Here is a 112,964-nt window from a genome sequence, read left to right as displayed (position 1 = left end):
TGCTGAACCGGATCGACCTGCTGGGCCGGCGGCCGGTTCCCCGATGACCGCATGATCACACGCCTCGGGCAGGGGGTGGCCGGGGCCGCGCTCCTCATCGGGGTCATCACGATCCTGGGCCGCGTCACCGGGTTCGGCAAGCAGCTCGTCTTCGCGCGCACGGTCGGCACGGCGTGCCTGTCCACCGCGTACTACACGGCCAACCAGATCCCGAACCTGATCTTCGAGATCGTGGTGGGCGGCGCGCTGGCGGGCATGGTCGTGCCCGTGCTGGCCGGCGCCGCCGGGCGCGGGGCCGCCGACGAGGTGAGCCGGATCGCCTCGGCGCTGCTCACCTGGGTGCTGGTCCTGCTGATCCCGCTGAGCCTGCTCACCGCCCTGCTGGCCGGTCCGGTCGTGAGTTTCTTCGTCGGCGACCTGGCGAGCTGCGACCCGGCGGCGGTGATCGCGACCGCGACCCGGATGCTGGTCGTCTTCGCCCCGCAGATCGCCCTGTACGGCGTCGCCGTCGTCCTCTACGGCGTCCTCCAGGCGCACCGCCGCTTCGCCGGGCCGGCGCTGGCCCCGCTGCTGTCCAGCCTGGTGGTCATCGTCGCCTATCTGCTGTTCGTCCCGCTCAGCGAGCACCAGACCCAGCCCGGCGCGGTGCCGGAAGCGGCCGAACTGGCCCTCTCGGCCGGCACCACCCTCGGCGTGGTCGCCCTCGTCGTCACCGTGCTCGGCCCTGCCGCCCGGCTGAGGCTCCGCTGGCGGCCCACCCTTCGCTTCCCCGCCGGAGTGGCCGCCCAGGTCAGGACGCTGGCGCTGGCCGGGCTGAGCGCGCTGCTGGCCCAGCAGGTCGCGATGGCCGTCGTGGTGAAACTCGCCAACCAGGCCGGATCCGGGCAGATCGCCGCGTACAACTACGCCTGGGCGATCTACCTCGTCCCTTACGCGGTCCTCGCCGTCCCCATCGCGACCAGCGCCTTCCCCGTCCTGTCCGCGCGGGCCGAGAGCGGCGACCGGGCCGGGTTCACCGCCCTGGCCGCCCGCACCACCCGGGTCGTCCTGCTCGTCTCCGGCCTGGCCGCCGGCACCCTCGCCGCCACCGCCACCCCCATCGCCTCCGTCTTCCTCCGGCAGGCCGAGACCGCCGTCACGGTCCCCGAGTTCGCCCGCGCCATCGCCCTGTTCGCCCCCGGCCTGCTCGGCTACGGCCTGACCGCCCACCTCAGCCGGGTCCTGTACGCCGACGGCCACGGCCGCCCCGCCGCCCGCGACCTGGTGACCGGCTGGCTGATCGTCATCGCCGCCCAGACCGCCTTCTCGCTGGCGTTCCCGCAGCCGTGGAAGCTCGGCGGCCTCGCCCTCGGGCAGGCGGCCGGCATGAGCGTGGCCGGTCTGCTCCTGCTGCTCTCGGTACGCCGGGCGTACGGCCCGGCGGCGCTCATCGGCGTCCCCCGGGCCGGACTGGCCGCCGTACTGGGCGGCGGCACCGCCTACCTGGCCGGATCCGCCGTCGTCGCCCTGTTCGGCCCGCGGCCGCTGTGGCCGAGCGTCCTGGAAACGGCGGTCGCCGGGCTCGTCGCGCTGGCCGCGGGAACTCTCGTCGCCGCCGCCATCGACCGGGGCGACCTCCGGACCCTCCTCAGCAGAAAGGGCACCCCGCGATGAGGATCGTCCTGGTCCTGGGCACCAGCTCCGGCGGCGTCGCCAGGCATGTGCGGACCCTCGCCGGGGGGCTCACCGGCGCGGGCCACGACGTCCTGGTGGCGGGCCCGCCCGCCACCCAGGCCGACTTCGGCTTCACCGGGACCGGGGCGGCCTTCGCCGCCCTGTCCTTCTCCGACCGCCCGCATCCGCTCAACGACCTCCGTACCGTCCGCGAGCTCCGCCGCCTGACCCGCGACGCCGACGTCGTCCACGCGCACGGCCTCCGCGCCGGCGCCCTCGCCGCCCTCGCCGGCCCGCCGGGGCTGGTCGTCACCCTGCACAACGCCCTGACCGCCGGGGGAGCCGTGGGAGCCGTCTACGGGGTCCTGGAGCGGGTGGTCGCCCGGCGGGCCGACCGGGTTCTGGCGGTCTCGCCCGATCTGGGCGAGCGGATGCGGGAACTCGGGGCCCGCCGGGTGGGCGCGGCCGTCGTGCCCGCGCCGGAGTTGGGCGGCGGCGGACGCTCGCCCGAAGAGGTCCGGCGGGAGCTGGGCGAGGGGGCCGTCGTGCTGACCGTGGCCCGGCTGGCCCAGCAGAAGGGCCTGGAGGTGCTGCTTTCTGCGGCGGCCGGGCCGTACCCGGAGAAGGTGCTGTTCGTGGTCGCCGGAGAAGGGCCGCTGCGGGCGGAACTGGAAGAGCGGATCGCGGCGGAGAGCCTGCCGGTCCGCCTGCTGGGCAATCGCGGGGACGTGGGGGATCTGCTGCGCGCCGCGGCCGTCTTCGTGGTGCCGAGTCGCTGGGAGGGGCAGCCGCTGTCGGTCCACGAGGCGCTCCGGGCGGGCGTCCCGATCGTGTCGACCCGCGTGGGCGGCATTCCGGACATGGTCGGAGACGCGGCTCTGCTGGTGCCCCCGGGGGACGGCGCGGCCATCCGGGACGCGGTCGGGCGGATCCTCGGCGAGCCGGGCCTGGCCGGGAAGCTCCGGGCGGCGGCGGCCGAGCGCGGGCGGAACCTGCCCACCGAGGCGGACGCGGTCCAGGCCGTGCTCCGGGTCTATGCCGGGATCCGGGAATGAAAGCCCTGAGTAAAGGGTTGGTCAGGGTGGTTCCACGAAGAACAGGGCCCCAACGTTAGGTCAGGTTCGGTGGGATCTCTATACTGAAGCCGTTGGGGGGGAGTATCCCTTCGTGACGGTCCCGTCATCACGGCTTTAGAGCCCGGGGCCGTTGGTCTGCCCGGACAAGTCTCAGTAGGTGTCCGGCGGGCGGGAGAGACCTCCGGCAGTGTGTACTGTCGCGCGCGCCGGAGGGGTTTATCGCTGTGAACATTCCTGCCTGGGGTTGGGCCGCCGTCATCGTCGGCCTGCTGGTCATCCTCGCCTTCGACCTGTGGATCGTGGACCGCGGCGAGGCGAAAGAGTTCTCGCTCCGCCAAGCGGGCTTCTGGGTCGGCTTCTACGTGGCCTTGGCCGTGCTCTTCGGCATCGGGTTGCTGATCTTCGCCGGACCCACCAAGTCCGGTGAGTTCTTCGCGGGCTATCTGACGGAATACAGCCTCAGCGTCGACAACCTGTTCATCTTCTTCATCATCATGTCGCGGTTCGCGGTGCCGAAGGAGTACCAGCACCGGGTGCTGCTCATCGGCATCCTGATCGCGCTGGTGATGCGCGGCATCTTCATCGCCATCGGCGCCGCCGCCCTGAACGAGTTCCACTGGCTGTTCTACGTCTTCGGCATCTTCCTGGTCTACACGGCGTACACCCTGATCCGCGACCACGGCAAGCACGAGGACGACTTCGCGGAGAACATCCTGCTGCGGGCGGCCCGCCGCTGGTTCCGCACCACCCCGGACTTCGTCGGGCACAAGACGATCGTCAAGATCGACGGCAAGCGCATGGTCACCCCGATGCTCATCGTGATGATCGCGATCGGCACCACCGACCTGCTCTTCGCGCTCGACTCCATCCCCGCGATCTTCGGCCTCACCCAGGACGCCTTCATCGTCTTCACCGCCAACGCCTTCGCCCTGATGGGCCTGCGTCAGCTCTACTTCCTGCTGGGCGGACTGCTGCAGCGACTGGTGTACCTCAGCTACGGTCTCGCGTTCATTCTCGCCTTCATCGGAGCCAAGCTCGTCCTGGAAGCCGCGCATGACACGGTCTCGTGGGCCCCGGAGATTCCCATTTCGGTCTCGCTGGGTGTCATCATCGTGACCATGGTCGTGACCACCGTGCTGAGCCTGATGAAGTCCCGCAAGGACGCCCTCGCCGCACCCGCCGAAGCGGAGCAGCACTAGCGCATCGACCGGCAAGGCGCTTTGCTTGTCTCGTTGTGGCCGTGTAAAGACGGTGGGATCGGTAACATAGGTAGTTAAGTCACATTACGGTCCCTAGTCGCAAAAGAGTACAAAGGCTCCCAGTGTCGAACGATTCTGTTAGTCCTCGCGCGCAGGTACGGCTGGCGCGCGGGGTGTCCCCGTGGCTGGCTCCGACCGCCGCGGCGGCGGCCGTCACAGCCGTCCTCTCCCGGAGATCCGCCAAGTGGGCGTTCGCGGCGGTGCCGCTGGCCGCGCTCACCGGCGGCATGCTCTGGTTCTTCCGCGACCCGGAGCGTACGCCCGGCTTCGGCCGGCTGCTCTCGCCCGCCGACGGCGTGGTGCAGAGCATCGACCCCTGGGAGGACGGCAGGACCCGGGTGGCGATCTTCATGAGCCCGGTCGACGTGCACGTCAACCGGGCCCCGGCCGCGGGCACGGTGACCTCGGTCGAGCACGTCTCCGGCGGGTTCACGCCGGCCTTCAACAAGGACAGCGACAAGAACGAGCGGGTGGTGTGGCACTTCGACACCCCGCTCGGCGACATCGAGATGGTGCAGATCGCGGGCGCGGTGGCGCGCCGGATCATCCCCTACGTCCCGGCCGGGACCAAGGTCGCCCAGGGGGAGCGGGTCGGGCTCATCCGGCTCGGCTCCCGGGTCGACCTCTACCTGCCGGAGGGGATCCGGCCCGCGGTCACCGTGGGCGACAAGACGGTGGCTGGGGTGACCCGCATTGACCGCGCCTGATCTCGGGGCGAGAGGCACGGGGGGCTGGTCCATCGAGGCCCCCATCGACGGCCCGATCGAGGCGATCGAGGAGCCCGAGGAACCCCGCGGCCCGGTGGGCAAGGCGTTCCGGCTCTCCGCCGCCGACTCGCTCTCGCTCGGCAACGCCCTGTCCGGCTTCCTGTCCGTGGTGGTGCTCGCCTACTCGGCGATCGACCAGCTCAAGTCGGACGGCAAGTTCGAGCCGGACCCCCGCTTCTTCGGCACCGCCGTGGTGCTGCTCCTGATCGGCGCCACCTGCGACCTGTTCGACGGCCTGGTGGCCCGCCGGTTCCGCGCGTCCGCGATGGGCGCTGAACTCGACAACCTGGCCGACGTGATCAGCTTCGGCTTCGCGCCCGCCTTCATGGTGGTCATCTGGGGTGGTTTCGCCGAACGGCTGCCCCTCTGGCTGGTGCTCGCGGCGGCGGCCTCGGTGCTGCTGGCCGGGGTCATCCGGCTGGCCAGATTCGCCTGCGTGAAGACCAAGAGCGGCGACTTCATGGGGTTGCCGATCCCGATGGGCGCGATGACCGTGGTGTCGATCGTGCTGCTGTTCCAGCCGACGGTGTGGACGATCGGCGGCATCTTCGCGGTGGCCTGGCTGATGGTCAGCCGGGTCGAGTACCCCAAGCCGAAGGGCAACCTGGCGGCCGTGGTGCTCGGCTGGATGATGATCAACGTCGCCTGCCTGACCATCTGGGCCGCCGGCCTGGCCGGGGGCGACGAGCTCATCCAGGTCGGCGCGATCATGCAGATCGCCATCGTGTCGGCCATCCCGCTGCGGGTGCTGATGTTCAAGCGCTCCCAGCGCAAGGAGCGCAGCTCCATCTGAGGGAATGGGGTCCGTATCGGGCCGGACCCCATTCCCCGCCCGCGGCTACCAGCCGCGGGCGCGCCACTCCGGCAGCGCCGGGCGCTCGGCGCCGAGCGTGGTGTCCTTGCCGTGGCCCGGGTAGACCCAGGTCTCGTCCGGATACCGGTCGAAGATCCGCTCCACCACGTCGGCGTACAGCTGGTCGAAACGCTCCGGGTCCTTCTGGGTGTTGCCCACGCCGCCGGGGAACAGCGAGTCGCCGGTGAAGACGTGCCCCGGGTAGTGGATCGCGATCGAGCCGGGCGTGTGCCCGCGCAGGTGCACCACCTCCAGGCTGAGCACGCCGAGCGCGATCCGGTCCCCGTGCTCCACTTCGCGGGAGCGGACCGGCAGCGCGGGCGCGTCCTGCGCGTGCGCGATGGGGGTCGCGCCGGTCGCCTTGGCCACCTCGGCCAGCGCCAGCCAGTGGTCCTGGTGCTGGTGGGTGGTGACGATCGAGCTGATCGGCACGTCGCCGATGAGTTCCAGCAGCCGGTCGGCCTCGGCGGCAGCGTCGATCAGCAGGCCGTCCCCGGTCTCGGTGCAGCGCAGCAGGTAGGCGTTGTTCCCGAAATCCCCGACCTCGATCTTGGCGATGGTCAGCCCGGCCAGCTCCCGCACGTCGGCGGGGCCGCCCTTGGCCACCTCTCCCGTATAGCTCATGACACTCCTCAGATATCGGTACGGCCTACGCTACCGATCAGATCACCGGCGGCCAGCTGTCCGGGATCTCCGAAGGCAGGCCCTCGGGGGCCGACTGGAACGGCCACCCCGGCGGGCTGGGCAGCGGCCCGTCCGCGTTCAGCCGGTCGCCGCTGGTCCGCCCGGCCAGCCAGGCGAGCAGGTCACGCCGGGTCCCCTCGACCCGGACGCCCTCGCCCAGCCCGGTCCACGTCTCGCCGGGGGCGTCGCCCTCGACCACGACGACCTCACTGAGCGGGCCTGAGCCGGGCTTCCACATGCGCATGGTGTCGTGGAAGTCCCACACCACATACTGCTCGGGCCAGTCGGCCCAGTCGTAGCCGAGGCCCAGGTCGCCGTGGTGGATCTCCACCTCGCGCAGCCGGCGCATCAGCAGATACCAGGCCGGGTGGTCGGGCGGGCGGTTCCCGGTGACCCGGACCGTCCAGTCGCCCGCGCTCAGCTCCCGGGTGGCGGCCAGGAACCGGGCGGCGGACTCGTCCAGGTCGGCGAACTGCTCCTTGGCCGGGCGGCCGGCGCCCGCCTCGATGTCGGCGTCCCGGACGGCCATGCTGGGGTACTGCGGGATGACCAGGCCGGTGCGGGCCGAGGTGAGCAGATTGATCAGGCTGTCGCCGCTGCGGGCGACATGGGTGATGACGTGACCCCGGGTCCAGCCCGGCAGCCGGGACGGCTCCTGGATGTCGGCGTCGGTGAGAGCGGCCACCGTGGTCAGCAGGCGGGCGGTCGCGGCGGACAGTTCGGACTGGTACCTGTCGAGGAGAGACATGGCCCCCATCTTCGCTGATCGGGGCGGCGGAGGCCGTACCGGGGGAATGTCCTGCGGGGGTTTGACGCTGCATTTACGCTGGACGTGGACAGGTCTTCGGCCCGTGTGGCCGGACCTCGCGAAAATGTCAGTGGGTCTGGGTAGCCTGCCCCGTGCACCTCCTCTTGACGAAATCGACTCTCGGGATCGCCGTGGCTGACCGCCTTATCGTGCGTGGCGCACGTGAACACAACTTGAAGGACGTCTCGCTGGATCTGCCGCGGGACGCTCTGATCGTCTTCACCGGGCTGTCCGGCTCCGGCAAGTCCAGCCTGGCCTTCGACACCATCTTCGCCGAGGGGCAGCGGCGTTACGTGGAGTCGCTGTCCGCCTACGCGCGCCAGTTCCTCGGCCAGATGGACAAGCCCGACGTGGACTTCATCGAGGGGCTCTCCCCGGCCGTCTCGATCGACCAGAAGTCCACCAGCCGCAACCCCCGCTCCACGGTCGGCACGATCACCGAGGTGTACGACTATCTGCGCCTGCTCTGGGCCAGGATCGGCAAGCCGCACTGCCCGCAGTGCGGGCGGACGATCGCCAGGCAGACCCCGCAGCAGATCGTCGACCGGGTCCTCGAACTGGAGGAGGGCACCCGCTTCCAGGTGCTCGCCCCGGTCATCCGCGGCCGCAAGGGGGAGTACGCGGAGCTGTTCCGCGAGCTCACCACCAAGGGCTTCGCGCGGGCCCGGGTGGACGGCACGATCGTCCGGCTGGAGGAGCCGCCCACCCTCAAGAAGTATGAGAAGCACGACATCGAGGTGATCGTCGACCGGCTCGCGGTCAAGGACACCGCCCGGCGGCGGCTCACCGACTCGGTGGAGACCGCCCTCCAGCTCTCCGGCGGCACCATCACCCTCGAGTTCGTCGACCTGGAGGCGGAGGACCCCAACCGGGAGCGCTTCTACTCCGAGCACCTCTACTGCCCCTACGACGACCTGTCGTTCGAGGAGCTGGAACCCCGCTCGTTCTCGTTCAACTCCCCGTTCGGCGCCTGCCCGGAGTGCACCGGCCTCGGCACCCGGATGGAGGTCGACCCCGAACTCGTCGTGCCGGACCCGGAGCGCACCCTCGGCGACGGCGCGATCTCGGTCTGGTCCGGCGGCCACACCAGCGACTACTTCGAGAAGCTGATGGAGGGCCTCGGCAAGGCCCTCGGCTTCGACCTGGAAACCCGCTGGGACCGCCTCTCCAAGCAGGCCCAGAAATCCTTGCTGTACGGCCACGACGAGCAGGTCCACATCCGCTACAGCAACCGTTACGGCCGGGAGCGCTCGTACTACACCAACTTCGAGGGCGCGATCACCTGGGTGCAGCGTCGGCACGCAGAGTCGGAGAGTGACGCCGCCAGGGAGAAGTACGAAGGCTACATGCGGGAGGTGCCCTGCCCGGCCTGCCACGGCAAGCGCCTCAAGCCGGTGTCGCTGGCCGTCACCGTGGGCGGCTCCTCGATCGCCGATGTGTCCTCTCTGTCGATCGGCGAGTGCGCGCGCTTCCTGAGCGGGTTCAAGCTCTCCGAGCGCGACATGCAGATCGCCGAACGGGTGGTCAAGGAGATCAACGCCCGGCTGGGCTTCCTGCTGGACGTCGGGCTCGACTATCTGACCCTGAACCGGGCGGCAGGCACCCTCGCCGGCGGCGAGGCGCAGCGCATCCGACTGGCCACCCAAATCGGCTCCGGCTTGGTAGGCGTGCTGTACGTCCTGGACGAACCGTCCATCGGCCTACACCAGCGGGACAATCAGCGACTGCTGGAGACCCTGGTCAGGCTCCGCGACATGGGCAACACGCTGATCGTGGTCGAGCACGACGAGGACACCATCGCCGCCGCCGACTGGGTGGTCGACATCGGCCCCGGGGCCGGCGAGCACGGCGGCCAGGTCGTCGTGTCCGGAACCGTGGACGAGCTGCTGGCCAGCGAAGAATCGCTGACGGGGGCCTATCTGTCGGGGCGGCGTTCGATCGAGGTCCCCGCCAAGCGCCGCAAGCGTGACCGCAAGCGGCAGCTGACCGTGAAGGGCGCCCGCGAGCACAACCTGACCGGCGTGGACGTGGAGTTCCCGCTCGGCGTGTTCACGGCCGTGACCGGCGTGTCGGGCTCCGGCAAGTCGACGCTGGTCAACGACATCCTCTACAACGCGCTGGCCAAGGAACTGCACAACGCCAGGACCGTGCCGGGGCGGCACGCCCGGGTGGTGGGCATGGACCTGCTGGACAAGGTCGTGCACGTCGACCAGTCCGCCATCGGGCGCACCCCCCGGTCCAACCCGGCCACCTACACCGGCGTGTTCGACCACGTCAGGAAGCTGTTCGCGCAGACCACCGAGGCGAAGATCCGCGGCTACCAGCCGGGCAGGTTCAGCTTCAACGTCAAGGGCGGCCGCTGCGAGGCGTGCTCCGGCGACGGCACCATCAAGATCGAGATGAACTTCCTCCCCGATGTGTACGTGCCGTGCGAGGTCTGCCACGGCGCCCGCTACAACCGGGAGACCCTGGAGGTCCACTACAAGGGCAAGACCATCGCCGAGGTGCTGGACATGCCGATCGAGGAGGCCAGGGGCTTCTTTGAGGCCATCCCGGCCATCCACCGCCACCTGGACACCCTGCACGCGGTCGGCCTCGGCTACGTGCGCCTGGGCCAGCCCGCCACCACGCTGTCCGGCGGCGAGGCGCAGCGGGTCAAGCTCGCCTCCGAACTCCAGCGCAGGTCCACCGGCCGGACCATCTACGTCCTGGACGAGCCGACCACCGGCCTGCACTTCGAGGACATCCGCCGCCTGCTGGGGGTGCTCAACCGGCTGGTCGACAACGGCAACACGGTCATCGTCATCGAGCACAACCTGGACGTCATCAAGACCGCCGACTGGGTGATCGACATGGGCCCTGAGGGCGGTTCGCGGGGCGGCCAGGTGGTCGCGACCGGCACCCCGGAGGACGTCGCGCTCATCGACGCCAGCCACACCGGGCTGTTCCTGCGCAAGATCCTCGGCCTCTGAACCGAGGCTGATCTGAGGCTGATCTGAGCCCCCGGCCGGGTCCGGGGGCTCACGTCTGAGTACTTTCGCCAATTCGGTAATTGTCCATACTCCGCCTGTTACAGGTGCGGCATGCTGAACCGTCATCGGGGTGACAGCCGTACTTACTGACAACAGAACCAGTGGAGGGCGACACATGGATGCTTCCGGCGAATCGCTGACTACTACCGAGCGTGCTTCTATATCCGACCGGCTGGAGCCGACCCGCAGGGCTGTGGTGCTGAGCGTGGGCGGGGCCGGGCTCGCGGTGGCCCTGACGGCGTGCACGGGTTATCAGTCGGGAGGGGGAACCACCGCGGCCGAACCGGCCGATCCGCCTGCTGACGACCCGCCGGCGGCGGATGCGACCGAGGACAGCGGTGCTGAGGAGCCGCCCCCGGCGGAGGAGGCGCCCCCCGCGGACGCGCTCGCCAAGACCGCCGACATCCCCGAGGGCGGCGGCAAGATCTTCGAGAGCGAGAAGATCGTGATCACCCAGCCCACGGCGGGCCAGTTCAAGTGCTTCACCGCCGTCTGCACCCACCAGGGCTGCACGGTGGCCAGCATCTCCAACGGCACCATCAACTGCCCCTGTCACGGCAGCCGTTTCAAGATCGAGGACGGCTCGGTGGCCGGTGGCCCCGCGAAGGGCCCGCTGGAGGAGAAGCAGATCACGGTGGCCGGCGGCAGCATCTCGCTGGCCTGACACCCACGGACGCGAGGCCGGTCCGCTGTGTGGCCGGACCGGTCTCGCGCGCGCCGATACTCCTGGGGTGGAGGGCGGCCCGCGGCTACGGGACGTCCCTTTCGGCGCGCACCGGCCTCGCGTTCCCCGCCATGGTGAACGCGGGGCCGGTTTTGCCGTTCTCCCGTGCCAGCCGGGATTGTCGGTGGGGGACAGTAGGCTTTGAGAGTGGCAGATCCGGCAACTTATCGACCAGCGCCCGGATCGATTCCCGAGTCGCCCGGAGTCTACCGATTCCGGGATCCGAGCGGCCGGGTGATCTACGTGGGCAAGGCGAAGAGCCTGCGGCAGCGGCTCAACTCCTACTTCGCGGATTTCGCGAGCCTGCACTTCAGGACCCAGTCGATGCTCACCACCGCCGCCCGGGTGGACTGGACGGTGGTGCGCACCGAGGTCGAGGCGCTCCAGCTCGAATACTCGTGGATCAAAGAGTTCGATCCGCACTTCAACGTGAAATACCGGGACGACAAGTCCTATCCGTACCTCGCGGTCACGATGGGAGAGGACTTCCCGCGCGTGCAGGTGCTGCGCGGGGCCAAACGGAAGGGCACCCGCTACTTCGGGCCCTACTCGCACGCGTGGGCGATCCGGGAGACCGTCGACCTGCTGCTCCGGGTCTTCCCGATCCGGTCCTGCTCGGCGGGCGTCTTCAAGCGGGCCGGGCAGATCGGGCGGCCGTGCCTGCTCGGCTACATCGAGAAGTGCTCGGCGCCCTGCGTCGGCCGGGTCACCCCCGACGAGCACCGCGCCCTCGCCGAGGACTTCTGCGACTTCATGGCGGGCAACACCACCAAGTTCGTCAAACGCCTGGAGAACGAGATGCGGGCCGCCTCCGCCGTCCAGGAGTATGAGCGGGCCGCCCGCCTCCGCGACGACGTGCAGGCCCTGCAGAAGGCGCTGGAGAAGCAGGCCGTCGTGCTCGGCGACGCCACCGACTGCGACGTCATCGCGCTCGCCGAGGACCCGCTGGAGGCCGCCGTCCAGGTGTTCTACGTGCGCGGCGGCCGGATCAGGGGCCAGCGCGGCTGGGTCGTCGACAAAGTCGAGGAGACCACCCCCGGCGACCTGGTCGAGCACTTCCTGATCCAGATGTATGCGGAGTCCGAGATCCCCAGGGAGATCCTGGTCCCCGCTCTCCCGCCGGACCACGACGCCGTGCTGGAACTGCTGGGCGAGCAGCGCGGCTCCCGCGCCGACGTCCGGGTGCCCCAGCGCGGCGACAAGAAGTCCCTCATGGAGACCGTCGAACGCAACGCCAAAGAGGCCCTCAACCAGCACAAACTCCGCCGCTCCAGCGACCTCACCACCCGCGGCAAGGCACTCCAGGAGATCACCGACGCGCTGGAGCTGGACCAGATCCCGCTCCGGATCGAGTGCTACGACATCTCCCACATCCAGGGCACCAACGTGGTCGCCTCCATGGTCGTGTTCGAGGACGGGCTGGCCCGCAAGAGCGAGTACCGCCGCTTCCAGATCAAGAGCGCGGAGGGCGACGTCGCCTCCATCCACGAGGTGGTCACCCGCCGGTTCCGGCGCTACCTGGAGGAACGCAGCGCCACCGGCGAGATCGGCGGCGAACCCATCGGGGAGCCCATCGACCCGGAGACCGGCAAACCGCGCAAGTTCGCCTACCCGCCGAACCTGCTGGTGGTGGACGGCGGGCCCGCGCAGGCCGCCGCCGCCCAGCGGGCGCTGGACGAGCTCGGCGTGGACGACGTCGCGGTCTGCGGGCTGGCCAAGCGGCTGGAGGAGGTCTGGCTGCCCGGCGACGACCAGCCGGTCATCCTGCCCCGCTCCAGTGAGGGCCTTTACCTGCTGCAACGCGTCCGCGACGAGGCACATCGGTTCGCCATCACCTACCATCGAGCCAAGCGGTCGAGAACTCTCAAGGAGAGCGCGCTGGACGAGGTTCCGGGACTCGGGCCAGCGCGGCGGCAGGCACTTCTGCGACACTTCGGATCCGTGAAACGGTTGAGTGATGCCACCGCCGAGGAGATCCGCGAGGTTCCCGGTATCGGCCCGTCGACGGCCGAGGCGATCGTGGCGGCGTTGCAGGGAGAGAAATGAGCGAGACCGGTGGTAGTGCCGGCGGGCACGCCGAGATCGGTGAGCCCGCGTTCGTGCTGGTCACAGGCATGTCCGGGGCGGGGCGCAGCACTGCGGCGAAGGCACTGGAGGATCTCGGCTGGTTCGTGATCGACAACCTGCCGCCCGGGCTGCTGTTCTCGCTGGCCGAGGAGGCCGGCCGGGTCAAGCTGGCCGCCGACAAGGTGGCCGCGGTGGTGGACGTGCGCTCGCTGGCCTTCACCAGCGACCTGAACGCGGCCATCGAGGAGCTGGACGGCCGCGGCGTCGGGGTCCGGGTGGTGTTCCTGGAGGCCAGCGACGACGCCCTGGTGCGCCGCTTCGAGAACGTCCGCCGCCCGCACCCGCTGCAGGCCGAGGGCCGCCTGGTGGACGGCATCGACCGGGAGCGCGGCATCCTGCGCGAGGTCCGGGCCAACGCCGACCTGGTGATCGACACCTCCAAGCTGAACGTGCACGAACTGCGCAGCAAGATCGTCTCCTTCTTCGGCGGCGAGGACCGGCCCGGCCTGAAGGTCAACATCGTCTCCTTCGGCTACAAGTACGGCCTGCCCGTCGACGCCGACCTGGTGGTCGACTGCCGCTTCCTGCCCAACCCGCACTGGGTGCCGGAACTGCGCCCGATGAGCGGCCTGGACACCCCCGTCCGGGAGTACGTGCTGGGCCAGCCCGGCGCGAAAGAATTCCTCGACGGCTACGAAGAACTGTTCGGCGTCGTGGCGGCTGGGTACACCCGCGAGGGCAAGGGCTACGCCACACTGGCCGTCGGCTGCACGGGGGGCAGGCACCGAAGCGTCGCCATGGCGGAGCAACTGGGCGGCAGGCTGCGCGAGCGCGGCATGGAGGTGCAGGTGAGCCATCGGGATGTGGGCCGCGATTGACATCCGCCCCCTCGCGAGCGAGAGGGATTTCACGCGTCTACCTCACCAGGAGGAGGTCGCGTTGAGGTTCGCGGTGCGCCGGCCCGGTAACCCGTGGCCCTTCCCGCGCGAACACGGCATGCCCTGCCGCGTGTGCGATGCTCTGCCGGATGTTGCCGGCCGCGTTCACATCCGCGTTGCCGACGTATCCACAGGACCGGCACCGGAAGACGGCTTGGCTCTCACGCGCCTCCCGATCCACGATCCCGCACGCCGAGCAACGCAGGCTCGGGTACGCGGGGTTGACCTTCACCACTCGGCCGGGAGCCTTGTGCTCCAGGCGTCGGACGAGGCCGCCCCACCCGCTGGCGAGGATGCCCCGGTTGAGTCCGGCTTTCCCACGGACGTTACGGCCGGGCGCTTCGATGGTGCCCCTGGCCGACCGGGTCATTTTGGAGATCCTCAGATCTTCGACGGCGATCACATCGAACCGGCGAGCCAGATCGGTCGAGGTCTTCTCGATCCAGTCTTTGCGCCGGTCGCTCTCGCGGGCCTTCAACCTTGCGATCGCGGCTTTGACCTTGCTCCGCCGGCCGGAGCCACGCCGTGCCCGCGCGAGTTCGCGCAGCAGCCGGCGCAGCCGGGCCCGCTCTCTCTCGCGGAGGGGGGGCACGTTCAGCATTTCGCCGGTGGACAGCGCCGCCGAGACGGCCACGCCCCGGTCGATGCCGACGGATTCACCGGTTCCCGGGGCCGGGACGGGTTGGGGGATCGCGGCGAACGCCACGTGCCAGCGGCCCGCGGCGTCGCGGGTGACCCGATAGGACTTCACGCCCTCCGGCACGGCCCGCGACCAGCGGAAGCGCACCCAGCCAACCTTGGGGACACGAACTTCCCCGACGTTGCGGGACAGGCGGCGGATCTGGTCCGCCTTGACCGCCACGATCCGGAAACCCTCGCTCCGGCCGCGCTTGCGGAAGCCGGGGTGACGGTGGGTCCCGCCGAAGAAGCCCGCCATCGCCTGCGCGAAGTCCTTCAATGCCTGCTGCTGGACGATGACCGACCCACCGCGCAGCCACATGAACTCGGCCCGCGCCTGGGTCAGCTGACGGCACTGCTCGGCGAACCCCGGCGCGCTCTTACGGCCCGGTCTCCAGTACCTGTGCTGTTCAACGGCCAGATTCCACACAAAACGCGCATGCCCGCAGTGCTCCAGCAGCGCCGTCTCCTGGGCGGGCGTTGGCTTGAGCCGGTAGCGGGACACGTCGATCAACCTAGTCACCTCCACCGACAAAATCGGGAGCTGACCGGGCCGGACCGTTCCGTGCTTCCTGCCCGCCCCGAGGGACAGGACCTCCACGCTGGAGGTATCTGGTGAGTGAACCGGCCCCGGCCGCCAAGGTTGTCGCGCTGGGGGGCGGACATGGGCTGTACGCGTCGTTGTCGGCGCTCAGGAGGGTCACGGCCGACCTGACGGCAGTCGTCACGGTGGCCGATGACGGGGGCTCCAGTGGGCGGCTCAGGCGTGAGCTGGGCGTGTTGCCGCCGGGGGATCTGCGGATGGCGCTGGCGGCGCTGTGCGGGGACGACGAGTGGGGGCAGACCTGGAGCCGGGTGGTTCAGCACCGGTTCGGGAGTGACGGTGAGTTGCACGGGCATGCCGTCGGCAATCTGCTCATCGTCGCGCTGTGGGAGTTGCTTGACGATCCGGTGCAGGCGCTCGAGTGGGTGGGCCGGCTGCTGGGCGCGCATGGGCGGGTGCTGCCGATGGCGGCCGTGCCTCTCGACATTCAGGCCGAGGTGGAGCTGGACGGTGTGGTGACCATCGTGCGTGGTCAGGTCGCCTGCGCGGTCACGCCCGGGCGGGTCCGGGCCATCTCGCTGATCCCGCCCGATCCGCCGGTGTCGCCGGAGGCGATCCGGGCCATCCATGAGGCCGACTGGGTGGTCTTCGGTCCCGGTTCCTGGTTCACCAGTGTGCTGCCGCACCTGAAGGTCCCCGAACTGGCCCGCGCGCTGTACGCGACGAGCGCCCGCCGCCTGGTCATCCTCAACCTGGCCCCCCAGCCGGGCGAGACCGACGGCTTCTCCCCCCAGAAGCACCTGGAGGTGCTCCGCCAGCACGCCCCCGCGCTGCTGGTCGACGCCGTACTCGCCGACACCTCGGTGACCGACGACCCGGCCGAGCTGGAGAAGGCCGCGGTGGGCCTCGGCGGCCGTCTGGTATTGGCTGATGTGGGCGCCTCTGACGGATCTCCGCGGCACGATGCACCCCGTCTTGCCCAGGTCCTGGACGAGATTTTCCGCGAGAAGCGGTGATCCCCCCCTCCCAGGGTGCGAGAGACTGACCACGGCGCTCCGGTGCCCGAACTGAGTAGCGTGGGGAAGCGACAACCCCGACCGTCCCAGCGAAGCACCGGTCGATTGCCGACACACACGTATTCTCGGGGAGGACACTGGCGATGGCGATGACGGGTGTAGTGAAGGATGAACTGAGTCGCCTTCCCGTGTTGAAGCCCTGCTGCCGCAAAGCCGAGGTGTCCACGCTGCTCAGGTTCGCCAGCGGCCTGCACCTGGTGGGCGGGCGGATCGTGATCGAGGCCGAGCTGGACACCAACGTCACCGCGCGGCGGCTGATCAAGGACATCGGCGAGGTCTTCGGCCACAAGGCCGAGGTGCTCGTGCTGGCCCCGGCGGGGCTGCGCAAGGGCTCGCGTTACGTGGTCCGCGTCTACAAGGACGGCGAGGCGCTGGCCCGGCAGACCGGGCTGATCGACAACCACGGCCGCCCGGTCCGGGGCCTGCCCCGCCAGGTGGTCTCCGGGGCCACCTGCGACGCGGAGGCGGCCTGGCGGGGGGCCTTCCTGGCGCACGGCTCGCTGACCGAGCCGGGCCGGTCGATGTCGCTGGAGGTGACCTGCCCCGGCCCGGAGGCGGCGCTGGCGCTGGTCGGCTCGGCCCGCCGGTTGAAGATCCACGCCAAGGCCCGCGAGGTGCGCGGCGTGGACCGGGTGGTGGTCAGGGACGGGGACGCGATCAGCGCGCTGCTGACCCGGCTCGGCGCCCACGACAGCGTGCTGGCCTGGGAGGAGCGCCGGATGCGGCGCGAGGTGCGGGCCACCGCGAACCGGCTGGCCAACTTCGATGACGCGAACCTGCGCCGTTCGGCCCGCGCCGCGGTGGCCGCGGGGGCCAGAGTGCAGCGCGCTCTGGAGATTCTGGGTGAGGAGGCGCCGGAGCATCTGGTGGTGGCCGGGCGGCTCCGGGTGGAGCACAAGCAGGCGTCGCTGGAGGAGCTCGGCCAGATCGCCGATCCGCCGCTGACCAAGGACGCGATCGCCGGGCGGATCCGCCGGCTGCTCGCGATGGCCGACAAACGCGCCCAGGATCTGGGCCTGCCGAACACCGAGGCGAACTTGACCGCGGACATGCTCTCGGGCTGACCGAACCTGGGGGCGTTGACCCCCGATCGCCGTACGGTTTACGGCAAAACGTAAGATTTGGCGTCAATTTTATGACGTCTCGACCTGTGGGACCCTCGCGTGGTCTAAACCAATTTGAGTCCGATAGGGTCTGCACCGAGGTTTCAGTCACGTAACGACGTACGAGGAGATCGGATCCCGTGAGCATCCGCGTAGGCGTGAACGGCTTCGGCCGTATCGGCCGCAACTTCTGGCGTGCTGCCGCCGCCAGCGGCAAGGACATCGAGATCGTCGCTGTCAACGACCTGACCGACAATGCCACGCTCGCCCACCTGCTGAAGTACGACAGCATCCTGGGCCGCCTGCCGTACGAGGTGAAGGCGTCGGCTGACGAGATCGCGGTGGACGGCAAGGCCATCAAGGCGTTCGCCGAGCGCGACCCCGCCAAGCTGCCCTGGGGCGACCTGGGCGTCGACGTGGTCATCGAGTCGACCGGCTTCTTCACCGACGCCAACAAGGCCAAGGTGCACGCCGAGAACGGCGCCAAGAAGGTCATCATCTCCGCTCCGGCGAAGAATGAGGACGTCACGATCGTGATGGGCGTCAACCACGAGACGTACGACCCCGCGTCCCACACGATCATCTCCAACGCGTCCTGCACCACCAACTGCCTGGCCCCGCTCGGGAAGGTGCTCAACGACACCTTCGGCATCGAGAAGGGTCTGATGACCACGATCCATGCCTACACCCAGGACCAGAACCTGCAGGACGGCCCGCACAGCGACCTGCGCCGCGCCCGCGCCGCCGCGCTGAACATCGTGCCGACCTCGACCGGCGCGGCCAAGGCCATCGGCCTGGTGCTGCCCGAGCTCAAGGGCAAGCTGGACGGTTTCGCGCTGCGGGTGCCGATCCCCACGGGCTCGGCCACCGACCTGACCGTGGAGCTCAAGCGCGAGGTCACCGCCGAGGAGATCAACGCGGCGTTCAAGGCCGCCGCCGAGGGCTTCCTCAAGGGCTACCTGACCTACACCGAGGACGAGATCGTCTCCTCCGACATCGTCACCGACCCCTCCTCCTGCATCTTCGACGCCGGCCTGACCAAGGCCAACGGCAACCAGGCGAAGGTCATCGGCTGGTACGACAACGAGTGGGGCTACTCCAACCGCCTGGTGGACCTCATCGAGTACGTGGGTGCCTCGCTCTGATGCGTGGCCTTGACGAACTCGCTGTGAAAGGTCGGCGCGTGCTCGTGCGCGCCGACCTGAACGTGCCGCTGGACGGTGAGACGATCACCGACGACGGCCGGATCCGGGCGTCGATCCCCACGATCAGGAACCTGGTCGACCGCGGCGCGATGGTGATCGTCTGCGCCCACCTGGGCCGCCCGAAGGGGACGCCGAACCCGAAGTACTCGCTGGCCCCGGTGGCGAAGCGGCTGGCCGAGCTGCTCGGCGAGCCGGTCGACTTCGCCGCCGACGTGGTGGGCGAGTCGGCCAAGGCGACCGTGGCGAACCTGCGCGACGGCCAGGTGGCGCTGCTGGAGAACCTGCGCTTCGAGCCGGGCGAGGAGTCCAAGGACGACGCGACCAGGGCCCTGTTCGCGGGCAACCTGGCCGCGCTCGCCGACCTCTACGTGGGTGACGGCTTCGGGGCCGTGCACCGCAGGCACGCCTCGGTCTACAACGTGCCCCGGCTGCTGCCGCACGCGGCGGGCGGCCTGGTGCTGGCCGAGGTCGAGGTGCTCAGGAAGCTCACCGAGGAGCCCGCCAGGCCCTACGTGGTGGTGCTCGGCGGCGCGAAGGTGTCCGACAAGCTCGGCGTCATCGCCAACCTGCTGACCAAGGTCGACCGGCTGCTCATCGGCGGCGGCATGGCCTACACCTTCCTCAAGGCGCAGGGCCACGAGGTCGGCAACTCGCTGCTCCAGGCGGACCAGCTCGACCAGGTGCGCGGCTTCCTGGCCGACGCCGGGGCGCGCGGGGTGGAGCTGGTGCTGCCGGTGGACGTGCTGGCCGCCGACGGCTTCGCGCCGGACGCCGCGTTCGAGGTGGTGGACGCCACCGCGATCCCGGCCGACAAGGAGGGCCTGGACATCGGCCCGCGCACCCGCGAGCTGTTCGCGGGCAAGCTGGCCGACGCCAAGACGGTGTTCTGGAACGGCCCGATGGGCGTGTTCGAGTTCGACGCCTTCTCTGGCGGCACCCGCGCGGTCGCCGAGGCCCTGATCGCCTCGGACGCGTTCACGGTGGTCGGCGGCGGCGACTCGGCCGCGGCCGTGCGCAAGCTGGGGCTGGCCGAGGACGGCTTCTCGCACATTTCCACGGGAGGCGGCGCTTCCCTCGAATACCTTGAGGGCAAGACCCTGCCGGGCCTGTCCGCGCTGGAGGACGATCAGTATGAGCCGTAAACCGCTCATCGCCGGCAACTGGAAGATGAACAAGAACCACCTTGAGGCGATCAAGCTGGTTCAGGAGCTGGCCTTCTCGTTCACCGACAAGGACTTCGACAAGGTCGAGGTCGCGGTGCTGCCCCCGTTCACCGATCTGCGCAGCGTGCAGACCCTGGTGGACGGCGACAAGCTCCGGATCGTGTACGGCGCGCAGGACCTGTCCGCGCACGACGCCGGCGCCTACACCGGGGAGATCTCCGGCGCGCAGCTGGCCAAGCTCGGCTGCACCTTCGTGACCATCGGCCACTCCGAGCGGCGGCAGTACCACGTCGAGGACGACGCGCTGGTCAACGCCAAGGTGAAGGCCGCGTTCCGGCACGAGCTCACGCCGATCCTGTGCGTGGGGGAGGGGCTGCCGGTCCGGCAGGCCGGGGACCAGGTGCCGCACACGATCGCGCAGGTGGACGGGGCGCTGGCGGGGGTCGGCGCCGCGCAGGTGAAGTCGATCGTGATCGCGTATGAGCCGGTGTGGGCGATCGGCACCGGGGAGGTCGCCACGCCGGAGGACGCGCAGGAGGTCTGCGGCGCCATTCGCACGCGACTCGCCGGGCTTTATGACCGCGAAGTGGCCGACGCTGTCCGTATCCTTTACGGAGGTTCGGTGAAGTCCGACAACACCGCGGGGATCATGGCGAAGCCCGATGTCGACGGCGCGCTCGTTGGCGGAGCTAGTCTGGACCCGGGAGAGTTCGTCAAGATTTGCCGTTTTGGCGAGATGTCGGGCTAGCTCACCCGTTTAGGGGGTGCGACTTGACATCAAGTCGTACCCTCATAGAACAAGATTGAATCGTCATGCCGCATAAGGCGCTACCGGGAACAGGTCTACGGTGACTATCGGAATCTCCATCGCGCTCATTCTGTCGAGCCTCCTCATGATCCTTCTCGTTTTGCTCCACAAGGGCAAAGGCGGAGGTCTGACGGACATGTTCGGCGGTGGCTTCTCGTCGTCGTTCGGTGGCTCGTCCGTCGTGGAACGCAACCTCGACCGCCTCACGATCATCACGGGCACCGTGTGGTTCGTATGCATCATCGCGCTCGGGCTGCTCCTCAAGCCGTAGCAGTCCCCCGCGTGACATAGATTCATTTCTCCCCCGTGTTTCTCGCGGGGCGATCGAGCGAGGAGTTCATCCGTGGGTAGTGGCAACGCGATCCGTGGCAGCCGAGTTGGCGCCGGTCCGATGGGCGAGGCCGAGCGCGGCGAGGCGGCCCCCCGCGTGCGGGTCTCGTTCTGGTGCGCGAACATGCACGAGACGCGCCCCAGCTTCGCCAGCGACGCGGCCGTCCCCGAGCACTGGGACTGTCCCCGGTGCGGGCTGCCGGCCGGTCAGGACGAGGCCAACCCGCCCGCTCCGCCGCGGAACGAGCCGTACAAGACGCATCTCGCGTATGTGAAGGAACGCCGTAGCGACAACGACGGCGCCCAGATCCTCGCGGAGGCGCTGGAGCGGCTGAGGTCTTCTTCTCGCCCGATCTACTAGCTGGTACGGCCCGAGGCCCCTGTCTCTCACCGAGACGGGGGCTTCGGTCGTCTCAGTGGACCTGTTCGCCGTCGACGAAGGTGGCGGCGACTTTTGTGGTCCAGATGTCGGCCGGGTCGAGGGCGAACGGGTCGCGGTCCAGGACGGCGAGGTCGGCGGGGCGGCCGGGTTCGAGCACGCCGGCGGGGGAGCCGTTCAGCCAGGCGGAGCCGGACGTGTACGCGGTCAGGACGGTCCGCAGGTCGATGCTCTGGCCGGGCAGGAACGGGGTCTGGGCGGTCGGGTAGCCGGAGTGGTGGGAGCCGGGCGGTTCGGTGCGGTTGACGGCCACGTGCATCGCCTGGAACGGGTCGGCCGAGGAGACCGGCCAGTCCGACCCGGCCGCCAGGCGGGTGCCGTGCGCGACCAGGTCGGCGAACGGATACTGCCAGCTGACCCGCGGCTCGCCCAGGTAGGGGATGCAGAGCTCGTCCATCTGGGCGTGGTGGGTCGCCCACAGGGGCTGCAGGTTGGCGGTGACCCCGAGGGCGGCGAAACGCGGGACGTCCGGCGGCGTGATGATCTGCAGGTGCGCGACGTGGTGGCGGTTGGCGGGGTCGGTCCCGGTGAGTGCATCCAGGGCTTCCCGGACCGCGCGTTCGCCGATGGCGTGGAAATGAACCTGGAAGCCGAGCGCGTCCAGCTCCTTGACGTAGCCGTTGAGCAGGGCCGGGTCGACGTAGGAGAGGCCGGTGCCGCCGCAGCGGCAGTAGGGCTCGATGACGGCGGCGGTGAAGTTCTCGGCGATGCCGTCCTGCATGATCTTGACGGCGGTGGCGCGGAAGCGGTCCAGGCCCTCGGCGCCGGCCCGCCGTTCGGCCAGCGAGGCGATCTGCTCGCCGCCCCGGGCGCGGTCCCACCAGAGGGCGCCGACGACGCGGGCCTTCAGGCTGCCGTCGGCGGCGGCCGAGAGGTAGGTCGGGAGCTGGTCGTCGGAGCCCGCGTACGAGCCGACGATGGCGTCCTGCCAGCCGGTGATGCCGAGCGAGAACAGGTGCCGCTGCGCGTCGAGCAGGGCGGCGGTCCGGTCGGCGGGGGTGGGGCGGGGGGTGAGCAGGCCGACCAGGTCCATCGCGCCCTCGTGCAGGACGCCGGAGGGGGTGCCGTCGGGGTCGCGTTCGATCCGGCCGTCGGCGGGGTCGGGGGTGTCCTTCGTGATTCCGGCGAGTTCGAGCGCCCGGGTGTTGACCCAGGCGGCGTGGTGGTCGCGCTGGATGAGGTAGGCGGGGCGGTCCAGGAAGTCCAGCTGCGTCCGGTGCGGCAGCCCGCCGGGGAAGGCGGACATGTCCCATCCACCGCCGTCAATCCACGATTTATCGGGATTATTGGCGGCGTAGTCGGCTATGTGGGCGGTGTACGCCGCCAGGCCGAACACCTCGGAGATCTCGCACAGGGCGCGTTCCAGGCCGGCCTGCACCGGATGGATGTGGGCGTCGGTGAAACCGGGGGTGAGCAGGCCGCCGTTCAGGTCGTAGGGCTCGGCGGCGGGCGCCAGCCGTACCAGCTCGGATTCCGGGCCTGCGGCGGCGATCAGGCCGTCGCGGACCAGGACCGCTTCGGCGAAACCCTCGGGGGTGAAGGCGCGGCCGCCGCGGAACAGCAAGTCAGTCATAGTCAGTGTCCTGTGATCATGTCGGCGATACGGGCGAGAACGGAGGTGCGTGGTGTGCCGGTGGCCTCCCGGGCGTCGGCCAGCCGGTAGAGACGGTACATCGCGTGCACGCCCAGCCAGCGGAGCGGTTCCGGCTCCCAGCGGCGCACCCTGCGGTCCACCCAGGGCAGTGTGGTGAGGTCGCTGTCGCGGCCGAGGGCCAGGTCGGCGAGGGTGCGCCCGGCCAGGTTGGCGGCGGCGACGCCGTGGCCGGTGTAGCCGCCGGCCCAGCCCAGGCCGGTCGCCCGGTCCAGGCTGACGGTGGCGCACCAGTCGCGGGGGACCCCGAGGACGCCGGACCAGGCGTGGGCCACCTTCGCCTGTTTCGCGGCGGGGAAGAAGGTGGTCAGCAGGTGCCAGAGGGCGTCGACGGTCCAGTCGTGGGTGTGGCCGCGGTCGTCCAGGCGGGAGGCGTACAGGTAGGGGCGTCCGCGTCCGCCGAAGGCGATCCGGTCGTCGGCGGTGCGCTGGGCGTACATGTAGTAGTGCGCGGTGTCGCCCAGCAGTTCGCGGCCGTCCCAGCCGATCTCGTCCCAGTCGTCCAGCGGCTCGGTGACGATCATCGAGCTGTTCATCGGGAGCCAGTCGCGGTGGTGGCCGGCGACGTCGGCGGTGAACCCCTCGGTGCAGCGCAGCACCAGGCCGGCCTCGACCGTCCCGCCGGGCGTGACCGCCCGGCCCCGGGCGATCTCGGTGACCGGCGTGCGCTCGTAGATCTCCACCCCCAGGTCGCGTACGGCTCGCGCCAGCCCTCTGGCCAGCTCGGCGGGCTGCACCCGCGCGCAGTGCGGGCTCCAGGAGGCGGCGACGGCTCCGGCGACCCTGATCCTGGCGGTCATCTCGCGGGTGCCGAGCAGGTCCACGTCGCCGGGCGTCCAGCCCCAGGCGCGCTGGTCGACGATCTCGGCGCGCAGCCGGGCCGCCTGGGCGGGGGTCCTGGCCACGTTGAGCAGGCCGCCCTTGACGATGCCGGCGTCGATGCCCTCCGTGGCGGCGACCCTGATCACCTCGTCGACGGCGCCGAACATCTCCCGCTGGAACCTGATCGCGGCCTGCTGCCCGTGGTCCTTCGCGTACCGCCGCGCCGACCCCGGCAGCAGCCCCGCCAGCCAGCCGCCGTTGCGGCCGGACGCGCCGAACCCGGCGAACTCCTTCTCCAGGACCACGATCCGCAGCGCCGGGTCGGCCTTCTTGAGGTAGTACGCGGTCCAGAGTCCGGTGTATCCGGCCCCGACGATGGCGACGTCCGCCCGGATGTTCCCGCCGAGGGGCGCGCCGGGGTCGGGTACGCCGGTGGCGCGATACCAGTAGGACACGTCCCCGTTGACGAAACCCGGAGCGAGCGGAGCGTTCATGCGCTCATCCTGCTATATCCGTCACAGTCTCGTCATCTGGCGACGGAACTCGCGGCCGATCATGCCTGAAACCGCGAGAAGCGAAGCTTTATAAGGATTTTTACCTAAAGAAACGACCGCCACACTCTTGTGTAGCAATCGTGTAACAGTTGTCCGGCAGTCTGTACGCAATGGAAGGAGCGGAATTCATGGGGTTCTTGCGCATTCGTACGACGGTGGATGAACGTCCGGGACGGCTGGCCTCGCTCGCGGCGGCGCTGGCCGAGAAGGGGGGCAACATCCTCGGGCTCTCCGTTCAGCCGGACACCGACGGCACGGTCGACGAATTCGTGGCCGAGATCCCCGCCTCTCCGGAGGACGTACGGGCCGCGCTGGAGGAAGCCGGTGGGCGGCGTGTCCTGGTCCTGCCCGCCAGCGCGCACGAGCTCACCGACGAACCCACCCGGGTCCTGCTGCTCGCCGCCCGCCTGCGCGCGACCCCGTGGCGGCTCCCGGAGATCCTCCGCGAACTCCTGCGCGCCGACGACGCCCGCTGGATCTTCGGCTCGGACATCTCCGGCATGCCCGACCCCACCCTGCTGACCGTCCCCGTCGCGTCCCGCCGCTCGATCCGGCTGCGCCGCTCCGGCCTGCCCTTCACCCTCACCGAGGCCGCCCGCGCCGCCGCCCTCATCCGGCTCGCCCAGCCGCCCGCCGACCAGACCGCCATCGACCGCGCGGTCCGCCTCCCCGACGGCGCCGAGGTCCAGGTCAAGCCGCTTGAGCCGCTGCACCGCGAAGCCGTACGCGACCTGCACGAACGCTGCTCTCCCGAGTCGCGCAGGTTCCGCTACTTCACCGCCATGCCGGCCCTGACCCCCCGCGTCTTCGATCGCCTCTGTGACCGCAAGCGCGGCCACTCCCTGGTCGCCGGTCGCGACGGCCAGTTCGTCGCCCTGGCCACCCTGATGTTCACGCCCGACCCCGGCATCGCCGAGTTCGCCTTCCTCATCGAGGACCGCTGGCAGGGGCGCGGCCTCGGCACCGCCCTGGCCCGTACGCTCCTCGCCGAGGCCCGTGACCTGGGCTTCGCCGAAGTCCGCGCGACGCTGCTGTCCGACAACACCCGGATGCGCCGCCTCCTGCTCACCCTCGGCGCGACCCTCAACTACACCGAGGACCCCGGCGTCCTCGACGCCCGCATTCCGGTGGGCGTTCTGACCCCGGCCCCGCTCCCTTAGCCGAGGGTCAGCGACTGGATCAGCGCGTCGTCCTTTATTGAGCCGGGGTCGAGCAGGTCGGTTCCCGCCGGGATCCTGGGCTGGAGGAAGCGGACGTAGTCGACGCTCAGCCGCAGGTCGGGCTTGCCTTTGAGTACCTTCTCGTTGGCGGCCATGGGGTCGGTCTGCAGCGGGCCGAAGCTGTCCCAGTCGGTGTAGGCGGCGATGCCCCATTGCAGGGTGTCGGGGAGGTCGGCGCGGTGCCAGCGGGCCCCCACCCACCAGATGCCGCCGTCCGGGCGGTACAGGGAGACGACCGCGTCCCCGACCCTGGCCAGGACGAGATCCACCCATTCGGTGGTGATCGGCCGGAGGCTCAGCGTGGATTTGCCGTTCTCGGTGGTCTTGATCTCCACTTCGCGGGGCCGGTTGCCGGTTCCGGTGGTGATGAACAGCCAGTTCGCGGTGTTCGGCCCCGATTCCTGGGCCAGCGGGACGCGCGCCATCGGGCCGCGCAGCGAGTAGGTGCGGGCCGGGGTGTCGGCCGTGCGCGCCCTGCGCGCGCACCCGGGTCCGCATGACGAAGAACTCGAACACGGTGCACGGCGAATACTGGACCTAAGATCGGGCGGCCAGGTAGAAGCTCACCGCAGCACGGCCCGGGAGGGCGGCAGAACGCGACCCCCGGTCATGCGGCCTGGCGGCCGGTTCCGGCGGGGTGCGAGTCAGGCCAGCGCCTGGACGGCGTACATGCCGGCCACCGCGATGGCCAGGCCACCCAGCAGCAGCCGCAACCCGGTCTCCGGCAGACGGGGTTGCAGATGCGCCCCCACATAGCCGCCGATCAGCCCGCCTAGTCCGCACACCAGCCCCAGCGCCCACTCCGGGGCGATGTCACCCGTAGTAGTCAACGACAGAACGCCGAAGGTGAGCGCCCCCGCGATCGAGGTCACGAACGTCGAGGCCAGCGCGGCGGGCGCGACACCGGCGACCGGAAGCCCCCGCCCCACCAGGATCGGCCCGAGCAGCGAGCCGCCGCCGATGCCGTACATGCCGCCCGCCATGCCCACCACCACCGCGAGCAGGCCGATCGCGCGGCGAGACGGCGGAGGCCCTGCAGGGCCGCGCGGCGGACGCAGAGTCCGCACACCCGAGGGAGTCGGCTCCACTGTCTGAATCATTAATCACGAACTATCTTATGAAGCCCGCTGAACGATTTCTTCCGTTGACTCGGCAGACCGATCTTCTGCATGCACTGGGTCAGCAATCTGAGGACGGCTCGTCTCGAGGACGTATCGGGGTGGACTTTGGGTCAATCGGCCTGTGTCACGTAGCCGCGGGATTTACTGACTGCATGGTTGAGTTCGCCAAGGGGTTCGCAATCTGGGACCTGGCCCCAGGCCATTACATCCTCAACGCGGCTGGGGGCGCTGTGCTGGACCTCGAAGGTCACCCCATCCCCTTGGACTATCGGCTCACGACTCTTGCCGATATAGGTGAGGCCATGAATAGGCGTCAGAAGTTCGTCGCCGCTACTGATCTAAAACTTGCCCAGGATGTCCTCAAGGCGATGACGAAGGCATGAGCGTGCGTCAGCTTGCTTCTGCCTCTGGGTCTTCTCGTACGGGGAGGCCGGGGTCTGGGGGAGCGCCCATCGCGTCCAGGCGGCGGTTGATGGCGTCGAGGCTGGCCTGGATGCGGAGGAGGAGAGGGTATTGGGTGTTCATTCGGCGGGTGACGGCGGCGGCGACTGGGTCGAAGGTTGAGGAGAGGGGTTCGTCGGAGTGCTCTGGGGGGTTCTGGCCGAGGATTTCCATGACCTGGTCGCGGACGCGTTGGAGGTCGGCGCCCTGTTGGCTGAGGACCTGGGCGGCGACGCCTTCGCCTTCGCGGATGAGGCCGAGCAGGATGTGTTCGGTTCCGATGTAGTTGTGGCCGAACTGGAGTGCCTCGCGCAGGGACAGTTCGAGGACCTTTTTGGCGCGGGGGGTGAAGGGGATGTGTCCCTGGGGAGGGGTGCTTCCTTTGCCGATGATGTCTTCGGTCAGCTGCCGGACGCCCATCAGTTCGATGTCGCACGCGCGTAGTGCCGTCGCCGCGACCCCGTCCTCCTCGCGGACGAGGCCGAGCAGGATGTGTTCGGTGCCGATGTAGTTGTGCAGGAGCAGCCGAGCCTCCTCCTGTGCCAGCACCACCACACGCCGGGACTGGTCGGTAAAGCGCTCGAACACGGGGGACCTCCGTCACTCGGGAGACGCGTCTCCACTATGCGCCAGATTCAGCGGCTCCGGGTGAACTGGGCCATTTTCCGTTCCGTGAAAGCGGCGCACCCGCGGATGGGGTTCCCATGACCGGGCGGGCGCTCCCGGGCGTACCTGTCTTGAGAGCCCTTGCCTGGTCAAAGGGTTGGGTTGAAAGTCGCGGTGATGTCATGGAAGTCGGGACCGTTTCCGGGCCCGCGTCCACGTTCGGAGAGGTGGGAGACCATGACGATGCGGACTGATTCCCAGCCGATGACCGGCCGGGTGGCGGTCATCACCGGCGCGTCCAGCGGGATCGGCGAGGCGACGGCTGAGCGTCTGGCGGAGCTGGGGGCCACCGTCGCCCTGCTCGCCCGCCGCGCGGACCGGCTGGACGGCCTGGTCGAGCGGATCACCAAGAGCGACGGGAGCGCGGTCGCGATGGCCGTGGACGTGACCGACGCCGAGGCGGTGCAGGAGGTGGCCGCCCGGGTGGCGGGTGAGCTGGGCGGCGCGGACCTGCTGTTCAACAACGCGGGCGTGATGCTTCCCGCGCCGGTGGAGGAACTCCGGTTCGACCAGTGGCAGGCGCAGATCGACCTGAACGTCTCCGGCCTGATGAACGTCATCGGCGCGTTCATCCCGCAGCTGGTCGCCGCCGGCCGGGAACGCGGTGTCGCGGACCTGATCAACACCTCGTCCATCGCCGCGGAGAACATCTTCCCGAACTTCGCCGTCTACTCGGCCACCAAGGCGTACGTGATGCACCTGTCCCGCCACATGCGGGTCGAGCTCGGCTCCAAGAACGTCCGGGTGTCCGCGATCGAGCCTGGCATCGTCGGCACCGAGCTGCAGAGTCACGTCACCGACGAGGGCGCCCAGCAGTGGCTGGAGGGCTCGAAGAAGACCATCGAGTGGCTCACCCCTGAGGACATCGCGGCGACGATCGCGTTCATCGCCACCCTGCCGCCCCGGGTGAACCTCCAGCAGGTCACGATCATGCCGACCGCCCAGGCCAGCTGAGGGCTACCGGCCGACTGCCGGGGCCCCGGGCCGGACGAAACGCTTGAGCGGCCCGTTCGGTCCCGTGCGCTCCGAGTCCAGCCGCATCCCGAGCGCCGCCGCGACCCGCTCGGACGCGACATTGCCCGCGTCCGTCTCCGCGATGACCTCGATCGGCCCGACATATTCGAGTACGGCTCGCGCCGCCCCCGTGGCCAGCCCATGCCCCCAATACAACGGATCTACACTGTAAAGGAGCTCGGCCTCGTCGTCGTCGCTGGCCCGCAACCCGCACACCCCGACCAGCCGATCGGCCACCACCATCGCCCACAGCCCGTATCCCCACCGCGCGAAGTCGTCCACGCTGTCGTCGACGATCTCCGTCACCAGCTCGGCGGACACCGGCTCGTCGTCGAAGAGGTAGCGCCGCACCTCCGGCCGGCTCCAGTGCGCCAGCAGCCAGGGCTCGTCGTCGTGCGTGATGGGCCGCAGAACCAGCTGGTTCTCCTTGAGCTCGCTCACCCCCCGAGCCAACCACACGTCAGCGATGCCGGCGCCGCCCCAGCGCGTACGCGAAATTGACCAGGACGATGCCCGTCCACGCTGTGATGATCCCGGGCAGGCCGGCGCCGACACCGGCGCCCGCGGTCAGCGGGATGGCGATGCCGAGCGAGCCGAGGGCCAGCCCGAGTGCGCGCCCGCCCTCCGCACGATCCTCCCGCGCCCGCTCCTTGGGGTTGGGCAATCGCCTGGACGCCTCGACCGCCACCTGGGCCGCGATCGTCGCCTCGATTCTGTTCAGAAAGGACTCCGTCAGGGCCGTCTCGTACTCGGGTCCGAGATCGCGGCGCGCCGCGATGTTCGCGCGCAGGTCGTCACGCGGGAAGGAAGGATCCGCCATACCTGACAATCTGCCAGAGATATATCGCGAGCGGGTATAGGTCGATACGTGGATCTCAATGCCGCCGCCGACCTCCTCTACGCGCTGCCTCCCGCCGAGTTCACCGCCGCCAGGACCGCCCTGGTCAAGGAGGTCAAGGCCACCGACGCCGCGCTGTCCCGCGAGATCGCCGGTCTCCGCCGTCCCACCGTCGTGGCCTGGGCGGTCAACCAGCTCGTCCGCCGCGATCCGCCGGAACTCACCGAACTCCTCACCCTCGGCGAAGACCTGCGCCAGGCCTGGCAGGACCAGGACGCCAGAGCCCTCGCCGCCCTCTCGGCCCGCAGGACCGGCCTCACCGCCGTGGTCACCCGTCTCGTCGCCGACCTCGCCGCGGCCTCTGGCCAGCGCCTCGCCACGCTGACCGAGGTCGAACAGACCCTCGACGCCGCCGTGGTCGACGCCGAAGCCGCCGCCCGGGTACGGCAGGCGACCCTCACCACCGCCCTCGCCTACAGCGGTTTCGCCCCGGCTCCTGTCCCGGCGACCCCGAGGACGCCACGGCAGCCCCCAGCCGATCGGGAAGCGCGGCGTTCACGGGAGCTGGCGGAGGCCGCCGCCCAGGCCGAGCAGGAGGCCGCGGAGTCGGAAGCCGCGCTCGCGGATTGGGCGCGGGAGCTGGCGGACGCCGTACGGGAACGAGAACGGCGGGCGGAGAAGCTGGCCGCGCTGGAAACGAAACTGGCCGAGATCGAGAGCAAACTGGCGGCCGCCCGGGAGAAGCACACGCAGGCCGCCAAACGGGCGGACCTGGCCCAGCGCGACGAGACCCGCGCCCGCCGCGCGGCCGAAGCGGCCCGCGCCCGCGCGACGGCGGCGCGTTCCCGCGCTCCTTTGCCGGAGTAGCGGACCTTTGCCTGTTCGCGTCGGTCAGTGCCGTGGATCCCGGTGGCTCAGGGCCTGCCGGGGCAGGAGGCGTCCGGCGGCGCGGGGTTGCCTCTCGTCGGGGACTCCGTCACTTCATACTTGTCCGGACTCGCCGGATAGTTTCAGGCGATGGTGACGTGGACTCCGGCGGTTTTCAGGTGGGCCGACCAGTCGTGGTCGACGGCGTTGGTCACCAGGTCGTCCACGTCGTCCCAGCCGAGCGCGCCGACGCGGGCCGGGCGGTCGAACTTGCCGGCGTCGGCGACGACGATGGTGCGGGCCGCCCGGCGGGCCATGACCTGGGCGATCTCGGCGTCGGCGAGGCTGTTCCAGCCGACGCCGGAGTCGAGGTCGAGGCCGTCGCAGCCGAGGACGGCGAAGTCGGCGGTGAACCGTCCGAGGGCGGCCGTGGCCATCGGGCCGCTGGTGGCGAAGGAGGAGCCGCGCAGGCTGCCGCCGATGACGTTCACGTCGAAGGTGGCGACGCCGGCGAGGCGGGCGGCGATGTTGAGCGCGGAGGTGGCGAACCAGAGCGGGCCGCCCCGGCCAGCCAGTTCCTCGGACAGGGCGAACGTGGTGCTGCCGTCGTTGAGGAACACGGCCGATCCGGGCGGGATGAGGGCGGCGGTGGCGACGGCGATGGCGCCCTTGTCGCGGGCGCTGCGGCGGCGGCGCAGCGTGAACGTCTCGTCGAGGGTGCTCGCCACCGGGATGAGGGAGGCTCCGCCGCGGGTGCGCCGGAGCAGGCCCTGGTCCGCCAGGGTCGCGAGGTCGCGTCTGACGGTGGCGGGGCTGGCGGCGGTGAGCTGCCGGATCTCTTCGAGTGACGCGGTTTCCTGGCGTGCCAGGAGGTTCAGGATGTGCGCGTGCCGCTCATCTTCGCTCAATTCGTTGTATCCCGTGATTGAAGCTGATTGAATCTGTCGGACCGATCGTACGTGGGAGGCGCGCGCGATGACCATCCGAGTGTTCGCCGGCGTCGACCAGGGAACGACCAGTACCTTCACCGGACTTTACGACGAAGCCGGTCGTTGCGTGGCCAGTGCCCGGCGGCGGTCTGTCACGTCACATCCGCACCCGGGCTGGGACGAACAGGACGGCCTGGCGTTACTGGCCGCGATCGAGGAAACCGTCGCCGAAGCCCTGGCGCAGGTACATGGCGCGGAGCTGGCCGGGATCGGGATCGCGAACCAGGGGGAGAGCGTCATCGCGTTCGACCGTACGACGGGGGAGCCGCTGTCGCCGGCGATCCTCTGGTCGGATCGGCGCGCTGCCTCGATCGTCGAGGAGATGGCGGGGAACGTCCAGCGGGGCCAGGTGGAGGAACGTACCGGGCTGCCGCTGGATCCGTACTTCTCGGCGGGGAAGATCGCGTGGATGCTGCGGAACCTGCCCGCGGTCCGGGAGGCCGCCGACGCCGGGCGGCTCGCGGTGGGGACGCTCGACGGCTTCTTCGTGCACCACTTCACGGCGGGCGCGGCGTTCGTGACGGATCCGTCGACCGGCAGCAGAACCCAGCTGATGGACCTCGACACCCTCGAATACGACGAAACCTGCCTGGCGGCCTACGGGATCGACGCCGCCATGCTCCCGCGCATCGGCGACACCGTCTTCGGCGAGCCGCTGCCGATTCGGCTGGGCGCGCCGCTGTACGCGAGCTCCTGCGACCAGCAGGCCGCCCTGGCCGCGCTCGGCGGCATCGACGCGGGCGACGTCAAGGTCACGTACGGCACCGGCTGCTTCATCCAGGCCAACGCCGGACCCAGCCCCAGAAGACCCGGAAACGGCCTGATGCCGACATTCGCCTGGTCCATGGGCCAGAACAGGGCATGGGCCATCGAAGGCGGCGTCTTCACGGCCGCGACGGCCGTCGACTGGCTGGTCTCGCTCGGGCTGGCCCCGGACGCCGCCTCGGTGAGCGCGCTGGCGGACGAAGGCGACCCCGAGCACGGCCCCACGTTCCTGCCCGGTTTCAGCGGCCTCGGCGCCCCCTGGTGGCGTCCGGGCGCGGCGGGCGTCCTGGCGGGACTACGCGCCTCGACCGGCCCGGCCGACCTCGCCAGGGCGGTACTCGAAGGCGTGGCCAACCGGGTCGCCGACGTCATCGACGCCGTCGACAAGGAACAGGGCCCACCCGAGGTGCTGCGGGTCGACGGCGGCCTGAGCGCCAGCGCCACGCTGCTGCGGCTCCAGGCGGATCTGTGCGGCCGGGCGCTCCTGCCCGCGGTCAACAAGGACAGCACCGCCGCCGGCGTCGCCGGGTTCGCCGCGATGGGCGCCGGCGAACTCGACCTGCCCGCCCTCGCCGCCCGCGCGAGCTTCCACCCGCCGATCGAACCTCGACAGGACAGCGGCTGGCGGGAGGCCCGCCGGGCGCGCTGGCGCCGCTTCGTCGACGCGACCCGCGGCTTGGACCCGGACGAACTCGGGGAGTTCCGGTGACGCGCTATGACGTCGCCATCGTCGGAGCCGGGGTGATCGGCTCGGCCGTCGCCGCCGCGCTGTCGCGATACCAGCTGAACGTGCTCTGGCTCGAAGCCGCCCACGACGTGGCGGAAGGCGCGTCGAAGGCGAACTCCGGCATCGCGGGAACCGGCTATGACATGCCCACAGGAACTCTCGAATCCGATCTGGTCCGGGCGGCGAGCAGCACCTGGGAAGCCACCTGCGAAGCCCTCGACGTCCCGTTCGCGCGGGTCGGATCGCTGTCGTTCGCGTTCGAACCCGGCGATCTCGCGAACGTGACGAAGCTCGCCGAGCAGGCAGCTGACGCCGGGGTCCGGGCCGAGATCCTCGAAGGCCCGCGCCTCCGCGAAGCCGCGGGCGGCATGGCCCCCGCCGCCCTGGCCGCCCTGCACGTGCCCGGCGAGGCCATCGTCGACCCGATCAGGCTGACCATCGGCCGCGCCCGCCTCGCCGTCACCAACGGCGTGGACCTGCGCTGTTCCACCCCGGCCACCGATTTCCGGCATGACAGCGACGGCCGTATCACCCACGTCGTGACTCCGCGCGAGACCTTCGCAGTCGGCGCGGTCGTCAACGCGGCCGGACTCAACGCGGACGTGATCGCGCGAGCGGCCAAAGCCGAAAATTTCGGTATGTGGCCCCGCAAGGGCATGTTCCTGCTGCTCGACCGGGCGATCGGCGAACAGGTCCCCAAGATCCTCACCATGATCCCCACCGAGTACACCCGCGGCGTCCTCGCCGTCCCCACGACGAACCGCACCGTCCTGATCGGCCCCACCGCGACCGACGAAACCGATAAATCCGATAAATCCACTGATGCGGAGACGCTCGACTGGGTCTGGGACCGGGCCCGCGACCTGATCCCGCACCTGTCCCGCGACCACGTCATCAAGACTTTCGCGGGTCTGCGCCCGGCCAGTGATCGTACCTATCGCATCGAGGTCTCCGCCGAGGTCCCGAACCTCGTCCACGCCGCCGGAATCCGCTCCACCGGCGTGCAGTCCTCACCCGCCGTCGCCGACCTGGTCTGCTCCCTGCTCGAATCCATCGGCGTACGGCTGACGCCGCGCCGCGACCCGCAGATCCGGCTGCCCCGGGTGCCCCGCCTGGCGGAACTCTCCACCGACGACGCGGCAGAACGCTCCGGCTCGATGGTGGTCTGCGCCTGCGAACACGTGACCGCCGCCGAGATCCGGGCCGCCTGCACCGGCCCGGTCCCGGCCCGCTCCCTCGACGGAGTACGCAAACGCACCCGCGCCATGGCCGGACGCTGCCAGGGCGCCTACTGCTCGGTCGGCGTGGGCTTCATCCTGTCCGTCGAGCAGGGCTTCGACTCATGGGACGTGCCCCAGGGCGAACCCGGCTCAAGCTGGGGGGTCGGCTGATGGACATCGCCGTCGCCGGATCCGGCCTGGCCGGGCTGTCCTGCGCGATCGGCCTCGGCCGCGACGCGAACGTGGTCGTGTACGAGCGCCTGCCGGTCATCGGGGGCGAGCACTGGGACGACCCCGCCCACCGGGATCTGCGCCTCCGGGCCGAGCGGCTCGGGGTCGGATTCGCGCCCGGAACCCAGGTGGTGCGCTGGGAGGGGGACCGGCTGCTGGCCGTCGGGCAGTCCGGGGGAGTGCCCGCGGCCGGCGTGCTGGTCGTCGCCACCGGCCATCGCCCCCGCACCCGGGCAGAATTGGGCGTGAACGGGGCGCGCACGGGGGGAGTGCTGCCGGCGACGGTCGCCTTGCACCTGTTGGAGCGGCGGGTGCGGCTGGGCCACGACGTCGTGATTCTCGGGGGCGGCCATTGGGCGCGGGACGTGGCGGCGGGCGTGATCAAAGCAGGCACCTGCACGGTCATCGGCTCGTCCCTGACCGAGTTCCCCCGCAGCGCCCAAATCCTGCCAGAAGCCCAGGTCATCCGCACCATCGGAACTCCGAGAATTCGCTTCGTCGAGCTGTCGGACGGGCATCGCACATGGACGCTCGCGTGCGATTCGCTCGTGCTCGCGGACGGGCACATTCCCTACCGCAACATCGACGGCGCTGTACTCGACCGCCCGGACGTGGTCTTCGCGCAGGGCGGGGACGAGCGCGACTGGGACGCGATCGAGGCCGGAGCCCAGGCGGCCACCCGCGCCCTCGACCGGCGGCCTTCCCATCGGCACGTCCCCACGACGCTCAGGATCGGACACCCCTCATGAAGGTCTCCTCACCGGTCGGCACATTTCCGTACAAGGTGGACAGGATCGAGGTGCGCCGATCGCGGGTCACCATCCACGGGCACATGGGCGCATGGCCGTCCGAGATCGAGGTCGGGGCCGAGGACGTACCGAGATCAGCGTGGCTGGCCGTCGGGGCGGCAACGCTGATCGCGGTGCTCGTCGTATGGCGATTCAGAGGCTCAGCTTGATCTCGTAGTCCCTGAGCCAGGCGTCGAGCCTGAGCATGCGCTCCAGCGGCGCCCGGTGACTCTCGTCCGCCGGCCGGTCGAGCATGGCGCGTGCTGCCTTGACGTCGATGAGCTGCTCGCTGGGCAGATGCTCGTCGCGGAGCAGGTCACGGGCCTTGGCACGGACGGCTTCGTCGTAGCCGGGGTCCTGAGTCGACGGATACGGGCTCTTGACCCGCTGCAGCACCGACTCAGGGAGAATGTCGGAGCAGGCCGCGCGGAGCAGGCTCTTCTCGCGGCCGTCGAAGGTCTTCATGGCCCAGGGAGCGTTGAAGACGTACTCGACCAGGCGGTGGTCGCAGAACGGGACACGGACCTCCAGGCCGACGGCCATGCTCATCCGGTCCTTGCGGTCGAGCAGGATCTGGACGAAGCGGGTCAGGTTGAGGTAACTGATCTCCCGCATCCGCCGTTCGAGGCCGGTTTCGCCCGGGAGGCGGGGCACTTCGGCGAGCGCCTGCCGGTAGCTGTCGGCCCGGTAGCCGGGCAGATCCAGGGAGCGGAGCAGGTCGCGGTCCAGCAGATCGAAGTTGGACGCGCCGTTGATGTCCGCCGTCAGCAGCCACGGGAAGGTGTCGCCGTTGACCGCGACGGGGTCGTGGAACCACTGGTAGCCCCCGAAGACCTCGTCGGCCGACTCGCCGGACAGGGCCACCGTGGAATGCCCCCGGATGGCCTTGAAGAGCAGGTAGAGCGAGGTGTCCATGTCGCCCAGCCCGGTCGGCAGGTCGCGGGCGCCCAGCACGGCGGCCCGGACGGCCGGGTCCATCAGGTCGGCGGAGTCGAGCACGATGTCGGTGTGCTCGGCGCCGACGTGGGCGACCAGATCATGCACGTACGGCGTGTCCGGCGTGGACCGGGTCGCGTCCGGCTTGAAATGCTCGGTGTAGCCGACGAAGTCGACGGAGAAGGACCGGACCTTGCCGAGCCCCTGCTCCCGCAGTTCCCTGGCGGCGATCGCGGTGACCGCGCTGGAGTCCAGGCCGCCGGAGAGCAGCGTGCACAGCGGCACGTCGCTGATCAGCTGCCTGGTGATGATGTCGTCCAGCAGCCCGCGCACGGTCGCCACGGTGGCCGGGACGTCGTCGGCGTGCTGGTAGGACGACAGCTGCCAGTAGCGCCGCTTGGTGAGGCCCGCGCGGGTCACTTTGACGATCTGGCCGGGCCGCACCTCGTACATGCCCTTGAAGATGGCGTGCTCCGGCGTCTTGACGAACGCCAGCAGCTCCCGCAGCCCGTCCTCGTCGACCACCCGCTCGGTCAGCGGGTTGGCGAGGATCGCCTTCGGCTCCGAGCCGAACAGGACGCCGTGGTGGGTCGGGTAGTAGTAGAGCGGCTTGATCCCCATCCGGTCCCTGACCAGCAGGAGTTCCTCGCGCCGGACGTCCCAGATGGCGAAGGCGTACATGCCGTTGAGGTGGTCGGCCAGGTCGTCGCCCCATTCGAGGTAGGCGCGCAGCACGACCTCGGTGTCGCTCTGGGTGCGGAACCGGTGGCCGTGGGCTTCCAGCTCCCGGCGGAGTTCCTGGAAGTTGTAGACCTCGCCGCTGTAGGTGAGCACCGCCAGCTCCTCGGCGATCATCGGCTGCCGGCCGCCGGCGAGGTCGATGATGGCCAGCCTGCGGTGGCCGATGGCGGCGTGCGGGGCCGTCCAGAGCCCTTCGTCGTCGGGCCCCCGGCAGGCCATCGTGTCCGTCATCGCCTGCGCGATCCTGGTGGCCCCGCTCAGGTCGCGATCGTAATCCACCCACCCGGTGATTCCACACATGCTCCCGATCCCCCAATCGCGTGACTCAATTACGAGAACACCCCGATCGGGAAGCGATATGCCCAGGTCAAACAGTCTTTAAGGAGAAGTGCCCGGGGGGATCCTGGTGGCGGCGGCGCGATCCAGCAGGAACAGGGTGCGCTCGCGGCCGCGGGCCCCGGCGGCGGGGGCCTGGAGATGGCCGGCGGTGAGGGCCAGGTGGACGGCGTCGGCCTTCTCCGCGCCGGCGGCGACCAGCCAGACCTCGCGGGCGGCCTGAATGGCCGGGAAGGTGAGGGAGATCCGGGTGGGCGGCGGCTTGGGGGAGTCGTGCACGGCCACCACCGGGCGCTCCTCCTCGTGGAGGGCGGGATGGCCGGGGAACAGGGACGCGACGTGCGTGTCGGGCCCCAGGCCCAGCAGCAGGATGTCGAAGGACGGCACAAGGTCTTCCGGAGAGGCGGCTTTGGCGAGTTCGGCCGCGTAGGCGTCGGCGGCCTCCTCCGCGGTCTGACCGGCGCCGGCGCGGCCCATCGGGTGGACCCGCGACGGGGTCAGGCCGACCTGGTCGAGCAGGGCCTCCCTGGCCTGGGTCTCGTTGCGGTCCGGGTCCCCGGCGGGCAGGAATCGTTCGTCGCCCCACCACAGGTCCAGGGCGCGCCAGTCGACCGCGTCCCTGGCGGGGGAGGCTGCCACGGCGGCGAGCGCGGCGATGCCGAGCGTGCCGCCGGTCAGGACCAGATGCGCCGAACCCCGGGCGGCCTGCACGTCCACCAGGCGGGTGATCAGCCGGGCCGCCACCGCCTGCGCCAGGATTTCGGCGTTGTCGTGGACCAGGATCACGATGACTTCCTTAGAACAGCGCCGGACCCCCGTGAAGGGGCCCGGCGGGACTTACTTGGTGCCGCCGGCCAGATGCCGCAGCGTGGCGGCGTAGATCTCGTCCGGGTCCAGGCGGCGCAGCTCCTCGGCGAGCAGCTCCGAGGTGGGGCGGCGGGCCAGCGCCACCCGGCGGTCCGGCTGGCCCGGGCGGGACAGCGTGGCCAGGCGTGCGTCCGACCGGGTCAGGGTCAGGTCGCCGCCGGAGGCCAGGGTGAGCCGCACCGCGGTCAGGCCGGGGCCGGACGACTCGCCCACCTCGATGGGCGCGTCGAGCCGGTCCGACAGCCAGGACGCGAGCAGGGTCGCGCTGGCGTGACCGGGCGACGCCTCGACGAGGCCCTTCTTGACCCTGCCGACGTTCTGGTCGAACGCCGCGGCCAGCAGCGAACGCCAGGTGGTCAGCCGGGTCCAGGCCAGGTCGGTGTCACCGGGCACGTAACCGCCGCAGCGGCCGACGATGGCCTTCACCGAGTCGCGGGACGCGTGCGCGTCCGTGATCCGGCGGCTGGCCAGTTTGCCGACCTTGTCGCCGGCGGGGACGTCGGGGGCGCCGCCGGGCCACCAGACCACCACCGGCGTGTCGGTCAGCAGCAGCGGGCTGATCACCGACTCGGCGTGCTTGGTCAGCTCCCCGTACAGGCGGAGCAGCACGACCTCGCCGGGCGAGGACTCGCCGACCCGCAGTTCCGCGTCGAGCCGGTTGGGCTCCTTCGGGTCGCGGCCGATCACCACCAGGATCCTGGACGGGTGCTCCCTGGCCGCCTCGGTGGCGGCCCGGACCGAGTCGTACTGCCCGGCCTCGTCGCAGACGACCACCAGCGTGAGCACCATGCCCACCGCGGGGGCGCCCATCTGGTGGCGCAGCTTGGTCAGCGTCGAAGAGATCTTCGACGCCTGCGTGTCGGTCAGATTGAAGCTGGTCACAGCCGCCTCCAGACGCGTCCGTCGCGGGCCAGCATGGCGTCCGCCGCAGGGGGGCCCCAGGTTCCGGCCGGGTAACCCTCGGGACGGCCGTGGGTCGCCCAGTAGTCCTCGATCGGGTCGAGGATCTGCCAGGACAGCTCCACCTCCCGCTGGTGCGGGAAGAGCGGCGGGTCGCCGATCAGCACGTCCAGCAGCAGCCGCTCGTACGCCTCCGGGGAGCTCTCCATGAACGACTCGCCGTAGGCGAAGTCCATCGAGACGTCCCGGACCTCCATCGCCGTCCCCGGCACCTTCGACCCGAACCTGACCGTGATCCCCTCATCCGGCTGAACCCGGATCACCAGCGCGTTCTGGCCCAGGATCTCGGTGTCGTCCTTGCTGAACGGCAGGTGCGGCGCCCGCTCGAACACCACGGCCACCTCGGTCACCCGGCGGCCGAGGCGCTTGCCGGCGCGCAGGTAGAACGGCACGCCCGCCCAGCGCCGGTTGGCCACCTCCAGCTTGATGGCCGCGTACGTGTCGGTCATCGAGTCGGCCGGGATGCCCTCTTCCTCCAGGTAGCCGATGACCTTCTCGCCGCCCTGCCAGCCCGCCGTGTACTGGCCCCGGATGGTCTCCAGGCCCAGATCGTCGGGCAGCCGGACCGATTTGAGGACCTTCTCCTTCTCGCGGCGCAGCGACTGGGCGTCGAAGGAGGTCGGATCCTCCATCGCGACCAGCGCCAGCAGCTGGAGCAGGTGGTTCTGGATGACGTCCCTGGCCGCGCCGATGCCGTCGTAGTAGCCGGCCCGGCTGCCGATCCCGATGTCCTCGGCCATCGTGATCTGCACGTGGTCGACGTAGCCGCGGTTCCAGATCGGCTCGTACAGCGTGTTGGCGAAGCGGAGCGCCAGGATGTTCTGGACGGTCTCCTTGCCCAGGTAGTGGTCGATCCGGAAGACCGAGCTCTCCGGGAAGACCGCGCTGGTGATCGCGTTCAGCTCCTGCGCGCTCTTCAGGTCGTGCCCGAACGGCTTCTCGATCACCACCCGGCGCCAGGAGCCGTCGGGCGCCTTGGCCAGGCCGGTGCGCTTCAGCTGCTCGACCACGGTCGGGAAGAACTTCGGCGGGACCGACAGGTAGAAGGCGTAGTTGCCGCCGGTGCCCCGGGTCTCGTCGATCTCCTTCAGCATCATCGAGAGCACGTCGAACGCGCCGTCGTCGTGGAACTCGCCGGGGCAGAAGTGGATGCCCTCGCAGATCTGCTTCCAGACCTCGTCCCGGAACGGGGTGCGCGCGTACTGCTTCACCGCCTCGTAGGTGACCTGCGCGAAGTCCTCGTGCGCCCAGTCCCGCCTGGCGAACCCGACCAGCGAGAAGCCGGGCGGCAGCAGCCCCCGGTTGCCCAGGTCGTAGATGGCGGGCAGCAGCTTGCGCTTGGCCAGGTCGCCCGTCACCCCGAACAGGACCAGCACGCACGGCCCGGCGACGCGCGGCAGCCGCTTGTCCCGCGGGTCCCGCAGCGGATTGCTCTCCAACACCTCGTCGGTGGTGGCAGTGGTCGCCACGGCGGCGGCGGCCATCTGCGCGTCTTCCGAAATGGCGGCTTGTTTGCCCCCATTAGTGCGTGCCATTGCTCAGAGCTCCTCGGCGACGGCGAGCAGATGGGCTACCCCAGCCTCCCGATCGGTCAGATGCAACCGTACGGCGGGCCGGTTACGGGACCGTAGCGCCCCGATGTCCCCCAGGGCCTGCGCGAATTGCAACTGTCCCAGCGTGTACGGCTTGCCCGGCACCGCCACGTCGTCCGTGACCGCCCCGGTGATCTGCAGGAACACCCCGACCTGCGGACCGCCCTTGTGGTACTGCCCGGTCGAGTGCAGGAACCTGGGCCCCCACCCGAAGGTCACCGCGTGGGTGGTCCGGTAGTCCAGCAGCGACCGCAGGGTCGCCACGTCGGCGGCGGCCCAGGCCTCGGCGGTCTGCTCGAAGTCCCCGGCCCCGAGCGGCGCCGCGTCGAAGGCCGCCTCCCGGTCCAGGTACGCCATGATCGCCAGGTAGCCTTCGGCGGGCACCGCCTGCAGCAGCGCGGTCAGCACGTCGGCCAGGTTCTTCGGGTGGCCGTGCAGCTCGCCGTACACCTCGACCGGGCCGTCGACCAGCAGCGGCGCGCCGATCTCCGGAGCCGAGCCGAGGATCTTGGCGGTGTTCTCCTTGGACTCGGCCACGTTCGGCTGGTTGAACGGGTCGATCCCGAGCACCTGCCCGGCGATCGCCGTCGCGTACTCCCAGACCAGGAACTGCGCGCCGAGCGGGCCCTCGACCCGGATGTCGCCTTCGGCGCCGATGTTGACCACATACTGGTCGTGCGCCTCGGCCGCCTCCGCGCCGACGACCGGCAGGATGCCCTTGCCCTCCTTGCCGGTGGATTCGGCGATCAGCTGCTCGATCCAGTCCGGCAGGCCGTTGATGTCGGACAGGCTGTCGCGCAGGATCAGCTTGTCCCGCCCGCCCAGCGCCATCCCGCCGAGCAGCGCGCCCAGCTCCAGGCCGGGGTTGCCCTCGTCCTGGCCCAGCAGCGGCTGGATCGCGGCGGCGTCGTCGAGCAGCCGCGTCACGTCGGCGCCGGCCAGGGCGCTCGGCACCAGGCCGAACGCGCTCAGCGCGCTGTACCGGCCGCCCACGTTCGGGTCGGCCAGGAAGACCTGGTAGCCGAGTTCGGTGGCGGTCTTCTCCAGCGGCGAGCCCGGGTCGGTGACGACCACGATCCGCCCGGCCGGGTCGATCCCGGCGTCCCGGAACGCCTGCTCGTAGATGCGGCGGTGGCTGTCGGTCTCGACGGTGCCGCCGCTCTTGCTGGACACGACCAGGATGGTGCGGTCGAGCCGGTCGGCCAGCGCCCGGCGGACCTGCCCGGGGTCGGTGGTGTCCAGCACGGTCAGCGGCACGTCCTCGGTGGCGCAGATGACCTCGGGGGCGAGCGAGGAGCCGCCCATCCCGGCCAGCACCACGTGTTCGAGCCCTTCGGCGCGGACCCGCTCGACCAGCTTGGCCAGCTCCGGCAGGAGCTCCCTGCTGGTCTGCGGCAGGGTCAGCCAGCCCAGCCGGATCTCCGCCTCTGGCTGCGCCGCCGGCCCCCACAGCGCGGGCGACCCGGCGGCCAGCGCGGCGGGGACCCCGTCGGCGACCAGCCGGGCGCGCACCTCCGCGACGGCCTCGGCGGCGTCGCCGGGAAACACCTCAACGGTCATGATCAGGCCTTCCCCAGCTCGGCCTGGACGGTGTTGATCAGTTCCTGCCAGGACACCGCGAACTTGTCGACGCCCTCGTCCTCCAGCACCCGGACCACGTCGTCGTAGTCGATGCCGGCCTCCTTGAGCGCGGCCATGGCGTTCCAGGCGTTCTCGTAGAAGGGCCGGATGGTGTCGCCGGAGATCTTGCCGTGGTCGGCGACGGCGTTGAGGGTCTTCTCCGGCATCGTGTTCACGGTTCCGGCGGTGACCAACTCGTCCACGTACAGCGTGTCCGGGTAGTCCGGGTTCTTGGTGCCGGTGGAGGCCCACAGCGGGCGCTGCGGCCGGGCCCCGGCCGCGCGCAGCGCCTGCCAGCGCGGCGAGTTCACGACCTCTTCGAAGGCCGCGTACGCCAGCCGGGCGTTGGCCACCGCGGCCTTGCCCTTCAGCTCCAGCGCCTCCGGCGTCCCGATCTTGTCCAGCCTGGCGTCGATCTCGCTGTCCACCCGGCTCACGAAGAACGAGGCCACCGACTCGATCCCGGCCAGCGGGATGCCCTTGGCCTGGGCCTGCTCCAGGCCGGTCAGCCAGGCCTCCATGACCCCGCGGTAGCGCTCCAGCGAGAAGATCAGCGTGACGTTGACGCTGATGCCCTCCGCGATGGCCGCGGTGATCGCGGGCAGCCCCTCCAGGGTCGCCGGGATCTTGATGAACAGGTTGGGCCGGTCCACCAGCCACCACAGCGCCCGCGCCTCGGCGATGGTGGCCGCGGTGTCCTTGGCCAGCCGGGGATCCACCTCGATGGAGACCCGCCCGTCCACGCCGCCGGTCGCGTCGTACACCGGCCGCAGCACGTCGGCCGCCCACCGGATGTCGAAGGTGGTGATCGCCCGGACCGCCTCGTCCACCGAGACCTTCCGGACGGCCAGGTCGTGCAGCTGGGTGCGGTACGCCTCCCCCTTGCTCAGCGCCCCCGCGAAGATCGTCGGGTTGGAGGTCACGCCGGTCACCCGCTGGTCGCGCATCAGCGCCGCGAGGTTGCCGCTCTTGAGCCGATCCCGGCTGATGTCGTCCAGCCAGATCGAGACGCCGAAGCCGGTCAGCTTGTTCAGATTCTCACTCATGTCAGTTTCCCGTCGTCTCGCCGGGGTCGCCGCCCAGCTTCGCGATGCTGCCCTTGGCCGCGGCCACCACACGCTCGGGCGTCAGGCCGAACTGCTGATACAGGGTCTTGTACGGCGCGGACGCGCCGAAGTGCTCCAGGCTCACCACGTTTCCATGGTCTCCCACGAACTCCCGCCAGCCCAGCGCGATGCCCGCCTCGACCGCCACCCGGGCCGGAACCGACGGCGGCAGCACGGTCATCCGGTAGGCCGCGTCCTGGGCGTGGAACCACTCCACGCACGGCATCGACACCACCCGGGTGGGAATGCCCTCCGCCTCCAGCAGCTTGCGCGCCTCCACGGCGATCTCGACCTCGCTGCCGGTGCCGATCAGCAGCACCTCGGGCTGGCCGTTGGACGCCTCCTCCAGGATGTAGCCACCCTTGGCGACCTTGGCGGCGTCCCCGGTGCCCGGGTAGACGGGCAGGTTCTGCCGGGTCAGCGCCAGCGCGGCCGGGCGGTCGTTGTGCTCCAGGATGACGTGCCAGGCGGCGGCCGTCTCGTTGGCGTCGGCCGGCCGGACCACGTCCAGGCCGGGGATGGCGCGCAGCGCCCACAGGTGCTCGACCGGCTGGTGGGTCGGGCCGTCCTCGCCCAGGCCGATCGAGTCGTGCGTCCACACGTAGGTGACCGGCAGCTTCATCAGCGCGGCCAGCCGGACCGCCGGGCGCATGTAGTCGCTGAACACCAGGAACGTGCCACCGTACGGGCGGGTGCCGCCGTGCAGCGCGATGCCGTTCAGGATCGAGCCCATGCCGTGCTCGCGGATGCCGAAGTGCAGCGTCCGGCCGTACGGGTTGCCGGGGAACTCCTTGGTCTGGAACTCCTCGGGGATGAAGGACGGCTGGCCCTTCATGGTGGTGTTGTTGGACTCGGCCAGGTCGGCGGAGCCGCCCCAGAGTTCCGGCAGCACCGGGCCGAGCGCGGACAGCACCTCGCCTGAGGCCTTGCGGGTGGCGATCGAGGAGCCCACCTCGAAGCCGGGCAGCGCCGCCGCCCAGCCGTCGGGGAGGGTGCGGGTGGCCATCCGGTCGAACAGGGCGGCCCGGTCGGGGTTGGCGTCCCGCCAGTCCAGGTAGCCCTTCTCCCACTGCGCGTGGGCGGCCCGGCCCCGGTCGACCACCGCGCGGGAGTGCGTCAGCACGTCGGCGGGGACGGCGAAGGACTGCTCGGGGTCCATGCCGAGGACCCGCTTGGTGGCGGCCACCTCGTCGGCGCCCAGCGCGGAACCGTGGATCTTGCCGGTGTTCTGCTTGTGCGGCGCGGGCCAGCCGATGATGGTGCGCAGCCGGATGAAGGACGGCCGGTCGGTCTCGGCGCGGGCCGCCTCCAGCGCCTCGTTGAGCGCCTGGACGTTCTCGACGTACTCCCCGGTCTCGGTCCAGTCGACGGTCTGGGTGTGCCAGCCGTAGGCCTCGTAGCGGGCGACGACGTCCTCGGAGAGGGCGATCTGGGTGTCGTCCTCGATCGAGATGTGGTTGGAGTCGAACAGCACGGTCAGGTTGCCCAGCTGCTGGTGCGCGGCCAGGGCGCTGACCTCGTGGCTGATGCCCTCCTCGATGTCACCCTCGGAGGCGATGCACCAGATGTGGTGGTCGAAGGGGGAGGCGCCGGGTTCCGCGCCGGGGTCGAACAGGCCGCGCTCGCGGCGGGCGGCCATCGCCATCCCGACCGCGTTGCCGACGCCCTGGCCGAGCGGGCCCGTGGTGGTCTCCACGCCGACCGTGTGGCCGTGCTCGGGGTGGCCGGGGGTGAGGCTGTCCCACTGGCGCAGGCCGCGGAGGTCGTCCAGCGTCAAGCCGTACCCGGACAAATAGAGTTGGATATAAAGCGTCAGGCTCGAATGCCCGCACGAAAGGACGAATCTATCCCGGCCAACCCAGGTCGGGTCGGATGGGTCGTGTCGCATGGTCTTCTGGAATAGAAGATAAGCGGCGGGGGCGAGGCTCATCGCGGTGCCGGGGTGGCCCGAGCCCGCCTTCTCCACCGCGTCCATCGCCAGGGCCCGCACCACGTCGACGGCCTGCCGATCGAGGTCGCTCCACTCAAGGCTTGCGCTGCTCAACTGCTCGATCCCCTCTGGTTTTTTCGCACCGGTTTTGGCAATTCCCGCCCACACCGGACCCTAACGGGTCGGCTGCCGTACCGTTCGGTAGACCGCCCTCGATCCGACCTGAGCAGCCCCGATTCAGGGACCGCCGGATCCCGGGGCTACAGTGAGTCCTCAAGTTGCCGGCGGCTGTCCGGAGATCCGCTCTAATCAGAGGTTACGCGTTGACCCCGCACGTGCTGGAAGCGCCTTGACGGTGCTGACGAACAACCCGACGATGGCCCCGGCTGGGGCCGCGAGAACGGCCCGCCGCACCGTCGGCGAGGTCGTCCGGGCCTATGTGGCGCTGACCAAGCCGCGGATCATCGAGCTGCTGCTGATCACCACGCTGCCCGTCATGTTCCTGGCCGCCCGGGGCCTTCCCGACCTGTGGCCGGCCACCTGGACGATGCTCTTCGGCACCCTGTCGGCGGGCAGCGCGAACGCGCTGAACTGCTACATCGACCGGGACATCGACGAGGTGATGCGGCGTACCCGCCGCCGCCCGCTGGCCCGCCACCAGGTCTCCCCGCGCGGCGCGCTGATCTTTGGCGTGATTTTGGGCGCGCTGTCCACCCTTGGCCTGGGGTTGACGGTCAACTGGCTCGCCGCCTGGCTGTCCTTGGGCGCCATCTTGTTCTACGTCCTGGTCTACTCGATGATCCTGAAGCGGCGCACCTCGCAGAACATCGTGTGGGGCGGCATCGCGGGCTGCATGCCGGTGCTGATCGGCTGGGCCGGGATCACCGGCGAGCTGGCCTGGGCGCCGGTCGTGCTGTTCGGCGTGGTGTTCTTCTGGACGCCGCCGCACACCTGGACGCTGGCCATGCGCTACCGCGAGGACTACGCCGCCGCGTCGGTGCCGATGCTCCCCGTGGTCGCCTCCGACCGGGTGGTGGTGCGCCAGGTCATCGCCTACACCTGGGCCACCGTGCTCTGCTCGCTGCTGCTCTGGCCGATCGCCTCGACCAGCCCGCTCTACCCGGCCGTCGCCGCCGCGCTCGGCGCCGCCTGCCTGTTCGAGGTGTACGCGCTGCGGCACCGCCTCAACGCCGGCAAGACCGGGGTCGACCTGCGGCCGATGCGCTTCTTCCACTGGTCGAACATCTACCTGGCGCTGCTGTTCCTGGCCGTCGCGGTGGACTCCCTGCTGGTGTGAGGAGAATCTGGCACACCGGAGCGGACAGGACGTTGCGGGTCGGTTACGCTCGCGGAATGGCGAGCCTTGATCCGCGCGCGGTGCTGAGGGAACGCCCGTCGATCGGCCTGATCATCGGTCTCGTCGTGGCGGGGATCTGTGCCCTGGTGTCCTTCTCGTTCGACATCCTCAACGGGGACCCGGTCCAGTTCTTCATCGCGCTGGCGCTGGCCATCGCGCCGGTGCCGCTGCTGCTCGCGGGCGTGCTGGCGCTGGACCGGATGGAACCCGAGCCGCGCAGCAACCTGATCTTCGCGTTCGCCTGGGGGGCGGGCATCGCGGTCCTGATCGCGGGCATCCTGAACTCGCTCAACCTGATCTACGTGGAGGACCGGCTCGGGGACGCGGTCACGGCGCGCAACTACGTCGCGACCTTCGCCGCGCCGCTGGTCGAGGAGACGATGAAGGGCCTGGTGCTGCTCGGGCTGCTGCGGTTCAGGCGGCAGGAGCTGGACGGGCCCACCGACGGGATCATCTACGCCAGCATGGTCGGCCTCGGCTTCGCGATGTCGGAGAACGTCAGCTACTACCTGGCCGCGCTCGCCGACAACGGGCCGGAGGGGCTGGCCGCCACGGTGGTGCTGCGCGGGGTGCTCTCGCCGTTCGCGCATCCGCTGTTCACCTCGATGATCGGCATCGCGGTGGCGTACGCGGCGCTGCACAAGGGCCCGCGGGGGGTCTGGGTGATCGTGCTGGGCTGGCTGGGCGCGATGGCGCTGCACGGGCTGTGGAACGGGCTGGCCTCCTTCGGCGGCTTCCAGGGGCTGGCGGTGGCCTACCTGCTGCTGATGGCGCTGCTGTTCGTCGAGCTGTGGGTGATCGTCCGGGACCGGAAGCGGATCGTCGGGCTGATCCACACCTACCTGCCGCCGTACGAGGCGAACGGGCTCATCAACGCCTCCGACATCTTCATGCTGTCCTCCCTGGAGAAGCGCAGGCAGGCCCGGCAGTGGGCCAAGGCCCACGGCGGCAAGGCCGGGGTGCAGGCCATGAGCGACTACCAGCTCGCCGCCACCGAGCTCGGCCTGCTGCACGAGCGCGCGGTCCGCGGCGGCGTCAACGAGGCCGCCTTCCGCGCCAAGCAGCGCTCCTTCGCCGACCTCATGGCGCACGCCCGCGCCGGCTTCCCGATCCCGGAACGCCACCAGGCTTCGGCGGCGCGCGGCGTGCCGCCGCCCGGCTACGCCCCAGGCGCCCCGCCGAACGTGCCGCCGGGCACGCAGTACCCGCCGCCGATCTGAAGCCGGTCGGCCAGCTCGGTCAGCTTCTCCGCCGACGGTGAACCGGGTGAGCCCGTGTAGATGATCAGGTGCAGGTCCGGGTCGGCCGCGGGGACCAGGGATTCGAAGTCGAGGGTCATGGTGCCGACGTCCGGGTGATGGAGGCGTTTGGTGCCGTACGTGCAGTAGACGACGCGGTAGTCGGCCCAGAACCGGGCGAACTCGGGGGAGCGCTCCATCAGGTCGTCGACGAGGTCCCGCAGCCTGGTGTCGCCGGGGTCGTGGCCGAGTGCGGTGCGCAGGAAGGCGACCTTCGTCGAGGCCACCTCCGCCCAGTCCGGATAGACGATCCTCGCCTTGGGGTTGAGGAAGATCCAGCGGGCCAGGTTGCGCTCGGCGCGGGGCATCGCGCCGAAGTCGTCCAGCAGCGCCCTGCCCATCCGGTTGATCGCGACGATGTCCATCGGGGTGGTCTGCAGGAGCGCGGGGACCGGGCCGAGGGAGTGCAGCAGCGCGTGCAGGACGGAGCGGCGGTGGACCGGCCGGGCCACCGCCGTCGCGGGCCTGACGAGATCCATCAGGTGGCTGCGTTCCGCCGCGTTCAGCCGCATCACGTCGGCGACCGCGCCCAGCACCTGGTCGGAGACGTTCCCGGCGCGGCCCTGCTCCAGCCGGGTGTAGTAGTCCACGCTCACCCCGGCGGCCATCGCGATCTCCTCGCGGCGCAGCCCGTCCACGCGGCGACCGCCGCGGCCCGGGGGCAGGCCCACCTCAGCCGGGGAAAGGCGGGCCCGGCGCGAGCGCAGAAATTCGCGAAGCTCGTTCGGCTGCCTCATTCACCCGATCATCGCATCCGTGCAGCTAGCAAACGGTATAGACCGGGGCAAATAACGACCTAAGTGCCGGAGATAGGCAATCTCAGGGTGAAGCGCTTGCCCCCAGTGGGGGAGAAGTCCACCGGGAGCACACCCTGGGCGCGGGCGATCACCTGGCTGAGGGCCAGGTCGAGGTCGGCGTTCCCGTTGGTGTCCAGGCGGCCGGTGTCCGGCACCGCCGTCACCCCGGTGATGGTGACCGACAGCTCGCCGGTGACCTGGTCTATCTGGATGTGCACGGCGCTCTCTTTCGGCTCGCACGGCACCGCCGACGGCATCGAGAGCACCCGCAGCTTCTCCAGGACCTCCTGGAGCCGGTCCACGGCGCACAGCGTCCTGCCGACCAGTTCGCCCAGGTCCGTCTGGTCGGGGTGCAGCTGGGCCACCTCCAGTTCCGCGCGGAGCGCGGCCACGGGCGTGCGCATGGCGTGCGCGGCGTCGGCGGCGAAACGGCGCTGCTGGTCCAGCATCGCCTCGGCCCGCACCTCGGCCCGCTCCAGCCGGTCCAGGGCGGCGTTGATGGTGCGCGCGAGGCGGGTGGCGGGTTCGTCGCCGGTCCCTTCGGCCAGCCGTCCGCCGGAGTCGTCACGGTTGATCGTCTCAAGCTCGGCGCAGAGGGAGTCGAGCGCGGTCCCGCTCTCGTTCGGCTCCGTCGTGCAGGTGCAGTCCACCCCAATGCCCCCTTTAATGGATGATTCGCGAAGGCAGGCATTTTTCGCCCGCTCCTCACGTAAACACCGCCGGAGGCTGTCTGAGGCCCGGTGGACTGGCCGTGTTCTGCCTAGGAACGCCAGTACCACCCTCGCGCGGGTCAGCCGAGGGTGTGGTCGAGGTTGAAGGCCGCGCTGATCAGCGCCAGGTGGGTGAGGGCCTGCGGGAAGTTGCCGAGCTGCTCGCCGGTGTGGCTGATCTGCTCGGCGTACAGGCCGACGTGGTTGGCGTAGGTGAGCATCTTCTCGAAGGCCAGCCGGGCCTCGTCGATGCGGCCGGCCCGGGCCAGCGCCTCGACGTACCAGAAGGAGCAGACCGAGAAGGTGCCCTCCCGGCCGGGCAGGCCGTCGGGGCTGGCCTCCGGGTCGTACCGGTAGACCAGCGAGTCGGAGACCAGCTTCTCGCGGAGCGAGTCGAGGGTGGACAGCCACTTCGGGTCGGTGGGGGAGACGAACTTGGCCAGCGGCATCATCAGCAGCGAGGCGTCCGGGACGTCGTCGTCGAAGTGCTGGACGAAGGCGGCCATCTTGTCGGACCAGCCGCGCCGCATGATCTGGCGGTAGATCCCGTCCCTGACCCGCTGCCAGTAGGTGAGATCGGCGGGCAGCCCGCGCTGGGTGGCCATCCGGATGGCGCGCTCGATGGCGACCCAGCACATCAGCCGGGAGTACACGAAGTTCTTGCGGCCGCCGCGGGTCTCCCAGATGCCCTCGTCCGGCTGGTCCCAGTTGTGGGCGACCCAGTTGATGATGCCGCACAGCTCGTCCCAGCGCTCGCTGGAGATCGGCTGGCCCCATTTGTTGTAGAGGTAGATGGAGTCGACGAGGGCGCCGTAGATGTCCAGCTGGAGCTGGCCGGCGGCGGCGTTGCCGACCCGTACGGGCGCCGAGCCGCGGTAGCCGTCCAGGTGCGGGAGTTCGCGTTCGGGGAGTTCGCGGCGGCCGTCGATGCCGTACATGATCTGCAGCGGGCCGGTGGGGCTGCCGGGGTCGAGGATGGCGTGGCGGGTGAGGAAGCCGATGAACGCCTCGGCCTCCTCGGTGAAGCCCAGCCGGAGCAGCGCGTAGACGCAGAACGCGGCGTCGCGGATCCACACGTAGCGGTAGTCCCAGTTGCGCGGGCCGCCGAGCTGTTCGGGCAGGCTGGTGGTGGGGGCGGCGACGATGCCGCCGCTGGGGGCGTAGGTGAGCAGTTTGAGGGTGAGGGCGGAGCGGTGCACGACCTCCCGCCAGCGGCCCCGGTAGTGGGAGGCCGACAGCCAGCGCCGCCAGTAGCTGACGGTGGCGATGAACTCCTCCTGGGCCTGCCGTACCGGGCAGGTGAGCGGGGGGACGTCGCCGCCGGTCTGGTCCAGCGCGAAGACCGCCTGTTCGCCCTGCCGGAGCACGAATCGCGCCGTCACGTCGCGGCCGTCGCACTCGATCGGGACGGTGGCGGTCAGGCTGAGGGCGAGGGACTCCGACTCGAAGATCACGTGGTCGCCGGACACGCGCGCGGTGTGCGGTTCCGCCGCGTAGCCGAAGCGGGGGGCGATCACGGCGCGGAACGGGAGGGTGCCCCGGACGCAGGTCACCTGCCGGATCAGCCGGTGGCGGGCCCCGTCGAGCGGGCCGTCGGTGACCGGCATGAAGTCCTGCACCTCGCCCACGCCGTCGGCCGCCGAGAACCGGGTGATCAGGACATTGGTGTCGGGGAAGTAGAACTGCTTGGTGGCCGCCGGGGTGTCGGCGGCCAGCTCGAACGAGCCGCCCCGCGCGGCGTCCAGCAGCGAGCCGAAGACGCTGGGGGCGTCGAAGGACGGACAGCAGTACCAGTCGATCGTGCCGTTGGTGCCCACCAGGGCGACCGTCCGCAGGTCACCGATGAGCCCGTGCTCACCGATCGGCAGGTACGGCGGGTCTCCGGTCATAGCGCCCATAGATCCTAAAACTACGCATCTCGGGCATGCGGCAGGCTCTGCCAGGGGTCAAATGGCGGCAGATCTTATGGTCTCTTCGCGACCGCGCCTTCGACGATGAGGCGGGTGCTGATGGAGTCCATGGCCGGACGCCACCGCTGGACGGGGACCAGCCCCGGCTCCTCCAGCTCGAAGCCCTCGAAGAAGGCGAGGATCTCCTCGTGGGAGCGGAAGGTGGTCTGGGCCGGACTGCCGGCCGTGGACGCCTGGAGCTGGGCCAGCACCTCCGGCTCGCTCTCGGAGCTGCTGTGCGAGAGCACCAGGTAGCTGCCCGGGGCCATCCTGCCGCGCAGCCCGGACAGGATCCGGTACGCGCCCTCCACGTCGGAGACGAAGTGCAGGACGGCGACCAGGAGCACGCCGACCGGCCGCTCGAAGTCGATGAGCTTCGTCACGTCGGGGTGCCCGACGATGTCCTCCGGCCGGCGGATGTCGGCCTCCAGGATGATCACCCCGTCGTCGGTGGCGAGCAGGGCGTCGTTGTGCGCCTTGACCAGGGGGTCGTTGTCCACGTACACGATCCTGGCGTCGGGATGGGTCTCCCTGGCGACCTCGTGCACGCTCGGCGAGGTGGGGATGCCGGTGCCCAGGTCGATGAACTGGGTGACGCCGCGCTCGGCGAGCAGCCGGACGGCCCGGGCGAGGAAGGCCCGGTTGGCCCGGACGACCGAACGGGTGTCCGGCGCGACCGTCAGCAGCCGCTCCCCGATCGCCCGGTCGACGGCGTAGTTGTCCTTCCCGCCGAGAAGGTAGTCATAGACCCGGGCCGAACTCGGCACCTGTGAGTTGATGCCGTCCGGAACCCGCTGGAGGTCGTCCACGACCTTCTCCCAATCCCACGCCAAAGTAGCGAAAAGCTATTGCGGCGATCATAGGGCTAAGGCGACGAGGGCGATGTCACGCGCTTCCCCGCGTTGACGGCCGCGGCGTTCAGGCCGGCGGAGTTCGGCAGGGGGCCGCGGTCGCGCAGCAGGAAGACCACGCGCAGGGTGGCGATCCAGACCAGGGTGGAGCCGAGGACGTGGAGGCCGACCAGGACGGCGGGGACGGCCAGGAAATACTGGACATAGCCGATGACGCCCTGGGCCAGTTCCACCAGGAACAGGATCAGGGCCGCGCGGCGGGCCAGGCCGGGGGCGTTGGTGACGTGCAGGGCGAAGGCCAGGGCGACGGTGAGGCCGACGGCGACCCAGACCAGGTCGGCGTGGACGCGGGCGACCGTCTCGATGTCGAAGGAGAAGCGGGAGGCCGCCTCGTCGCCCGAGTGCGGTCCTGTGCCGGTGACGACGACGCCGGCGACCAGGAGGGCCAGGACCGAGCCGGTCAGGACGAAGCCGAGGGTGCGGATGTCGCGGTGGACCAGGCGCTGCGGGGGGTTGTCGCCTTCGCCGGAGCGGGCGTACAGGGCGCAGGCGGCGGCGATCATGCCGATGGAGACCAGGAAGTGCACGCTGACCGTGACCGGGTTGAGCGCGCTGCGGACCACCAGGCCGCCCCACAGGGCCTGGGTGAGCACGCCGGCCGGCTGCAGGATCGCCAGTTTGAGCAGGGCGGGGCGGCGCGGGGTGAGGCGGAGCGCGGCCAGGAAGCAGGCGATCGCGACCGCGAGGACCAGGAAGGTCAGCATGCGGTTGCCGAACTCGATCGCGGTGTTGATCGGGGAGATCTCGGGGTGCGCGACCGGGACGAAGCTGTCCGGGGTGCAGCGCGGCCAGGTCGGGCAGCCGAGGCCGGAGCCGGTCAGCCGGACGGCCGCGCCGGTGACCGTGATGCCCGCGTTGACCACGACCGCCGCGAGCGCCCACGAACGCATGCTCCGCTGAGTGGGCGACCAGAAAGAGTGGTGGAGTGTACGCAGGTTCACGCCTGACATCGTAGGTGTCCAGGGGCGCGGTCCCGGTTTTGCCCCTGACGTGCGGCGGAACTCTTGCATTCTTATGGTGAAATATGACATTTTACCTGCATGCCGGACGTCGTGGTGATCGGGGCGGGGGTGGTGGGGGCGGCCTGCGCCTACTACGCCGCGCGAGCCGGGCTGAGCGTCACCGTGGTCGACCAGGGGGCCGTCGCGGGCGGGACCACGGGGGCCGGAGAGGGCAATGTCCTGGTCTCCGACAAGGAGCCCGGTCCTGAGCTCGATCTGGCGTCGCTGTCCGCCGGGCTCTGGTCCGACTTGGCCGCCGAGGTCGGCGGCTTCGAGTACGAGCCCAAGGGCGGCCTGGTCGTCGCGGAGACCCCCGAGGTGCTGACCGCGCTCACCGGTCTCGCCGCCAAGCAGGAGTCCAGCGGGGTGCGCGCCGAGGTGGTCACGCCGGAGGAATACGAGCCGAACATCGCGCGCGGCCTGGCCGGCGGCGTCTACTACCCGCAGGACGCCCAGGTCCAGCCCATGCTCGCCGCCGCCCGCCTGCTCCACGCCTCCGGCGCCCAGATCCGTACGGGAGTACGGGTGACCGGTTTCACCCGATCGGGAGACCGGATCACCGGAGTCCGCACCGACGAGGGCGACCTCCCCGCCGGAGCCGTCGTCAACGCGGCGGGAACCTGGGCGGGCGACATCGCGGCCCTGGCCGGCCTCCCCCTCCCCGTGCTCCCGCGCCGCGGCTTCATCCTCGTCACCGAGCCCCTCCCGGAACCCCTGATCCACCACAAGGTCTACACCGCCGCGTACGTCACCAACGTCGCCAGCGAAGACGAGGGCCTGGAAACCTCCGCGGTCGTCGAGGGCACCCCCTCGGGCCCCGTCCTCATCGGCGCCAGCCGCGAAAGAGTCGGCTACGACCGGACCGTCTCCTACCCGGTCCTCGCCCGCCTCGCCGAACAAGCGGTCGCCCTCTTCCCCGCCCTCGCCACCAGGAAGGTCATCCGCGCCTACTGCGGCTTCCGCCCCTACTGCCCCGACCACCTCCCGGTCATCGGCCCCGACCCCCGTGCCCCCGGCCTCTACCACGCCACCGGCCACGAAGGCGCGGGCATCGGCCTGGCCCCCGCGACCGGCCTCCTGATCTCCCGCGTTGTCACCGGCTATTCCGGCCAGCCGGGCAGACCAATCAAATCCGGAGCGAACGGCCGATCTGGACCGGCCGAGTCTGGGGGGCAGTTGGATCTCGACCTCTTCCCGTTCCGTCCCGAGAGGTTCACATGAGCGGTTTCGAGATCGTCTTTTCCGGGCGGCCGATCCCGGTGCGGCCCGGCCAGACGATCGGGGCCGCCCTGCACGCCGCCGGAATCCGTTCCTGGCGGACCACCAGGATCAACGGCCGCCCGCGCGGCCTGTTCTGCGGCATCGGCGTCTGCTTCGACTGCCTGCTCACGGTCAACGGCGAGCCCAACGTCCGCGCCTGCCTGACCGTGGCCCGCCCGGGGGATGAGGTGACCACCTCGTGAAATATGACCTCATCGTCATCGGCGCGGGTCCTGCCGGGATGGCAGCCGCAGGCACGGCCGCGCGCGGAGGGCTGCGCGTCGCCCTGGTCGACTCCGCCGCACAACTCGGCGGACAGTTCCACCGCCAGCCACCGCCGGAGCTCGGCGGGGGGAATGTGCGGGATGACCCCACTCACGAGCGGCTCGGGCGCGACCAGTCGATCGAGCAGGCCATTCAGGCGCCTGCCCCGCGCCGGGATTTCCTGCGGCTTCGTGACCGCCTGACAGGGGTCGATCTCCACCTCGGGTGCCGGGTCTGGGCGGTGGAGCCGTCCTTCGCCGTGCACCATGACGGGGGGACGCTGACGGGTGAGCGGCTGCTGATCGCCACGGGGGCGCACGATCGGGTGGTGCCGTTCCCCGGGTGGGATCTGCCCGGGGTGATGACCGCCGGTGGCGCTCAGGCGTTGCTCAAGGGGAATCTCGTGGTGGCGGGCCGCCGGATCGCGGTGGCGGGGACCGGGCCCTTTCTGCTGCCTGTCGCGGCCGGGCTGGCCGCCGCCGGGGCGCGGGTCGTGGGGGTGTTCGAGGCCGCTCGCCAGATGGGCGCTCTGGCGCGGTATCCGGCGAAACTCGCGGAAGGCGCGGGTTACGCGGCGACGCTCGCGCGCTATCGGGTGCCGTACCACCGGGGGCAGGCCGTCGTCGCGGCCCATGGGGCCGATGAGCTCGCGAAGGTCACCGTGGCCAAGATCGATGACGGCTGGCGGGCGATCAGGACGCGGGAGATCGAGTGCGACGCGCTCGCGGTGGGTTACGGCTTCGTCCCGCAGCTCGACCTGCCCGTGCAGCTCGGCTGCGCGACCACGCGCGACTCCGACGGCAGCGCGATCGTCGCGGTGGACGACCAGATGCGGACCTCGATCACCGGCGTGCACGCGGCGGGGGAGACCACGGGCGTCGGCGGCGCGGAGCTGGCCGAACTCGACGGGATCATCGCCGGCCACTCGATCACCGGCACGCCCCTCCCGGACGGAGTGCGGCGGCGCCGGGAGCGGGCGCGCGCGTTCGCCCGGCTGCTGCACGAGGTGTTCCCGGTCCGGGACGGCTGGCGGGACCGGCTGCGCGCCGACACGATCGTGTGCCGGTGCGAGGAAGTTCCGTACCAGGCGATCTGCGACGCCCAGGCGCTTGGGGCCGTCGATACGCGGTCGCTCAAGCTGCTGGCCCGGCCAGGGATGGGCTGGTGCCAGGGCCGGATGTGCGGGTACGCCGTCGCCCGGCTGGCCGGGGAGGATCCGCCGCCGCCGCGCCGCCCGATCGCGCAGCCCATCAGCCTGCAGAACCTGGCCGCCTACCCCTTGAGGAGTACGAACGATGACGCGTGAGAAGCCGTGGCGCGGAGTGATGGTGGCCACCGCGCTCCCCCTGAAGCCGGATCTGTCCGTCGATTTCGCCGCCTACGCCGAGCACTGCCGCTGGCTGGTGGCCTCCGGCTGTGACGGCGTCGTGCCGAACGGTTCACTGGGCGAGTACCAGACGCTCACCGCCGACGAACGCGCCCGAGTGGTCGAGACCGCCGTCGCGGCCATCGGCGCCGACCGGGTCATGCCGGGCATCGCCGCGTACGGCGCGCACGAGGCCCGCCGCTGGGCCGAGCAGGCGGGCGAGGCCGGCTGCGGCGCGGTCATGCTACTGCCGCCCAACAGCTACCGCGCCGACGAGCGCGCCGCGATCGAGCACTACCGCCTGGTCGCGGAGGCCGGCGTGCCGATCGTCGCCTACAACAACCCGATCGACACCAAGATCGACCTGACCCCCGCCCTGCTCGCCCAGCTGTACGCCGAGGGCCTGATCGTGGCCGTCAAGGAGTTCACCGGCGACGTCCGCAGAGCGTACGAGATCGCCGAACTCGCCCCCGGCCTGGACCTGCTGGTCGGCTCCGACGACGTGCTCCTCGAACTGGCCCTGGCCGGCGCGGTCGGCTGGGTGGCGGGCTACCCGAACGCCCTGCCGGAAGCCACCGTGCGCCTCTACCGGGCCGCCATGGCCGGCGATCTCGACGTCGCGCAGCCGCTGTATCGTGCCCTGCACCCCCTGCTCCGCTGGGACGCCAAGACCGAGTTCGTCCAGGCCATCAAACTCTCCATGGACCTGGCCGGCCGGACCGGCGGCACCTGCCGCCCGCCCAGGCAGCCCCTGCTCCCCGAGCAGGAGGTCGCGGTGCGGGCCGCCACCGAGAAAGTTCTCGCGGAAGGATTGCGCTGACATGCCGACGAAGCGGGTGCTCCCGGAGAGGGTGAGCTGAGATGCGGACCAAGCGGGTGTTCCACGCGGTGGACTCGCACACCGAGGGCATGCCGACCCGGGTCATCACCGGGGGAGTCGGGGTGATTCCGGGCGCGACCATGGCGGAGCGGCGGGAACATTTCATGGCCAACCTGGATCACATCCGTACCCTGCTCATGTACGAGCCGCGCGGGCACGCGGCGATGAGCGGGGCGATCCTGCAGCCGCCCACCCGGCAGGACGCGGACTGGGGGGTGCTGTACATCGAGGTGAGCGGCTGCCTGCCGATGTGCGGACACGGCACGATCGGCGTGGCCACGGTGCTGGTCGAGACGGGGATGGTCGAGGTGACCGAGCCGGTGACCGTGATCCGGCTGGACACCCCGGCGGGACTGGTCACGGCCTCGGTCGCCGTTGAGGACGGAGCCGCGAGGTCGGTCACCATCCAGAATGTGCCCTCGTTCAGCGTCGCCCTCGACCAATCCGTAAAAGTCACCGGATATGGCGAAATACCTTACGACCTCGCCTACGGCGGGAATTTTTACGCGATAGTTCCCATCGAAGCCGTCGGACTTCCGTTCGATCGCGCGTACAAACAGCAGATTCTTGACGCCGGACTGGCAATCATGGACGCGATTCCCGAACCCGTGCACCCGCTCGACCCGGGCATCAGGGGCTGCCACCACGTCCAGTTCCTGGCCCCCGGCTCGGACGCCCGCCTGTCCCGCCACGCCATGGCGATCCACCCCGGCTGGTTCGACCGCTCCCCGTGCGGCACCGGCACCAGCGCCAGGATGGCCCAGCTCCACGCCCGCGGCGACCTTCCCGTCGGTACGGAATTCGTCAACGAATCCTTCATCGGCACCCGCTTCACCGGCCGCCTGACCGGGGAGACCACCGTCGACGACCGCCCGGCCGTCATCCCCGAAATCACCGGCCGCGCCTGGATCACCGGCACCGCCCAATACTTCCTCGACCCCCTTGACCCGTTCCAAAAGGGATTCTTGCTCTAACGACCTGGTGCTAATTGTCCGGATGCGAAACGGTACGATCCCCCTTTGGCCATCCAGCCGGATTCCCGGCCCCGGAACGGATGTCATGCTGGCAGGGAGTACGCGAGTGGGGAGTGGGATGGCTCGGGGAGCTGAAGGGCTCGGCCTGCCGGCGGTGGGGGAGCGGCTGAGCCTGCGCGAGCAGGTCGCCCAGGCGTTGCGGGGGGCCCTCGTGGCGGGGGAGATGCGGCCGGGGGTGGTCTATTCCGCCCCGGTGCTGGCCGCCCAGTTCGGGGTGTCCGCCACCCCGGTCCGGGAGGCGATGCTCGACCTGGCCAAGGAGGGCCTGGTCGAGGCGGTGCGCAACAAGGGCTTCCGGGTGACCGAGATGTCCGAGCGGGACCTGGACGAGATCACCGAACTCCGGCAGCTGATCGAGGTGCCCACCGTGGCCCGGCTGGCCGACCCGGCCCGCGCGGCCGAGTTCGAGCGGCTCAGGCCGCTGGCCCGCGAGATCGTCACCGCGGCCGTCCGAGGCGACCTGCTCACTTACGTCAACGCCGACCTGAGCTTCCACCTGGAGCTGCTGGCCATGTCCGGCAACGTGCACCTGGTCGAGGTGGTCCGCGACCTGCGCGCCCGGGCCCGCCTCTACGGGTTGAAGGGCCTGGCCGACCGCGGCGTGCTGGCCAACTCGGCGCACGAGCACATCGACCTGCTGGACGCACTGATCCGCGGCGACCGGGCCACCGCGGAGCACATCATGCACGGCCACATCCAGCACGTCCGGGGGATCTGGGCCAACAAGCCGGAGTGATCAGGCCTTGGTCGCCCCGATGGACGCGATGACCACACAGCCGATCGCCGCCCACTCGCGCAGGTGCAGGATCTCGCCCAGGATCAGCAGCCCGACCAGCGCGGCCGCCGCCGGTTCCAGGCTCATCAGGATGCCGAACACCCGCTTCGGCATCCTGCGCAACGCCTCCAGCTCCAGCGTGTACGGAATGACCGACGACAGCAGCCCGACCCCCAGCCCCAGCAGCAGGATCTCCGGCGAGAGCAGATCCAGGCCCCCCGTGGTGATCCCCACCGGCGCGGTGACCAGCACCGACACCACCATCGCGAACGACAGCCCCGTCGTCCCGGGGAACCGCCCCCCGACCGCCGCCGACAGCAGGATGTAGGACGCCCAGAACGCCCCGGCCAGCAGCGCGAACCCGATCCCCACCCAGCTCGCCCCCGCCGCCTTCCCCCACGGCGCGAGCAGCGCGATCCCGGTCGCGGCCAGCGCCACCCAGAGGAAGTCCAGCTTCCGCCGCGACGCCACCACCGCGACCGACAGCGGCCCGAGGAACTCGATCGCCACCGCGATCCCCATCGGCAGCCGCGCCAGCGCCTCGTAGAACGACAGGTTCATCAGCCCGAGACTGACCCCGAACGCGGCCCCCACCAGCAGGTCGCGCCGGCTCAGCCCGCGCAGCCGGGGCAGCGCGAGCGCCACCAGCACCAGCGCGCTCGTGCTGATCCGCAGGAACACCACCGCGCTCGGCGGCAACACGGCGAACAGGTTCTTCGCCAGCCCCGCCCCGATCTGCACCGTCAGGATCCCCAGGATCACCAGCCCCGACGGCGGCACGGCGTCGGACGCGGCCCGCAGCCCCGCCCCCAACCGAAACCGGTACGGCCGTGCGGACCCGGAAACGGTCTCGGCGGTCACGAGGGCAACTCCTCCGTCAACAGGCTGGGGCAGCCCAAGCGTAGAGCCATCGCCTTAATCGGGGCGAATGGGTTAATACCCCCCGCCGATCACTCCCAGCGGAAGGTCCGGGCCGCCAGCGTCAGCGCCACCACGGCCCACGCGGCCAGCACCGCCACCGGACCCCACGGCAGCCCGGAGCCCTCGGCCAGCACCGCCCGCATGCCGTCGGTGAAGGCCCCGAGCGGCAGGAACTCCAGCACCGGCCGGATCGATCCGGGATAGGTCGACAGCGGCAGCACCACCCCGCCCAGCCCGAGCATGACCAGATAGACCAGATTCGCCCCCGCCAGCGTCGCCTCCGCGCGCAGCGTCCCCGCCATCAGCAGCCCGAGACCGCTGAAGGCCGCCGTGCCCAGCAGGATCAGGACCGCCGCCCAGACCGGATTGCCGCCCGGCGACCAGCCGAGCGCCAGCGCCACCAGGACCAGCACCACCACCTGCAGCGCCTCCACCGCCAGCACCGCCAGCGTCTTGGCCAGCAGCAGGCCGGTCCGCGACAGCGGCGTGGCGCCCAGCCGTTTGAGCACGCCGTAGCGGCGCTCGAATCCGGTCGCGATGGCCTGGCCGGTGAACGCGGTGGACATGATGGCCAGCGCCAGCACGCCGGGCGCGACGAAGTCCACCCGCTCCCCGGCCACGTTCAGCAGCGGAGCCTTGGAGAAGCCGACCAGCAGCAGCACCGGAATGATCATCGTCAGCAAAAGCTGCTCGCCGTTGCGCAGCATCGCCCGGATCTCGGCGCCCGCCTGCGCGCCCACCATCCGGGCCAGCGGCGCGGCCCCGGGCGCGGGGCTGAAGTCGAGCGTCGTCATCGCAGTTCCCGTCCGGTCAGTTCGAGGAACACGTCCTCCAGGGTGCGGCGCTCGATGCTGAGATCCTCTGTGGTCACGCCCTCGGTGGCGCACCAGGCGGTCACCGTGGCCAGCAGCGACGGATCGACCAGGCCCTCGATGATGTAGTGCCCCGCCGGGGACTCCTTCGCCGCGCTGCCCGGCGGCAGCGCCATCAGCAGCTCGTCCAGGTTGAGGCCGGGTCTGGCCCGGAACCGGAGCTGGCGCTCCGCGCCGGTCAGCGTGGCCGGACTGCCCCCGGCCACCACCCGCCCCCGATCGATGATCACCACCTGGTCGGCCAGCTTCTCCGCCTCGTCCATGTAGTGCGTGGTCAGCACCACCGAGACCCCCGCGCTGCGGAGCTCGCCGACCACCTCCCAGCAGGCGTGCCTGGCCTGCGGGTCGAGCCCGGCCGTCGGCTCGTCCAGGAACACCAGCTCCGGCCGCCCGATCACCGCCGCCGCCAGCGAGAGCCGCTGCTGCTGGCCGCCGGACAGGCGCCGGAACGGCGTGCGCGCGTGCTCGGTCAGCCCCAGCCGGTCCAGCAGCGCGGCGGGCGGCAGCGGATGGGCGTGGAACCTGGACACCAGGCGCAGCCATTCGCTCGCCCTGATGGCCTGCGGCACGCCGCCGGACTGCGGCATCACGCCGACCCGCGCCCGCAGCGCCGGATCGCCCGGCGCCAGGCCGAGGACCCGCACCGAGCCGGCGTCGAACCGCAGGAATCCCTCGCAGATCTCGATCGTGGACGTCTTCCCCGCCCCGTTCGGGCCCAGGATCGCCGTCACCTCGCCACGAGCGCACCTCAAGGTCAGCCCGTCGACGGCTGTGGTCCGCCCGTACCGCTTCACCAGGCCGGTGATCTCGACGGCAGGGGAAATCATGTCTACGAGTTTAGGGAGTCGCCCGCCCGCTCCCGCCTCCGGTGTACCCGGTAAACCCTTGCATGGAATCCCGTAAAATCAGCAGATTTCAGGACAAAAGCCGTGTAACGCTTAAGAGTCCGGTGTCACCGAGAAGGGGGATACGGCATGGCGGAGTTCACGAGCTATCGGCCGGGGACGGCCTGCTGGGTGGATCTGTCCAGCACTGACATCAAGGCCTCGACGGACTTCTACGGGCAGATGTTCGGCTGGATGCCCGAGTACGACGAGCGCCCGGAGAGCGGTGGCTACGGCATGTTCCGCCGCAACGGCAAGGCGGTGGCCGGGATCGGCCCCACGATGATGGAAGGACAGCGCACCACCTGGAACACCTACTTCGCCACCGAGGACGCCGCGAAGACCGCGCAGGCGGTCCGGGAGGCCGACGGCACGGTCGTGATGGAACCCATGGAGATCATGAACGAGGGCACCATGGCCGTCTTCCAGGACCCGACCGGCGCGTACGTCAGCGTCTGGCAGTCCGACCGCCACCCCGGCGCCCAGCTGGCCGGGGAGCCGGGCACGCTCAACTGGGTGGAGCTGCTGACCCGGGACGGGGAGTCGGCCATGCGCTTCTACCACCGCGTGTTCGGCTGGGGCGCCGACACCCACAAGATGGGCCAGAAGCCGTACACCACGTTCACGATGGCGGGCGAGACGATCGCCGGGATGATGCAGATGGACGACAGCTTCCCGTCGAACGTGCCGCCGCACTGGCTGGTCTACTTCGGCACCGCCAACCTGGACGCCACCATGGAGCAGGCGCGCGGCCTCGGCGCCCGGCAGCTCTACGGGCCGAAGACCGTCCCGAATATGGGGAGGTTCGCGGTATTCGCCGACCCGCACGGCGCGTCATTCGCCGCGTGGGAGCGGGCATAGCGGAAAACGGCGGGCCGGGACCTTGAACGTTTCCGGCCCGTCGCCACGTCCGGAGCGCGTTTCCGCAGGTTAGGTAAGGCTAACCTGCGTGACAAATTCCATTTCCCGTGTTTCGGCTTCCGTTTGTGGTGGGGGAAGGAATTACGGCACACTGATGTTGTGAAATACGTGACCGGGACGGTGAACACCAGGGAGAGCGCGGCCTCGCGGGCTTCCGCGGTGCCGCCGGCCGAGCGCGGGACCCGTGCCCGCGTCGCCCGGCTCATCCTGGAGCACGGCCCGGTGACCGCCGCCGCGCTCGGCGAACGGCTCGGGCTCACCCCCGCCGCCGTCCGCCGCCATCTCGACGCACTCCTGACCGAAGGCATGATCGAGCCGCGGACGGCACGGCAGCGCGGCCAGCGCGGCCGGGGCCGCCCGGCCAAGCTGTTCGGCATCACCGACGCCGGCCGCAGCGCCTTCGAGCACGCCTATGACGACCTGGCCGGGAGCGCGCTGCGCTTCCTGGCCGACCGCCTCGGCGACGAAGCCGTCGCGGACTTCGCCAGGTCACAGGTATCGGCCCTGGTCTCGCGCCTCACGCCCATTATGCGCGAGGTGCCGGAGGACCAGCGGCTGCGGGTCCTGGCCGAGGCACTGTCCGCCGACGGCTACGCCGCCTCGGCGAGCAAGACCGGCACCGGCGGGGAGCAGCTGTGCCAGCACCACTGCCCGGTCGCGCACGTGGCCGCGGCGTTTCCCCAGCTGTGCGAGGCCGAGACCGAGGCGTTCGGGCAACTGCTCGGCACGCCCGTGCAGCGGCTGGCCACCATCGCCCACGGCGACGGCATCTGCACCACGCACGTAAGCCCCAGACACCACAGAGAGAGCAAGGAGTCCGGAAGGTGACTGTCACCGACCGCCCGGAGCTGGAAGGCCTCGGGAACTATAAGTTCGGCTGGTCCGACTCGGACGCCGCGGGATCCACGGCGCGCCGTGGCCTTTCCGAGGACGTCGTCCGCAACATCTCCGGGCTCAAGAACGAGCCGGAGTGGATGCTCGACCTGCGGCTGAAGGGCCTGCGGCTGTTCGGCAGGAAGCCCATGCCCACCTGGGGCTCCGACCTGACCGGCATCGATTTCGACAACATCAAGTACTTCGTCCGCTCGACCGAGAAGCAGGCCGCGTCCTGGGACGAGCTGCCCGACGACATCAGGAACACCTACGACCGGCTCGGCATCCCGGAGGCGGAGAAGCAGCGCCTCATCGCGGGCGTCGCCGCGCAGTACGAGTCCGAGGTGGTCTACCACAAGATCCGCGAGGACCTTGAGGAGAAGGGTGTCATCTTCGTCGACACCGACACCGGCCTGCGCGAGCACGAGGAGCTCTTCAGGGAGTACTTCGGCTCGGTCATCCCGGTCGGCGACAACAAGTTCGCCGCGCTCAACACGGCGACCTGGTCCGGCGGCTCCTTCATCTACGTGCCGCCGAACGTCAACGTGGAGATCCCGCTGCAGGCCTACTTCCGGATCAACACCGAGAACATGGGCCAGTTCGAGCGCACCCTGATCATCGTCGACGAGAACTCGTACGTGCACTACGTCGAGGGCTGCACCGCGCCGATCTACTCCTCCGACTCGCTGCACTCCGCGGTCGTGGAGATCATCGTGAAGAAGGGCGCGCGCTGCCGGTACACGACCATCCAGAACTGGTCGAACAACGTCTACAACCTGGTCACCAAGCGCGCCGTGGCGTACGAGGGCGCGACCATGGAGTGGATCGACGGCAACATCGGCTCCAAGGTCACCATGAAGTACCCGGCCGTCTACCTGATGGGCGAGCACGCCAAGGGCGAGACCCTGTCGGTCGCGTTCGCGGGCGAGGGCCAGCACCAGGACGCCGGGGCGAAGATGGTGCACCTCGCGCCGAACACCTCCTCCACCATCATCTCCAAGTCGGTGGCGCGGGGCGGCGGGCGCACGTCGTACCGCGGCCTGGTGCAGATCGAGGAGGGCGCGCACGGGTCGGCGTCGACGGTGAAGTGCGACGCGCTGCTGGTCGACCAGATCAGCCGCTCCGACACCTATCCGTACGTGGACGTCCGCGAGGACGACGTCTCCATGGGCCACGAGGCCACCGTCTCCAAGGTCTCCGAGGACCAGCTCTTCTACCTGATGAGCCGCGGCCTGGGCGAGGACGAGGCGATGGCGATGATCGTCCGGGGCTTCGTCGAGCCGATCGCGCGGGAACTCCCGATGGAGTACGCGCTGGAGCTCAACCGGCTCATCGAACTCCAGATGGAAGGAGCGGTGGGCTGACGATGGGCCTGGAGACCAAGCCTCTCGTGACCCTCCACGAGAAGGCCTCATACGACCTCGCCGATTTCCCGGTCCCCACCGGCCGGGAAGAGGAGTGGCGGTTCACCCCGCTGTCCCGGCTGAAGGGCCTGCACGACGGGTCCGCCGTCGCCGACGGCACCGACAAGGTGGAACTCTTCCTCCCCGAGGGGATCGGTTCCGAACTGGTCGGCCGTGGGGACCCCCGGGTGGGCAAGGCCGGCAAGCCGTCCGACCGGGTGGCGGCGCAGGCGTACGCGTCGTTCGAGAAGGCGACCGTGATCACCGTGCCGCGCGAGGCCGTGGTCGGCGAGCCGATCAGGATCGACGTGCACGGCCAGGGCGGCACGCTCTTCACCCACCTGGTGGTGGACGTCAAGGCGATGGCCGAGGTCGTCGTCGTGATCACCCACACCGGGACCGGGGTCCGGGCCGGGAACGTCGAGTTCCTGGTCGGGGACGGCGCGAAGGTCACCTTCGTGGCCGTGCAGGACGGCGAGCGGGACGCGGTGCACCTGGCCCAGCACACCGCGCTGGTCGGCCGGGACGCCACCTTCAAGTCGATCGTGGTCACCCTCGGCGGCGACCTGGTCCGGCTCTCCCCGCGGGTCTCCTACGCGGGGCCCGGCGGTGACGCCGAGCTGATCGGCCTCTACTTCGCCGACACCGGGCAGCACCAGGAACACCGGCTCCTGGTGGACCACAGCGTGCCCGACTGCCGCAGCAACGTGATCTACAAGGGCGGCCTGCAGGGCAACGACTCCCACACCGTCTGGATCGGCGACGTCATCATCCGCGCCGAGGCCACCGGGACCGACACCTACGAGCTCAACCGCAACCTGCTGCTCACCGACGGGGCCCGGGCGGACTCGGTGCCGAACCTGGAGATCCTCACCGGTGAGATCACCGGCGCGGGGCACGCCTCCGCGTCCGGCCGGCTCGACGACGAGCACCTGTTCTACCTGCAGGCGCGCGGCATCCCCGAGAAGGAGGCGCGGCGGCTGGTCGTGCACGGCTTCTTCAACGAGCTGATCGAGCGCATCCAGGTGCCCGAGATCCAGGAGCGGGTGCTCGCGGCGGTGGAGGCGGAGCTCTCCCGATGACGTTCGAAAAAGTCTGCAAGCTGGGCGACATCCCGGCTGAAGGGGTCATCCCCGTCGAGGTCGACGGCACGCCCGTCGCGCTGGTGCGCTCCGGCGACGGGGTGTTCGCGCTCCGCGACGTCTGCTCGCACGCCGAGGTCAAGCTGAGCGAGGGCGACGTCTACCAGGGCACCCTCGAATGCTGGCTGCACGGCTCTTGCTTCGATGTGGCCACCGGCAAGCCGACCGGTCCGCCGGCCACCAAGCCCGTCCCCACCTACCGAGTCAAGATCGACGGCGACGACGTGTATGTCTCGCTCTCGAAGGAGTCATAACCGTGTCCACGCTTGAGATTCACGACCTGCACGTCTCCGTCGGCGACAAGGAGATCCTCAAGGGGGTCGACCTGGTCGTCCGCTCCGGTGAGACGCACGCCATCATGGGCCCCAACGGCTCCGGCAAGTCCACCCTCGCCTACGCCATCGCGGGCCACCCCAAGTACACGATCACCTCGGGCCGGGTCCTGCTGGACGGCGAGGACCTGCTGGACATGACCGTCGACGAGCGGGCGCGGGCCGGGCTGTTCCTGGCCATGCAGTACCCCGTCGAGGTGCCCGGCGTGTCGGTCTCCAACTTCCTGCGCAGCGCCGTCACGGCCGTCCGCGGCGAGGCCCCCAAGCTGCGCGAGTTCGCCAAGGACCTGAAGAAGGGCATGGACGCGCTGGCCATCGACAGCTCGTTCGCGACCCGCAACACCAACGAGGGCTTCTCCGGCGGTGAGAAGAAGCGGCACGAGATCCTCCAGCTGGAGCTGCTCAAGCCGAAGATCGCCGTGCTGGACGAGACCGACTCGGGCCTGGACGTGGACGCGCTGCGGGTGGTCTCCGAGGGCATCAACCGGTTCCGCGAGAGCGGCGACACCGGCGTGCTGCTGATCACGCACTACACCCGGATCCTGCGCTACGTGAAGCCCGACTTCGTGCACGTCTTCTCCGCCGGCCGGATCGTCGAAGAGGGCGGTGCCGAGCTGGCCGAGAAGCTGGAGGACGAGGGCTACGAGGCGTACACGAAGGCCGCGCACTGATGAGCGGTCTTGATGTGGAGCGGATCAGGAAGGACTTCCCGGTCCTGTCCCGCGAGCTGCCCGGCGGGCGGCCGCTGATCTACCTGGACTCCGGCAACTCCTCGCAGAAGCCGGTCCAGGTGATCGAGGCGATGCGGGAACACCTGACGATGCACTACAGCAACGTCGGGCGGGCCCACCACGCGCTGGGCGCCGAGTCCACCGAGGCGTACGAGGACGCCCGCGACAAGGTCGCCGCCTTCGTCGGCGCGCCCTCGCGGGACGAGGTGATCTTCACCAAGAACGCCTCCGAGGCCATCAACCTGGTCGCGTACGCCTTCGGCAACCCGCTGAACACCGACGAGCGGTTCCGGCTCGCCCCCGGTGACGAGATCGTCATCACCGAGATGGAGCACCACTCCAACATCGTGCCGTGGCAGTTCGCGGCCCAGCGCAGCGGCGCCACGCTGCGCTGGTTCGGCGTCACCGACGAGGGCCGGCTGGACCTGTCGAACCTGGACGAACTGGTCAACGAGCGGACGAAGATCGTCGCGTTCGCGCACCAGTCCAACGTGCTGGGCACGGTCAACTCGATCTCGCCCATCTTGGCCAGGGCCCGCCAGGTGGGCGCGCTGGTCCTGCTCGACTCCTCCCAGGCCGTGCCGCACAAGAAGGTGGACGTGGCCGAGCTCGGGGTGGACTTCATCGCCTTCACCGGGCACAAGATGGTCGGTCCCTCTGGGATCGGGGTGCTCTGGGGCAAGTCCGAGCTGCTGAACGCGATGCCGCCGTTCCTGGGCGGCGGCGAGATGATCGAGGCGGTCTGGATGGACCACTCGACCTACGCGCCGCTGCCGCACAAATTTGAGGCCGGGACGCCGCCGATCGTGGAGGCGGTCGGGCTGGGCGCGGCGGTGGACTACCTGTCCGAGATCGGGATGCCCGAGATCAAGGCGTGGGAACAGCATCTGACCGGGTACGCGTTGGAGGCATTGCAGGAAATCTCGGGATTGCAGGTGATTGGTCCGCGCACGCTGGTGGCGCGCGGGGGCACGGTGTCGTTCACGTTGAAGACATCGGGCGGAATGGATATTCATCCGCACGATGTGGGGCAAGTCCTCGATGATGTGTTCGGCATCGCCGTACGGGTAGGGCACCATTGCGCGCGGCCGCTGCATCTGCGGTTCGGGATCCCGGCCACGACGCGGGCCTCGTTGTACCTTTACAACACCACCGACGAGATCGACGCCCTGGTTCGCGGGCTCCGTCATGTGCAGAAAGTGTTTGAATGATCACGGAATCGATGTACCAGGAGCTGATCCTGGAGCATTACAAGCACCCGCAGGGGCGTGGCCTGCGGGAGCCGTACGACACCGAGGTTCACCACGTGAACCCGACCTGTGGTGACGAGATCACGCTGCGGGTCAAGGTGGAGTCGGGCAAGGTCGCCGACGTGTCATACGAAGGGCAGGGCTGCTCGATCAGCCAGGCCGCCGCGTCGGTGCTGCACGAGCTGACCGCGGGGGCCACCGTGACGGAGTCGCTCACGGTGGTCGACGAGTTCACCCGGCTCATGCAGGGCCGGGGCAAGGTCGAAGCCGACGAAGAGGTGCTCGGCGACGCGATCGCGTTCGCCGGGGTGGCGAAGTTCCCGGCGCGGGTGAAGTGCGCGCTGCTGGCCTGGATGGCATACAAGGACGCTGTGGTGAGGAGTTCCTGATGAGCAAGCCCACTGAGACGCCCACCGCGGCGACCTATGACGGTGATCTGGCGCTGGACGACGTGATGGAGGCGCTGAAGGACGTCGTCGACCCCGAGCTCGGGATCAACGTCGTGGACCTGGGCCTGATCTACGGCCTCAACCTGGACCCGGCCGCCGAGGGCGACCGGCCGATCGTCACCATCGACATGACGCTCACCAGCGCGGCCTGCCCGCTCACCGACGTCATCGAGGAGCAGGCCAACTCGGCCCTGGCCGACATGGCCTCCGGCGTGGTCATCAACTGGGTCTGGCTGCCGCCGTGGGGGCCCGACAAGATCACCGATGAGGGCCGGGACCAGCTGCGGATGCTGGGCTTCAACGTTTGATGTTCATGGTGGTCCGAAATCCAGGGTAAGATGGGTCGGACTCCGGCCTTCAAAGGCCGCTGGGTCGGTCACGATTTGTGACCACGCGCCGCGACTGTGAACCGCGGCACCTGCACACTGCTGAGCAGACTTCGCGCCACGCTGACGTGGCGGCGACGTGGCCGGGGACGGATCCCCGGCCTCAGGGGCGGTGCGCAGAACCGGCACCGTCCGGCACCTGAAAGGGGTGCCTATCCGGTTACGGCCTCAGGCCGTCCGGACACCCGGCTCGTCCTTACGCAGAAGTGACGCGCCCACGCCCGTGCTGCGGCACGTCATCTTCTATGGAAAGGCACGACTTCGTGACCACGCTTGACCCCGCTATGCCCGTTGTCCTCGACGCTGACCGCGCCGAAACCGCCGAACAGCCGGCGGTTTCGGAGTTCACCCTGCTCGGATTGCCGAAGCCGCTCGTCACCGGCCTCGCCCGCGCGGGCATCTTGGCGCCGTTCCCCATCCAGCGGGCGGCCATCCCCGACATTCTCGCCGGGAGCGATGTGCTCGGCCGTGGCCAGACCGGCTCCGGCAAGACCCTCGCCTTCGGCCTGCCGATGATGACCAGGATCGCGGGGGACAAGGCGCGCCCGCGCCGTCCCAAGGCGATCATCCTGGTGCCCACCCGTGAGCTGGCACTCCAGGTCGCGGATGCCCTTGAACCGCTCGGCCGCGGCCTCGGCCTGCGGATGAAGACCGTCGTCGGCGGCATGTCCATGGGCAAGCAGATCGAGGCGCTGCGCCGCGGCGTCGAGGTCGTCGTGGCCACGCCCGGCCGGTTGACCGACCTGATGGAGCAGGGCGAATGCTCCCTTGAGGATGTTCAGGTGAGCATCCTGGACGAGGCCGACCACATGTGTGACCTCGGCTTCTTCCCGGTGGTCAGCGCGATCCTGGATGAGACTCCCGCCGACGGGCAGCGCCTGCTGTTCTCGGCGACCCTCGACGGGGACGTGGACAAGCTCGTCCGCCGCTTCCTCACCAACCCGGTGACCCACTCGCTCTCCCCGGCCACCTCCTCGGTCGAGCTGATGGAACACCACCTGTTCCAGGTCACCTTCCACGACAAGCCGGACGTCACTGCTGAGATCGCCGCCCGCGAAGGCCGTACGATCATGTTCGTCCGCACCCAGCACGGGGTGGACCGGGTGGTCAAGCAGCTCGCCCGGGTCGGCGTCAAGGCCGGTGGCCTGCACGGCGGCAAGCGCCAGAACCAGCGCACCAGGATCCTCGGCGAGTTCCGCGAGGGCAACGTCCAGGTCCTGGTCTGCACCGACGTCGCGGCCCGCGGGATCCACGTCGACGACGTGACCCTGGTGCTGCACATCGACCCGCCGGCCGACCACAAGAGCTACCTGCACCGGGGCGGCCGTACGGCTCGCGCCGGCGAGCGTGGCTCGGTGGTCACGCTGGTCATGCCGAACGAGCGCCGGACCACCGACGCGATGGCGCGCCGGGCCGGCATCAACCCGTCGCGGCACAAGGTGACGCCGGGCGACCCGGTGCTGGCGGAGATCGCCGGCGCGCAGCAGCCTTCCGGCGAGTCCATCCCCGTGTGGGAGCCGGACGTGCGCAAGCCGCTGCGGGCCAAGCCCGACCGCGGCCCGCGTGGCGGCTTCGGCGACGGCGAGCGGCGTCCGCGCCGGTTCGGCGACCGGAACCGCACGGACCGCCCGGACCGTGACGACTTCCACCGCCGCCCGGCCGAGGACGGCGCGGCTCCGCGCCGCGACAACACCCAGGGGGCCCCTCGCGGCCAGTACCGTGACGACCGGGGGCCGCGCACGTTCGGCGGCGACCGGCCGCGCGAGAACGGCCGCTCCTACGACCGGCCCGCCGACCGCACCAACGACCGGCCCGCCGACCGTAACGGCGAGCGTCCGAGTGGGTCCTACGGGCGTTCCTACAACCGGGACGACCGCCGGGTCAGCAACGACCGGCCGGCCTACGACCGGCAGGAGCGTCCCGCCGTGGGCGACCGCCCGTACAACAACAACCGGCCGTTCAACGCCGACCGGCCCGCGGGCCGGGGGCGTCCGTTCGCCGGCGAGCGGGATGGCGCGCGCCGGTTCGAGGACCGGGGCGACCGTGGCGGATACCGGGGCAACGGTGACAACCGGGGCACCTCCTCCTACCAGGGCGGGGAGCGTCCCCGCACCGAGTCGCGGAACGGCGAAGTTCGTCCCGAGTCGCGTGAGGGCCGTCCGGCCGAGCAGCGCAGTGGCGGCTTCCGTCCCCGTACCGGCGGCGGGTTCCGCCAGGGCGGGCACACGGGCAGCCGTTACGGCCGCTGATCACTAGCACGTCGCCGAGACGCTCCCACGGGTTTCCGTGGGAGCGTCTCGCGTTTCACCCCTTGACGCCGCTGAGGACGATGCCGCGGGTGAAGTAGCGCTGGAAGATCAGGAAGAAGACGATCGTCGGGATCGAGGCGAGCAGGCCGCCCGCCATGATGGCGCCCTGGTGCTGGGCGCCGGAGAAGTAGGAGTTGAGGCGGGCCAGCGCGACGGGCACGTTGGCCATCTCGTCGCTCTGGACGATGATCAGCGGCCAGAGGAAGTTGTTCCACTCCCAGAGCACGATGAAGATGGACATCGCGGCCAGGGCCGGGCGCAGGAGCGGCAACACGATCTGCCACCAGATGCGCCATTCGCCGGCGCCGTCCACCCGGGCCGCCTGGATCAGCTCGTCCGGGATCGAATGCAGGAACTGCACCAGGAAGAACAGGACGAACGCCTTGGCCAGGGCCGGGATGATGTAGCCCTGGTAGGTGTCCAGCCAGTCCAGATTGCGCATGATCACGTAGTTCGGGACGAGGGTGGTCTGCCAGGGGACCATCATCGAGGCGATGATCATGAGGAAGAGCACGCGTCTGCCCCGGATGCGGTGTTTCGTCAGCACGTAGGCGGCGAGTGAGGCGATCAGCAGCGAGCCCACGGTGATCGTCGTGGTGATGAAGACGCTGTTCAGCATGAACCGCCAGAACCCGAAATCCACCTGGTAGCGCTGGAAGAGCCCCTGCTGGTGGCCGGGATTGACCTGGTCCGGGGTCCACGCCGGGTCGTAGAAATTGGTCAGCGAGGGCGTGTCCGGGATGAAGGACGGCGGCTGCCTGGTCAGCTCCGAGTACGGCTTGAGCACGCTGATGACCATCCAGTAGAACGGCGCGATCATCGTCAGGGACAGCAGGTAGAAGGGCAGCCTGAGCAGGTGGCCGTTGCGTGAGGTCGCCATCAGAGCTCCTTCACCGCGCGGCCGAGGCGCAGGTTGACCAGGCTCAGCACGAAAATGATCAGGAACAGGACCCAGGCGACGGCGGAGGCGTAACCGAGCTTGAAGTGGGTGAAACCCTGGTCGTACAGGTACGGGACGATCATCAGGCCGGAGTCGAGGACGCCGCCGATGTTGTTGGTGCCGCGGAAGACGATGTAGACCGCCTCGAACACCTGGAAGGCCGTGATCAGGCCGGTCACCACCACGTAGGTGGTGACCGGGCGCAGCATCGGCAGCGTGATGTAGCGGAACTGGTTCCAGGTGGTGGCGCCGTCGATGCGGGCGGCCTCGTAGTACTCGTGCGGGATGGAGTTCAGGCCGGCGACGTACAGGATCATGCCGTAGCCCATGCCGCCCCAGACCGACATCAGGACCAGGATCGGGATGGTCAGCGAGGGGTTGGCCAGCCATTCGACGGTGTCCAGGCCGAGCCGGCCGATGACGGTGTTGGCCAGTCCGAAATCGCCGGGGTTGAAGATCCACTTCCAGAGCAGCATGAGGGCGATGGACGAGGTCACCGACGGCAGGAAGAAGATCGTCCGCATGATGCGGTGCGGCCAGCTGGAGCCGCTGAACGCCAGCGCCAGGGCCAGGGAGAACAGGGTGCCGAGGCCGACCGCGGCGATCACGTAGACGAACGTGTTCATCAGGGCGTGCCGGAAGCGGTCGTCCTCGAACAGGAGCCGCCGGAAGTTCTGCAATCCGGTGAACTCCGGGACGTTCACGCCGTTGAAGTCGGTGAAACTCAGGTAGAGCGAATTGGCCAGCGGCCAGACCAGAAACCCCAGGAACAGTCCAAGAAACGGCACCAGCATCACGTAGGACGTGAGGTTGCGCCGAAGCCGGTCCCGCATCAGTCCTCCCATCGTCTCGGGTCATCTTTCGGGTTCCAGGGCCGTGGGCCCGGCCCTGGAACCCGTCCGCTCGCTAGCGTCAACCGGCGTTGCGCTCCATGATCTTCGCCGCTTCCGCCAGCGCGGTCTTCGTGTCGGCCTTGCCGAGGATGGCCGACTGGAGTTGCTTGCTGACGTCGGGCGCGCTCTCGTCCCAGCCGGGGCAGCCGGGCGCCGAAACGCCGGTCCTGATGGACTCGGCGAAGACCGCCGACTGCTCGGGCGTGAACGTCGAGGACGGGATCAGATCGGGGCGCGGCGGGATGTAGGGCAGATTCCGGTTCTTGCCCTCCGCGACCATCGTGGCGATCGCCTCGTCGGTGTACATGAACTTGATGAAGTCGGCCGACTGCTCGGCGTGCTTGCTGTAGGAGGTGACGCCGATCGCGCGCCCGCCCACGAACGTGGTCGGCCCGGCCGGGCCGGCGGGCAGCGGGGCCATCGCCCACTTGCCCTTCAGGTCCGGGAAGTCCAGGTCGATGCCCTTGGCCACCCAGTTCCCGCCGGACACCATCGCGGTCCCGGTGGCCAGCGCGTTCCCGGCGGCCACGGTGTCGGTCGGCGCGCCGTACTTCTGGTAGAGATCCACCCAGTACGCCAGGGCCCGCTCGGCGGCCGGGGTGTTCAGGGAGGGTTTGCAGTCAGGGGTGTAGAACGTCCCGCCGGCCTGGTACAGGAAGTTGAAGTAGCCGATCCAGTCGAGATTGCCCCAGTCCATGCTGAACGGCTGCTTCACGCCGGACGCCTTGAGCTTGTCCATCGCGGCCGTCAGCTCGTCCCACGTCTTCGGGAAGCTGGTGATCCCGGCCTTCTCGAACAGGTCGGTACGGTAGTAGATCGCCACCGTGGACATGTCCAGCGGGACGCCGTAGACCGTGCCGTCGGGGGAGATCGCGGAGTCCCACTGGGCGGGCAGCGCCTGCGCCTTCAGGGTCGTGTCGACGCCGTATTTGCGCAGGTCGACCATGCCGCCCTTGGCGCCGAACTGGATCGTCCAGGTCATGCCGCCGGAGATGATGTCGGGGCCGCTGCGGGCCGTGGACGCGGCGAGCAGTTTCGCGTACGCGTCGTCCCAGGAGAGCGTCTGGACCTTGATGGTGACGTTCGGGTGGGACTTCCTGTACAGGTCGGCGGCCTTCTGGAAAATCGCCGTCTCGTCGTCGCCGCCGGTCGACCAGTAGCTGATCGTGGCCGGGGCGGAGGTGTCGGCCTGCTGGGTCTCGGTCGTGCTGCCCGTGGCGCAGCCGGCGCCGAGGGCGGCGAGGAGCAGCGCACAGGCGACAACGGGCATACGTCGCATGCCGGGATCTCCGATCTGCCAGGGAAACGTGGGGTCAGGTCACGCGGGGGCCGTCGGCTTTTGTTCGATATTTTCGGATTTAGTGAGATCTAACACTGAACCGGATAAGTTGCAAGCGGGTGATGGCGGCCCAGGGTTTGTGGGGGCGTCGCCCTATCTCCCGGCTGGTGGGATTCGCGGATCGGGTGCGATGAACGTTTCATCGGATGGTGATCGCGGGGCGGCGTTGGCGCAGTTGGGCGAAACGGCCCGATGGGAGCCCTTGTGGCTTAACCGGTCTATTACTTCACTGGGGGTTCGACAACGGTCAGGCGCTGTCTTCCACCAGAAACCCTCACCGAGGAGTTCCATGCTCGCCCAACCCTCCTATCGCGCCAGACCGGTCCTGCTCACCGCGCTGCTCGCCGTCCTGCTGGCGGTCGCCGGAGCGCTGGTGATCCGTACGCCGGCGCGGGCCGCCGTACCGGCGGGATTCGCTTATCGCTGCGGTATCCACTTCTGTCTCGACGGCCGTACGTTCTACTTCGCCGGGGCCAACACCTACGACGTGTTCACCTTCGGCGGCAGTTTCGGGGACACCGAGACGCAGTACATGGACAAGGCCAAAATCGACTCGCACTTCGCCGACCTGCAGGCGGACAAGGTGAACTTGCTTCGCCTGTGGATGTTCAGTCATGAGGACTGGCACGGGTTCGAGAAGACCAAGGGCGTCTACAACGACCAGCAGTTCGCGCTGTTCGACTACGTGATCCAGTCGGCCAAGTCGCACGGGGTCAAGCTGATTCCGGTGTTCGAGAACTACTGGGAGGCGTACGGGGGAATCGACACGCGCCTGCAGTGGGAAGGGCTGACGGGCGGGCATCCCGGGCGGGCCAAGTTCTTCAACAAGACGCAGTGTCCCGGGTGTTTCGTGCAGTACAAGAACTACGTTTCGTATGTGCTGAACCGGACGAATCATTACAGCGGGGTCAAGTACAAGGACGAGCCCGGGATTTTCGCCTGGGAGCTCATGAACGAGCCTCGTTATCAGGATGTCAGTGCCGCCGAGAATGTCAGCGGGGCGACGTTGCGCGCGTGGGTGGACGAGATGGGCGCGCATGTGAAGGGCATCGATCCCAATCACCTGCTGGGCGCCGGTCTTGAGGGTCACGAATCGCGTTATGGGTTCGGTGGGGACGAGGGTAATCCGTTCGTTTACATCCACCAGTCGCCGTACATCGATTTCACGTCGGCGCATCCGTATCCGCAGGCCAGCTGGGCGGCGCTCAGCCTGGAACAGACCAAGACGCTGATCGGCCGCTGGATCTCCGACTCGCACAATATCGTCGGGAAACCCTTCTTCATGGGGGAGTGGAACACTGATACCAGTGGCACGAGGAACCAGTGGTGGACCGAGATATACAACTATTTCGAGGCTCAGGACGGGGACGGCTCCGCCTTCTGGTGGTATCCGCACAGGAGTGCGGGCGGTGACATTCACTCCGTCAAATTCGGCGACCCGGCCCTGAACATCTTCCGCGCCCATTCCACCCGGATGGCGGCCAAGAACGGGCCGCCCGCGTCGCCCTCGCCCTCTCCGTCCCCCAGCCGATCCCCGTCTCCGTCACCTTCCCCCAGCCGGACCCCGTCGCCGTCGCCGTCGCCGTCGCCCTCACCTTCGCCGTCACCCGTTCCCGGTAAGGCGTGCACCGCGACCTACGCGGTGGCCAACCAGTGGCCCGGCGGGTTCGGCGCGACGGTGACCGTCAAGAACACCGGCACCACGCCCACCACCGCCTGGTCGGTGAAATGGGCCTTCCCGAACGGCCAGACCATCACCCAGCTCTGGAGCGGAACCCCCACCGTCACCGGCGCCAACGTCACCGTCGTCAACATGCCGTGGAACGGCGCGCTGACGCCGAACGCCACCACCTCGTTCGGCTTCAACGGCAGCTGGTCGTCCGCCAACGGGCTCCCCGCCCCGATGACCTGCACGGCCACGTAACCGCCCTCGGACCGGCTCCCGCCCCTCCGGCGGGAGCCGGTCTCGCGGCACCGCGGATTCCCGGTCTTTCTGGCCTAGCGGACCAGTCTTGTCGGTGCGGGTCGATAGAGTTGGGTCGCTGTCCGTCCCACCTCGAAAGGCCAAGATCCCCTGTGGCTGATTCGTTCGTTCACCTGCATGTTCACACCGAGTACTCGATGCTGGACGGGGCGGCGAAGATCGGAAAGCTGGCTGCCAGGGCGGCTGAGCTGGGGATGCCCGCGATCGCCATGAGCGACCACGGCAACATGTTCGGGGCGTATGAGTTCCAGTCCAAGATGACCGCCGCCGGAGTGAAGCCGATCATCGGGATCGAGGGCTACGTCAGCCCCGAGTCACGCTTCCACAAGCGGCCGGTGTTCTGGGGCGAGCCGCACCAGCGCAAGTCCGACGAGCGGACCGGCCTGAACGGCGACGTGTCGGCCAGCGGGACGTACCTGCACAAGACGATGTGGGCGATCAACGCGCAGGGGCTGCGCAACCTGTTCCGGATCTCGTCGCTGGCCTCACTCGAAGGCCATATGAAGAAATATCCGCGCATGGACGACGAACTGTTCGCGGAGTACCACGAAGGGATCGTCGCCACCACGGGGTGCCCGTCCGGCGCGGTGCAGACCCGGCTGCGGCTGGGGCAGTTCGACAAGGCCCTCGAACACGCCGCGAAGTACCAGGAGATCTTCGGCCGGGACAACTACTTCCTGGAGATCATGGATCACGGCGGGATCCCGATCGAGACGGGAGTCCGGAGCGAACTCCTCCGGATCGGGGAGACCCTCGGCATCCCCCCGCTGGTCACCAACGACTCCCACTACGTCACCGAGGACCAGTCGACCGCCCACGACGCGCTGCTCTGCGTCGGCACCAACTCCCAGATCAGCGACCCGAGCCGATTCCGCTTCTCCGGCAACGGCTACTACGTCCGCTCCGCCGAGGAGATGTGGGCCCTCGACCCCAACTCCGAACTCTGGGCGCAGGGCTGCAAGAACACCCTCCTGATCGCCGAACGCGTCGAGGCGTATGACGAGGTCTTCGCCCACCGCGACCTGGCCGCCAAGTTCCCGGTCCCCGAGGGGGAGACCGAGATGACCTGGCTGCGCCAGGAGACCCAGCGCGGCGCGGTCCGCCGCTACGGCGAATCCGTCCCGGCCGAGGTGCTGGAGCGGATCGAGTATGAGCTGGGCGTCATCGAGGGCATGGGCTTCCCCGGCTACTTCCTCGTCGTCGCCGACATCTGTCAGTACGCGCGCGACAACGGCATCTGGGTGGGCCCCGGCCGAGGATCGGCCACCGGTTCCATGGTCGCCTACGTCACCGGTATCACCGAGCTCGACCCGATCGAGCACTCGCTGCTGTTCGAGCGGTTCCTGAACCCCGAACGTATCTCGATGCCCGACGTCGACCTGGACTTCGACGAGCGCCGGCGCGGTGACATGATCCGGTATGTCACGGAACGCTACGGCGAGGACAACGTCTCGCTGATCATCACCTACATGACGATCAAGTCGAAGGCGGCCGTGAAGGACGCCGCGCGCGTCCTCGGCTACCCCTTCCCGGTCGGCGAGAAGATCACCAAGGCGTTCCCGCCCGCCGTCATGGGCAAGGAGATCCCGCTCGCCGGCATCTTCGACGAGAAACACCCGCGCTATGCCGAGGCCACCGAACTCCGCAAGCTGTATGAGGACGATCAGGACGTCCGGCAGGTCATCGACACCGCGCTCGGCCTGGAAGGGCTGACCCGGGGGACCGGCGTACACGCGGCCGGCGTCATCCTCTCCTCGCAGCCGCTGATCGACGTCATGCCGATCTTCATGCGCCCCGACGACGGCGCCCGCATCACCGGCTTCGACGGGCCCAGCAGCGAGAACATGGGCGCGCTGAAGATGGACTTCCTCGGCCTGCGCAACCTCACCGTCATCGGTGACGCCATCCAGAACGTGAAGAGCAACCGCGACGTCGACCTGGACATGCTCAAGCTGGCCCTGGACGATGAGAAGACCTACGAGCTGCTGGCGCGCGGCGACACGCTCGGCGTCTTCCAGCTGGACAGCTCGATGATGCGCGACCTCACCAAGCTGATCGCCCCCGCCCGATTCGAGGACATCTCGTCCGTCCTGGCCCTGGGCCGTCCCGGCCCGATGGGCGCCAACGCGCACACCAACTACGCGCTGCGCAAGGCCGGCCAGCAGGACATCAAGCCGATCCACCCGGCGCTCAAGGACGCCCTTGAGCCCATTCTCGGCACGACGTACCACCTGGTGGTCTACCAGGAGCAGGTCATGGCCATCGCCCAGCAGTTGGCCGGATACACCCTCGGCGGCGCCGACATCCTGCGCCGGGCCATGGGCAAGAAGAAGAAGGAGGAGATGGACAAACAGTGGGCCACCTTCTCCTCCGGCATGGTCGGCAAGGGCTACACCGAGGAAGCCGCCAAAGCCGTCTGGGACGTGCTTGAACCCTTCAGCTCCTACGGCTTCAACAAGTCCCACACCGCCGGATACGGGCTCGTGTCCTACTGGACCGCCTATCTCAAGGCCAACTACCCGGCCGAATACATGGCCGCGCTGCTCACCTCGGTCGGCACCAACAAAGACCGGATGGCCATCTACCTGGCCGAATGCCGCCGTATGAAGCTGAAGGTGCTGCCGCCCGACGTCAACGAGTCCGGCCTCCAGTTCAGCGCCGTCGGCGAGGACGTGCGATTCGGGCTCGGCGCGATCCAGAACGTCGGCGAGAACGCCATCAACGGCATCATCACCGCCCGCAAGGCCAAGGGCACCTTCTCCGACTTCAACGATTTCCTGACGAAGGTCCCGCAGGTCGTCTGCAACAAGCGAACCATCGAATCACTGATCAAGGCCGGCTCCTTCGACGGCCTCGGCCACAGCCGCCGCGGCCTCGTCCAGATCCACGACCAGGCCATCGACTCGGTCATCGACGTCAAACGCAAGGAGGCCGTCGGCCAGGACTCCCTGTTCGGCGCCTTCGAGGACAGCGGCGACAGCAACGTCTTCCACGTCGTCGTCCCCGACGGCGAATGGGACAAGAAGACCAAACTCTCCTTCGAACGCGAAATGCTCGGTCTGTACGTCTCCGACCACCCGCTCAGCGGCGCGGAACGCATCCTGGAACGCAACCGCGACCTGAGCGTCGCCCAGGTCCTCGACGGCCAGGCGGGCTTCGGCAACGTCCGGATCGCCGGAATCATCTCCGGCGTCGACAAGAAGGTCACCAAGAAGGGCGACGTCTGGGCCATCCTCACCATCGAGGACCACGACGCCTCCATCGAGGTCCCCTGCTTCCCCAACACCTACCAGCTCTACGGCAGCAACCTCGCCCCCGACCTCGTCGTCTCGGTCACCGGCCGGATCCGCTCCCGCGGCGACGGCGAAGAGGCCACCGTCTCCTTCAACGCGATGGACATCACCTTCCTCGACATCTCCGGCATCCAGGCCGACGGCCGCGAACCCGTCATCATCGCCCTCCGCGAGGAACGCATCACCAAGGACCTGGTCACCGAACTCAAACGCATCCTCACCATCCACTCCGGCGACACCCCCGTCCGCATCCGGGTAGAACGCCTGAACCGCAAAACCAACTTGCTCGAACTCCCCGACTACACCGTCAACATCACCAACGGCGCCTTCGCCGGCGACATCAAGGTCCTCCTCGGCGCAAACGCCCTGATCGGCCCTTAACGACAGGCCGGGCAGCGGCTCACAGACAGGCGATACGCACGCTCCGGCTTGATATTTGCGTCGAAATGTCGTGTTCGGTGATGGAACGATGTGCGGGTGGCAGACAACAGGGATAGTGTTCGGGACTTCATGGGCTGCGATCATGGGGCTGGTGCGTCGATGTTGGACTCGATCCGTCGGCTCGCCCACGAGAGTGCTATAGGTGGCCGTCGCGCTGCCGATGGCCTCGCGGACGCGCTGGTTGTCGTCGTTTCCGATGATCGGCTTGCGGGCCGGGCTTTGGAGCTGGTGCATCAGGCAGGATCGAAGATCTGGATCGACCTCGATTTGGCACTGAGGTCGCATTTTTCCGGATACAGCAAGGAACGAATCGCGACGGCGAAACTCGTAGCCAAGATGCGCAATCCGCTCGCGATCGCCATGGCCGCCTGTTCCCCGGACGGTCGACAGCGGGAACGAGCGGCCGGTCATCCAGCCATGTGGTCTGACACCCGGCTCCTTCCGATGCTGACGATCAGAACCACCGACTGGGCCGCCCCCGTCCGGGCCAAGGCCCTGTATGTGCTGGCGAGAGTCCTTTTCGCCGATGACGCACCCGCGTTGCGGACTTGGGCTCTTCATCCGGGCGACGCAGCCGCGCTGAGGGCGGTTCTGCCGGTGGTTGTCCGGCTTGGGGAGCGTAGTCGCGGGAGTGGCAGCCTCGATGTGGTTCGCAGGGCTCTGTCGCGGGCCGACGATGCCACGCTCACCGACGTACGCCAGAGTGCGGATTGGCGCGGACGGCGGTTCGCTTACGAGGTTTCGCTCGACGGCGGGCGGATGAGCGAGGCCGAGATGATGCGGGCGGTGTTCGACGGGTCCGACATCGTGGTGCGGACCCGTTGCGCGAAAGCCCTGGTCGGGCGGGCGATCACGGCTGATCGGCCGGACATCCTGGAGAGACTCCTGGACGGCACCGCGGCACAGATCCGCGTCGCGGCGCTGACCGCCCTGGTACAGCTGGGGCGTACCGACCATGGGCTGAGATTCCTGGCTGACAACGCCTCAATGGTGCGACTCACCGCCCAATGGGCGGTGAGTCGCGCTGGCGGCGACCCGGCCGCCCACTACCGGCGACACCTCGCGACCCCTTCCGGCCAGAACCCGCGCGGCTATCTGGCCGGCCTCGGCGACTGCGGCACCAGCGCGGACGCCCACCTGGTCATCCCGCACCTTCACGACGCGCGCCCTCGCGTCCGGGCCGAAGCGGTGCGGACTCTGCGCCGCCTGAACGCGGAGACCGATGTCATCGCCCTACTGGAGGACGCCGCCCCGGCAGTAGTCCGCAATGTGGTGAAGACCATCCGTTCATCGGCCGCCGGCGTGCCCGCCGACCGCCTGTGGGCGCTCCTCACTCCGGACCACCCTCGCCATGTACGGCATGCCGCCCGCCGGCTCCTCTCCGGCCAAGACCCGTGGACTCGCATCAAAGCGGACCTGATCCTGTCCACCGATCCCGACGAGGCCCTCGCCACAACCGCCCGCGCCGACCTCGCCGCTTGGTGCTCTCGCGACCTACCCCGCGCATATCCATCCTGGCCCGCCGAAGCCCGCCACGAACTGGCGGACCTCGTGACCAGGTCGGAGCACGCCGTGAGCCCGAACGACACCCGCCTACTACGCTGGCTGCTCAACGCGAGCGGCTGAGAACTCCTACTGGGACGGGCGAGCCGCCGGGCTGCTCGCCGTTATCGGGCGCCGTCTCACGCAGGTGACGGTGCTCACCGCATCGGCCGGCCGTGCGGGTGTCAGGCGCCGGTGCCGGTGTTCTGCCGGGCGACGAGTTCGTGGACGGCGGAGACGATGAGGCCGCGGAAGTCCGCGGCGGTCTTGCCGGGGTAGGTCGATTCGGGGGAGCCGGGGCTGCCGAGCGTGGAGAGTTTGAGGACCAGGGCGAGGAGTTCCTCGGGGGAGCGGTCGGCGCGGACGGTGCCGCGTTCCTGGGCCGCCCGGATGGCGGCGATCTTCTGGTGCGTCGACTCGAAGCTCGCCGGAGACCCCGGAGACCCCGGAGACCCCGGAGACCCCGGAGACCCCGGAGACCCCGGGGACATGGTCTCGGTGGAGAGGCCTTCGAGCTGGGCCCAGCCGATTACGCGCAGGTTATCCGGGTGGCGCTGGTGGTGGTCGAACAGGCGTCCCGCGTAGCCGGGCAGGTCGTCGGCGTCGAAGGGGACCGCGCTGGTCGTCTGCCGGGTGATCTCTTCCCGGGTCGCGGCGTAGAGGCCGTCCTTGTCGCCGTAGTAGGCGTACAGGAGTTGTTTGTTGCATTCGGCGGCTTCCGCGATTCGGTTGACCCTGGCGCCGGCGACCCCGTATCGGGCGAACTCGTGGCGCGCGGCCTCGAGAATGCGCCGCCGGGTGGCTTCTGCGTTGCGAATGCTCACCCGCGCATCATATCCAACCGGTTGGTTGCAAGGCGGGAAGAGCTCGCGTACCGTATATATCCAACCGGTTGGTTATATCTGAGAGCAGGCGAGTCATGTCCGAACCTGATCCCCGTCGCAGCACCACCCGGAAGCGCCGCCGGACGCTGATCGTGATAGCCGTCGCCTTGGCCGTTCTGGTCCCGGCCGGTACCCATCTGGCCCTCGCCTACGGCAACCGCCCCCTCGCCGTGACCGACGGGCAGCGCGCCACGATGAGCGACGAAGCGGTGCGGTTCCTGGCGGAGATGCGGCCCTTGTTCCTCCCCGACGCACTCACCTCGGTGCTGGTCACGAGCGACCGGCTCATTCAGGAACGTCAGAACTTCGCCGCCCAGGAGAAGATCGTCGAGGATGAGCTGATCGCCCGATACGGCCTCACCCTCGACCGGGAGACGATCGGGGGAGTGCCCGTGACAGTCGTCACCCCTCCCGCCATCGCCCCGGACCGGCGGAACCAGATCGCGATCAACATCCACGGCGGCGGATTCTTCCTGGGCACCGCCCGGGACCGAGTCGGACTGCTGATGGCCCACGAACTCGGGGTCCGCGTCTACTCCATCGACTACACCCTCGCGCCGGAGGCGAGATATCCGCGTGCCGTGAACGAGAGCCTCGCCGTCTACCGGGAACTCGTCCGCCGCCACAGCCCCGCGGACATCGTCGGCGTCGCCAGCTCGGCCGGCGGCAACCTGCTCACCGCGACGGTACTGAAGGCCAAAGCCGAAGGGCTGCCGATGATCGCCGCTCTCGCCCTGTTCACCCCGGTGACCGATCTCACCGGCGTCGGCGACAGCGTCGCCGCCAACGACCGCAGGGACGGGCTGGTCGCCAACCTCCGCGTCGAGGTGCCCGCCCGTTTCTACGCGGGCGACGAGCCCCTGAACTCGCCCGGCATCTCTCCGGTGTACGCCGACTACGACGCGGACTTCCCACCGACCGTGCTCACCACCGGTACCCGTGACCTCAACCTCAGCGACATCGTCCGCCTCACCTGGCGGCTCGACGACGCCGGGGTCGAAACCAGGCTGCTGGTCTCCGAAGGCATGTGGCACGGCTTCCACTGGGAACCCGCGCTCCCCGAGGCGATCCAGGCCCGCGCCGACGCCGTCGAGTTCCTGCGCGACCGGCTCGCCGTACCCGCCCGCTGATGTTCGCGGGCGACGGACGCCCGCCCTCCCCGGACGAGGAGGGCGGGCGCTGCGCCGCTAGTTGAAGCCGAAGCCGGGCGGCAGCGGTTCCCGCTCGAACAGCCGGGCCGGTACGGAGTCGGCGATCGCCTTGTACCCCGTCGGGTTGAAGTGCAGGTGGTCCCCGACGTCGTAGGCGGGCAGGAGCTGCCGCGGATTGGCCGGGTCGCGCGTCGCCTTGTCGAAGTCGATGACGGCGTCGAAGCGGCGGCTGGTGCGGATCCACTGGTTGACCGTCTGGCGGGCCGCCTCGCGGTATCCCGTCGGGTCGTCGTAGGGGGTGTTGCCGCCGAAGGCCGTCACCGTCGCGCCGTACACGCGGATGCCCTGCGCGTGCGCCCGGCGGATGATCTGGTCGTACGCCGCGATCACGTCGGCGGCGGCCCGCTGCTGGGCGGCCTGGCCGGCCTCGGCGGTGCCGATGTCGTTGACGCCCTCGAAGACCAGCAGCCACTCCACCCCGCTCTGCGCGAGCACGTCGCGGTCCACCCGGGACAGGGCGTTGGGGCCGAGCCCGTCGTTGAGGATCCGGTTGCCGCCGGCGGCCTGGTTCAGGATCGCGACGTCGTCGGTGGAGCGCCGGGTCCGCAGCCGGTCCAGCAGCTGGTCGGGCCAGCGGTTGTTCATGTTGGTGGTGGAGCCGCGCCCGTCGGTCAGCGAGTCGCCCAGCATGACGGCCGCCGCGGTGTCGTGCCTGGACCACATCTCGATGCCGCTGAGGAAGTACCAGTGGTCGGTGGTGGTGGCCCCGGGCAGGTCGGCGTCCGCGACATGGTCACCGGCGAGGATGTGCGACGTGGTCCTGGATCCGGGGTGGGAGGTGATGTTGTTGGAGGCCTGCCCCTCGGCCAGGTAGATCGTCACCGTCATGATGGTCCCGGCGGCCACGTTGAAGTTCAGCGGATCGGAGACCGCCAGCGACCCGACCGGGATGACGACGGAGGGCTGCCCCTGGAAGGTCACCGGCTTGGCGGTGCCGGCCTGGATCGAGCCGACACCGGCGGAACCGCCGGCCGGGAGTGCGACCGAGACCTTGGTGATGGGGAGCGCCACGCCGCCGAACGCGTTGGAGAAGCGCAACCGGATCTGCTGGCCGCCGATGGTCAGCCGTACCGTCTGGCGCAGTGTGCTGTTGGCCAGGACCAGGTTTTCCTGCGTGAACGGAGCCGGTGGCATGTTGCCCGGCTCGGTGAGCTGCGGCATCGACACCCAGGTGTTGACCCAGTGCCCGTTCATCTTGGGCGAGACGCCCGGGTCGTGCGACGCGGGGCCGATCTCCGCGAGCGCCGGCGACGCCACGACGGCGGCGGCCGTGAGCACGGTCGCGACGACCAGTTTGGTGATCGCCGACGTCCCGGTCTGCGCGAGTACGGCGGAAGGTGGCACCTTCGGCGCGGCACGCCGGCCCCTGCCCAGAACACCGATCAGGGTCGATAAGAGCGCGAAGATGAAGCGTTTCATACCAGGCCTCCCGCCGATACTGCTCAATGAGATACGCCAGATGCGCTCGGGCATCGGAATCGACGGCTCAGCTGATCTTCCCCGCGCCCGCTGAGGCGGAGATCTGTCCCTTCACTCGAACATCGTGCGAAAGAGCCGTCGTGGCGCCGCTGACCACAGGGAGCGCGTGCGACCAGCCGCTGGGGACCCAGTGTTAAAAGTGTTAAGAAACGTGTCAATGATGCTTGTTAACCCATTCCAAAGATCATTCGCACCGCGGTGACTCTGATCAGGGATCATCTGTAAGACCCTCACGGAAACTTTCGGAAACCAACTGAAAACTATCGCCCCGGGGTGCGAAGCCGGATCCGATTGAAGCCACGCTGCGTGATCGATCTAGGCGTCAGTGAGTTTCTGGCGCGCGCGACGCCGGGTACGGCTTTTCGCCGCCTTGGTGTCCTCGGCGGGGTTCTTGGTCGGCTCATTCAGCAGCTTGCCCACGGCCTGGTGCGAGATGCCCAGAAGGAATCCGATGTCGCGCTGCACATAGCCGCGCCTGTTGAGGTCGGCCACTGTGCTGTGGGTCCTGCTGGCCGCCTTCGCGCGTGCCAGTTCGGCTTGCTGGCGGGCCTCCAACGCCTCTCGCAGTTCAGTGACGACGTCCTCGTCGGACAGCGTTACCTCGAAGGTGGCAGTGAGGTCTGCCTCCTCCACATCCAGCATGAGGGTCACCAGGTCGCGGGCCATTTCCTCGGCTTGCTCCAGGCGCTTGACCTGGGTGTGATGCGGGCGCTTAAGAGCAGGACCGGAGATGACCAGCCCCCACCAGTCCTCATCCCTGCTCGCGACAATGCGATAGGTGTCGCTCACTTACCCTCCCCCTGCTCCTCGGCGATCTCGACCAGGATCTGCTCCCAGTCACGGAGAATGCCCTTGGCCGTGTTCTCGCGGACCTCGTTATGCCGGGGAATCGGTATCGCTTCCGAGCCAGCGATCCATTTCTCGTGGTTCCCGCCCTGCTTCACGGTCACCTCTACGCCGTACTCCTTGGCGAGACCTCTCATCCGCCGCTCAAGGTCGCGCTTCTTCATTACGAGCGTAGGCTACCGAGATTGCCAAAATCAAGGCAACTCAGGTTGCGTGGCTGATGGAGAACGGTCACGCAGAGGCGGGGCTCGCTACCCCGGTATCCGGGCGGGCAAGGCTTGGATGAACCAGTCCAGTGATGGGGTGAGGCTTTCTGGGGGCGGCCAGTCGTTGATTACGGCGAGGAGTTGGAGGTAGCGCTCGCGGCGGGGGTCGTTCACGGTTTGCAGGCGGGTCAGTAGTCGGTGCCTGAGGTTGGCGTCGTCGGGGTGGTCGGAGGCGTGTGAGTACTGAGTGGCGACCGCCGTGACGACTGGATCGGCCTGGGGGGAGGTCGGGTCGATGCCGGCGGTCAGGGCGGGGGCGACCTGGTCGCGGACCATCGCGGCGGGGTCGCGGCGCGGGCCCGGGGGGCCCTCGGCGTGTTCGGTCGCGTGGTGTTCGGCGATGCGGCGCATGCTGGCGCGGAAATCCGGGTTCTGGGTCAGTTCGGCCAGTTCGACCCAGGCCTCGACCTGTTCGGGCTCGGGGTTGTCGGGGAGTTCGGGGGTCATTGAGCGGCGGATGCCCGCGAATCCGGCGGTGGCGTACAGGCCGTCGAAGGTGGTGTCGAGGAAGTCGTCGATCAGGTGTCGGCGTTCGTTCTCGGAGAGCTTGGCGAGTTTGTGCATGAGATCCATCTCCTCGGGGGTGGCTCCGCGCCTGGCCACCGCCGTCAGGACCGCGCGCCGCAGGCGGAGTGTGCGGATCTGTACCGCCAGTGCTTCGGCGTGCGCCGCGGCGACTTCGGGAAGCGAGATCTCCCGGTTCACGACCTTGCGGATCGTGGGGAGGTCCAGTCCCAGGTCGCGCAGGGTGCGTACGAGGTCCAGGCGGGCGACGGCGTCGATGTCGTAGCGGCGGTAGCCGGTCGGGCCGCGGTCGGTGGGCGGGACGATTCCGCGGTCGGAGTAGAACCGGATGGCCGTGACCGTCAGTCCGGTCCGCCGGGCCAGGTCACCGATCGAGTAGAGCGTGCCGCCGTCCATGCCTCCACCTTCGCGTCTCGTCCTAGTGGAGACTCAAGCCCCCGCGAGGACCCGGTGCTCCTGCGGGCTGACCCCGCGTACCCGTTTGAAGGCGGTGCTCAGCGCGAACGCGCTGCCGTAGCCGACCTTCGCGGCTACCGCGCCGACCGTGGATTCGGTGTCTCTGAGCAGGTCGGCGGCGAGGGTCAGGCGCCATTCCGCCAGGTACGCCATGGGGGTCTGGCCGACCAGTGGGGTGAACAAGCGGGCCAGGGCCGCGCGTGAGAGGCCGACCTCGGCGGCCAGGGAGGCCACCGTCCACGGGCGGGCCGGTTCTGCGTGCAGGAGCCGGAGTGCGCGGCCCACGGTGGGGTGGCTCATGGCCTGGAACCACGTGGGGGCGTCTGAGCGGGCGAACCAGGCGCGCAGGGTCGTGATGAGCAGGAGGTCCAGGAGGCGGTCGAGGACCGCTTCCTGGCCGGGATCGTCCTTGGCGATCTCCCGTTCCAGGAGGCGGACGAGGGCGGTGTCGCCGTCCTGGGCGATCAGCATCGGCGGGAGGGCGCGCAGCAGCCGGCCGCTGATCTCGGAGCGGGGCTCGTAGCTGCCGATCAGCATCATGAAGGGGCCGTCGGCGGCGTTTCCCCAGCTGCGTACGCCCAGGCCCATCGCCAGAGAGAGATCGACGCCGTCGGGGGTCTCGCAGCGGTTGCCGGGATGCACCACGATCTGGGGTTCGGTGCCTGGGTCGTCGGCGAAGGTGTACGCATCGGGGCCCCGGGTGATGACGACATCACCCGCGCTGAGCCGTACCGGGCGGGAAGCCGCGCGCATCACCCATGCGTCGCCGCGCACGATCGCGACCAGTGCCAGCGGGGCCTCGTCCTGCACCCGAACCGCCCACGGCGGGCGCATCACCGCGCGCAGCAGGAAGGCGTCCCGAGCTCGTGGGCCATCGAGGAGACCATGAAGCGCATCCATGGAGACGATTGAACATGAGGTTGAGAGTTTTGGCCATTCTCGATCTCATATCGCGAGCACTTCAATGAAGGCATGAGAAATTACACAGTGATCGGCGGCAACGGCAAGACCGGCCGCAGAGTGATCCAGCGGCTCACCGCGCTCGGCGTTCCGGTGCGGGGCGTCTCCAGGAGCAGCGCCGTGCCCTTCGACTGGGCCACCCCCTCGACCTGGGCGCCGGCCGTGCGCGGCAGCGACGCCCTTTACATCACCTATCACCCCGACCTGGCCTTTCCGGACGCGCCCGAGGCCATCCGCGGAGTCGCCGACGCCGCCGTCGGCGAAGGAGTGCGCCGGCTCGTGCTGCTCTCCGGGCGGGGCGAGGAAGAAGCGGTCGTCGCCGAGCAGGGCGTGATCGAATCCGGGGCCGCGTGGACCGTCGTCCGGGGCAGCTGGTTCGACCAGAACTTCAGCGAGGGCGCGCTGGCCGGGCCCGTCCAGGCCGGCGTGATCGCGCTTCCGGCCGGTGACCAGGTCGAACCGTTCCTGGACGTGGAGGATCTCGCCGACGTGGTCGTCAAGGTCCTCACCGAGGACGGTCACGACGGCCGGGCCTACGACCTGACCGGCCCTCGGCTGCTGAGCCTCGCCGACGTGGCCGCCGAGATCTCCCGCGCCGCCGGTCGTGAGATCCGCTACATCCCGGTCAGCACCGAGGAGTACACCTCGTCGCTGGTCGGCTATGGCGTGCCCAAGGAAGAGGCCGCCCTGCTCGCCGCCCTCTTCACCAAGATCCTCGACGGCCGCAACGCCCACACCACGACCACCGTCCAGGACCTCCTGGGCCGCGCGCCCCGCGACTTCACCGTGTTCGCCCGCGAGGCCTTCTCCGGCTGACTCGATCAGAGAAAGGGTCTCGGGCTTCTCCGAGGCCCTTTCGGCGTGCGCCCAGGCCGCACCCGTCTCGCCCAGGGCGTGCAGAGGGAGGTGTGCCGAAAGGCGGTGTCGGTCATCCTCAGGGGCGTGAAGGCGGGGCGTGAAGGCGCGCTCAGTGAGGGAAGTCCCGCGTGCATGAGAAATCACGCTTTGGCGCGCGCTCGAAAAGCGGGGTCGAATCGAGCAGCTGTCGGGACTCGTCCTTGAGCTGCTGGATTCGGCGAACATCAGTTGCGTCGGAGAAGTAGTGCTTCGCCGAGATATCGGAGCTGCTTCCCGAGCGGCTCCGGGCAGAGGCCGAGAACACCGCGCCTGGCTGTGGAGGCAGGGGTGCGAGATCGTTCAGGTCGCACTCGTTTGGGTGGCCGGGGCCAATGCCCCCACCTTCCACGCCAGCCCGGACGAGCTACTGGCGTGGATGCGCGCGCCCTGTGTGTTCCCCGCGGTGCCGCGGTCTCAGAGTTTGTACAGCTTGTGGAATGGCGTCGTGATTCGCTCCTGGTGCGCTCCGAAATCGACGACTACCGCGATCTCGTCCTCCACGCTGATGACGATGCCAAGGCCATACCGATCATGGGTCACTTGGTCGTCCACGCTGAACCGTTCGGCAGGCGGGGCGGGAGGCGGAGGCTTGAAGGGACTGGTGGGCAGGTGACGGGGTTCGCCGCTGGCTGTCTTCATCCCCTCCAGTATGTGCCGCCTGCGAGAACGCTCGCTACGGTGGATCGACAAGCTCACCCAAAATAACCAGTCAACCTACTGCGGCCCAGCTGCCTTCGGGCCAGCCTTCTGATCATGGAATTCGGACGTCTGCCCAGGTCACCGAGGGTGGTATGCCAGTAAATCGGGCTATTTCCCCGTCAATCGTCGGTCTCGCGCGGGTGACCCGCTCGGGGGAGATCAAATGCCGCGCACACGGCCCACCTCCGCCAGATGAGAGGTAGTCTCCACCGGTTGGGGTCCTGTGCCCCCTGGATCGGCCAAGCACACGCTGATCCAGCCGCTGTTCAAGGGCCTGCTGATGCACCACTCGACGTACCCGAGCGGCCCGATGACGGATCCGCAGGCCGGATATACCGGGATTTGGCAGTGCTGATCCAGAACACCCGGTCAGATGCCCAGGAGTTTGCTGAGGAGTGCGGCGAGCTGACGGCGCTCATCGGGGGTGAGCGTGTGGAAGGTGCCGTCGAGGAATAACGGGATCGACGCCTCCGCCTCGATGAGCCGCTGCCGGCCGGTGTCGGTGATGGTGACGGCGTAGGAACGCCTGTCCCGAGGGTTGCGTTCCCGGCGTACATGACCGGCCTGTTGCAGGTCGTCGCAGAGGCCGACCATGACACTGCGGTCGATGCGCAGTTCCTCGCTGAGCGTCTGCTGGGAGCAGGGGCCGACGGCGTCGAGCATCTTCAGCACCAGATGCCGCCCCACCCCGAGGCCGTGTTCGCCCACGCCGGCTCCATGGAACGCATCTCCGACGGCCTGCGGCACCTCTACGAGAACGTTCACCGAGTCCCCGCGTTCGTCATCCCCGCGGTGGAGGGCCGTACGGACGAGGCGCCGGTGCTGGATCAGTCCATGACCTGGGGGTCGATCCTGCCCGCGGTGTGGGGCTTCATGCTCGCCGCCCGCGCCCGGGGGCTGGGCGCCGTCTGGACGACGGCGCAGGCTCCGCTGGAGCGTGAACTGGCCGGGGTGCTGGGCGTGCCCTATGAGGAGGTCATGCTCGCCGCGTTCATCCCGTTGGCCTTCACCATCGGTACCGACTTCAAGCCCGCCAGGAGGATCGCCCGGGAGGAGGTCCTGCACTGGGATCGCTAGTAAACCTATTAAACAAGTAGGTATTACCGTAAATTGCGGGAATGGGGCGAGGTCGTGATAGAGGTATCCGGGTGAGCGAGGTTCTGGACAATCCTGTGTGGGCTTCCCTGCTGGGCGCCCACGCGCACCTGGCGGAGCGGCACGGGGGCGCGTTGCGGTATCCGCTGGACGTCTCCCCGTTCCTGGCCCTGCCGAGCGAGCCGTCCCCGTCCGACTGGGACGACGTGGCCGCGCTGGCGGGGCCGGGCGAGACGGTGGCGGTGGCCGGTCTGGCGGTGCCGCCGCCCCCGGGCTGGGAGGTGGTGATGACCCTGGCCGGCGCGCAGATGACCGGCGTGGACGTCCAGGGCGCGCCGGACGCGGAGGCCGTCCCCCTGGGGCCGGCGGACGTGCCGGAGATGATCGACCTGGTCGAGCGGACCCAGCCGGGGCCGTTCCTGCCGCGCACCATCGAGCTCGGCGCCTACCTGGGGATCAGGCGGGACGGCGCGCTGGTGGCGATGGCGGGGGAGCGGCTGCGACCCCCCGGGTGGACCGAGATCAGCGCGGTCTGCACCGACCCGGCGTTCCGGGGGCACGGGCTGGCGAGCCGTCTGGTCCTGGCCGTGGCGGCGGGCATCCGGGAGCGCGGCGACACGCCGTTCCTGCACACGGTGGTCGAGAACGTCAACGCCATCCGGCTGTACGAGTCCCTCGGCTTCCAGCTGCGCCTGACCACCACCTTCCAGGCGCTCCGGGTGCCGGTCCTGGTCGCCTGAGACCAGCCGTCACCCGGCCTCCTCCGCCCAGGCGGCCGCCGGCAGATCCTGCGACCGCACCCGGTCGGCGTGGTCATGGGTGATCGTGGTGACCAGCGACTCGTCCGCCCCGGTCGCCTCCCGCAGCACCCGCAGCCGCTCCACCACAGCCTGCGGCGAGCCGACGAACTGGGTGTCCAGCCGGTCGGCGACCAGGGTGCGGTCCTCCTCGGTCTACTCGAAGGCCGCCGCCTCCGCCGGCGACGGAAGGCCATCGCCCCGGCGCGGGTGCGAATGCTCCGCACCCACAGCCCGTACGGCTCCGCCACCCGCCGCGCCTCGGCGTCGGTCTCGGCAACCACCACGTCGGCGGAGACCATCACATGCGGCGCGGCCAGGATCTCGGACGGCTTGAACGCCTCCCGGTAGGCTTCCACCGCCTCCAGCAGACTGGCCGGGCTGACGTGGTAGGTGGCCGCGAACGGCAGCCCCCGCTCCGCGGCCACCTGCGCGCTCTGCCCGCCGCTGCACCCACAGCTCCAGCTCGGCCCCCTCCCCGGGCTGCGCGTGCGCCTCGAACCCCTCCTCCGACCGGTACGTCCCGGCGATCAGCGCCCGGATGTCGTCCACCTGTTCGGCGAAGTCCGGCGACTCGGCGCCCGGCTGCTGGAGCATCGTCGCCCACAGCCGGATGATCGGCGACTTCGCGATCGAGGCGAACGAGAACGGCGGCGGAATGAGCAGCCCGTTCACGATCCGCGACTCGGCCGGCGGCGGCGCCGGAGGTTCGGACCGCGGCTCTTTGACCCGCTGCCCGGACCGCCCGAGCCCGAGATCGATCCGGCCGGGGTGCAGGGCCTCCAGGATGCCGAACTGCTCGACGACGCCCAGCGCGGTCTGGTGGCCCAGCTGCACGGCCCCGGAGCCGACCCGGATGCGCCGCGCGTCGTCCTCGCCGTGCGGCGTGATGTACAACACGTCGGCGGAACCCGCCGCGAACTCGTACGGCACCACGTCATGCCCGAGCGAGGTCACCAGCGGCTGCCCCTGCGGCGACCTCGGCGTGATGGACGGCCCCTTGACCTTGAAGAACTCGCCCTCGAAGTCGATGTAGTGCAGCCGGTCCCTGTCGACGAACCGCCCGGTCGCGGCATCGCGGATCTCGGCGTCGTCCTCCCAGCTGTCCCACAGCCGCCGGACCGCCTCCACCGCGTCACCCGCCTCCCGGAACAGGTTCCCGATCTGGGCCAGGATCCCCGGGTCGGCCAGATCCAGCGGCGGGAAGGACCGCCGCCCGAAGTGCCCGGCCTCGTCGGGACGTCCCGAGACGCGGGGCCGCCAGCCGGCCCGGCCGCGGCTGGCGTGGTCGAGCGAGGCGATGCCGATCGCCGCGTGGAACGGCTCGGTGTGGGTGACACTGATGGTGGGGATCAGCCCGATCCTGGAGGTCAGCGGCGCCACGGCGGCGGCCAGCAGGACCGCGTCCAGCCGGCCGCGCACCTGGTCAAGACGGTCGTCGGGGCCGTCGAACCTGGAGGACCGCAGGCCGAGCGAGTCCTCGAAGGTGACCCAGTCGAGCAGGCCGCGCTCGGCTTCCAGGACCAGTCCGGCCCAGTACGCGGCCGTGAACAGGTGGTGGGGGCGGGCGTCTTCGGCCCGCCAGGCGGCCGGGTGCCAGCCGGCCCCGTCCAGGGGCCACCGCCAGATGCAGGGGTGCCGGGTTCGCTGTCATGACGGCTCCTTGGTGAGGCCCAGGTGGTCGCGGAGGGTGGGGCCGGTGTAGTCGGCGCGGAAGACGCCCTTCTCCTGGAGCAGCGACGGCGGTCCGGCCCCGGAAGGCCTTGACCAGGTCATGTGCCTCGATCACCGCCTCGCCCGGAGGCGAATGCCGTAAGTGCGCCCTCGCGGAGCTTGAAGGTGTAGGTCTTCCCGTCCGGCGAGATCTCCCAGGAGGTGGCGAGCCACGGGTGCATGCCGCCCTTGTCGTCGAGGGCGACCAGGGAGTCGAGGGCCGGGCGGGTGAACAGGGCGGTCACGTCCTGGGGGCTGGCGTACGGGTCCAGGTTGAGCGGCTCGGTGTTGACGCCGAAGACCAGCGTTCCGCCGCTGACGAGTGCGCCCGTACCGGCCTGCTGGGCGGGGGCGGCGGGGGAGCCGCACGCGGCGGCCAGAGCTAACAGGGCGGTCAGGGCGGCGATACGGCGGTAGGGGAACAAGGAGATCACCTCTCCATAAGCACATTGCCTACTTATACTGTAGGAAAAGAAGGTTTTATCATCAATCCTGACCTTCGATGTATTGGCGACCTGATATACATGAAATAGGCCGACTCGCCCAGGAGGTGGACCATGCCCACCAGTCCAGCCGCTCACCTGCACGAACAACGTCCGGCCGGCCCGGACGCCCTCGCCGCGGCCCGCGCGCTGGCCGGCGATCTGGCTGCGGACCCCTGCCCGGCCGCCGACTACGGCATCGGCCGTCTCCAGGGCAGCGGCCTACTCGCCCTCACGATCGGCGACCCCGGGGCCAGCCCCCGCGTCCTGACCAGAATCGTCACGATCATCGCCACCGCCGACCCCGCGCTCGCCCACGTCTACCGCGCGCACGTCACTGGAGCCCGGCGCGGACGGACGTGATGCGCTGGGTGTTGAAGCCCAGCCAGTGCATCCGGCCCACGTAGCGGGCGTGCTCGATCTTGAGGCAGCGGTCCATGACCACCGTCACGCCGCCGTCCGCCGCGATCCGCGCGCCCTCCTCGTTGATCACGCCGAACTGGCACCAGAGGGCGCCGGCGTTGATCGCCACCGCCTCCCGCGCGATCCCCGGCAGCGCGTCCGGCGCGCGGAAGACGTTCACCACGTCCACCGGCACGGGCACGTCCTGCAGGCTCGGGTAGCACGTCTCGCCGAGGATCTCCCGCTCGCGGGGATTCACCGGGATCACGCGGTAGCCGTGCCGCTTGAGGTAGTAGCCGACGAAGTAGCTGGCGCGCAGCTCGTTGTTGGACAGGCCCACGATCGCGATGGTCTTCGTGGCGTGGAGCACCCGCTGGATCGTCATCGGGTCCTGGTACCGCTCGAGATCGGTCATGCTCCCGCCGCCTTCGCCGCTGCCGCGAAACCCTGTTCCAGGTCCCAGATCAGATCCTCGACGTTCTCGATGCCGACCGACAGCCGTACCGTGCCCGGCGCGATGCCGGCGGCCCGGAGCTCGCCGTCGCCCAGCTGGCGGTGCGTCGTGCTGGCGGGGTGGATGATCAGGCTCTTCGCGTCGCCGACGTTCGCCAGGTGGGACCAGAGCGTCACGCCGCGGATCAGGTCCTGCCCGCCGTCCCGGCCCCCGGCGCAGTCGAACGAGAACACCGCGCCGGCGCCACGCGGCAGGTACTTCTCCACCAGCGGCCGGTACCTGCTCGACGGCAGGCCGGAGTAGGTGACGTTCGCCGCCAGTTCGTGCGACTCCAGGAACTCCGCGACCGCCCGCGCGTTCGCCACGTGGCGATCCATCCGCAGCGACAGCGTCTCCAGTCCCTGCAGGAACAGGAACGCGTTGAGCGGCGCGAGCGCCGCGCCGAGGTCGCGCAGGGTCTCGGCACGCAGCTTCATCAGGTAGCCGTAGCTGCCGAACGTCTCGTGGAACTGCAGGCCGTGGTAGGCGGGCGACGGATCCGCGATCACCGGGAACCGCCCGTTGGACCAGTTGAACGTGCCCGCCTCGACGACGACGCCGCCGATGCTGGTGCCGTGGCCGCCGATGAACTTGGTCGCCGAGTGGATCACGATGTCGGCGCCCCATTCGATCGGGCGGCACAGGTACGGCGTCGCGAAGGTGTTGTCCACGATCAGCGGCAGCCCGTGCTCGTGCGCGATGGCCGCCACGGTCTCGATGTCCAGCACGTTCCCGGCGGGGTTGCCGATCGTCTCGCCGAAGAAGGCCTTGGTGTTCGCGCGGACCGCCTGCCGCCAGGCGTCGGGGTCGTCGGGGTCGACCCAGGTCAGCTCGACGCTCATCTTGCCCAGCAGGTGCTTGAGCTGGTTCACCGTCCCGCCGTACAGCGCCGAGGACGAGACGAGGTGGTCGCCCGGCTGCAGCAGCGTGAACAGGGCCGCCGCCTGCGCGGCGATCCCGCTGGCGAACGCCACCGCGCCGCAGCCGCCCTCCAGGTTCGCCACCCGCTCCTCGAACACCGCGACGGTCGGGTTCATGATGCGCGAGTAGGTGTTCCCGTACTCCTGCAGATTGAAGTACGCCGCCGCGGATTCGGGGTCCTCGAACACGTAACTGGTCGTCTGGAAGATCGGCACCGCGCGTGCGCCCGTGTTCGGGTCGGGCCGCTGCCCGGCGTGCAGCTGCCGTGTCTCGAATCCGAATGCGCGGGCTTCCTCGGCGCGGGGGAACTGGTCGGTCACCCGTCGACCCTACCTTTCGGCCAGGAAGTGGCGGATAAGGGGCGTCTGGCGCGCTTCCTCCAGCAGGAAACAGTCATGTCCGTACGGCGCCTCGATCACCTGGAACTCGACCGGCTTGCCGAGCGCGCGGAGCGCCTCCTCGATCTCCTCCGACGCCGACGGCGGATACAGCCAGTCGGAGCTGAACGCGATCAGCAGCGTCCGCGCCGAGACCGGTTCGAGCGCCCGCGCGAGTGATCCGCCGCCGTGCTGCCGCGCGAGATCGAAATAGGTCAGCGCGCGTGAGGTGAACAGATAGGTGTTGGCGTCGAAGCGTTTGACGAACGAGTCGGCCTGGTGGCGCAGGTAGCTCTCGACCTCGAACTCCGGTTCGGCGATCGTGTAGCGGATATCGTCGGCGAACTGGAGCCGCCGGCCGAACTTGCCGTCCAGCGCCGGCGCGGACAGGTACGTGACGTGCCCGACCATCCGCGCCACGCCCATGCCGGCGTCGGGGGCACGGCCGGTGCCGTAGTAGTGGCCGCCCTGCCAGGCGGGGTCGCCCATGATGGCGTTTCGCGCGATCGCGTTCCAGGCGACGCCCTGCGGGTGCAGCGCGTGCGTGCTGGCGATCACCACGATGGCGTCGACCTGATCGGGGAACAGGATCGCCCACTGCAACGCCTGCATCCCGCCGAGCGAGCCCCCGGCCACCGCCGCGAGCCGCTCGATGCCCAGGACGTCCAGGAACGCCCGCTCGGTGCGCACCATGTCCGCGACCGTGATGACGGGAAAGCCGGATCCGTACGGCTTACCGGTCGCCGGGTCGATCGACGAAGGTCCCGTCGTCCCGCTGCAGCCGCCGAGCAGGTTCGTGGCGACGACGAAGAAACGGTCGGTGTCGAACGCCTTGCCGGGGCCGATCATCCCGTCCCACCAGCCGAGACCGCTACCGGCCGAGCCGTCGCGGTCCGCGGCCCCGAATCCGTCGCGGGTGCTCGCCTGGGGCGGCGTCTTCGAGAAACCGGCCGCGTGGGCATCGCCGCTGAGCGCGTGGCATACCAGAATGACGTTGTCCCGCTCAGGGGAGAGGGTGCCGTATGTCTCGTACGCGACGCGGATCGGGTGCAGTTCCTGTCCGCAGTCCAGCTGGACCGGTTTCGGCAAGTCCAGATATTGCGTTTCGACATAGCCGACCGAGCCGGCGGGGGACGTCGAAGCCGACACCATGGGCGGAATCATACCTAGCCATAATCCTCGTGGCCAAGGTATTGTCAAGCATTCCGATGGGAAATAGGGGAAAACGAGAGGGGTATCACATGACCACGATCGACAACGGAGTCAACGTACAGGCGCTGCTCGACGCGCGCGAGGTGCTGAAGGGCGCGCCAGAGGCCGCCCAGTTCACCTGGCGGGCCTCCTCCAAGTGGGAGAACGGCGTGCACAGCACCACGAAGATCCAGAACTTCTTCGGCCTCGGCCAGGAGCAGAGCCACAAGAGCGAAACGGTCTTCACCGCCGACCACCCCGAGGTCTTCGCGGCCGAGGACAACGGCATCACGCCGATCGAATACCTCCTCGTCGGCCTGGCCAGCTGCCTGACGGCGGGCGTGGCGTCCGTCGCCCAGAATCGCGGCATCCAGTTAAGGTCGGTCGAGTCGACGGTCGAAGGCAACCACGACATCCGTGGCATCCTCGGCGCAGACAGCGACGTGCGCAACGGCTTCAACGACATCAAGGTGACGTTCACCATCGACGCGGACGCCTCCCAGGAGGACATCGAAGCGCTGGTGGCCCAGTCCCAGAAGCGCTCCGCGGTGTTCGACGCCCTCACCAACCCGACGAACGTCACCGTCGAAGTCGCCTGAGGAGGCCGGATCATCGAACGCACCACCGCGGTCGTCGTCGGCGCGGGGCACGCGGGCCTTGCCGCGAGCCACTTCCTCCGCGACCGGTCGATCGACCATGTCGTGCTGGAGCGCGGCGAGGTGGCGAACTCCTGGCGGCGCGAACGCTGGGACTCCCTGCGGCTGCTCACGCCCAACTGGCAGAGCCGCCTGCCGGGCCATCACTACGAAGGCCCTGACCCCGACGGCTACATGACGATGGGCGAAGTGGTCGAGTTCATCGAGCGCTTCGCCGCCGTCGCGCGCGCCCCCGTCCGGACCGGCACGAACGTCACCTCGGTCCGGCGCGCCGACGACGGATACCGCGTCACGACGAGCGGCGGCGAGATTCACTGCCGGGCGGTGGTCATCGCCAGCGGCGCCTGCAACCAGCCGACGGTGCCGCGGTTCGCGGACGCGGTGCCGGCCTCCGTCACGCAGCTGACGCCGTTCGGCTACCGGAGCCCCAGCGAGCTTCCCGACGGCGGCGTACTCGTCGTGGGAGCGTCGGCGACCGGCGTGCAGCTGGCGGCCGAGCTGAGGCGGTCGGGGCGGCCGGTGATCCTCTCGGTCGGGGAGCACGTGCGGCTGCCGCGCCTGTACCGCGGCCGCGACGTGCTGTGGTGGATGGACGCGTCGGGCATATGGGATCAGCGCCACGACGAGGTCGACGACCTGACCCGTGCCCGGCGGCTGCCCTCGCCACAGCTGGTCGGCACCCCCGAGCGCGGGACACTCGACCTCAACGCGCTCACCGCGATGGGCGTCGAACTGGTGGGCCGCTGGGCGGCCGTCCGTGACGGCAAGGCGCTGTTCTCCGGCGGGCTCCGCAACGTGTTCTCGCTCGCCGACCTCAAGATGCGGCGCCTCCTGGACACCTTCGACGACTGGGCCAAGGAGCACGGCCGCGACGCCGAGGTAGATCCTCCCGAGCGCTTCGCGCCGACACACGTGCCCGAGTCGGCACGATGGCAGCTCGACCTGGCGAGCGGCGAGATCCGCACGATCGTGTGGGCGACGGGCTACCGGCCCGACTACGGATGGCTCGACGTGCCCGTGGTCGACGAGAAGGGCCGGCTACGCCACGAGGGCGGCGTGGTCGACAGCCCCGGCCTGTACGCCCTCGGGCTGCCGGTGCTGCGACGCCGCAAATCCACGTTCATCCACGGCATCGAGGACGACGCGGGTGAGGTGATCGACCACCTCACCCGGCACCTGGCCGGGAACCGCTGATCCCGGCATGTCGGGCCCGCGAGGGCGTGGCTACTCGGTGATGACGGCGTCCCTCGGGCCCCCGTAGACGGGGTTCTTGTCGTAGCGCTTGTCGGTGACGAGCAGGCGGATGACGCACTCGGCGTTCTCCTCCGCCTCCCAGACGATCCAGTCGTCGCCGACCGGTTCTTCCTGCGTGCGCTCCTCGCCGAAGCCTCCAGGGTTGCTCTCCTCATCAACTCACTTACTGGGACAACCCTGCCTATGTGCGTGGATGGCCCAGCATTTCAAGCAATCGCGCGATCTCTTCCCGCCACGCCGTCACCCGCGCAAGTGAGATCAAAGGCATCCACAACTGGAGGCGGACAGTCTGATGCGGTGAACACCAGATCAGGGGGCAGCGTGGCACTCGCATCAGTGGGGGGCACCGCGAAGAGCCTCCGCAACGCTCCTTCTCGGGCGGAGATCCGACCGGCGGGACAGAGCCAAGGCTCTCCGCAGCCGGTGACCGTCAGGCTGCTCGGGCCGCTCGACGCGCTCTTCGGCGTTACCGCGAACTGTGTCTCGGGGCTGCGCAGGAAGACCGCGCTGGCCACGCTCGCGCTGCGGATGGGGAAAGTGGTGAGCTGTGATCAGCTGATCGACATCGTCTGGGGCGGACAATCGCCGGCCACGGCAGTGAACACCTTGCAGAGCCACATCTCCTATCTGCGCCGGCTCTTCGGGGCGCGGGAGTCGATCGTCACGCACCCGGCCGGATACTGCCTGGTCCAGGGCGACGTCACCACCGATGTGCGGATCGCCGAGCAGCTCATCGACGAGGCGAGGCGCTCCGCCGACCCGAGAAGGCGCGTCGCCCTGCTCAAGGACACCCTCGCGCTGTGGCGCGGCCAACCGCTCGACGAGCTCAGCGCCCACCCCTGGCTGGACGAGCAGGCCGAGCGGCTCGAACGGATCCGCCTGAGCGCGGTCAACCTGTTCACGCAGGCCCGGCTCGACCTGGGCGACCACACGGCGCTGATTCCCGAACTGGAGGACCTCACCCGCCAGCACTCCTTCGACGAGGACCTGCACCGGCAGCTCATGCTCGCGCTGTATCGGGCCGGACGGCAGGCGGACGCGTTATCCGTTTTCCACCAGATTCGCGGCAGGCTGAGGGAGGAGCTGGGCGTCGCTCCGGGGCGGCCGTTGCAGGCGCTGGAGGAGGCGATCCTGCACCACGACGCCTCCCTCGACCCGCCCCCGCCGATGCCCGCGCGCGGGGCGCGCCTGACAGGACCGGCCGGTGCTGTCATCCCGGCGCAGTTGCCGCCCAGAGGAGGCCGGATCATCGGCCGCCTGGCCGAGCTCGGCCAGCTCGACCGGGCGCTGACCCGGGCACCCGGCACCACGGCCATCCTGACGCTGGCGGGGGCTCCGGGCGTGGGGAAGAGCGCGCTGGCCGTGCACTGGGCGCAGCGGGTGGCCGCGCGGTTCCCCGACGGGCAGCTCTACGTCGACCTGCGGGGGTTCGATCCGAGCAGGCCGGCGATGGACGTGGCCGACGCGTTGCACGGTTTCCTCAACGCTCTCGCCGCTCCGCCGAACGCCGTTCCCGCTGGGCTGGAGGCCCAGGTGGGGCTGTACCGGAGTCTGCTCGCGAGCAAGCGGATCCTCGTGGTGCTGGACAACGCCAGGGACGCCGCGCATGTTCGCCCGCTTCTGCCAGGTTCGCCAGGGTGTGTGGCCGTGGTGACCAGCAGGACGCAGCTGACGCCGCTGGTCATCACCGAGGGAGCCGATCAGCTGCTCCTCGGCCCGTTGCCGCCCGAGGAGGCGTACGTCCTGCTGGCGAGCAGGCTCGGCGAGGAGCGGGTGCGCGCGGAACGCGACGCGGCCGAGGAGATCATCGAGCAGTGCGGGGGACTGCCACTGGCGCTGGCCATCGCCGCCGCCAGGACGGGGGCGCGGCCGCTCGCCAGGCTGGCCGCCGACCTGCGCGCGCCCCTGGACGTGCTCACCGGCGGTGATCCCGCCACCGACCTGCGGGCCGTGTTCTCCTCCTCGTACCGGTCACTCAGTTCGGACGCGGCTACGCTGTTCCGCCGGCTCGGGTCGCTTCTGGATCCCGGCGTCACCCCGCAGGCCGCCGCCGAGCTGACCGGCCTGCCCGTGCACCGCGTCCGGCTGCTGCTCGACGAGCTCGCGGGCGCGCACCTGCTCACGCGTCACTCCCGCGACAGGTATCTGCTGACCGGGCTACTCCGGGTGTACGCGGCTGAGCTCTGCGTCCAGCACTCCGGGTGAGCGCGCGAACCTGCCCAGGACGTGCACCGCGCCGAGGAACCGGTTGACCTCGCGGATCGGCAGCGTGGTCCCGATCCCGCCGTCGCGCACTGTTCGCATCCCGTCGGCCACGGTCATCGGCGCGGCGTGCTGCCGTCCCGATGACCACGCGTCCGACAGCGCCCGTCCCCAGCCTTTGCCGTTGCGGTGGGCGATGACCAGTTCCGGCCGGAACCGTACCGGGCTGCCGCGTTCGGCCAGGGTGCGGGCCAGGCTGTTGTCGCCGCCCGTGCCCTCCTGCGAGAAGCCGCCGACCTCGTGGAAGACCTCGGTCAGGACCGAGCTGTTGCCACCGGCGAAGAACGTGACCGGGGCGTCGCGCTCCAGCCGGGCGTAACGGTCGTCGTATCGAGCCTGGCGGGCGTGGGAGAGCAGGCTGCCGTCGAAGCAGAGCACCCGCCCGGTGATCGCCGGATGGTCGTCGTCCACCGTCGCGGCCCGGATGAGCCAGTCGCCGCGCGGTGCGGCGTCGTCGTCCAGGAAGGCCAGCACGTCACCGGTGGCCAGTTCGACCCCGAGCCGGCGGCTGGCGCCCGCCCCCGACTGGCCGGGGTTGCGCAGGATCTCGACGGGCAGGGGCGAGGACCTGGCCGCGGCGGTGGACTGCCGGGTGGCTGAGGCGTCGTCCACGACGATGACCTGATGCAGCTTCGCCCGGCCGGCGGAGCCGTCCAGACGACGGGCGCACTCGGCCAGAGCGTCCAGACATCGCCGCAGGTCAGAAGCCCTGTCGCGGGTGGGGATGACTACTGAGATCCGAACCACTGCTCTCTCCAACCAATAGCGAGACGCGCCCACCGCTCGCCCTCATCGGCCGGCAGATAGGTACGGCGGATGTGCAGTGGGCGGTGCGCCCAGGACGTCGGCGGGGATTTGACGGTTCCGAAGGCCAGCACCCCGGCGAGGACCGCGGGCCGCTCGGGGATGAGGCCGTAGGGGTAGGCGAACGTCCGCGCGGGTTCACCGGTCCGCGCCCGAATGCGGTCCAGCGAGGTCGCGATCTCCTCGGCGGCTTCGCGGTGTCCCAGCTCCGGCAGCTTGGGATGGCCGACGGTGTGGGCGGACAGCACATGGCCGAGCGCGGCGAACCGGTCCGCCTCCGCCCACGTCAGGAAGCTTCGGCGCGGCGGCAGCGCGGCCCGCTCGGCGTCGCTCAGCCGGTCGGCGGCGTCGAGCTCCCCCGTGACGCAGAAGAGCAGGACCTTGACGCCGAACTCGGCGAGCAGCGGCGCGGCGATCTCCAGGTTGTCCCGGTAGCCGTCGTCGAAGGTGAGCAGCACGCCCGGATGGTCCGGCGGGCGGAATCCTGGCCCGATGCCGGCCGGGTCGAGGGCGGGGCCGACCTCGCTGAGCACCGTCTCCAGCGCCCGCCGGAAGCCGTCGGGGGTGAGCGCGGTGTAGTGGTCGACGAGGGCGTTGACGTGGTGGAAGTACAGCACCAGCGGCCACCCGGGAGCGGAGCCGAGCGTGGGGTCGGCGTTCACGGGAGCGCCCACCCGAGTTCGGCCAGCACGGACGCCGGCACCTCGACTCCGCGGGCGTCGGCGTCCGCCGCGTGGTCCTCCTCCGGCTGGTCGGGGAACCAGGGCCGGGCGGGCACGCCCGGATGACCGTCCAGTACGGCTCCGCGAAGCCGGTCCACGAATCCATCCAGACCCAGGCCGCCCGAACCGGGGGCCGCGAAGTGCCCAGTGGAGAAGCCGACGAACAGCTGGGAGCAGCCCATCACCCGCTCCGGCTGCTTACGCTGCTTGCCGACGTCCGGGCTGACCCGGTGGCCGGCGAGCGCGCCGGCCAGGATCTCGGCCAGCAGGGTGACGCACAGGCCCTTGTACCCGCCGAACAGGGGAATGGCCCCGTCCCGGTCGAGATCGCCCGGATCGGTGCTGGGCGCGCCGGACGCGTCCTGGAGCCAGCCAGGCGGCACCGGCACCCCCCGGTTCGCGGCGTCCCTGATCTTGCCGGCGGCGACGACTCCGGTGGCCAGGTCCACGCAGAACGGCTCCGCGCCCGCCGCTGAGGGCGTGACCAGGCAGATCGCGTTACTGCCCAGGGTCGGTACGGCGGCGCCGGGAGCGGCGATCGAGGGCCCCGAGGTGTTGAGCAGGAACCCCACCACCTGATGCCGCTGGAAGGCGTGCCGGTAGGCGGCGAGCATGCCGACGTGGTTGTTGTCGTGGACCGCGACGGCCGCCAGCCCGTGCTCGGCGGCCCTGGCCGCGCACCAGTCGGCCGCCAGCCGGGCGGCGGGCTGGCCGAGCCCGCCGCCCGCGTCGACGGACGCGAGGGCGGGAGTGATCTCGGTGAGGCGCGGCAGGCTCCCGGCGCGGATCCCGCCGTCCCGGATCCGCCGCAGGTAGGTGGGCAGCAACGCGACGCCATGGGATCGGTGACCCCGCCGTTCCGCGTCCACCAGCACGCCGCCCGCGGCTTCCGCGGCCTCCTCCCCGACCCCCGCGGCCAGCAGCGCGGCCACCGTACGGCGGTGCAGTTCGGCCAGCGGGACGCGGCCGGCCGGGGACTCGACGAACTGCCCGCCGTCCAGCCGCAGGGACCGGAACCGGCCCGGCGGCCCTTCCCCGTCCTGCCCGGCCAGGACGATCACGCTGCTCGCCTCGCCGGCCACCGTCACGCTGCCGGGCCGGTCCCCGGCGTCCAGCACCGTGGTGCCCCTGCCGACGCTGACCGTCCCGTACGTGGGCGGCATCCTGCCCTCCAGCAGGGCGGTCAGGCCGCGGCGGGCTTCGCCGTCCAGGCCGGAGAGCAGGACCGACTCACCCTCGCGAACCTGGAGGTCGGCCCCGCGCAGCAGCACCCGCTCCCCGCCCGGCGGCCCGAGGGACAGCACGACGTCCCGCAGCTCCAGCGCGAACGGCCGGCGGGAGCTCACGCCTCCACCCCGCCGGATACGGTGAGCAGCGCCAGCGTGGCCCTGACCAGGTGCTCGACCGTCTGCCTGGTGAAGTGGTCCCGGCTGAACTTGACGGCGAAGGAGAACCCCTCGCCCACCTGATCGGCCTCCAGCATCAGCACGTACGGCTCCGTCTGCCGGGGCGAACGGCGTCCGCCCGCCGAGACCTTCGACGGCGGCAGCCAGTCCGCCTCCCTGGCGTTGATCTCGCTCATCCGGCTGCGGAAGTTGAGCCGGATGCCGCTGCCCGGCAGGTTCGCGAGGGCGTCGTGACCGGCGAAGCGCAGCGCGTCGAAGCCGAAGCGGTTCTTCGGCACCCGCCCGGACTCGGCCACGGCGCGCGGCAGCCAGTCACCCGGGCCGCCCGTGACGACCACCGGGTAGGTGGCCTGGAAGTACCCGATGCCGGAGGTGAGGTCCGGCCCCCCGGGCAGTGGGTCCCGCCCGTGGTGGTAGGTGTCCACGGTCACGGCGGGCAGGCCGAACCGTTCCGCGATCGCGTTGCCGGCGGCGGCCAGCACCAGTGACTCGAACGTGAGGTCGTGCCGGGTGGCCAGCCGCTGGACCGCGGCCGTCTCCCGGGCCCCCAGTTCGGCTCCCACGGTGTCCATGCTGGGAAGCAGCCCTGGGCCGGTCATCTCGACCGGCACCGGGCGGACCTCCGCCCAGTTCTGATCCGCCCATGCTTCTGCGTCCTGCTTGGCCTCCGCCGAGGTCAGCCACGCGGACACTGCCCGGGCGTGACCGCGCGGCGTGCCGGGGTCGGCCACCGGCTCGGCGCCGACGAGCAGGGCCTCCAGGTCGTCGGCGAGGAGTTCGACGGAGAAGCCGTCGAGCGTCAGATGGTGCAGGGCGAGCTGGAGCAGCCGCTGGGCGGGCAGCCAGCGGGCGGCCAGCACGCGTCCCTCGGCCAGCCGGTGCGCCCGCCAGCCGTCCAGCAGCACGCCGGTCACCTGGTCGTCGGGCACGTCCACCCGCTGGAACAGGCCGTCCGGCGGGCCGGGGAGCACCTCGGCGCGTGGCCCGCCTTCGCCGTCGAGCAGGTAGCGGGTGCGCAGGGCTTCGTGCCTGCGCACCAGGGCCAGCACCGCGGCCTCCACGGCGGCGCTGTGCACCGTCTGGCCGCGCGGTGTCCGCTCGGGCACTTCGAAGATCCAGCCGAGCGAGAAGTGGTCGGGATCGGTGAATCCCTTGGCGGTCCAGCGGCGCTGCGCGGCCAGCAGCGGCACCGCGCCGGGCCCCGCTTCCCCCGCCGGGACTGCGGGTTCCTCCCGGTTGGCTTCGAGCCGGGCCAGAATGCCGCCGTACGTGCGCCCGCGCAGGATGTCGGCCGGGGTCGCGGTGACGCGGGCCTGCCGCAGCCGGCTCAGCATCCGGACGGCCAGCAGGGAGTCGCCGCCCTCGGCGAAGAAGTCCGCGTCGGGTCCGGAGGGGGCCGCGCCCAGGGCGGCCTGCCATGCCTCGCCGAGCAGGTCGGCGGTGGCGGCGGGATGGGTGGGATCGAGTGTGGTCATGCCGTGCTGTTCGCTTCCTTCGGTTCGGCGGGCTCCTGCGCGCCCCGGGCCAGCCAGGCGCTCGCCAGGCAGCCCGCGCCCAGCACTGCGGCCAGGACGAACCAGGCGAGATCTGGCGCCTGGGTGATCAGGAGGATGACGAGCACCGGGCCGATCGCCTGGTGCGCGGAGAAGCTGATGGAGAACAGGGAGAGGTAGCGCCCGCGCAGGTGTTCCGGGGCGAGGTTGACGGAGACCGTCCACTCGCCGACCGCGCCGTACAGTTCGGCCGCGGTGTGGGCCAGTACGGCGACCACCAGGAGGACCACCACGAGCGCCAGCGTGTTCCCGGTCAGGGCCGCCGCCCAGTAGCCGGCGGCGGCCAGCGCGAAGGCCGCCGCCGCCCGCACGTACACCGGGGGCGTCTGGCCGGCCCGGGAGACGCCCTTGGTCAGCCGGACCTGGAGCAGCACGACCAGCGCCGTGTTCATCGCGAACAGCACTCCCACCAGGCCGGGCGGGGCGGAGGTGTGCTGGCTGACCCAGAGCGGCACGCCCACGTTGAGCGCCGTGACGTGCGTCATGACCAGGGTGTTGAGCACGGCCAGCGCGACGTACCTGCGGTCGGCGAGCACCTCGCGGAACCCGGCGGGCGCGCCGGTGTCCTTCGCCGGGGGAGCCGGTTTGCGCGCGACGTGGATGCCGGTGACCAGCGCGGCGGCGACGAGGAAGGACACCGCGTCGCCGGCCAGGACCGCGTAGTAGCCGGCGTCGGTGTTCAGGGTGAGCAGCGCCGCGCTGGTCAGCCCGCCGAGGCCGAACCCGATATTGCGCACCGACCGCTGGAAGGCCATCATCGGCACCCGCTGCTCGGCGGTGACCATGCTTGCCACCAGCGCCTGCTTGGCGGGGCGCGCGCTGTGCTCGGCGATCTCGGCGATGACCGCGACCACCAGGAAGGAGACCCAGTCCACGATCGCGAGATAGCCGAAGTAGCCGGTCGCCGCGGCCAGGAAGCAGGCGATGACCACGGGTTTGGGGCCGAACCTGTCGATGAGCGCGCCCGCGGCGGGCGCGCACACGGTTCCCGCCAGGGCCGCGACCCCGAGGCCGACGCCCACCAGGGTGGCGGGCAGCTGGACGACCACGGTCAGGTAGATGACGGTGACCGGGATCCGCATGCCCGTGCCGACCGCGTCGATCACCGCCACCCACACCCAGCGGCGCGCGCCGGGGACGTCGGGCAGTCCTATCCAGTTGCGGGCGAAGGTTCTCACGGGTTCTCGTCGGGGGAGAGGAACTCCAGCCGGTTCTCGTGGCAGTCGATTGCGTACAGCCGCCGGTGACCGGGGAAGTTGTTGTCCCAGGTGACCTCGACCCCCTGGGAGGCCAGCCGCTCGGCGAGGGCGTCGAGGTCGGCCACGAGGATGCCGGGGTGCGCCTTGCGGGCCGGCCGGAAGTCCTCCTCGACGCCCAGATGGATCTCCAGGTGGTCGGCGCGTACCCACAGACCGCCCCGGGCGGCGAGCACGGGAGGCTTCTGGATCTCGGTCATGCCGAGCACGTCCACGTAGAAGCGGCGGCACAGCTCCTCCTCGCCCGGGGGCAGGGCGAGCTGCACGTGATGAAGGCCGAGCCCGAAGGTGGAGGCGGCCTCCGTGGTCTGGTACGGCAGGGCCTGGCGGCGCTCGTTCATTTCAGGAAATGCCTTTCGTCAGGGTGGGGATGGTCATCGCGTCGCGCGGTCGAGCAGGGCCTGCCAGATCCGGTCGATCCTGGGCGGCAGTTCGTCCGGCGCGGGCGGCGGTGGCCGTTCGGTGAGCGGGCCCGCGAAAGGGGCCAGATCGAGGTCCACGGCCCCGGAGAGCCGCGCGAGGTCCCGGCCCGCGCACAACCGCCCGTATTCGAGCACGATGCAGCGGCCGGGATCGCGGGTGCGTTCGTGCCGCAGCCAGGGCTCGTGCCAGGCGGCCCATTTGTCCAGCGCGGCCGCCCGGGTCTCCGGACGCCACGGGCGGTCGCCCGGCCAGCGCAGCGCCGAGGCCGCCACGGCCGCCGGGTGGCGGACCAGCAGCGCCCAGCGGGCGTCCGGCAGGGTCTCGGCGAGCTGGTCGAGCTCCAGGAGGTACTCGTTGTACTTGTCGCCGAACCGGGTCGCTCCCGCGTAGGCCCGCCGCACGAGGTCCCGCCGCAACTCCACCGCGTCCAGGACGGCCCCGGCGGCGACTTCGGCCGCCGCCGCGCGGAGCTCGCGCTCCACCGCCGCCAGCCACCGTTCGCCCCTCGGCCCGTACGGCGGCCTGCGGCGCAGCGCGTGCAGCATCTCGTCGACGCGCAGATGCCGGGCCGGCAGGTCCGCCTGGGAACACCAGCGGTGCAGCACGTAGGGCAACTTCCCGTTGACGGTGAACAGGCCGCCCGCGGCGGCGTACGCGCTGTCGAGCACCGTGGCCAGGGCGGTGGTGCCCGAGCGCTGCGCGCCGAGCAGGATCAGCGGCGAGGATCCGGAGATGGTCACGCCAGTTCGTCCCGCCAGCCGCGCAGCTTGACCATGCACGCCACGCTGGCCACGTACGCGCCGCGCGAGAACTCCTCGCCCCACGGGTTGTCGCGCTCGTCGGCGGTCAGCTGCCGGCCCTGCCGCCAGTGAGTTTCCAAGCTGACGTAACCGTCGTAACCGTCCTCCGCCAGCCGCAGCAGGATGGCCGGCCAGTCCAAATCGCCGTCGCCGAGCCGGACGTAGCCGCGGCCGGCGTCGGGATCCTTCACGTGCACATGGCGGATGAGTTCGCGGCCCGCCTCGTAGTCGGCGGGGAAGGGGTCGGGATCCCAGCCGCTGAAGACGCTGTTGCCCGGATCCCACAGCACGCCGACGTCGTCGCGGCCGAGTTCGTCGAGGAAGGTCCTGACGTGCCGCAGCGTCGGCGTGTTGGTCCTGGTGCCGTTCTCCACCACGAGCGGGACCGGCAGCCGGGCGCCGTCCAGGACGCGGGCGGCCACGCGCGCGGCCCGGACGGGGTCGGGGTCGCCGTCCCGGTAGAAGCTGAAGATCCGCACGTGCGGCGCGCCGAGCAGCGCCGCCCGGCGACAGGCGTCCACCAGCAGGTCGGCCGCCGCCCGCAGATCGTCGTCGGTCTCGGGCAGCGCGACCTTGAGCGCGGGCGGCGTGAATCCGGCGTTCGCCAGCCCGTGTTCGCCGAGGATCGCGCGCGCTGCCACGAGCTGGTCGTCGGTGAGCAGGTGCGGCGGCGTGCCGTCGATCGATCTGATCTCCACGCCGTCGAACCCGAGCTCTGCGGCGGTCTCCGCGACCACCCGGCAGTCCTGGGCCAGCTCGTCGCCGATCACTGCCAGTTTCATGAGCGGTTCTCTTCTTTCTCGCGGGCACGTGCGGGTGCCAGGGCGCGGGCGAGCACGGCCAGGTCGGCTGCCGGGGCGCCCGCCCGGGACTCCACCGTCACGCACCGCAGTGCGGAACCTGCCAGGACGGACAGGACGGGGTCGAGGTCGGGTGGCGACAGCGGGCGGTGCCGTACCCCCGCGGGTGTCCGCAGGACGCCCTTGACCTGGGCCGCGCGGACGTGCGGGGCGAGGTCGGCCAGTTCGTGGCGGTCCGCGCCGCCGATCTCGCCGAGACCGAGGACGTCGAGCACGATCCCCACGCCGGTACGCCCGGCGAGGTCGATCAGGCCGCGCACCGCCGGGCCTCCGGCGTGGGTCTCGACCCAGAGCTCCAGCCCGGCCTCCGACGCGGCGGCCACCTGGTCGGCGACCAGCTGAAGGTCGGGCGTTTCGACGCAGAAGACCTTCACCGGCCACTCGGGGGGAGCCTCGGGCAGTGGCGCGGGAGTGCCGAGCCGCCATCCGACGCCGGTGTAGAAGACGTCGAGTCCGTTGGCGGCGAAGTGGCTTAACGCCTCGGCGACGCCGTCCCGCTCCCACCGCTGGTCCTTGCCGATCCGCAGATCCACGCCGGAACCGCCATACGCGAGGACGGCGTCGGCGAGTTCCGCTGCCGTGGCTTGGGGCAGCGTTCCCGAGCTGAGCCCGATGGCCGGAAAGCCGATCATCGACCCACCTCCAGAGGGTTGAGCAGGCCGTCGAGCGCCTTCACCACTCCGTGGCTGCGGCGCAGCGCGGCCAGGTCGAGATCCGCGCGACCTGCCATGGCGCTGAAGAGCTCCTGATAGACCTCGGTACGCAACCGGGAGGCCGGACTGGCTGCTCTGGTGATCGGCCTTCCGTCGATCTCGCCGGTGACCGCGCCCGACCGCACTTCCAGCCAGGTGTCGGCGCCCAGCACCGTGAGCTGCTCGAACCGTGCGGGCGACCGGCTGGTGACCGCTACCGACAACTGCGCGCCGGATTCGAACGCGATGTGCCCGCACACCTGGGTGTCGATGCCCGGCACCGCGTCGGTCCTGGACAGCGGCGTCACCGCCCGCGGCGTTCCGAGGAGCTGGCACGCCAGGTCGAGGTAGTGCACCCCGAGGTGAGCCGTGACGCCGCCGAGCGCGTCGCGCGGGTCGGAACGCCAACCGGACGTCTGGTAGTGCGCGTCGGGACGCGCCCGCGAGACGGTGAGGCTCGCCACGGCCCCGGCGAACCGGGCCGCGTCCGCGGAACGCAGTTCGCCCGGAAGAGCGAAGCGGTGCTGGAACATCACCGCCGCCAGTACTCCACCGGCGTCGGCGAGCGAGAGCAGTGCGGCTAGTTCTTCCGGCGTGCGCGCGGGCGGCTTCTCCAGCAGCAGATGTTTGCCCGCCGCCACGGCCTTCGCCGCGATACCGGCACGGACGCCCGGCGGCAGGCAGAGCGCCAGTGCCTGGATGGCGTCGTCCGCCAGCACGTCGTCCAGTTCGCGCACCGGCAGCCCGGCCGCCCGTGCCCGCGCGGCGGCCCGCGGATCCTGCTCCACCACGGCGTACGAGCGATCGCCCAGCGCGTCGAGGTGCTGGCGTCCGGCGTTGCCGTAACCGACGACCGCGACCCCCGGCCTCATGCGGGGACTCCGGCGCGCAGTTCGTCGCCGCCCCGGGTGAGAGGTCCGGAAGGAGTGTCGAAGGTGAATCTGATCCCGCGCAGACCCCGGTCCAGGACGGCGAGCATCTCCCGATGCGACGGCGCGTCGCCGACGACCAGATCGAGGTAGACGGCCTTGCCGTCGCCCGGCAGCTCGGTGCCCGGCTGGACGAGCTGGCGGCGCGCGGTGATCCCCGGCGTCCTGGTGAGCGTGCGGGCCCCCTCGATCGCGGTGAGGCGGGTCGCCTCGCGCGGCGGCCGGGCGTACTGCTGGAAGAACACCCCGGCGAGGGGCCGCGCGGACACCTCCAGGTCCTCCCCGAGCGCGAGCCGGCCGGCCAGCTCGATCAGGTCCAGCCCGGTGGCCCGCAGGTACAGCTCGTTGATGAACCCGCCGATGCGCCCGTTGACCTCGATGACCCTGGGCCCCTGCTCGGTGATCTTGATTTCGGTGTGGGTGATTCCGTGCCGTACGCCGAGGGCTCGCAGGGTCCGCCCGGTCAGCTCGATCACCTCCGCGCGCACGGCGTCGTCCAGCGCGTCCGGGAAGAACTGCCCGTTCTCCCTGAACGGCGGCAGCAGCGGCAGCTTCCCCGTGACGCCGATGGTCTGGATCCGGCCGCCCGCGCAGGCGCTCTCCACCGAGACGTAGTCGCCGAACGGCTCGCTCGGGACGCCGACGAGGCACTCTTCGACGACCAGCGCCTCCTCCAGCGCGAGCAGCCGCCCGGCCAGGGCGATCCCCTCGTCCTCGGTCCGCACCAGGTAGGTGTTGCGGCTGCCCTCCCCTCTGACCGGCTTCAGCACGGCGGGCAGGCGGAGGTCTGGGGGCCACTCGTCCGCGCCGCGCAGCAGCCACGACGCGGGGGTCTCGATGCCGTGTTCGCGCATCGCCCGTCGCTGGGCGTGCTTGTCGGTGAGCCGTTCGACGGTTTCCGGACTGTGGAACGGAAGTCCGGCTGAGGCGGCGAGCCTGGCCGCGACGGGCAGTTCGACCTCGCTGAAGGTCACCACGCCCGTCGCCGCCGCCGCGCGGAAGGCGCCGGTGTCGGCGTCCGCGTCCCCGGTGAGGGTGAGGACGGCGCCCGCCGACTCAAGCAGGGCCGCGTACTGCGCGCTCTGCGGGCCTGCGGGCAGGACGAAGAGCAGGTCGGGGCAGAAGCGCAGGCCGACCAGCAGGTCGCCGAGGGCCACCGCGCCTGCGCCGAAGACGACCGCGAGCCTGGTCATGCGCGCTCTCTTCCGTGGTGCGCGAGAACCGCCGCGATCCCCCGTACGGTCGGGGCCGCGACCGCGTCCCGCAGGGGGATGGCGACGCCGGTCAGCTCCTTGAGCCTGGCGATCATGCGGACCAGGAGGAGGGACTGGCCGCCGAGCGCGAAGAAGTTGTCGTCGGGGCCGACCTCGGCCACGCCGAGCAGATCCCGCCAGATCACCGCGATCTCCCGCTCCGCCGGGAGGCCGGGTTCCTTCCCGGCGGGAGCCTCGGGGGGCGCGGCCGGTTCCGTGTCGAGCCAGTGCCGCTCACGCTGGAACGGGTACGAGGGCAGCGGCACACGCCGCGCGTACGGATCGGCGTCGAGCGCGGACCAGTCCACCGGGGCTCCGGCGCACCACGCCCCGGCGACGGCCTCCAGCAGCGTCGCCAGCGACCCCGCCTCGTCCTTGCGCCCCGGCAGCGCGGCCAGCGCCACCACCGGCCGCCCGGCCGCCGTCTCGTGCACCAGGTTCGTGAGCGTGCGTCCCGGCCCCACCTCGATCAGCACCGGGTGCTGCCGCTGCAGGAAATGCTCGACCGCGTCGGCGAACCTGACGGTCTGGCGCAGATGCCGGGTCCAGTAGTCCGCGTCGACGCGATCGACCGGACGCCCGGTGACCCCGGAGATCATCGGGATCGCCGCCGGGTGGTAGGTGAGCCGCTCGGCATGCGCGCGGAACTCCTCCAGCAGGCCGTCCAGCATCGCGGAGTGCGCC

The 112,964-nt window shown here is 70.0% G+C and carries 108 protein-coding genes and 3 pseudogenes (2 of these 111 only partly in view); 54 read left to right on the top strand and 57 right to left on the bottom strand.

The genetic code is table 11. The features are described from left to right. The 6 genes from Acor_RS14205 to pssA all read left to right on the top strand — a co-directional run. On the top strand, positions 1–47 hold the 3' end of the coding sequence (locus tag Acor_RS14205; RefSeq protein WP_155337092.1) for a hypothetical protein. Its footprint begins 805 nt before the window's first position; the window shows 47 of its 852 coding nt (coding positions 806–852); its start codon lies off the left edge, out of view; it ends in the stop codon at positions 45–47. Between the two features lie 4 nt (positions 48–51). Further along, positions 52–1,653 (top strand): murein biosynthesis integral membrane protein MurJ, encoded by a 1,602-nt coding sequence (gene murJ / locus Acor_RS14200; RefSeq protein ID WP_155337091.1) that lies wholly within the window; start codon positions 52–54, stop codon positions 1,651–1,653. Further along, positions 1,650–2,708: a glycosyltransferase family 4 protein gene (locus tag Acor_RS14195; RefSeq protein ID WP_155337090.1), complete on the top strand. Its 1,059-nt coding sequence runs from the start codon at positions 1,650–1,652 to the stop codon at positions 2,706–2,708. The genes murJ and Acor_RS14195 overlap by 4 nt, the downstream gene beginning before the upstream one ends. Positions 2,709–2,953: 245 nt before the next feature. Further along, positions 2,954–3,928, top strand: coding sequence for a TerC family protein (locus Acor_RS14190; protein WP_155337089.1), 975 nt, complete (start codon positions 2,954–2,956; stop codon positions 3,926–3,928). A 122-nt stretch (positions 3,929–4,050) separates the two neighbouring features. After that, positions 4,051–4,695 carry a phosphatidylserine decarboxylase gene (locus tag Acor_RS14185; protein WP_174876144.1) on the top strand — a complete coding sequence of 215 codons (645 nt, stop codon included), beginning with the start codon at positions 4,051–4,053 and terminating at the stop codon, positions 4,693–4,695. Then, on the top strand, positions 4,682–5,548 hold the full coding sequence (pssA, locus tag Acor_RS14180) for a CDP-diacylglycerol--serine O-phosphatidyltransferase (protein ID WP_246238641.1): 867 nt from the start codon (positions 4,682–4,684) through the stop codon (positions 5,546–5,548). Before Acor_RS14185 ends, pssA begins: the two co-directional genes overlap by 14 nt. A 45-nt stretch (positions 5,549–5,593) precedes the next feature. Here pssA and Acor_RS14175 read toward each other — a convergent pair whose 3' ends face one another. Both Acor_RS14175 and Acor_RS14170 read right to left on the bottom strand, forming a co-directional pair. After that, complete coding sequence (locus Acor_RS14175) at positions 5,594–6,232, bottom strand: MBL fold metallo-hydrolase (protein ID WP_155337087.1); 639 nt, start codon at positions 6,230–6,232, stop codon at positions 5,594–5,596. Positions 6,233–6,269: 37 nt separating this feature from the next. After that, on the bottom strand, positions 6,270–7,040 hold the full coding sequence (locus Acor_RS14170; RefSeq protein ID WP_170316924.1) for a maleylpyruvate isomerase family mycothiol-dependent enzyme: 771 nt from the start codon (positions 7,038–7,040) through the stop codon (positions 6,270–6,272). 191 nt (positions 7,041–7,231) lie between these two features. Between Acor_RS14170 and uvrA the strand changes: the two genes are divergently transcribed. The 4 genes from uvrA (at position 7,232) to rapZ (ending at position 13,801) form a co-directional block, all read left to right on the top strand. Further along, complete coding sequence (gene uvrA / locus Acor_RS14165; protein WP_155337085.1) at positions 7,232–10,072, top strand: excinuclease ABC subunit UvrA; 2,841 nt, start codon at positions 7,232–7,234, stop codon at positions 10,070–10,072. 175 nt (positions 10,073–10,247) lie between these two features. Next, a complete protein-coding gene (locus tag Acor_RS14160; RefSeq protein ID WP_155337084.1) occupies positions 10,248–10,796 on the top strand; it encodes a Rieske (2Fe-2S) protein in 549 nt (182 codons plus the stop codon). Positions 10,797–11,003: 207 nt separating this feature from the next. After that, positions 11,004–12,902, top strand: coding sequence for an excinuclease ABC subunit UvrC (gene uvrC / locus Acor_RS14155; RefSeq protein WP_155337083.1), 1,899 nt, complete (start codon positions 11,004–11,006; stop codon positions 12,900–12,902). Next, positions 12,899–13,801, top strand: a complete 903-nt coding sequence (gene rapZ, locus Acor_RS14150) for an RNase adapter RapZ (protein ID WP_155337082.1) — start codon at positions 12,899–12,901, stop codon at positions 13,799–13,801. The genes uvrC and rapZ overlap by 4 nt, the downstream gene beginning before the upstream one ends. Before the next feature lie 37 nt (positions 13,802–13,838). Here rapZ and Acor_RS14145 read toward each other — a convergent pair whose 3' ends face one another. Continuing rightward, positions 13,839–15,062, bottom strand: a complete 1,224-nt coding sequence (locus tag Acor_RS14145) for an RNA-guided endonuclease InsQ/TnpB family protein (RefSeq protein ID WP_218034269.1) — start codon at positions 15,060–15,062, stop codon at positions 13,839–13,841. A 92-nt stretch (positions 15,063–15,154) separates the two neighbouring features. Here Acor_RS14145 and Acor_RS14140 point away from each other — a divergent pair, with 92 nt between their 5' ends. From Acor_RS14140 to Acor_RS14110, 7 genes are all read left to right on the top strand, one after another. Further along, positions 15,155–16,099, top strand: a complete 945-nt coding sequence (locus Acor_RS14140; protein WP_218034268.1) for a gluconeogenesis factor YvcK family protein — start codon at positions 15,155–15,157, stop codon at positions 16,097–16,099. Between the two features lie 143 nt (positions 16,100–16,242). Beyond that, positions 16,243–17,223 carry a DNA-binding protein WhiA gene (gene whiA, locus Acor_RS14135; RefSeq protein WP_155337080.1) on the top strand — a complete coding sequence of 327 codons (981 nt, stop codon included), beginning with the start codon at positions 16,243–16,245 and terminating at the stop codon, positions 17,221–17,223. A gap of 179 nt (positions 17,224–17,402) precedes the next feature. Further along, positions 17,403–18,407, top strand: a complete 1,005-nt coding sequence (gene gap, locus Acor_RS14130) for a type I glyceraldehyde-3-phosphate dehydrogenase (protein WP_155337079.1) — start codon at positions 17,403–17,405, stop codon at positions 18,405–18,407. Further along, the gene (locus Acor_RS14125) at positions 18,407–19,609 is read left to right on the top strand and encodes a phosphoglycerate kinase (RefSeq protein WP_155337078.1); all 1,203 of its coding nucleotides are present in this window, start codon (positions 18,407–18,409) and stop codon (positions 19,607–19,609) included. The genes gap and Acor_RS14125 overlap by 1 nt, the downstream gene beginning before the upstream one ends. Then, positions 19,599–20,378 carry a triose-phosphate isomerase gene (gene tpiA, locus Acor_RS14120; RefSeq protein WP_155337077.1) on the top strand — a complete coding sequence of 260 codons (780 nt, stop codon included), beginning with the start codon at positions 19,599–19,601 and terminating at the stop codon, positions 20,376–20,378. The genes Acor_RS14125 and tpiA overlap by 11 nt, the downstream gene beginning before the upstream one ends. A 100-nt stretch (positions 20,379–20,478) precedes the next feature. Next, positions 20,479–20,709, top strand: coding sequence for a preprotein translocase subunit SecG (gene secG, locus Acor_RS14115; RefSeq protein WP_155337076.1), 231 nt, complete (start codon positions 20,479–20,481; stop codon positions 20,707–20,709). A gap of 72 nt (positions 20,710–20,781) precedes the next feature. Continuing rightward, positions 20,782–21,129 (top strand): RNA polymerase-binding protein RbpA, encoded by a 348-nt coding sequence (locus tag Acor_RS14110; protein ID WP_155337075.1) that lies wholly within the window; start codon positions 20,782–20,784, stop codon positions 21,127–21,129. Positions 21,130–21,181: 52 nt separating this feature from the next. Here the strand turns inward: Acor_RS14110 and Acor_RS14105 are convergent, their stop codons facing one another. After that, positions 21,182–22,780: an amidohydrolase gene (locus Acor_RS14105; RefSeq protein ID WP_155337074.1), complete on the bottom strand. Its 1,599-nt coding sequence runs from the start codon at positions 22,778–22,780 to the stop codon at positions 21,182–21,184. 2 nt (positions 22,781–22,782) lie between these two features. Beyond that, positions 22,783–24,174 (bottom strand): NAD(P)/FAD-dependent oxidoreductase, encoded by a 1,392-nt coding sequence (locus Acor_RS14100; RefSeq protein ID WP_155337073.1) that lies wholly within the window; start codon positions 24,172–24,174, stop codon positions 22,783–22,785. A gap of 188 nt (positions 24,175–24,362) precedes the next feature. Between Acor_RS14100 and Acor_RS14095 the strand changes: the two genes are divergently transcribed. After that, positions 24,363–25,394, top strand: coding sequence for a GNAT family N-acetyltransferase (locus tag Acor_RS14095; protein ID WP_155337072.1), 1,032 nt, complete (start codon positions 24,363–24,365; stop codon positions 25,392–25,394). Here the strand turns inward: Acor_RS14095 and Acor_RS14090 are convergent. Together Acor_RS14090 and Acor_RS14085 are read right to left on the bottom strand one after the other, a co-directional pair. Beyond that, positions 25,391–25,879 carry a hypothetical protein gene (locus Acor_RS14090; protein ID WP_155337071.1) on the bottom strand — a complete coding sequence of 163 codons (489 nt, stop codon included), beginning with the start codon at positions 25,877–25,879 and terminating at the stop codon, positions 25,391–25,393. The genes Acor_RS14095 and Acor_RS14090 overlap by 4 nt on opposite strands. Before the next feature lie 219 nt (positions 25,880–26,098). Beyond that, on the bottom strand, positions 26,099–26,521 hold the full coding sequence (locus Acor_RS14085) for a TSUP family transporter (protein ID WP_246238640.1): 423 nt from the start codon (positions 26,519–26,521) through the stop codon (positions 26,099–26,101). Positions 26,522–26,571: 50 nt separating this feature from the next. On the opposite strand from Acor_RS14085, the gene Acor_RS45410 reads away from it, so the two are divergent. Further along, positions 26,572–26,958, top strand: coding sequence for an inositol monophosphatase family protein (locus tag Acor_RS45410; RefSeq protein ID WP_155337069.1), 387 nt, complete (start codon positions 26,572–26,574; stop codon positions 26,956–26,958). A gap of 220 nt (positions 26,959–27,178) precedes the next feature. Here Acor_RS45410 and Acor_RS14075 read toward each other — a convergent pair. Further along, positions 27,179–27,604, bottom strand: a pseudogene (locus tag Acor_RS14075) (Clp protease N-terminal domain-containing protein); the annotation flags it as partial. A gap of 261 nt (positions 27,605–27,865) precedes the next feature. On the opposite strand from Acor_RS14075, the gene Acor_RS14070 reads away from it, so the two are divergent. After that, the gene (locus tag Acor_RS14070) at positions 27,866–28,636 is read left to right on the top strand and encodes an SDR family oxidoreductase (protein WP_246238638.1); all 771 of its coding nucleotides are present in this window, start codon (positions 27,866–27,868) and stop codon (positions 28,634–28,636) included. 3 nt (positions 28,637–28,639) lie between these two features. Here the strand turns inward: Acor_RS14070 and Acor_RS14065 are convergent, their stop codons facing one another. Both Acor_RS14065 and Acor_RS14060 read right to left on the bottom strand, forming a co-directional pair. Further along, a complete protein-coding gene (locus Acor_RS14065; protein ID WP_170316923.1) occupies positions 28,640–29,137 on the bottom strand; it encodes a GNAT family N-acetyltransferase in 498 nt (165 codons plus the stop codon). Between the two features lie 19 nt (positions 29,138–29,156). Next, complete coding sequence (locus Acor_RS14060) at positions 29,157–29,516, bottom strand: hypothetical protein (RefSeq protein WP_155337065.1); 360 nt, start codon at positions 29,514–29,516, stop codon at positions 29,157–29,159. A 48-nt stretch (positions 29,517–29,564) separates the two neighbouring features. On the opposite strand from Acor_RS14060, the gene Acor_RS14055 reads away from it, so the two are divergent. Continuing rightward, entirely contained in the window at positions 29,565–30,401 is an 837-nt protein-coding gene (locus tag Acor_RS14055) for a hypothetical protein (RefSeq protein WP_155337064.1), read from the top strand. 143 nt (positions 30,402–30,544) lie between these two features. Here the strand turns inward: Acor_RS14055 and Acor_RS14050 are convergent, their stop codons facing one another. Continuing rightward, on the bottom strand, positions 30,545–31,309 hold the full coding sequence (locus tag Acor_RS14050) for a DeoR/GlpR family DNA-binding transcription regulator (protein WP_218034267.1): 765 nt from the start codon (positions 31,307–31,309) through the stop codon (positions 30,545–30,547). A 67-nt stretch (positions 31,310–31,376) separates the two neighbouring features. On the opposite strand from Acor_RS14050, the gene Acor_RS14045 reads away from it, so the two are divergent. Genes Acor_RS14045 through Acor_RS14030 form a run of 4 tightly spaced genes read left to right on the top strand, consistent with a single transcriptional unit; the run spans position 31,377 to position 35,291 of the window. Further along, positions 31,377–32,864, top strand: a complete 1,488-nt coding sequence (locus Acor_RS14045; RefSeq protein WP_155337062.1) for an FGGY family carbohydrate kinase — start codon at positions 31,377–31,379, stop codon at positions 32,862–32,864. Next, positions 32,861–34,273 carry an NAD(P)/FAD-dependent oxidoreductase gene (locus Acor_RS14040; protein WP_155337061.1) on the top strand — a complete coding sequence of 471 codons (1,413 nt, stop codon included), beginning with the start codon at positions 32,861–32,863 and terminating at the stop codon, positions 34,271–34,273. The genes Acor_RS14045 and Acor_RS14040 overlap by 4 nt, the downstream gene beginning before the upstream one ends. Further along, a complete protein-coding gene (locus Acor_RS14035; protein WP_155337060.1) occupies positions 34,273–35,082 on the top strand; it encodes an NAD(P)-binding protein in 810 nt (269 codons plus the stop codon). Before Acor_RS14040 ends, Acor_RS14035 begins: the two co-directional genes overlap by 1 nt. After that, on the top strand, positions 35,079–35,291 hold the full coding sequence (locus Acor_RS14030; RefSeq protein ID WP_155337059.1) for a hypothetical protein: 213 nt from the start codon (positions 35,079–35,081) through the stop codon (positions 35,289–35,291). The genes Acor_RS14035 and Acor_RS14030 overlap by 4 nt, the downstream gene beginning before the upstream one ends. On the opposite strand, the gene asnB is transcribed toward Acor_RS14030, so the two are convergent. The 7 genes from asnB to tkt form a co-directional block, all read right to left on the bottom strand. Continuing rightward, positions 35,275–37,098: an asparagine synthase (glutamine-hydrolyzing) gene (asnB, locus tag Acor_RS14025; RefSeq protein ID WP_155337058.1), complete on the bottom strand. Its 1,824-nt coding sequence runs from the start codon at positions 37,096–37,098 to the stop codon at positions 35,275–35,277. The two genes, Acor_RS14030 and asnB, sit on opposite strands and share 17 nt — an antisense overlap. Before the next feature lie 78 nt (positions 37,099–37,176). Continuing rightward, complete coding sequence (pgl, locus tag Acor_RS14020) at positions 37,177–37,920, bottom strand: 6-phosphogluconolactonase (protein ID WP_246238637.1); 744 nt, start codon at positions 37,918–37,920, stop codon at positions 37,177–37,179. 51 nt (positions 37,921–37,971) lie between these two features. Beyond that, complete coding sequence (locus Acor_RS14015; protein ID WP_155337056.1) at positions 37,972–38,883, bottom strand: glucose-6-phosphate dehydrogenase assembly protein OpcA; 912 nt, start codon at positions 38,881–38,883, stop codon at positions 37,972–37,974. After that, positions 38,880–40,445, bottom strand: coding sequence for a glucose-6-phosphate dehydrogenase (zwf, locus tag Acor_RS14010; RefSeq protein WP_155337118.1), 1,566 nt, complete (start codon positions 40,443–40,445; stop codon positions 38,880–38,882). The genes Acor_RS14015 and zwf overlap by 4 nt, the downstream gene beginning before the upstream one ends. Before the next feature lie 54 nt (positions 40,446–40,499). Then, positions 40,500–42,113, bottom strand: a complete 1,614-nt coding sequence (locus tag Acor_RS14005; protein WP_155337055.1) for a glucose-6-phosphate isomerase — start codon at positions 42,111–42,113, stop codon at positions 40,500–40,502. 2 nt (positions 42,114–42,115) lie between these two features. Then, positions 42,116–43,219 (bottom strand): transaldolase, encoded by a 1,104-nt coding sequence (gene tal / locus Acor_RS14000; RefSeq protein WP_155337054.1) that lies wholly within the window; start codon positions 43,217–43,219, stop codon positions 42,116–42,118. A gap of 1 nt (position 43,220) precedes the next feature. Next, on the bottom strand, positions 43,221–45,254 hold the full coding sequence (tkt, locus tag Acor_RS13995; RefSeq protein WP_422664806.1) for a transketolase: 2,034 nt from the start codon (positions 45,252–45,254) through the stop codon (positions 43,221–43,223). A gap of 304 nt (positions 45,255–45,558) precedes the next feature. Here tkt and Acor_RS13990 point away from each other — a divergent pair, with 304 nt between their 5' ends. Beyond that, entirely contained in the window at positions 45,559–46,506 is a 948-nt protein-coding gene (locus tag Acor_RS13990) for a heme o synthase (RefSeq protein ID WP_422664804.1), read from the top strand. 56 nt (positions 46,507–46,562) lie between these two features. Beyond that, entirely contained in the window at positions 46,563–47,786 is a 1,224-nt protein-coding gene (locus Acor_RS13985; RefSeq protein WP_155337053.1) for a PrsW family intramembrane metalloprotease, read from the top strand. On the opposite strand, the gene Acor_RS13980 is transcribed toward Acor_RS13985, so the two are convergent. From Acor_RS13980 to Acor_RS13960, 5 genes are all read right to left on the bottom strand, one after another. Then, the gene (locus Acor_RS13980; protein WP_155337052.1) at positions 47,726–48,601 is read right to left on the bottom strand and encodes a helix-turn-helix transcriptional regulator; all 876 of its coding nucleotides are present in this window, start codon (positions 48,599–48,601) and stop codon (positions 47,726–47,728) included. The two genes, Acor_RS13985 and Acor_RS13980, sit on opposite strands and share 61 nt — an antisense overlap. 59 nt (positions 48,602–48,660) lie before the next feature. Continuing rightward, entirely contained in the window at positions 48,661–49,311 is a 651-nt protein-coding gene (locus Acor_RS13975) for a histidine kinase dimerization/phospho-acceptor domain-containing protein (RefSeq protein ID WP_155337051.1), read from the bottom strand. Positions 49,312–49,451: 140 nt separating this feature from the next. Continuing rightward, positions 49,452–51,260 carry a glycoside hydrolase family 15 protein gene (locus Acor_RS13970; protein ID WP_155337050.1) on the bottom strand — a complete coding sequence of 603 codons (1,809 nt, stop codon included), beginning with the start codon at positions 51,258–51,260 and terminating at the stop codon, positions 49,452–49,454. Positions 51,261–51,334: 74 nt separating this feature from the next. Further along, positions 51,335–52,129: an SAM-dependent methyltransferase gene (locus tag Acor_RS13965; protein ID WP_155337049.1), complete on the bottom strand. Its 795-nt coding sequence runs from the start codon at positions 52,127–52,129 to the stop codon at positions 51,335–51,337. A gap of 56 nt (positions 52,130–52,185) precedes the next feature. Further along, on the bottom strand, positions 52,186–53,181 hold the full coding sequence (locus tag Acor_RS13960) for a COX15/CtaA family protein (protein WP_155337048.1): 996 nt from the start codon (positions 53,179–53,181) through the stop codon (positions 52,186–52,188). Positions 53,182–53,271: 90 nt separating this feature from the next. Here Acor_RS13960 and Acor_RS13955 point away from each other — a divergent pair, with 90 nt between their 5' ends. From Acor_RS13955 to Acor_RS13930, 6 genes are all read left to right on the top strand, one after another. Continuing rightward, positions 53,272–54,453, top strand: a complete 1,182-nt coding sequence (locus tag Acor_RS13955; protein ID WP_155337047.1) for an NAD(P)/FAD-dependent oxidoreductase — start codon at positions 53,272–53,274, stop codon at positions 54,451–54,453. Next, on the top strand, positions 54,450–54,695 hold the full coding sequence (locus tag Acor_RS13950; RefSeq protein ID WP_155337046.1) for a (2Fe-2S)-binding protein: 246 nt from the start codon (positions 54,450–54,452) through the stop codon (positions 54,693–54,695). Before Acor_RS13955 ends, Acor_RS13950 begins: the two co-directional genes overlap by 4 nt. Beyond that, a complete protein-coding gene (locus Acor_RS13945) occupies positions 54,692–56,062 on the top strand; it encodes an FAD/NAD(P)-dependent oxidoreductase (RefSeq protein ID WP_170316921.1) in 1,371 nt (456 codons plus the stop codon). Before Acor_RS13950 ends, Acor_RS13945 begins: the two co-directional genes overlap by 4 nt. Further along, the gene (locus tag Acor_RS13940) at positions 56,052–56,942 is read left to right on the top strand and encodes a dihydrodipicolinate synthase family protein (RefSeq protein ID WP_155337045.1); all 891 of its coding nucleotides are present in this window, start codon (positions 56,052–56,054) and stop codon (positions 56,940–56,942) included. The genes Acor_RS13945 and Acor_RS13940 overlap by 11 nt, the downstream gene beginning before the upstream one ends. 41 nt (positions 56,943–56,983) lie before the next feature. After that, a complete protein-coding gene (locus Acor_RS13935) occupies positions 56,984–57,976 on the top strand; it encodes a proline racemase family protein (RefSeq protein ID WP_155337044.1) in 993 nt (330 codons plus the stop codon). A gap of 118 nt (positions 57,977–58,094) precedes the next feature. Further along, positions 58,095–58,772 (top strand): GntR family transcriptional regulator, encoded by a 678-nt coding sequence (locus tag Acor_RS13930; protein ID WP_155337043.1) that lies wholly within the window; start codon positions 58,095–58,097, stop codon positions 58,770–58,772. Here Acor_RS13930 and Acor_RS13925 read toward each other — a convergent pair whose 3' ends face one another. The 3 genes from Acor_RS13925 to Acor_RS13915 all read right to left on the bottom strand — a co-directional run bounded on the left by Acor_RS13925 (position 58,773) and on the right by Acor_RS13915 (position 61,431). Further along, positions 58,773–59,672, bottom strand: a complete 900-nt coding sequence (locus tag Acor_RS13925) for an EamA family transporter (RefSeq protein WP_155337042.1) — start codon at positions 59,670–59,672, stop codon at positions 58,773–58,775. A gap of 89 nt (positions 59,673–59,761) precedes the next feature. After that, complete coding sequence (locus Acor_RS13920; protein ID WP_155337041.1) at positions 59,762–60,526, bottom strand: ABC transporter permease; 765 nt, start codon at positions 60,524–60,526, stop codon at positions 59,762–59,764. Beyond that, positions 60,523–61,431 (bottom strand): ABC transporter ATP-binding protein, encoded by a 909-nt coding sequence (locus Acor_RS13915; RefSeq protein ID WP_155337040.1) that lies wholly within the window; start codon positions 61,429–61,431, stop codon positions 60,523–60,525. Before Acor_RS13915 ends, Acor_RS13920 begins: the two co-directional genes overlap by 4 nt. Positions 61,432–61,578: 147 nt before the next feature. Between Acor_RS13915 and Acor_RS13910 the strand changes: the two genes are divergently transcribed. The 10 genes from Acor_RS13910 (at position 61,579) to Acor_RS13865 (ending at position 71,224) form a co-directional block, all read left to right on the top strand. After that, positions 61,579–62,349, top strand: coding sequence for a VOC family protein (locus Acor_RS13910; RefSeq protein ID WP_155337039.1), 771 nt, complete (start codon positions 61,579–61,581; stop codon positions 62,347–62,349). A 159-nt stretch (positions 62,350–62,508) separates the two neighbouring features. Next, positions 62,509–63,237 carry a helix-turn-helix transcriptional regulator gene (locus tag Acor_RS13905; RefSeq protein ID WP_155337038.1) on the top strand — a complete coding sequence of 243 codons (729 nt, stop codon included), beginning with the start codon at positions 62,509–62,511 and terminating at the stop codon, positions 63,235–63,237. Further along, positions 63,234–64,646: a Fe-S cluster assembly protein SufB gene (gene sufB, locus Acor_RS13900; RefSeq protein ID WP_155337037.1), complete on the top strand. Its 1,413-nt coding sequence runs from the start codon at positions 63,234–63,236 to the stop codon at positions 64,644–64,646. Before Acor_RS13905 ends, sufB begins: the two co-directional genes overlap by 4 nt. A 2-nt stretch (positions 64,647–64,648) precedes the next feature. Then, positions 64,649–65,767, top strand: coding sequence for a Fe-S cluster assembly protein SufD (gene sufD, locus Acor_RS13895; protein ID WP_155337036.1), 1,119 nt, complete (start codon positions 64,649–64,651; stop codon positions 65,765–65,767). Then, positions 65,764–66,081, top strand: a complete 318-nt coding sequence (locus Acor_RS13890; RefSeq protein WP_155337035.1) for a Rieske (2Fe-2S) protein — start codon at positions 65,764–65,766, stop codon at positions 66,079–66,081. The genes sufD and Acor_RS13890 overlap by 4 nt, the downstream gene beginning before the upstream one ends. 2 nt (positions 66,082–66,083) lie before the next feature. Next, positions 66,084–66,830 carry a Fe-S cluster assembly ATPase SufC gene (gene sufC / locus Acor_RS13885; protein ID WP_155337034.1) on the top strand — a complete coding sequence of 249 codons (747 nt, stop codon included), beginning with the start codon at positions 66,084–66,086 and terminating at the stop codon, positions 66,828–66,830. Next, positions 66,830–68,101: a cysteine desulfurase gene (locus Acor_RS13880; protein WP_155337033.1), complete on the top strand. Its 1,272-nt coding sequence runs from the start codon at positions 66,830–66,832 to the stop codon at positions 68,099–68,101. The genes sufC and Acor_RS13880 overlap by 1 nt, the downstream gene beginning before the upstream one ends. Continuing rightward, a complete protein-coding gene (sufU, locus tag Acor_RS13875) occupies positions 68,098–68,529 on the top strand; it encodes a Fe-S cluster assembly sulfur transfer protein SufU (RefSeq protein ID WP_155337032.1) in 432 nt (143 codons plus the stop codon). The genes Acor_RS13880 and sufU overlap by 4 nt, the downstream gene beginning before the upstream one ends. Further along, positions 68,529–68,897 (top strand): metal-sulfur cluster assembly factor, encoded by a 369-nt coding sequence (locus tag Acor_RS13870; protein WP_155337031.1) that lies wholly within the window; start codon positions 68,529–68,531, stop codon positions 68,895–68,897. Before sufU ends, Acor_RS13870 begins: the two co-directional genes overlap by 1 nt. A gap of 341 nt (positions 68,898–69,238) precedes the next feature. Next, positions 69,239–71,224: a DEAD/DEAH box helicase gene (locus tag Acor_RS13865; RefSeq protein ID WP_246238635.1), complete on the top strand. Its 1,986-nt coding sequence runs from the start codon at positions 69,239–69,241 to the stop codon at positions 71,222–71,224. A gap of 55 nt (positions 71,225–71,279) precedes the next feature. Here the strand turns inward: Acor_RS13865 and Acor_RS13860 are convergent, their stop codons facing one another. The 3 genes from Acor_RS13860 to Acor_RS13850 all read right to left on the bottom strand — a co-directional run bounded on the left by Acor_RS13860 (position 71,280) and on the right by Acor_RS13850 (position 74,396). Continuing rightward, positions 71,280–72,164: a carbohydrate ABC transporter permease gene (locus Acor_RS13860; protein WP_155337030.1), complete on the bottom strand. Its 885-nt coding sequence runs from the start codon at positions 72,162–72,164 to the stop codon at positions 71,280–71,282. Next, positions 72,164–73,057, bottom strand: a complete 894-nt coding sequence (locus Acor_RS13855; protein WP_170316920.1) for a carbohydrate ABC transporter permease — start codon at positions 73,055–73,057, stop codon at positions 72,164–72,166. Before Acor_RS13855 ends, Acor_RS13860 begins: the two co-directional genes overlap by 1 nt. A 79-nt stretch (positions 73,058–73,136) precedes the next feature. Continuing rightward, the gene (locus Acor_RS13850) at positions 73,137–74,396 is read right to left on the bottom strand and encodes an extracellular solute-binding protein (protein ID WP_155337028.1); all 1,260 of its coding nucleotides are present in this window, start codon (positions 74,394–74,396) and stop codon (positions 73,137–73,139) included. Between the two features lie 349 nt (positions 74,397–74,745). Here Acor_RS13850 and Acor_RS44305 point away from each other — a divergent pair, with 349 nt between their 5' ends. The 3 genes from Acor_RS44305 to Acor_RS13835 all read left to right on the top strand — a co-directional run bounded on the left by Acor_RS44305 (position 74,746) and on the right by Acor_RS13835 (position 81,800). Next, the gene (locus tag Acor_RS44305) at positions 74,746–76,380 is read left to right on the top strand and encodes a cellulose binding domain-containing protein (RefSeq protein ID WP_246238634.1); all 1,635 of its coding nucleotides are present in this window, start codon (positions 74,746–74,748) and stop codon (positions 76,378–76,380) included. 152 nt (positions 76,381–76,532) lie between these two features. Beyond that, positions 76,533–80,114 carry a DNA polymerase III subunit alpha gene (dnaE, locus tag Acor_RS13840; RefSeq protein WP_155337026.1) on the top strand — a complete coding sequence of 1,194 codons (3,582 nt, stop codon included), beginning with the start codon at positions 76,533–76,535 and terminating at the stop codon, positions 80,112–80,114. Positions 80,115–80,273: 159 nt separating this feature from the next. After that, positions 80,274–81,800 carry a HEAT repeat domain-containing protein gene (locus tag Acor_RS13835; RefSeq protein WP_155337025.1) on the top strand — a complete coding sequence of 509 codons (1,527 nt, stop codon included), beginning with the start codon at positions 80,274–80,276 and terminating at the stop codon, positions 81,798–81,800. A 101-nt stretch (positions 81,801–81,901) separates the two neighbouring features. On the opposite strand, the gene Acor_RS13830 is transcribed toward Acor_RS13835, so the two are convergent. Continuing rightward, complete coding sequence (locus tag Acor_RS13830) at positions 81,902–82,540, bottom strand: TetR/AcrR family transcriptional regulator (protein WP_155337024.1); 639 nt, start codon at positions 82,538–82,540, stop codon at positions 81,902–81,904. Between the two features lie 95 nt (positions 82,541–82,635). Here Acor_RS13830 and Acor_RS13825 point away from each other — a divergent pair, with 95 nt between their 5' ends. Further along, positions 82,636–83,730 carry an alpha/beta hydrolase gene (locus tag Acor_RS13825; protein WP_155337023.1) on the top strand — a complete coding sequence of 365 codons (1,095 nt, stop codon included), beginning with the start codon at positions 82,636–82,638 and terminating at the stop codon, positions 83,728–83,730. Positions 83,731–83,787: 57 nt separating this feature from the next. On the opposite strand, the gene Acor_RS13820 is transcribed toward Acor_RS13825, so the two are convergent. The 5 genes from Acor_RS13820 to Acor_RS13800 form a co-directional block, all read right to left on the bottom strand. Beyond that, positions 83,788–85,230 carry an SGNH/GDSL hydrolase family protein gene (locus Acor_RS13820; protein WP_155337022.1) on the bottom strand — a complete coding sequence of 481 codons (1,443 nt, stop codon included), beginning with the start codon at positions 85,228–85,230 and terminating at the stop codon, positions 83,788–83,790. Positions 85,231–85,605: 375 nt separating this feature from the next. Further along, positions 85,606–86,079 (bottom strand): hypothetical protein, encoded by a 474-nt coding sequence (locus Acor_RS13815; RefSeq protein WP_155337021.1) that lies wholly within the window; start codon positions 86,077–86,079, stop codon positions 85,606–85,608. Then, complete coding sequence (locus tag Acor_RS13810) at positions 86,076–86,300, bottom strand: hypothetical protein (RefSeq protein WP_155337020.1); 225 nt, start codon at positions 86,298–86,300, stop codon at positions 86,076–86,078. Before Acor_RS13810 ends, Acor_RS13815 begins: the two co-directional genes overlap by 4 nt. Positions 86,301–86,387: 87 nt before the next feature. Then, positions 86,388–87,323: a MerR family transcriptional regulator gene (locus tag Acor_RS13805; RefSeq protein WP_155337019.1), complete on the bottom strand. Its 936-nt coding sequence runs from the start codon at positions 87,321–87,323 to the stop codon at positions 86,388–86,390. A 33-nt stretch (positions 87,324–87,356) separates the two neighbouring features. Further along, entirely contained in the window at positions 87,357–88,283 is a 927-nt protein-coding gene (locus tag Acor_RS13800; protein WP_155337018.1) for an AraC family transcriptional regulator, read from the bottom strand. Between the two features lie 72 nt (positions 88,284–88,355). On the opposite strand from Acor_RS13800, the gene Acor_RS13795 reads away from it, so the two are divergent. Continuing rightward, the gene (locus tag Acor_RS13795; protein WP_155337017.1) at positions 88,356–89,159 is read left to right on the top strand and encodes an NAD(P)H-binding protein; all 804 of its coding nucleotides are present in this window, start codon (positions 88,356–88,358) and stop codon (positions 89,157–89,159) included. A gap of 495 nt (positions 89,160–89,654) precedes the next feature. Here the strand turns inward: Acor_RS13795 and Acor_RS13790 are convergent, their stop codons facing one another. Together Acor_RS13790 and Acor_RS13785 are read right to left on the bottom strand one after the other, a co-directional pair. Beyond that, positions 89,655–89,879, bottom strand: a complete 225-nt coding sequence (locus Acor_RS13790) for a hypothetical protein (RefSeq protein ID WP_155337016.1) — start codon at positions 89,877–89,879, stop codon at positions 89,655–89,657. Positions 89,880–90,308: 429 nt separating this feature from the next. Next, on the bottom strand, positions 90,309–90,647 hold the full coding sequence (locus Acor_RS13785; protein WP_246238633.1) for a MarR family winged helix-turn-helix transcriptional regulator: 339 nt from the start codon (positions 90,645–90,647) through the stop codon (positions 90,309–90,311). A gap of 9 nt (positions 90,648–90,656) precedes the next feature. On the opposite strand from Acor_RS13785, the gene Acor_RS13780 reads away from it, so the two are divergent. Together Acor_RS13780 and Acor_RS13775 are read left to right on the top strand one after the other, a co-directional pair. Further along, positions 90,657–91,016 carry a nitroreductase family protein gene (locus tag Acor_RS13780; RefSeq protein WP_246238632.1) on the top strand — a complete coding sequence of 120 codons (360 nt, stop codon included), beginning with the start codon at positions 90,657–90,659 and terminating at the stop codon, positions 91,014–91,016. Positions 91,017–91,087: 71 nt separating this feature from the next. Continuing rightward, entirely contained in the window at positions 91,088–91,774 is a 687-nt protein-coding gene (locus Acor_RS13775; protein ID WP_170316918.1) for a GNAT family N-acetyltransferase, read from the top strand. A 9-nt stretch (positions 91,775–91,783) separates the two neighbouring features. Here Acor_RS13775 and Acor_RS13770 read toward each other — a convergent pair whose 3' ends face one another. The 5 genes and pseudogenes from Acor_RS13770 to Acor_RS13760 form a co-directional block, all read right to left on the bottom strand. Next, on the bottom strand, positions 91,784–91,921 hold the full coding sequence (locus tag Acor_RS13770; RefSeq protein ID WP_155337014.1) for a hypothetical protein: 138 nt from the start codon (positions 91,919–91,921) through the stop codon (positions 91,784–91,786). 110 nt (positions 91,922–92,031) lie between these two features. Beyond that, positions 92,032–92,277: pseudogene (locus tag Acor_RS46040) on the bottom strand (LLM class flavin-dependent oxidoreductase); the annotation flags it as partial. Between the two features lie 331 nt (positions 92,278–92,608). Continuing rightward, positions 92,609–93,334, bottom strand: a pseudogene (locus Acor_RS46035) (LLM class flavin-dependent oxidoreductase); the annotation flags it as partial. Between the two features lie 147 nt (positions 93,335–93,481). Then, complete coding sequence (locus Acor_RS45405; RefSeq protein WP_281353216.1) at positions 93,482–93,607, bottom strand: hypothetical protein; 126 nt, start codon at positions 93,605–93,607, stop codon at positions 93,482–93,484. Beyond that, positions 93,604–93,978, bottom strand: a complete 375-nt coding sequence (locus tag Acor_RS13760) for an ABC transporter substrate-binding protein (RefSeq protein ID WP_246238631.1) — start codon at positions 93,976–93,978, stop codon at positions 93,604–93,606. The genes Acor_RS45405 and Acor_RS13760 overlap by 4 nt, the downstream gene beginning before the upstream one ends. Positions 93,979–94,101: 123 nt before the next feature. Between Acor_RS13760 and Acor_RS13755 the strand changes: the two genes are divergently transcribed. Further along, a complete protein-coding gene (locus tag Acor_RS13755; protein ID WP_155337013.1) occupies positions 94,102–94,389 on the top strand; it encodes a hypothetical protein in 288 nt (95 codons plus the stop codon). Here Acor_RS13755 and Acor_RS13750 read toward each other — a convergent pair. From Acor_RS13750 to metX, 3 genes are read right to left on the bottom strand one after another with little or no spacing between them, the layout of a single operon-like run. Beyond that, positions 94,361–94,843, bottom strand: a complete 483-nt coding sequence (locus tag Acor_RS13750) for a CoA-binding protein (RefSeq protein WP_155337012.1) — start codon at positions 94,841–94,843, stop codon at positions 94,361–94,363. The two genes, Acor_RS13755 and Acor_RS13750, sit on opposite strands and share 29 nt — an antisense overlap. After that, positions 94,840–96,162 carry an O-acetylhomoserine aminocarboxypropyltransferase/cysteine synthase family protein gene (locus Acor_RS13745; RefSeq protein ID WP_155337011.1) on the bottom strand — a complete coding sequence of 441 codons (1,323 nt, stop codon included), beginning with the start codon at positions 96,160–96,162 and terminating at the stop codon, positions 94,840–94,842. The genes Acor_RS13750 and Acor_RS13745 overlap by 4 nt, the downstream gene beginning before the upstream one ends. A 9-nt stretch (positions 96,163–96,171) precedes the next feature. Then, on the bottom strand, positions 96,172–97,371 hold the full coding sequence (metX, locus tag Acor_RS13740) for a homoserine O-acetyltransferase MetX (RefSeq protein WP_155337010.1): 1,200 nt from the start codon (positions 97,369–97,371) through the stop codon (positions 96,172–96,174). Between the two features lie 89 nt (positions 97,372–97,460). On the opposite strand from metX, the gene Acor_RS13735 reads away from it, so the two are divergent. From Acor_RS13735 to Acor_RS13725, 3 genes are all read left to right on the top strand, one after another. Beyond that, positions 97,461–98,009: an OsmC family protein gene (locus Acor_RS13735; RefSeq protein WP_155337009.1), complete on the top strand. Its 549-nt coding sequence runs from the start codon at positions 97,461–97,463 to the stop codon at positions 98,007–98,009. A 9-nt stretch (positions 98,010–98,018) separates the two neighbouring features. After that, positions 98,019–99,260 (top strand): NAD(P)-binding domain-containing protein, encoded by a 1,242-nt coding sequence (locus Acor_RS13730; RefSeq protein ID WP_308805649.1) that lies wholly within the window; start codon positions 98,019–98,021, stop codon positions 99,258–99,260. Positions 99,261–99,743: 483 nt separating this feature from the next. Continuing rightward, positions 99,744–101,525: an AfsR/SARP family transcriptional regulator gene (locus tag Acor_RS13725; protein WP_170316917.1), complete on the top strand. Its 1,782-nt coding sequence runs from the start codon at positions 99,744–99,746 to the stop codon at positions 101,523–101,525. Here the strand turns inward: Acor_RS13725 and Acor_RS13720 are convergent. The 12 genes in view from Acor_RS13720 to Acor_RS13665 are tightly spaced (at most 33 nt apart) and all read right to left on the bottom strand, a layout consistent with a single transcriptional unit that may run on beyond the window. Then, positions 101,478–102,329 carry a glycosyltransferase family 2 protein gene (locus Acor_RS13720; protein WP_170316916.1) on the bottom strand — a complete coding sequence of 284 codons (852 nt, stop codon included), beginning with the start codon at positions 102,327–102,329 and terminating at the stop codon, positions 101,478–101,480. The two genes, Acor_RS13725 and Acor_RS13720, sit on opposite strands and share 48 nt — an antisense overlap. Beyond that, positions 102,311–103,048: a polysaccharide deacetylase family protein gene (locus Acor_RS13715; protein ID WP_170316915.1), complete on the bottom strand. Its 738-nt coding sequence runs from the start codon at positions 103,046–103,048 to the stop codon at positions 102,311–102,313. The genes Acor_RS13720 and Acor_RS13715 overlap by 19 nt, the downstream gene beginning before the upstream one ends. Next, the gene (locus Acor_RS13710; RefSeq protein ID WP_155337004.1) at positions 103,045–104,454 is read right to left on the bottom strand and encodes an Ldh family oxidoreductase; all 1,410 of its coding nucleotides are present in this window, start codon (positions 104,452–104,454) and stop codon (positions 103,045–103,047) included. The genes Acor_RS13715 and Acor_RS13710 overlap by 4 nt, the downstream gene beginning before the upstream one ends. After that, on the bottom strand, positions 104,451–105,989 hold the full coding sequence (locus tag Acor_RS13705) for a condensation domain-containing protein (RefSeq protein ID WP_155337003.1): 1,539 nt from the start codon (positions 105,987–105,989) through the stop codon (positions 104,451–104,453). The genes Acor_RS13710 and Acor_RS13705 overlap by 4 nt, the downstream gene beginning before the upstream one ends. Beyond that, entirely contained in the window at positions 105,986–107,245 is a 1,260-nt protein-coding gene (locus Acor_RS13700; protein ID WP_155337002.1) for an MFS transporter, read from the bottom strand. Before Acor_RS13700 ends, Acor_RS13705 begins: the two co-directional genes overlap by 4 nt. Continuing rightward, positions 107,242–107,664 carry a VOC family protein gene (locus Acor_RS13695; RefSeq protein ID WP_155337001.1) on the bottom strand — a complete coding sequence of 141 codons (423 nt, stop codon included), beginning with the start codon at positions 107,662–107,664 and terminating at the stop codon, positions 107,242–107,244. Before Acor_RS13695 ends, Acor_RS13700 begins: the two co-directional genes overlap by 4 nt. Positions 107,665–107,697: 33 nt before the next feature. Continuing rightward, on the bottom strand, positions 107,698–108,486 hold the full coding sequence (locus Acor_RS13690) for a sulfotransferase (RefSeq protein WP_170316914.1): 789 nt from the start codon (positions 108,484–108,486) through the stop codon (positions 107,698–107,700). Next, a complete protein-coding gene (locus tag Acor_RS13685) occupies positions 108,483–109,328 on the bottom strand; it encodes a sugar phosphate isomerase/epimerase family protein (RefSeq protein ID WP_155336999.1) in 846 nt (281 codons plus the stop codon). Before Acor_RS13685 ends, Acor_RS13690 begins: the two co-directional genes overlap by 4 nt. Further along, positions 109,325–110,038: an apurinic/apyrimidinic endonuclease family protein gene (locus Acor_RS13680; RefSeq protein ID WP_155336998.1), complete on the bottom strand. Its 714-nt coding sequence runs from the start codon at positions 110,036–110,038 to the stop codon at positions 109,325–109,327. Before Acor_RS13680 ends, Acor_RS13685 begins: the two co-directional genes overlap by 4 nt. Further along, positions 110,035–110,970 (bottom strand): Gfo/Idh/MocA family protein, encoded by a 936-nt coding sequence (locus tag Acor_RS13675; RefSeq protein ID WP_155336997.1) that lies wholly within the window; start codon positions 110,968–110,970, stop codon positions 110,035–110,037. Before Acor_RS13675 ends, Acor_RS13680 begins: the two co-directional genes overlap by 4 nt. Beyond that, entirely contained in the window at positions 110,967–112,220 is a 1,254-nt protein-coding gene (locus Acor_RS13670; protein WP_155336996.1) for an ATP-grasp domain-containing protein, read from the bottom strand. The genes Acor_RS13675 and Acor_RS13670 overlap by 4 nt, the downstream gene beginning before the upstream one ends. Beyond that, positions 112,217–112,964 carry the 3' end of a type I polyketide synthase gene (locus tag Acor_RS13665; RefSeq protein ID WP_155336995.1) on the bottom strand. The gene runs 2,096 nt beyond the window's last position, so 748 of the gene's 2,844 nt are visible here — the last part of the coding sequence; its start codon lies off the right edge, out of view — the gene reads right to left on this strand; it ends in the stop codon at positions 112,217–112,219. The genes Acor_RS13670 and Acor_RS13665 overlap by 4 nt, the downstream gene beginning before the upstream one ends.

Source organism: Acrocarpospora corrugata (genome assembly GCF_009687845.1).
Classification (GTDB): Bacteria; Actinomycetota; Actinomycetes; order Streptosporangiales; family Streptosporangiaceae; genus Acrocarpospora; species Acrocarpospora corrugata.
Note: the sequence above shows the minus strand (reverse complement) of the source record. Positions and strands in the feature narration are given on the sequence as shown.

Bases quoted from the DNA above. Each gene is read 5' to 3' on its own strand.
- Acor_RS13735 (WP_155337009.1), top strand. From the start codon at position 97,461: ATGACCACGATCGACAACGGAGTCAACGTACAGGCGCTGCTCGACGCG.
- Acor_RS13970 (WP_155337050.1), bottom strand. From the start codon at position 51,260: ATGACCGGAGACCCGCCGTACCTGCCGATCGGTGAGCACGGGCTCATC.
- Acor_RS13930 (WP_155337043.1), top strand. From the start codon at position 58,095: ATGGCTCGGGGAGCTGAAGGGCTCGGCCTGCCGGCGGTGGGGGAGCGG.
- Acor_RS14100 (WP_155337073.1), bottom strand. From the start codon at position 24,174: ATGAACGCTCCGCTCGCTCCGGGTTTCGTCAACGGGGACGTGTCCTAC.
- Acor_RS14195 (WP_155337090.1), top strand. From the start codon at position 1,650: ATGAGGATCGTCCTGGTCCTGGGCACCAGCTCCGGCGGCGTCGCCAGG.
- tkt (WP_422664806.1), bottom strand. From the start codon at position 45,254: ATGGACGCGGTGGAGAAGGCGGGCTCGGGCCACCCCGGCACCGCGATG.
- Acor_RS13870 (WP_155337031.1), top strand. From the start codon at position 68,529: ATGAGCAAGCCCACTGAGACGCCCACCGCGGCGACCTATGACGGTGAT.
- Acor_RS14170 (WP_170316924.1), bottom strand. From the start codon at position 7,040: ATGTCTCTCCTCGACAGGTACCAGTCCGAACTGTCCGCCGCGACCGCC.
- Acor_RS13835 (WP_155337025.1), top strand. From the start codon at position 80,274: ATGTTGGACTCGATCCGTCGGCTCGCCCACGAGAGTGCTATAGGTGGC.
- Acor_RS13825 (WP_155337023.1), top strand. From the start codon at position 82,636: ATGTCCGAACCTGATCCCCGTCGCAGCACCACCCGGAAGCGCCGCCGG.
- rapZ (WP_155337082.1), top strand. From the start codon at position 12,899: ATGAGCGAGACCGGTGGTAGTGCCGGCGGGCACGCCGAGATCGGTGAG.
- Acor_RS13750 (WP_155337012.1), bottom strand. From the start codon at position 94,843: ATGACCGATCTCGAGCGGTACCAGGACCCGATGACGATCCAGCGGGTG.
- Acor_RS14070 (WP_246238638.1), top strand. From the start codon at position 27,866: ATGCGGACTGATTCCCAGCCGATGACCGGCCGGGTGGCGGTCATCACC.
- Acor_RS13780 (WP_246238632.1), top strand. From the start codon at position 90,657: ATGGAACGCATCTCCGACGGCCTGCGGCACCTCTACGAGAACGTTCAC.
- Acor_RS14005 (WP_155337055.1), bottom strand. From the start codon at position 42,113: ATGACCGTTGAGGTGTTTCCCGGCGACGCCGCCGAGGCCGTCGCGGAG.
- whiA (WP_155337080.1), top strand. From the start codon at position 16,243: ATGGCGATGACGGGTGTAGTGAAGGATGAACTGAGTCGCCTTCCCGTG.
- Acor_RS13680 (WP_155336998.1), bottom strand. From the start codon at position 110,038: ATGATCGGCTTTCCGGCCATCGGGCTCAGCTCGGGAACGCTGCCCCAA.
- Acor_RS13860 (WP_155337030.1), bottom strand. From the start codon at position 72,164: ATGGCGACCTCACGCAACGGCCACCTGCTCAGGCTGCCCTTCTACCTG.
- Acor_RS13670 (WP_155336996.1), bottom strand. From the start codon at position 112,220: ATGACCAGGCTCGCGGTCGTCTTCGGCGCAGGCGCGGTGGCCCTCGGC.
- Acor_RS45410 (WP_155337069.1), top strand. From the start codon at position 26,572: ATGAAGCCCGCTGAACGATTTCTTCCGTTGACTCGGCAGACCGATCTT.
- Acor_RS44305 (WP_246238634.1), top strand. From the start codon at position 74,746: ATGCTCGCCCAACCCTCCTATCGCGCCAGACCGGTCCTGCTCACCGCG.
- Acor_RS14060 (WP_155337065.1), bottom strand. From the start codon at position 29,516: ATGGCGGATCCTTCCTTCCCGCGTGACGACCTGCGCGCGAACATCGCG.
- Acor_RS13695 (WP_155337001.1), bottom strand. From the start codon at position 107,664: ATGAACGAGCGCCGCCAGGCCCTGCCGTACCAGACCACGGAGGCCGCC.
- sufD (WP_155337036.1), top strand. From the start codon at position 64,649: ATGGGCCTGGAGACCAAGCCTCTCGTGACCCTCCACGAGAAGGCCTCA.
- Acor_RS14160 (WP_155337084.1), top strand. From the start codon at position 10,248: ATGGATGCTTCCGGCGAATCGCTGACTACTACCGAGCGTGCTTCTATA.
- murJ (WP_155337091.1), top strand. From the start codon at position 52: ATGATCACACGCCTCGGGCAGGGGGTGGCCGGGGCCGCGCTCCTCATC.
- Acor_RS14045 (WP_155337062.1), top strand. From the start codon at position 31,377: ATGACCATCCGAGTGTTCGCCGGCGTCGACCAGGGAACGACCAGTACC.
- tal (WP_155337054.1), bottom strand. From the start codon at position 43,219: ATGAGTGAGAATCTGAACAAGCTGACCGGCTTCGGCGTCTCGATCTGG.
- zwf (WP_155337118.1), bottom strand. From the start codon at position 40,445: ATGGCCGCCGCCGCCGTGGCGACCACTGCCACCACCGACGAGGTGTTG.
- Acor_RS14095 (WP_155337072.1), top strand. From the start codon at position 24,363: ATGGGGTTCTTGCGCATTCGTACGACGGTGGATGAACGTCCGGGACGG.
- Acor_RS13890 (WP_155337035.1), top strand. From the start codon at position 65,764: ATGACGTTCGAAAAAGTCTGCAAGCTGGGCGACATCCCGGCTGAAGGG.
- metX (WP_155337010.1), bottom strand. From the start codon at position 97,371: ATGGTGTCGGCTTCGACGTCCCCCGCCGGCTCGGTCGGCTATGTCGAA.
- Acor_RS13755 (WP_155337013.1), top strand. From the start codon at position 94,102: ATGCCCACCAGTCCAGCCGCTCACCTGCACGAACAACGTCCGGCCGGC.
- Acor_RS13880 (WP_155337033.1), top strand. From the start codon at position 66,830: ATGAGCGGTCTTGATGTGGAGCGGATCAGGAAGGACTTCCCGGTCCTG.
- Acor_RS13800 (WP_155337018.1), bottom strand. From the start codon at position 88,283: ATGGATGCGCTTCATGGTCTCCTCGATGGCCCACGAGCTCGGGACGCC.
- Acor_RS14105 (WP_155337074.1), bottom strand. From the start codon at position 22,780: ATGACTGACTTGCTGTTCCGCGGCGGCCGCGCCTTCACCCCCGAGGGT.
- Acor_RS14125 (WP_155337078.1), top strand. From the start codon at position 18,407: ATGCGTGGCCTTGACGAACTCGCTGTGAAAGGTCGGCGCGTGCTCGTG.
- Acor_RS13920 (WP_155337041.1), bottom strand. From the start codon at position 60,526: ATGACGACGCTCGACTTCAGCCCCGCGCCCGGGGCCGCGCCGCTGGCC.
- Acor_RS13915 (WP_155337040.1), bottom strand. From the start codon at position 61,431: ATGATTTCCCCTGCCGTCGAGATCACCGGCCTGGTGAAGCGGTACGGG.
- Acor_RS13820 (WP_155337022.1), bottom strand. From the start codon at position 85,230: ATGAAACGCTTCATCTTCGCGCTCTTATCGACCCTGATCGGTGTTCTG.
- Acor_RS13935 (WP_155337044.1), top strand. From the start codon at position 56,984: ATGCGGACCAAGCGGGTGTTCCACGCGGTGGACTCGCACACCGAGGGC.
- Acor_RS14175 (WP_155337087.1), bottom strand. From the start codon at position 6,232: ATGAGCTATACGGGAGAGGTGGCCAAGGGCGGCCCCGCCGACGTGCGG.
- Acor_RS13910 (WP_155337039.1), top strand. From the start codon at position 61,579: ATGGCGGAGTTCACGAGCTATCGGCCGGGGACGGCCTGCTGGGTGGAT.
- Acor_RS13855 (WP_170316920.1), bottom strand. From the start codon at position 73,057: ATGCGGGACCGGCTTCGGCGCAACCTCACGTCCTACGTGATGCTGGTG.
- Acor_RS13950 (WP_155337046.1), top strand. From the start codon at position 54,450: ATGAGCGGTTTCGAGATCGTCTTTTCCGGGCGGCCGATCCCGGTGCGG.
- Acor_RS14090 (WP_155337071.1), bottom strand. From the start codon at position 25,879: ATGGCGCGCGTCCCGCTGGCCCAGGAATCGGGGCCGAACACCGCGAAC.
- Acor_RS13675 (WP_155336997.1), bottom strand. From the start codon at position 110,970: ATGAGGCCGGGGGTCGCGGTCGTCGGTTACGGCAACGCCGGACGCCAG.
- Acor_RS13955 (WP_155337047.1), top strand. From the start codon at position 53,272: ATGCCGGACGTCGTGGTGATCGGGGCGGGGGTGGTGGGGGCGGCCTGC.
- Acor_RS13940 (WP_155337045.1), top strand. From the start codon at position 56,052: ATGACGCGTGAGAAGCCGTGGCGCGGAGTGATGGTGGCCACCGCGCTC.
- Acor_RS14030 (WP_155337059.1), top strand. From the start codon at position 35,079: ATGAAGGTCTCCTCACCGGTCGGCACATTTCCGTACAAGGTGGACAGG.
- Acor_RS13810 (WP_155337020.1), bottom strand. From the start codon at position 86,300: ATGAAGAAGCGCGACCTTGAGCGGCGGATGAGAGGTCTCGCCAAGGAG.
- Acor_RS13850 (WP_155337028.1), bottom strand. From the start codon at position 74,396: ATGCGACGTATGCCCGTTGTCGCCTGTGCGCTGCTCCTCGCCGCCCTC.
- Acor_RS13685 (WP_155336999.1), bottom strand. From the start codon at position 109,328: ATGAAACTGGCAGTGATCGGCGACGAGCTGGCCCAGGACTGCCGGGTG.
- Acor_RS13705 (WP_155337003.1), bottom strand. From the start codon at position 105,989: ATGACCACACTCGATCCCACCCATCCCGCCGCCACCGCCGACCTGCTC.
- Acor_RS13790 (WP_155337016.1), bottom strand. From the start codon at position 89,879: ATGAAGACAGCCAGCGGCGAACCCCGTCACCTGCCCACCAGTCCCTTC.
- asnB (WP_155337058.1), bottom strand. From the start codon at position 37,098: ATGTGTGGAATCACCGGGTGGGTGGATTACGATCGCGACCTGAGCGGG.
- Acor_RS13985 (WP_155337053.1), top strand. From the start codon at position 46,563: ATGGCGAGCCTTGATCCGCGCGCGGTGCTGAGGGAACGCCCGTCGATC.
- Acor_RS14035 (WP_155337060.1), top strand. From the start codon at position 34,273: ATGGACATCGCCGTCGCCGGATCCGGCCTGGCCGGGCTGTCCTGCGCG.
- Acor_RS13980 (WP_155337052.1), bottom strand. From the start codon at position 48,601: ATGAGGCAGCCGAACGAGCTTCGCGAATTTCTGCGCTCGCGCCGGGCC.
- Acor_RS45405 (WP_281353216.1), bottom strand. From the start codon at position 93,607: ATGACCTGGTCAAGGCCTTCCGGGGCCGGACCGCCGTCGCTGCTCCAG.
- sufU (WP_155337032.1), top strand. From the start codon at position 68,098: ATGATCACGGAATCGATGTACCAGGAGCTGATCCTGGAGCATTACAAG.
- Acor_RS13795 (WP_155337017.1), top strand. From the start codon at position 88,356: ATGAGAAATTACACAGTGATCGGCGGCAACGGCAAGACCGGCCGCAGA.
- Acor_RS13805 (WP_155337019.1), bottom strand. From the start codon at position 87,323: ATGGACGGCGGCACGCTCTACTCGATCGGTGACCTGGCCCGGCGGACC.
- Acor_RS13960 (WP_155337048.1), bottom strand. From the start codon at position 53,181: ATGTCAGGCGTGAACCTGCGTACACTCCACCACTCTTTCTGGTCGCCC.
- tpiA (WP_155337077.1), top strand. From the start codon at position 19,599: ATGAGCCGTAAACCGCTCATCGCCGGCAACTGGAAGATGAACAAGAAC.